Below are 113977 nucleotides of genomic sequence, written 5' to 3' on the forward strand. Positions count from 1 at the left end.
CCGTCTACGTGTTCCGCCGCGATCAGCAGACCGGCTTGCTCGAGCCGAACCCGAAGCGCATCGATATCGGCTCGCCGGTCGATTTCAAGTTTGTCGCGCAGTGACGTCTTGAGTTGAGTAAAGAAGGCGCAAGGCGCGCCTTCTTTATTCGCCCTGGCCGCCGCCGGGCACGAGCACTTCGCGGCTGCCGTTGATGCCCATCGGCGAGACGAGACCCGCCGCTTCCATCTGTTCGACGAGGCGCGCGGCACGGTTGTAGCCGATGCGCAACTGCCGCTGCACCGACGAGATCGACGCGCGCCGCGTGCGCACGACGAACGCGACCGCTTCGTCGTAGAGCGGGTCGGCTTCGGCCTCGGGCGACTCGCCGAACAGGTCTTGCGGCGCGCCTTCGCCGGCCGGGCCGTCGAGAATCCCTTCGACATACTCGGGCTCGCCGAACTGCTTCAGGTACTCCACGACGGCGTGAACTTCCTCGTCGGCGACGAACGCGCCGTGCACGCGCTGCGGGTAGCCCGTGCCCGGCGGCAGGAACAGCATGTCGCCCTGGCCGAGCAGCGACTCCGCGCCCATCTGGTCGAGAATCGTGCGCGAGTCGATCTTCGACGACACCTGGAACGCCACGCGCGTCGGAATGTTCGCCTTGATGAGGCCCGTGATGACGTCCACCGAAGGACGCTGCGTCGCAAGGATCAGGTGGATGCCGGCGGCGCGCGCCTTCTGCGCGAGACGCGCGATCAATTCTTCGATCTTCTTGCCCGCGACCATCATGAGGTCCGCGAGCTCGTCGATCACGACCACGATCATCGGCAGCGGCGAGAGCGGCTCGGGCGCTTCGGGCGTGAGCGAGAACGGGTTGCCGATCTTCTTCTCGTGCGCTTCGGCGTCGCGGATCTTCTGGTTGAAGCCCGCGAGATTGCGCACGCCCACGGCCGACATCAGCCGGTAGCGCTTTTCCATCTCGCCCACGCACCAGTTGAGCGCGTTGGCGGCGAGCTTCATGTCGGTCACGACCGGCGCGAGCAGATGCGGAATGCCTTCGTACACCGAAAGCTCCAGCATCTTCGGGTCGATCATGATGAGCCGCACGTCCTCGGGCGTCGCCTTGTAGAGGAGCGAGAGGATCATCGCGTTGATCGCCACCGACTTGCCCGAACCGGTCGTGCCGGCCACGAGCATGTGCGGCGCTTTAGCGAGGTCGGTCACGATCGGATGGCCGACGATGTCCTTGCCCATCGCGATCGTGAGCTTGGACTGCGAGCGGTGATACGGCGCCGATTCGAGGATCTCGGAGAGGCGGATCATCTGGCGGCGCGCGTTGGGCAATTCGAGGCCCATGCAGGTCTTGCCGGGAATCGTCTCGACCACGCGGATCGACGTGAGGCCAAGGCCGCGCGACAGATCCTTCATGAGGCCGACGATCTGGCTGCCGCGCACGCCGAGCGCGGGCTCCACTTCGAAGCGGGTGATGACCGGCCCTGCCGAGGCGCCGACCACCGTTACGGGCACCTTGAATTCCTGGAGACGCTGCTCGATGAGCTGGCTCGTTTCGGCGAGCCTTTGTTCGGAAACGGGCTCGATTTCGCTGGAGGCGCGATCGAGCAGGTCGAGGCCCGGCAGTTCCACCGCCGATGCGCTGAGCGGCTGGAACACGAACGTCGTGGGCGCGTGGCCGCGCACGGGCGCGCGTTGGGCGGGCGGCTCGGGGGCTTCGGCAGGTTCGGGCGCGATGTTCGTTGCGTCGCCGGTCGCGGCAGTGACGGCGGAGGGGTAGGGTGCCACGGGTGCCACGTGCGCCAAGGGTGCTACCGGGACTACGGGTGCTACGGGTGCTACGGGTGCTACGGGCGCGATGTTCGTCGCGTCGCCGGTCACGGCAGTGACGGCGGGGTAGGGTGCCACGGGTGCCACGGGCGTCAAGGGCGCTACCGGGACTACGGGTGCCACCGGTGCTACAGGCGCCGTGAACGCGGCAACGGCTGGCGTGGGCTCGGGCGTGAACGTGGGTTCTGACGGCGCGTCGCTTTCCGGTTGCGGCTCGGCTATCCACGGCGGCGTGGCGGCAGGCGCAGGAGCGTCGTCCGGAGCAACGGGCGCGGTGAGTGGCGCGTGGTGCGGCGGCTCGATGCGCGCTTCGGGCGCGTGGGTTAGCGGTGGCGCAATGGCCGGTGCGATTTCCGCCGGGGCGTGCGTGACAGCGGGCGCTTGATCGAACGAAGCGGTCGGCGTGCCGATGCTGCTCGCTTCGCTGTGCGCCACGTACGCGAACGGTTCGTGGGCGGGTTGCTCAGGCTCATCCTCAGGCGTTGGCTCGAACGGCGCTGCCGGAACCGGATGCGTGTGCGTGGTCGCGACGTACGCCGGTGTCGCGCGCGAGGACGATTCGAACGCGTTGCCGTAGGTGCCATACGCCGACTCCATGGGCGCAGCCTCGTCGAGATCCGCCTTCGATCGCGTATCGGTATCGGCGGTGTCGATGCGGGCAGTCGCCTCGAGCATCGGTTCGCTGACGGGCGCTGCCTGGCTCGCGGGCGCTTCGGCCGTCTCCGCGTCGAGGTGCGCTTCGCGCACGAAACGCGGGAAGCGCACGATATTCGACAGCTCGGGCGTGTCAGGTGCCGCGTGCGGCGCGGGCGTCGCAGGCTGCGTGACCGGTTCGCTCGCGGCAACCGGCGTGGTCGGCACTACGGGCTCGCGCGGGGCAATGGGCGTCGCGCCAGGTGCGGCACTGAGACTCGTGGCAGGAGTCGTAGCGGACACGAACGGTGCGACCGGCAGCGGCTCCGGCTCAGGCTCCGGCATGAACGTGAAGAAGGGTTCTTCGGCTTGCGTCTGTGTCAGGGGCTCGTCCGACGGTTCGTCGTCGAGCAGGATCCACGGCATGCCGTGATCCAGCGTCGGCCAAGGCGCGGGTTCCGCGGTTTGCTCGGGCGCGCTCGCCAGCGATGGCGGCAACGACACCGGCTGCGAAACGTGCGTTGCCTCGATCGGCGCGTTGTTCGCATCGTCAGCGGGCAAGGCGGGTGCGTCCATGCGCGGGCGTGCCGGTTGCCACGGCGTTGGTGCGCTTGCAAGCGCCTCGGGTGGCGCGAACGGTTGAGGCGCGACAGCAGGGGCCGCGATCGCTTCGCTGTGTGGCGTCGTCTCGTCCGGCTGCGGCACGAATTGTGTGTGCTCGATCGGCGCGACTGCCGCCGGCTGGGCGGTTGGTGTTGCGATGGCCGTCGAGATTTGCGGCGCTACGGTCGGGAACTGCGCGAGCGGCTCCACGGGCGATGCTTCCGCAGGTGCGAACGCGGTGGCTTCGTCGAGATTGCGGCGCGCGAGGCTTGCGCCCGCGAGCGTCGTCCAGCGCGCGGCGTTTTCCTCGATGGAGCGCAGCGTTTCGAGCACGCTCATCGAGAGCGGGGCATCCGGCCGCGCCGTGCTGGCGGGCGCGGGGCGCGAGTAGGCGGGCGTTGCGGGCGGCGCGTCCATGAGCGGTGCGGTCGTCGGCGCGCGGGCGTCCACGCGCGCGGGCTGACCCTGCCACACGAAGGGGCGCGGCGGCTTCGCCACGCGGGGCGGCGCGGCGGCTGCGGCGCGCGCGGCCGTGCTGCCCGCCGCCGGCGGCGGCACATTGCGGCGCGGCGTGGCGGGTTGAGCAAACGGCGAGGTGAACTGCGAAGTGGGTAGTGACGCAGGTTGCGCAGTGGATTGTGCAGCGGGTTGCAAAGCGGGTTGCAAGCCGCCCAGGTCCGGCGGTGCGAGCGTGCCTGCACCCGACAATCCGCGCGCGGCCGCAGCCGTCGCAGCCACGGCACCAGCAAGCGGCGCACCATGCACTGCGACAGACGCTGCGCGTGCGCCCGCCATCGCGGCGGACATGGCCGGCCGCGCGGGGCCCGGCTCCGCGCGCCATGGCGCATTGGGCTGCGCGGCGACGCCGGATGCGCCTTGTGCCGCCGTAGCGACGGGTGCCGCACGACGAACGTCGCCCAGCGGCGCGCCTTGTTGCAGCGGAGCGCGCGGCGGCTCCACGGGCGCGCGCGTCATGCCGGCCGGCGGCGTTTGCAGTGGCGCGCGCGTGGCGCGCAGCCAGTCGGTGGGTGCGCTCGGCTCGGTGCGCGCCAACGCGGCCGAGGGGTCGGCGGGAGCACGGAAGCCCGGCTCGACACGCCACGGCGTCGCACCCGGGGCCGCGCTCTGGCTCGCTGCGGCGGTCGTAGCCGTGCCGAACCCGGCCGCCATCGCGCCTGCCGCGCGCGTGCCATCACGACCGTCGCGGCTGTCGCGACCTTCGCGATTTTCGCGACTGTCTCTGCCTTCGCGACTTTCGCGCGCAGGCGGCTTCCAGATGGTCGGCCGTTTGCGCCGCGCGCCGTCTGCCGGCATCGACGGGTTCACGGTGGGCGCGCTGTGCGCCGGCAGTCCGTCGTCGGTCGCGGCGCGTCGGCTGCGGCGCTCGCGGCGCGGGCTGTCGTCGTTCGCGCGCGAGGCGCGGATGTTCAGGCCGAGCCCGAGCGAGATGTCGGCCCAGGCGAGGAATTCGCGCCAATGGAAGTCGAGCAGCCACGGCAAGCTCACGATGAGAAGCGCCGTCATCGCGAGCGGCGCGGCCACGTGGCCGATGAGCTTGCCGAATCCGCCCGAAAGCGCATGGCCGAGCGCGTTGAAGCCGGCGATGTCGATGAGCGTCGCTTCGAGCGCGCAACTCGCCACGAGCACGCCAAGGAAGCCGAGCCAGAGCCGGATGGTGCCTGGGCCGCGCAGGCCCGCGCCGCCCGGCAGCACGGATTTAACGAGACGCCAGATCAGAGGGATGAACCAGACGGCCGATATGCCGAACCAGCCAGGAACTACCGTGTGCATGCCAAAGATGAACGTATAGAAGGTGTGCGACGTGTGGAGTGTAACCGCTCGACCGGCGCTCGCCGCGATCCGTCTTGATGCGGTGTTGCGCAAGCGCCGTGGTGCGCGGCGTGCCCGACACGTGAAAGACCCTGCGCGCGCCGGTTTCGTTCGCGCGCAACAAAAAAAGAGCCGCGCCGGGCGAGGGCGCGGCTGTTCGTGTGTGCGGCGCTCACTGCGCCGGTTTGGCGTCGGAGGCGGCGCCCGGCGTCGAGCCCGGTGCGGCTGCCGCTTCGGCGAAGCTCAGGCGGTCGCCGTTTTCCAGCACGAGGAATAGTGCCTGCGGTTGACGCATCTGCACGCCGGAGCGCGCGATGTGCGAGAGCGCCTGGAGATAGTCGCCCTCGATCTCGCCGCCCGCGCCCATGCAGGCCATGCGCGTGCCGCCGAGCTGGCTGAACGCAAGCAGGCCGTTCTTGAGCGTGTAGGCGCCGAAGTAGCGGTTGCAGCCCGAGAAGCCGCTGACGCGGCGCTGGCCGCTTTCGGTCGAGAGGTCGAGCGTGATGGGGCGGGCGTCAGGGCCCTCGGCATTGCCGGCATTGAGATCCGGGCTCGGCACGGCGCGCAGCGTGCCGTCGGTGCGCTTCCATTCCACGAGCTGCCAGTGCGTGTTGTCGAGGAGTTGCACGGTGGCGGGATTGAACGGGTCGGGCAGCGGCGCCGACGCGTCCGTGTGGACCGGCAGCTTGCATGCGCAAACCAGCAGGGCGGCGGCGAGCGGCGCGGCGCGCGAGGCGAGCAGTCGCGCGGAGATGCGCCGCGCGGGGCGCAATCTCTCGCGCAAGTTCATGCGCAAGTTCATGCAGATAGGCATCGCATCGTTCCTCGTAATCAGCGAAGGCGTAAGCGTAACGCACCACGCTGCGGCACGCGAGAGCAAACGTGTGCCCGGCCAATCCCTCGCGCCCGCACTCGCGCCGCGCAGCGCCTCGCGGCGGCGGGGCCGCGTGTTAACATCGGCGCTCTCGCGCATTTCCGCCGCACCGTCATTCTGGAGACATCATGCAAACCCGCCCCCGCATCGGCACGCCGCTTTCCGCCTCCGCCACCCGTGTCATGCTGCTCGGCGCGGGGGAGCTCGGCAAGGAAGTGATCATCGCGTTGCAGCGTCTCGGCGTCGAGGTGATCGCCGTCGACCGCTATGAGAACGCGCCCGGCCACCAGGTCGCGCATCGCGCGCATGTGATCGACATGACCGATCCCCAGGCGCTGCGCGCGCTGATCGATGCCGAGCGCCCGCATCTCGTCGTGCCCGAGATCGAGGCGATCGCCACCGACGCGCTCGCCGCCGTCGAAGCCGAAGGTGTCGCCGAGGTGATCCCCACCGCGCGCGCCGCGCAGCTCACGATGAATCGCGAGGGCATCCGCCGCCTCGCCGCCGAGGAACTCGGCCTCGCCACTTCGCCTTATGCGTTCGCCGATTCGCTCGACGAGCTCAAGGCCGGCGTCGCCAAGGTGGGCTACCCGTGCGTGGTGAAGCCGGTGATGTCGTCGTCGGGCAAGGGGCAGTCGGTCGTGCGCAGCGAGGCCGACGTCGAGCGCGCGTGGGAGTACGCGCTCGCGGGCGGCCGCGTGAATCGCGGGCGCGTGATTGTCGAGGGCTTCATCAACTTCGACTATGAGATCACGCAGCTCACCGTGCGCGCGATCGATCCGGCAAGCGGCCAGGTGCAAACGTACTTCTGCGATCCGATCGGCCATCTCCAGGTGGACGGCGACTACGTCGAATCGTGGCAGCCGCAGCCGATGAGCGCCAAGGCGCTCGAGCGCTCGCGCGAGATTTCGCACAAGGTGACCGAGGCGCTGGGCGGCCGCGGTCTTTTCGGCGTCGAGCTGTTCGTGCGCGGCGACGAAGTGTGGTTCTCGGAAGTGAGCCCGCGTCCGCACGACACGGGCCTCGTCACGCTCGCCTCGCAGCGCTTCTCCGAGTTCGAGCTGCATGCGCGCGCGATCCTCGGCCTGCCCGTCGATACGACGGCGCGCGCTCCGGGCGCATCGGCCGTGATCTATGGCGGCATGGACGCGCGCGGCATCGCCTTCGAGGGCGTGGCGCAGGCGCTTGCCGTACCGGGCGCGGACCTGCGTCTGTTCGGCAAGCCCGAGAGTTTCGTGAAGCGCCGCATGGGCGTCGCGCTCGCGACGGGCGCCGACACCGACGAGGCCCGCACGCGCGCCCGCGCGGCGGCCGCGGCCGTGCGTCCGGTGGCGGGCGACGCTTCGCAGTGAGAATCTGGCCGGCGCGTTGTAGAGAGAGGCGGGGGCCAAGCCGGCCGGGTAAGACGTGTATGAGGGCGCCGTCGCGCGTCCCGGGTTATCGTGTCAGCCAACAGTGAAAAGATGGGAATGAAAAAGCTGAAAGTGTTGCAACGGGTGCGTTCGGTCACTGTCGTATTGGGGGTGTTGGGCGTGTCGGGGCTCGGGGGCTGCGGGCTTGCGGCCGCGCCGTGCCGCGTGGTGTCGGCGGGGCTCAAGATCGTGCCGCTGGTCGGCCATGCGGCCGCCACGCCCACCGACGCCTGCGCGGCCGCCATCGATCCCTGAGCGTTGCGCGCGAGTGGAATGCGGCAAGCGGTGCCCTGGCAACTCACGGAGGACGTAGATGATCGTTGGTCGAAGCGGTGCTGACGGGCGTTGTTCAACCGGCGGGCGTATTTCAAAGGGCGCGCTGCGCGCATGCGCCGCGCTCGCGCTCACATGCGGACTTGCCGCCGCGCTTCCTGCGAGCGCGGCCGGCGCCGGCGGCCTGGAAGTGCGCGACATCCAGGTGCAGGCGCGTCACACGTTCGGCTACACCTGCGCGAGCGGCAAGACCTTCAAGGTCACCTATCTCAATGCGGCCAACGGCCAGAGCTTCGCACTCGTGCCGGTCGAGGGCCGCAAGCTCCTTTTCGTCGGCGTGATCGCCGCCTCGGGCGTCAAGTACGTCGCCGATCGCTACACGTGGTGGACCAAGGGACCGGGCGCCGACCTCTACGACACCATGTCCGACGAAAGCCCGAAGCCGGTGCTTTCCGGCTGCGCGACGATCATGCGCTGACGCGCCGCGCCCGCTTCCCGACGCAATCCGCCTTGCGGGAGTAACCTGTCGGCCTACGCGAAGGCCGGCTGCCGCCCGCGCCGCCGGTCACGCTCATGCCAACGAGGTGGTCGATGAAAGCATCGGATCTGTTCGTGAAGGCGCTCGAAGCCGAAGGCGTCGAGTATGTGTTCGGTATTCCCGGGGAAGAGAACCTCGATCTGCTCGAATCGCTGCGTCGCTCGAAGATTCGTCTGATCGTCACGCGCCACGAGCAGGCCGCGGGCTTCATGGCCGCTACTTACGGACGGCTGACGGGGCGCACCGGCGTGTGCCTTTCCACGCTCGGCCCCGGCGCCACCAATTTCGTGACCGCCGCCGCCTACGCGCAGTTGGGCGGCATGCCCATGCTGATGGTCACGGGCCAGAAGCCCATCAAGTCGAGCAAGCAGGGCCACTTCCAGATCGTCGACGTGGTGCGCATGATGGAGCCGCTCACCAAGTACGCGCGCCAGATCGTCTCCATCGGCAATATTCCGGCGCTCGTGCGCGAGGCGTTTCGCCAGGCCGAGCAGGAGCGCCCAGGCGCCGTGCATCTCGAACTGCCCGAGGACGTGGCCGACGAAGAGGGCGACGGCAAGCCTATTCCGAAGAGTTTCAGCCGCCGCCCCGTGGCCGAGGAAAAGGCGGTCGCGCATGCGGTCGCTGCGATCTGCAAGGCGAAGCATCCGCTGCTCATGATCGGCGCGGGGGGCAATCGCAAGACCACGCGCAACGTGCTGCGCGAATTCGTCGACGAAACCGGCATCCCGTTCTTCACCACGCAGATGGGCAAGGGCGTGATCGACGAATCGCACCCGCTGTGGCTCGGCAACGCCACGCTCTCGGACGGCGACTTCGTGCACCGCGCGATCGAGCACGCCGACTGCATCATCAACGTCGGCCACGACGTGATCGAAAAGCCGCCTTTCTTCATGCGCAGCGCCGAGGAAAAGACCGTCATCCACGTGAATTTTCTCGGCGCGGAAGTCGACCCGGTGTATTTCCCACAGATCGAGGTGGTGGGCGATATCGCCAACGCCGTGTGGCAACTCAAGCAGAGTCTCAAGTCGCGCGAGCACGTGTGGGACTTCGCGCGCTTCGAGGAGATCAAGCGCCATTTCGAGGCGCATCTCGCCAAAGGCCAGCACGACGCGCGCTTTCCGATGTACCCGGTGCGGCTCGTGCACGACGTGTACGCCGCCATGCCCGAGGACGGCATGCTCTGTCTCGACAACGGCATGTACAAGATCTGGTTCGCGCGCTACTACCGCGCCCGCGAGCCCAATTCGATCCTGCTCGACAACGCGCTCGCCTCGATGGGCGCGGGGCTGCCCTCGGCCATCGCCACGAAGATCGTGCATCCGGAGCGCCAGGTCGTGGCCGTGTGCGGCGACGGCGGCTTCATGATGAATTCGCAGGAGATCGAGACGGCCGTGCGCCTGAAGCTCGATCTCGTCGTGTTGCTCTTGCGCGACGACGCGTTCGGCATGATCCGCTGGAAGCAGGAGAACATGAATTTCCCCGACTACGGCATGACGCTGCAAAACCCCGATTTCGTCGATTATGCGCAGAGCTACGGCGCGCATGGACATCGCGTGGGCGCGGCGGACGAACTCAAGCCGCTCATCGAGCAGTGCTTCGCGCAGCCGGGCGTGCATCTGATCGACGTGCCTATCGACTACTCGGACAACGAGCGCGTGCTCAATCGCGAGATCAAGCGCCTGAGCGCGCAGCTTTGATGCCGCACCCACGGAGAACCCGTCATGCTCAAACCGACTTATCCGTACTACCTGGCCAATGAGGCCGTCGCCGCCAACACCGACCTCGAAGTCACCGATAAATACAGCGGCGAAGTCGCCACGCGCGTCGCGCTTGCCGATGCGAAAGCGATCGATCAGGCCATCGCCGCCGCGGAAGCCGCCATGCCCGCCATGCGTGCATTCCCGCCGTTCAAGCGCCAGGCCGTGATCGACCATTGTGTCGCGCGCTTTCGCGAGCGCTTCGACGAGCTGGCGATGGCGCTGTGCATCGAAGCGGGCAAGCCGATCAACGATTCGCGCGGCGAGGTCACGCGCCTGATCGACACGTTCCGCGTGGCCGCCGAAGAGAGCGTGCGGATCAACGGCGATATCGTGAATCTGGAAATTTCGGCGCGCGCGAAGGGCTATCACGGCTATGTGAAGCGCGTGCCGATCGGGCCGTGCTCGTTCATTTCGCCGTTCAATTTCCCGCTCAACCTGGCCGCGCACAAGGTCGCGCCGGCGCTGGCGGCGGGCGTGCCGTTCGTGCTCAAGCCCGCGAGCCGCACGCCGGTGGGCGCGCTCATCATCGGCGAGGTGCTGGCGGAAACCGACTTGCCCAAGGGCGCGTTCTCGATCCTGCCCGCGCACCGCGACGGCGCCGATCTCTTCACCACCGACGAGCGCTTCAAGCTGCTCTCGTTCACGGGCTCGCCCGCGGTGGGCTGGGACCTCAAGAAGAAGGCGGGCAAGAAGAAAGTGGTGCTGGAGCTGGGCGGCAACGCGGCGGCCGTGGTGGACGGCGACCAGGGCGGCAAGCTCGATTACGTCGTGGACCGGCTCGCGTTTGGCGCGTATTACCAGTCGGGGCAGAGCTGTATCGGCGTGCAGCGCATACTGGTGCACGCGTCGCTCTACGACACGCTGCGCGAGAAGCTCATCGCCAAGGTCAAGACGCTCAAGATGGGCGACCCGAAGGACGAGACAACCTTTGTCGGGCCGATGATTTCCGGATCCGAGTCGAAGCGCCTGGCGGGCTGGATGGAGAGCGCGGTGCTGGCGGGCGCGAAGATCATCGCGGGCGGCAAGGTGGACGGCGCGATGTTCGAAGCGACGCTGCTCGAAAACGTGGGCCGCGACACCGACCTCTACCGCAAGGAGGCGTTCGGACCGGTGGCGATCCTGGAGCGTTTCGACGACTTCGGCCAGGCGCTGGAAATCGTCAACGACAGCGACTTCGGCTTGCAGGCGGGCGTGTTCACGGATTCGCTCGCCAATGCGCACCGCGCCTGGGACGGGCTCGACGTGGGCGGCGTGGTGATCAACGATATTCCGTCATTTCGCGTGGATAACATGCCGTATGGCGGCGTGAAGGATTCGGGACTCGGGCGCGAGGGCGTGCGCTACGCGCTCGAGGACATGACCGAACTGCGCCTGATGGTGATGCGCGAGACGTGGTGAGCTGTGCGTCTGAAAAAAGGGTGCTATCGCCCGGCGCGGCGCGCGGGAATCGTCCGTGCGCCGTGTTGCAGAACGCATGACCCGCTGCCATAGGGATTTATGCCAAGGTGCTACAATACCGGCCTTTCAGCCGATTGTGCCTGCTTGTGGTTGCTTCGCGTTTGCCCGGCGTTCGTGTGTTTGCCGTGAGCGGCGGGTGAAACTTTGGCAGCCGCTGGCGTGATCCGCCGGCGCGAAGCCGATCGAGCCATTTTGACCAACGGGCCAGCGGGCCCGCCGGAACCATCCGGGATCGAGCGAGACTGGCCGGGTTGAGCCCGAGCGTGCGCGGCAATGGAGCCAGCGCCCCGTCACCGGCAGACCGTCTCCTCGGGCCAGGCGCATGGCGGGCGGCCCGCGCGAGCGAGCGTTTCGCCCGTCGCCGCGGGGTGCAGCGCCCCATGCGTGGCGCGGCCCGGCATCGATGTGCAATGCGCGGCATGCCCGGGCATTGTCCGGCAGTAACCCTGCATCGACTTGCAGTGAACATTTGAGGCGCTCCCGCGCCTTGCGCGAAAAGCGCCTTTATAGCGAAGACACCATGTCCGACACAGCCGTCAAGCCCAGCACTGCGACCTTCGACCAGTTTGGCCTTGCACCCGAAATTCTCCGGGCCATCCAGGACCAGGGTTACACGACGCCCACGCCGATCCAGGCGGAGGCGATCCCCGTCGTGCTCACGGGCCGCGACGTGATGGGCGCGGCGCAGACCGGCACCGGCAAGACGGCGAGCTTTTCGCTGCCGATCCTCCAGCGCCTGCTGCCGATGGCGAATACGAGCGCGTCGCCCGCGCGCCATCCGGTGCGCGCGCTGATCCTCACGCCCACGCGCGAGTTGGCCGACCAGGTCGCCAACAACGTGCGCTCCTACGCGGTGCACACGCCGCTGCGCAGCGCGGTGGTGTTCGGCGGCGTGGACATGAATCCGCAGTCGGACGAGCTGCGCCGCGGCGTGGAAATCCTGATCGCGACGCCGGGCCGCCTGCTTGACCACGTTCAGCAGAAGAATGCGAACCTCGGTCAGGTGCAGATGCTCGTGCTCGACGAAGCCGACCGCATGCTCGACATGGGCTTCCTGCCCGACCTGCAACGCATCCTGAACCTGCTGCCGAAGGAGCGTCAGACGCTGCTGTTCTCGGCCACGTTCTCGGGCGAAATCAAGAAGCTTGCCGCGACCTATCTGCGCACGCCGCAGACCATCGAGGTCGCGCGCAGCAACTCCACGGCCACCAACGTCACCCAGGTGGTGTACGAAGTTGCCGAGGGCGACAAGACCGGCGCGGTCGTGCAACTGATCCGCGACCGCGGTCTGAAGCAGGTGATCGTGTTCTGCAACAGCAAGATCGGCGCGAGCCGCCTGGCGCGCCAGATCGAGAAGCAGGGCATCGTGGCGGCCGCGATCCATGGCGACCGCACGCAAAGCGAGCGCATGCAAGCGCTCGACGCCTTCAAGCGCGGCGAAATCGAAGCGCTGGTGGCCACCGACGTGGCCGCGCGCGGCCTCGACATCGCCGAACTGCCTGCCGTCATCAACTTCGACCTGCCGTTCAACGCCGAAGATTACGTGCACCGCATCGGCCGCACGGGCCGCGCGGGCGCTTCGGGCGACGCGCTGTCGCTGTGCAGCCCCAACGAGAAGAAGCAGCTCGCCGATATCGAGAAGCTGATCAAGCGCCCCCTGACGGTGGAGCGCCTCGTGGTCGACGTGCCGGTGGCGCATCACGAGGGCGGCGGCCGCCGCCGCGAGCGTGACGGGTACGAAAGCCGCGAGGGACGTGATGGCCGCAGCGAGCGCGGCGCACACCGCCGTGCGCCGTCGTTCGAGCGAGCGCATCATCATCGCGCGCAGCCCGTCGACGATTTCTTCCTGAAGCCCTACGAGCCTTCGCCGGCCGCGCGCAGCAAGGCCGAAGACAAGCCCGCGCCGGCCGCGCCTCAAAAGCAGCAGTCGAAGCAGCCGCTCGCCGCGTTGCTGGGCGGTCTCGGGGCGGGGTGGCGCAACAAGCCGACTTCGTCTTCGTCGAATTGAGGTTAGGCCAAAGCGCAGCGTGATGCTGCGCTTTTCGGCGCGACACGGCATGGCATTGAGCCAACGCCGAGATGTTCAATCCCTATTTTTCGAGATGGGATTGTTCTCCGTTAGTATTTCCAGATGATTGCGAGTCCCACGTCGCCGCGGGCGATATGGGGCATGAATTCTTCGGCTTGAGCAACCACACGGAAATACATGAAAGAGAACGCCGTTGGTCTGAAATTCCTGCCCAGACACCGTGCTGTGGTCACATGCGATTACACCGGCTTTGTCCAGCCCGAGATGGTGAAGATCCGGTCGGTGGTCGTGCTCGCAAAGAGCAGGACGAGTGACAGACTGCTGACCGTGGTGCCCCTTTCGACCACACGGCCGGAGCGGTCGCTGGCGTGCCATCACAAGTTGAACCGCAATCCGCATCCGGACGAAAGCCCAATGCTGGAAGTCTGGGCGAAGTGCGATATGGTGTACACGGTATCCCTCGCCAGAGTGAACTTTTACAGAACTCGCTCTCGACGAGGCGGGCGCGCGGTCTATCATTCGACCTTGTCCGTTTCACGGGACGACTACCTCGCGATTCAACGAGGAGTGAGATACGCGCTGGGTCTTGAAGACTTGCCCGCCCCTCACAGAGAGGAATTGCTGCTTTAGCGCAAACGTGAAGCATTAGAAGTCGTGATATAGTCGGCTCGTGCCTCGCAAGAGGTACCTCCGAGACTTCTTCCGCTCCGGCGTCGAAGAAGCCAGTGCGGCAACACGGCGATGACAAGCCAGCCGCGCTGCGAAAGGGCGCTTCGGCGCCCTTTGTCATTTCTGCGGCGACTTCTCGCCGTTATTCCCGGATTTCGTATCCTGCGCAACGTCCGCGTCAGACAGGCGTCGCGCTCAAGCCAGTGCGTGCAACTGCGCGAGCCGCCGCTTCCACGCGTCGATCGCGTCGGCCTGGAATGCTTCGAGCGTCGCGGGCGCCGGATCGTGCAGGTCGAGGCCCAGATGGCGCGCGCCGGCCGTCAGCGCTTCGAGCGGGCGTGAGGCATCGAGCGCCTGCGCGCCCGTCTGCTTCGACAGCTTTTCCCCGTCCTCGTTGGTCACGACCGGCACGTGCATGTACGCAGACGTCGGCGCGCCGAGGCACTGCTGGAGCCAGATCTGCCGCGCCGTCGAGTCGAGCAGGTCCGCGCCGCGCACCACGTGCGTGATGCCTTGCGCGGCGTCGTCCACGACCACCGCGAGCTGGTACGCCCACTGGCCATCCGCGCGCAGCAGCACGAAGTCGCCGACTTCGGTCGCGAGATCCTGCTGCTGCGGACCTTGCCAGCGGTCGTCGAAGCGGATCAGCGCGGGATTTTCCGCGCTCGCGGGAGCATCGTCGGGCACGCGCAGGCGCCAGGCGCGCGCGGGCTTGCCGTGCAAACCGTCGCGGCAGGTGCCCGGATAGATCAGCGTGGTGTTGCGCCGGTGCGCATGGAGTTGCGAGTCGGCAATTTCCTTGCGCGTGCAGCCGCAAGGGTAGACGTGGCCCGAGGCGATCAGGCGGTCGAGCGCCGCACGATACACGTCGATGCAACGGCTCTGCCATGCGGGCGGCTCGTCGGCGTGAAAGCCGAAGGCCGCAAGCGTCGCGAAAATATCCTCGGCTGCGCCCGGCACGGTGCGCGGCCCGTCGATGTCTTCCATGCGTACGAGCCACGCGCCGTCGTGCGCGCGCGCGTCGAGCCAACTCGCGAGCGCCGAGACGAGCGAGCCGAAATGCAGCGGTCCGGTAGGCGAGGGCGCAAAGCGCCCGCGATACGCGGCAGACGTTGCGCTCAAGCGTGCCTCACGCGTGTTTTACGCCGCCTGCGCCGGGGCAGCCGCTGCCGTGCCCGCGCGCTCGGGATGACACGCCGGGCAGCTCTTGCCCACGACGTAGAGCGGCGAAGCCTGCTCGGCGGGCGTGACCACGGCGCGGCATGCGAAGCACTGCACGGTGTCGGTCGGTTCGAGCTGCGGGTTCAGCGCGGTGCGCTGGTCGAACACGAAGCAGTCGCCGTTGTAGTGCGCGCCGCCCACTTCCTCGAAATACTTGAGAATGCCGCCTTCGAGCTGGTAGACGTGCTCGATGCCCACTTCCTTCATGTGGATCGCGGCCTTTTCGCAGCGAATGCCGCCCGTGCAGAACGACACGACCGTCTTGCCTTCGAGATCGGCGCGGTTCGCTTCGATCACGCCGGGGAATTCGCTGAACTTGGTGATGCGGTAATCGAGCGCCTTGTCGAACGTGCCGACGTCCACTTCGAACGTGTTGCGCGTGTCGAGCATCACAACGGGGCGGCCCGCGTCGTCGAAGCCGCGGTCGAGCCATTCCTTGAGCACGACCGGCGCGACCGACGGCGCGCGGCCTTCCTCGGGGCGGATCGCGGGCTTCTTCATCGTGATGATCTCGCGCTTCAGGCGCACGAGCATACGGTTGAAGGGCCGCGTTTCGGAAAAGCTTTCCTTGAACGGCAGCGTCGCGAACTTGCCCTCGAAGAGCGGATCGGTGCGCATGTATTCCATGAACTCGCGCACGTTCGGTTCGTCGCCGGCGACGAACAGATTGATGCCTTCCGGCGCGAGCAGGATCGTGCCCCGCAAGTCGAGCGCCTGGCAGCGCTCGAGCACGTGCGGGCGCCACTCGGCGGTCTTGTCGAGCGTGGCGAACTGGTAGGTGGAGAGATTGAGGATACGCATGGTGCAACTGATAAAACGCGCTGGACGCGCGTGAAAACCGGAGCCGGGCGTGCCGGCTGCCGGTTCCCCGAAAGCGGGAATGGGGGCAGGGCGCGCGACGGGCGCAATCCGCTATTATCCCTCAATCGCGCCAGCGCCCCCTGCGGCGAAGTTGCCGCACCCCGCGGCGCCCCTGCGCTTGCACAATCGTTGCCCAGATCGGTCAGGCCGCCCCGGCCAACGTCGCGCCTCGCTGCCGGCGTGCGCCGAAAATCGCGTGGTCCTGGAGGTACAATGACGCCCATGTCAGATCCCCGCTTCGTCCATCTCCGCGTCCACTCCGAATTCTCGATTGCCGACGGCATCGTGCGCCTCGACGACCTCGTCAAGGCGGCCGCCAAAGACGGCCAGGGCGCGCTCGCACTCACCGACCTCGGCAACGCGTTCGGCCTCGTTCGTTTCTACACGGAAGCCCGTGGCAAAGGGGTCAAACCCATTGCCGGTTGCGACGTCTGGATCATGAATCCCGACGACCGCGACAAGCCTTCGCGTCTTTTGCTGCTCGTGAAAGACAAGCGTGGCTACCTGAATCTGTGCGAGCTGCTGTCCAAGGCGTGGCTCACGAACCAGTATCGCGGTCGCGCGGAAGTGGACGTCGCATGGCTCGAAGCCGGGCTCGCCGAGGGCCTGCTCGCGATCTCGGGCGCGCAGCAAGGCGACGTGGGCCTCGCGCTCGCGGCGGGCAATGCCGAAAGCGCGAAGCGTCATGCGCAGCGCTGGACGAAGCTGTTCCCGAACGCTTACTACATCGAGCTGCAACGCTGCGGCCAGCCCGGTGGCGAACCGTATGTCGAGCAGGCGGTGGCGCTTGCGTCGGAGCTGAAGCTGCCCGTGGTCGCCACGCACCCCATGCAGTTCATGACCGACGAGGAATACACCGCGCACGAAGCGCGCGTGTGTATCTCGGAGGGCGATATCCTCGCGAATCCGCGTCGCCAGAAGCGCTTCACGACCGATCAGCGTTTTCGCACCCAGGCGGAAATGGCCGCGCTTTTCGCGGACATTCCCTCGGCGATCACGAACACCATCGAAATCGCCAAGCGTTGCAACCTCACGCTCGAACTCGGCAAGCCCAAGCTGCCGCTCTTTCCGACGCCCGACGGCATGTCGCTCGACGACTACCTCGTGCAGCTTTCGAAGGAAGGCCTCGAAAAGCGCCTCGTGCAGTTGTATCCGGAAGAAGCCGAACGCGAGCAGGAGCGCGCGCGCTACAACGAGCGTCTGGATTTCGAGTGCGGGACCATCATCAAGATGGGCTTCCCCGGGTACTTCCTGATCGTTGCGGACTTCATCAACTGGGCGAAAAACAACGGCGTGCCGGTTGGACCGGGCCGGGGTTCGGGCGCGGGCTCGCTGGTCGCGTACGCGCTCGGCATTACCGACCTCGATCCGCTGCGCTACAACCTGCTGTTCGAGCGCTTCCTGAATCCGGAACGCGTCTCGATGCCCGACTTCGACATCGACTTCTGCCAGCACGGGCGCGACCGCGTCATTCAGTACGTGAAGGAGAAGTACGGCGCCGACGCGGTTTCGCAGATCGCCACCTTCGGCACGATGGCCGCGAAGGCGGCCGTGCGCGACATCGGCCGCGTGCTCGATCTCGGCTACAACTTTACCGACGGCGTGGCGAAGCTCATTCCGTTCAAGCCGGGCAAGCACGTCACCATCGCCGACGCGATGAAGGAAGAGCCGCTCCTGCAAGAGCGCTACGACAACGAAGACGAAGTGCACCAGCTGCTCGACCTCGCGCAGCTCGTGGAAGGTCTCACGCGAAATGTGGGCATGCACGCGGGCGGGGTGCTGATCGCGCCGGGCAAGCTCACCGACTTCTGTCCTCTCTACACGCAGGGCGACGAAAGCGGCGTCGTGAGCCAGTACGACAAGGACGACGTGGAAGCCGTCGGCCTCGTGAAGTTCGACTTTCTGGGTCTGACCACGCTCACGATTCTCGACTGGGCCGAGCGCTATATCCGCATGCTCGATCCGTCGAAGAAAGACTGGTCGCTTGCCGAGGTGCCGCTCGACGACGCGCCGTCGTTCCAGATCCTCAAGAAAGCGAATACGGTCGCCGTGTTCCAGCTGGAAAGCCGCGGCATGCAAGGCATGCTCAAGGACGCGCAGCCCGACCGCTTCGAGGACATCATCGCGCTCGTGGCGTTGTATCGTCCGGGCCCGATGGACCTGATTCCGAGCTTCTGCGCGCGTAAGCACGGCCGCGAAGTGGTGGAGTATCCCGATCCGCGCGTCGAACCTGTTCTGAAAGAGACCTACGGCATCATGGTCTACCAGGAGCAGGTGATGCAGATGGCGCAGATCATCGGCGGCTACTCGCTCGGCGGCGCCGACTTGCTGCGCCGCGCGATGGGCAAGAAGAAGCCCGAGGAAATGGCCAAGCACCGCGAGATTTTCGCGGAAGGTGCGGCGAAGAACGGCCTCACGCGCGAGAAGGCCGACGAAACCTTCGACTTGATGGAAAAGTTCGCGGGCTACGGCTTCAACAAGTCGCACGCGGCCGCGTATGCCTTGCTCGCGTATCACACGGCGTGGCTCAAGGCGCACCATCCGGCCGAATTCATGGCGGCGAATATGTCGCTGGCCATGGACGACACCGACAAGGTGAAGATCCTCTTCGAGGACTGCCTGACCAACAAGATGGTCGTGCTGCCGCCGGACGTGAACGCTTCGGCGTACCGCTTCGAGCCGGTCGCCGACGCCCATGTGGCCGAAGGCAAGCGCTCGCGCACGATCCGTTATGGTCTGGGCGCGATCAAGGGCAGCGGCCAGAACGCCATCGAAGAGATCTTGCGCGCGCGTGAAGAAGGCGGCCTGTTCAAGGACCTGTTCGACTTCTGCGAGCGCATCGACCGTCGTCTCGTGAACCGCCGCACGATCGAAGCGATGATCCGCGCCGGTGCGTTCGACACGATTCACGCAAACCGCGCGCAGTTGCTCGCTTCGGTGCCCATGGCGATGGAAGCCGCCGACCAGGCGAGCGCCAACGCCATGCAGGCGGGCCTCTTCGACATGGGCGACGCGCCGCTCGCCGCGCACGAACTGGTGGACGAGCCCGCGTGGGGCGAGAAGCGCAAGCTCCAGGAGGAGAAAGGCGCGCTCGGCTTCTATCTCTCGGGCCATCTGTTCGACGCGTACAAGGACGAAGTGCGCCGCTTCGTGCGCCAGAAGATCGGCGAGCTGAAGGAAGGGCGCGACAAGCTGGTCGCGGGTGTGATCGCTTCGTTGCGCACGCAAATGACCCAGCGCGGCAAGATGCTGATCGCGCTGCTCGACGACGGCACCGGCCAGTGCGAAGTCACGGTGTTCAACGAGCAGTACGAGGCGCACAAGGCGCTCTTCAAGGAAGACGAGCTGCTCGTCGTGCAGGGCGGGGCGCGCAATGACGCGTTCACGGGCGGCATCCGCTTCACAGTCGATACCGTGATGGATCTCGAACGTGCGCGCAGCCGCTACGCGCAGGCCGTGAAGGTGCAGATGAACGGCAACGCCAACGCGAGCGCGCTGCGTACGGTGCTCGAAGCGTACCGCGCGAAGCCCGACGACTCGCTGCCGGCACCGGCCACGGAAACGCGCGGTCGCGGCGGTTTCGGGCGCGAGCGTGGCGAGCGCACGCAAGCCGTGATTCCCAACGGTCTCGCGGTTCAGATCGCCTATCGCAACGATCGCGCGGAAGGCGAAGTGCGTCTGGGCGACGCCTGGCGCGTCAAGCCCACCGACGATCTGCTCGCCGCGCTGCGCGGCGAGTTCGCCGGCAGCGAGATCGAAATCGTCTACTGATCGCCCACCGGGCGTCTCGCGCTGCCTTCGTCTTTTCCGTTGAGCAGCGCGAGTTTCAGGAAGCGGTAGTACACCGTCTCCGCGTTGAACACCGCAATCTGGAAGCCCGCGCGGCCGTCGAGAAAGCCGGCGCGCAGCACATAGGTGCGCACGAACGCCCACGCGCCGCGCACCACCGCCTTGCCGAAGCTGCCGCTCTTGCCGCTCGCCGCGCGTTGCCGGGCGCCCGCGCCCGAATAGGCATCGAGCTTGCGCAGCACCGCGTCGAAATCCTCGTAGGAGTAGTGCAGCAGCTTGCCGGTGAGGCGTTGCGCGCTGGCGTCGAACACCAGGCGCTCGTGGACGAGGTCGTCGGAAAAGCGCGCGCGGCCGCGCTTGAAGAGGCGCGGAATCCAGTCGGGGTACCAGCCGCTGTGACGAATCCAGGTGCCGCAGAAGCTCGACAGACGGTCCACGGCGTAGACGTCGGCTTGCGGCGCGGCGATCGCGGCGCGGATCGATGCGGCCAGTTCGGGCGAGACGACTTCGTCGGCGTCGATCGAGAGCACCCAGTCGGTGGCGAGCGCGTCGAGCGCGAGGTTCTTCTGCGGCCCGAAGCCGGGCCACGCGGTTTCTTCGATGACGCGCGCGCCGTGTGCGCGGGCGATGTCGGCGGTGCCGTCCGTGCTGCCGCCGTCGATCACGACGATGTCGTCGGCGAAGGCCACGGCGTCGAGGCATTGGGCGAGCCGCAACGCGGCGTTTTTCGTGATGATGGCGACGCCGAGCGTGGTGTTTTTCATGCGCCTTTGATAGGGAAAGAGGGGCGCGTTGCGCCGCGCCCGGCAAGAAGTATACACAGCGCACAGCGCCGCATGCCCCGGAACCCGGCGAGCGGCGGCGCCGACCATATACAATGCGGTACCCCACCGGCAGGCGGCGCGCCGCCTGATCGAGTCCGCATTTCCCGATTGTTGCAGCAACAACGCGTTATTCCAGAGGATGCCTTGAGCGAGAAGCCCCTCCAGTCCACTCTTAGCAAGCCGATCGGCTCCGAGACGACGTCGAGTGCGACGTCGGTCCTGCGGCGTCTCTGGCCGTATCTGAAGCCGCTCCTGGGGGTGTCGATCGGAGCCATCCTCACGCTGGCGCTCGTGGCCGCGACCGAGGCCGGCATTCCGGCGCTCCTCAAGCCGCTGCTCGATCACGGCTTCGGCACCCAGGGCAGTCCGTCCGCCAAATGGATCGTGCCGGCCGCCGTGATCGGCCTCTCGCTCGTGCGCGGCCTTGCGCAGTACGCGTCCGGCTACCTGTTGCAGTACGTGTCGAACCGCATCCTGCTGGAACTGCGTCTCAAGATGTTCGAGCGCATGATCCACGCGAGCGTCGGCTTCTTCCAGCGCGAGACGGCGAGCACGGTCATCAACGCGATCGTGTTCGAGGTCAACCAGATCCTGAACGTGCTGCTCGGCGTGCTCGTCACCGCCGTGCGCGATTCGCTCACGGTGGTCTTCCTGCTCGGCTACCTGTTCATCCTGAACTGGCGCCTCACGCTGATCGTCGCCGTGCTGCTGCCGGGCATCGGCTGGCTCGTCAGCAAGATCAACCGGCGGCTGCGGCGCCTGAACCGCGAGCACCAGATCCTCACCAACGACCTGTCGTACATCGTCGAGGAGGCCGTGGGCGGCTACAAGGTCGTCAAGGTGCACAACGGCGAGCAGTACGAGATGGACCGCTTCACGGCGCTCAGCAAGCGCCTGCGCGGCTACCAGATGCGCATGACGATCTCGGGCGGTCTCGCCCAGCCGCTCACGCAGTTTCTCGCGTCGATCGCGCTCGCCATCGTCGTGACGATCGCCGTCGTGCAGGCTTCGCACGACCAGACGACGGTGGGCGGCTTCGTCGCCTTCGTCACCTCCATGCTGCTCATCATCTCGCCGCTCAAGCACCTGATCGACGTGAACCAGCCGCTGCAACGCGGCGTGACGGCGGCCGAGCTGATCTTCGGCCTGATTGACGAGCCCTCCGAACCCGCCGGCGGCGGTGTGCCGCTGGAGCGCGCGCGCGGCGAGATCGAGTTCCGTGGCGTGTCGTTCGGTTATGGCGAAAGCGCGCGCAAGATTCTGGACAGCGTGACGTTGCGCGTGGCGCCGGGCGAGATGGTCGCGCTCGCGGGCCCCTCGGGCAGCGGCAAGACGACGCTCGTGAACCTGTTGCCGCGCTTTTTCGATCCCACGAACGGCCAGGTGCTGGTGGACGGCGTGCCGCTCGCGGACTACGGCATTCACGCGCTGCGCAGCCAGATCGCGATGGTGAGCCAGGACGTCGTGCTCTTTAACGACACCGTCGCGAACAACGTTGCATACGGCGAGACGGCCGACCACACCCGCGTGGAGAACGCGCTGCGCGCGGCGAACCTGTGGGACACGATCTCGGCGCTGCCGGAGGGCATGGATACGCTGGTGGGCGACAACGGCATGAAGCTCTCGGGCGGCCAGCGTCAGCGTCTGGCCATCGCGCGCGCGATCTACAAGGACGCGCCGATCCTGATTCTCGACGAAGCCACTTCCGCGCTCGACTCCGAGTCGGAGCGCCACGTGCAGGCCGCGCTGGAGACGTTGATGAAGGGCCGCACGACGCTCGTGATCGCGCACCGGCTCTCGACCATCGAGCGGGCCGACCGCATTCTCGTGATGGAAGCGGGGCGCATTGTCGAGCGCGGCACCCACCGCGAACTGCTCGCGCAGCAGGGGCTTTATGCGCACCTGCATCGCATCCAGTATCAGCAAGGCGAGGCTTGAACGTGAGCTGAAGCCGCATGGCGTAAAAAAAGGCGGGCCGCGTGCCCGCCTTTTTCATGTCCGCTGCACCGTCGCTTCAGCGCGCGAGCGGGTTGTCATCCACGCGCCGGCTGTACAGCAGGATGCCGCTCAGCAGGATGAACAGATTGCCTTCGGTGAAGTTGAGCAGCAGCGAGTTCGCGGCGCAGCCGACCACGAAGGCGAGCAGGTAGCCGTAGATCACGCTGCGCGCAAGCGGGTCCACCCGGCGGCATTCGCGGTACAGCGCGACGAGCAGCCAGACGAAGAGCGCGATGCCGATCACGCCGAGTTGCACGGCCATCAGCAGGAACTCGTTGTGCGGGTTGCCGATCATCACGGCGCGCCCGCCGGTCTGGTTTTTCGCGAGACGCTCGAACTCGGGCAGCACACTCCCCACGCCATAGCCCGCAATCGGACGATGGGCGAACAGCTCGACGCTGCGCCGATAGAACTCGAGGCGCACGCCCGCCGAGGTGACCTGGTTCTTGTTCTCGTAGCTCGTGATTTCCTGGCCCGTGTCGGCAAGACGCGAGTCCTTGGCCGTGAAGGCGTAATACACGAGCCCCATGCACGCGACGATGCAGGCAAGCGTCGCAACGAGACGAATGCGCCCGGCGCGCGCGGAACGCAGGTGCACGAGCTGCCACACGACGAACACGGCGATATAGATCAGCGCGACGACCTGGCCTGTGCGGCCTTGCAGCACGAACAGCACGTTCACGAGCGCGAGGAGCGCGTTGAGGTAGAGCAGCCAGCGCCACACGGGCTTCGTCACGGGCTTGGCGAGCGCCATGGAGAGCCAGACGAGGAACGCCATCATCAGGCCGCCGGAAATGTGATCCTTGAACACCCACGGCTTGCTCACCGGCCCTTGCGTGCCGTGCATCGGGCCCACGGCGGTCCAGCCGAACGCGTTGGTGTAGGTGAGGACCATGGCGAACGTGAGCGCGGCGAACAGCGCCCAGATCGCGGCGCCTCCCCACTTCGCGCCGCCTTCGCCGCGCAGCACGACGAACAGAACCGGGAGCAGCAGCAGCTTGCGGTACTTGAGCAGGAAGTTGACCGCTTCGTTCATCGTCGCGGTCGTATAGAGCAGGCTCAGCGAGAGCGCGACGAAGAGCACGATGGCGGCCACGCTCGTGGGCGTCGCGCGGATCTTGCGCAGGCCGCGCCAGGCTTCGGGCGAGCAGGCGGCGAAGAGCAGCACGAGCCCGCTCGCGAGATTCACGCCCGCGGTGGAAAGAGGCACGGCCGCGAGCGCGAGCACCGCCGAAAACCGTGCAAGCAGCAGGGGCCAGGATTGCGCCCGCATGGGCTGGCTGCTTTGTCCGGAGAGCGTCGATTGCATGGGTGTCGGTTCCTTTATGCCGTCGCTAGCGCCAACTCGTGGCCAGGGTGGAACGGCGCGTGGCCGCCATGCGGCTTCGGAAAACCGTTGAGAAGAAGAATGACCCGATTCGCCATGTTCAAAATAATAGTAGTTGGGCCCTCGAAACGCAGCGCGCGCGGGGCCGGGTGCGTGCGTTTATGACGCCGCGGGTGGCGACTTCGGCAGTTGTTGCAGATACACCTGTTCCGTCTGATCGATGAAGTCCCTCAGCGAGAATTCGCGTTCGGCCTTCGCGCGGGCGCGCCGGCCCATCGCGCCGAGCGCGTCGCGCTGAGCGAGGATCTGCGCGAGCGCTGTTGCGAGCGCGGACGGATCGTGCGGCGGCACGATCCAGCCGTCCGTGCCCTCGTCGATGTTCTCGGGCAGGCCCGCGTAGCGCGTGACGATCACGGGCTTGCCCATGGCCATCATCTCGCGGCAGGCGAACGAGACCGTCTCGATCGCGTACGACACCACGAAGCCGATATCGAAGGCCCGGATATACGACTTCACGTCCTCGACGAAGCCCGCCACGCGCACCTGCTCGCGCATGCCGAGCGCGTCGATCTCGCGCCACTGGTCCTCGTTCGGCTCGACGCCGACCACGAGGACCACGAACTGCTCGCGCTGGGCGGCGGGCAGGGCGGCGACGGCGGCGACCATGTCCATGGTGCCCTTGTACCAGTCGAAGCCCGTGACCGTGCCGACCACCAGCTTGCCGGCCTGCGACTCGCCGAGCAGCGCGGCGCGCGCCTGGGCGACGTCGGCGGCGCTGGCGGGCTGGAAGGCGTCGATGTCCACGCCGTTCTTGACCACGGCGACGGGTTTGGCCCCGTAGACGGAGTCATTGACGAAATCCGCCGTCGAATCCGACACGGCGATGACGACGTCGGTCGCGCGCGTGGCCCGCACCCGCGTGAGGAAGTCGTGCTTGATCGCGATCGAATTGTGCTTGGTCCACACCACGCGCGGGCGCGGGCCCTTCATCCCCATCATGCTGAACATCAGGAGCCGGTGATCGGGCGAGCCGTTCACGTGCACGATGTCGAAGCGCTCGCGTTCGAGCAGATCGCGCAGCGCCCGCCAGGCCGGCACCATGCGGCGCACGTCCTTGAGCTTGGCGGGAAATTCGAGCGCGAGGGCGCTCACGTTCGGGATCGCCATCGCGTGGGCGTAAAGGCGGCTCGTCGCGGGCGCGGCGACGAAAACCTGATGGCGGCTCGCGAGGCCCCGCGCAATGACGCCGATATAGGTGTCATGGCCGCCGCCGCGGCCGTAGTGAAAATTGGTCAGCAGGATTTTCAAACAGGGGGCTCCTGCCCGGAATTTTGCCTTGGAAGGCTATAGTGGGGCCAGATTGGCGCGATGTCGATCCGGGCGATCTACGGCCACTGATTTTAACGCATGGGCCCTCGCGCAAGCCGATTGGCGAGGGCACGCGCGAGAAGGCCGCCTGGCCCCGCCAATCGCTCTTGCGCGCGGGGCGCTGACGTATAATCGCGGGTCCGGCGAGCCCGTTGCTCGCTCCCGGCCATGCGCAGGCTGCCTCCAGTTGCGCGTGGTCCTGTCAGTCTTCCGTGTCATGGACCGCATTCTCATAGTCAAAGTCACCTCGATGGGCGACATCGTCCATGGTCAACCTGTCGTCGCGGACCTGCACCGAGCCTTTCCGGGCGTGAAGGTGGACTGGGCGGCCGACGGCGCGTTTGCCGACATCCTCAGCTGGAATCCCGGTATCGACCGCGTGCTCTGCGCGCCGCTGCGCCGCTTCAAGCGCGCGCGCAGCCTGGCCGACCTGAAGGCCATCGCCGCTTCGATCGGCGAGCTGCGCGCCGTGAAGTACGACGTGATTCTCGACCTGCATGGCGTGTACAAGAGCGCGATCATCGCGTTCCTCGCGCGAGGCCGCCTGCGCTACGGTTACCGTCGCGAAAGTCTCGGCGAGACCGGTGCGGCGTTCGCCTACAACCGGCGTTATCCCCCGCGCGAGGATTTGCTCGCCTGGGAGGGCCTGCGCAAGACGGTGGGCGACACCTTCGGCTACTCGATCGACAGCGCGCCCGACTTCGGCCTCGTGGTGCCCAAGCCCGCCACGCCGCTGGCCGGCGCCGCGCATGCACCCTATGCGATGCTGTTTCACGCGACTTCCAGCGACGAGAAGAAGTGGCCCGTCACGCATTGGCATCGCGTCGGCGCGCACCTGCGCGAACGGGGCCTGACCGCGCTGCTGCCGTGGGGCTCCGAGGCCGAGCGCCGTGAAGGCGAGGCGATCGCGGCGGGCATTCCGGGCGCAGTCGTGCTGCCGAAGCTTAGCGTGACCGAGGTGGCGCAATACATCGACGCCGCCGCGCTCGTGGTCGGCACCGACACGGGCTTCGTGCACCTCGCGAGCGCCGTGGGGCGCCCGACGGTGATGATCTTCACGGCGACTTCGGTGCGTCACTTCGGCATTGGCGTGCCGGGCCGCTCGATCTCGCTCGGCGACGCCGGCCGGCCCGCCGAAATCGCCGAGGTTTGCGAGGCGATCTCCACCGTGTTGCCCGCGGCAGGCGCCGCCGCGTCCAAGGTTCCGGCCGCGCGCTGACCGCTTCAGCCCCGCGCGCACCGTGCGCCCCGCGCGTCGCTCGGCGGCGGGGCGCCATCTCCTCCCGATCTATTTCGCTCCGGATCATTTGCCCACCGGCGAGCAGGCTCATGCCCTCGCCGACGCCTGCGCACGCCCGTGCACCAAGGCTTGCGGCGATTCTGCGACGCGCTGGAACAATCCTTTAGATCGTTAGGGGTTAACCCTGGACCTCCCGAAGCCTAGACTGCGTTCATCGGTCACATGCGCATACCGCCGCACACAGACCGCAAAAAGTCCAATGGAGGTCGTACCATGAAGTCCCTGATTCAAGCCGTTGCCGCTGCCGCCGCTCTTGCCGCTCTCGTTGCTCCCGCCGCTTCGTTCGCGCAGTCGCAGTCGACCATCACCCGCGCCCAGGTGCGCGCCGAGCTCGTGCAGCTCCAGCAGGTGGGTTACCGCGTCGGCGATGGCGACAACGCACACTATCCCGAAGCGATCCAGGCCGCGCAGGCCAAGGTCGCCACGCTGAACGGCGCGAACAGCGCCTACGGCGGCGTCGCGAACGCATCGCAATCGGGTGGCCGCCCCGCAGTGTCGGCGCAAGACTGGAACGCGATGTACTCGCGCTAAGCCTTCGCCAGTGATGCAAAAGACCGGGCCGCAGAGATTCTGCGGCCCGGTTGGTTTTTGTGGGTTGCGCGCAAGTGATTGCGCGCAGGCGCGGGAAGGGTCAGAGGGGGCGGGGCGCTTCGGCTTCGCTGTCCTGCGCCTCGCCGGTGTCGGGCATGTCCCGCAACTGGCCGAGCAGCGTTTGGGCCTGAGCGATCGTGTCGCCTGTCATCGGCTGGAATGCGAAGTGCAGCGATTTCGCGAGCTTCGGATAGTGGCGTCGCGTGCTGCGCGTATAGGCGGGGTCGTAGTGCTCGGCGATGAGCGCTTCGGACAACTCGGCGCGGCCACCCTCGTCGAGCAGCCGGCACCAGTTCTGGATGCGCTCGCGCCCGTGCAGCGGCGTGAGCTTCACCAGCTGCTCGCGGAAGTATTCGTGATCGGCGAGCAGATGTCCGTATTCCTCCAGCAAGAGCGCCACGCGCTCCTCGCGCGCCACTTCGACCACGATGCAAGGCGCGTCGTGAATCTGCTCGACGAGCGCGACCGGCAGCGTGATCGCGCCGATGCGCCGGCTTTCCGCTTCGACGAATACGGGCTGCGCGGGGTCGAAGGCGCGCAGCGTTTGCACGAGCGCCGTGTCGAACGACTTCTGCGCGGGCTGTGCGCGCGTGGGCAACGCGCCGAGCAGCGAGCCGCGATGGGCGGCGAGCCCTTCGAGATCGAGAATCTGCGCGCCGGCCGCACCCAGCGCCTTCAAAAGCCGCGTTTTGCCGCTGCCCGTGGGGCCGGCGAGCACGACATAGCGGAACGCGGCGGGGAGGCTGCCGAGCGCCTCGACCACCGTATGGCGATAAGCCTTGTAGCCGCCTTCGAGCTGGCGCGCGCGCCAGCCGATCATGTTGAACATCGCCGTCATCGAGCCCGAGCGCTTGCCGCCGCGCCAACAGTAGATGAGCGGGCGCCAGTTGCGCGGGCGGTCGGCGAAGATCGTGTCCAGATGCTTCGCGATGTTGCGCGCGGCGAGCGCCGCGCCGACGCGTGTGGCGTCGAAGGGCGAATCCTTGTACATCGTCCCCACGATCACGCGCTCCTCGTTGCTGAGGACGGGCGCATTGATCGCGCCGGGGACGTGATCCTCGGCGAATTCGAGCGGCGTTCTCACGTCGATGATCTCGTCGAATTCGCCGATCTGTTCAATGGTGACGCGCTGGTGATTCAACTGCGATGCTCCGGTGATGCGCTACATGACGTCGTGCTACATCAGCACGATGTCATATTGTTCTAATGCACTTGATTTTTTGATATCAAATCAAGTGGGTAGAGTGCTGCGTGTCCCAATTTAGTCTTCTGGCTACCCATTTGAGGCGCGATGGGGCGATACCGGATGATACACACTGCGACACGAACATTCTGTGCGGGTCCTTTGCTGTGTGCCCGTTGCACGGGTAATTGCACGCCGCGATGCGTGCCTGGCTGCAAAGTCCGAGAGGTCTACGCATCTACGCGGACCGGTTGCCGCGAGAGGGGGAGGCGGGCGCGCGGTTTCTTCCGCCCGTTCGCCCTTATATATAGTCGGAAGAAACTCTGGTTCCGCTCAACGTTCCGGCCTCTCGTTCAGCGCTATGTTGGCGTCGCGGACCTGAGCGGTCGCGTTTCTTTCCTCTGTCGCGCCTTTTTATAGACGGTAAAAAGCCCAGATTCCGTGCGTACCTCGGTGGTGTGAACCAGTGTCTAAACCTTGTCCGGTAAGGGATTCGCGGTGATGAGTACGCAGATCGCGCCCGCCGTGAGCCGCCTTGCGCCGAAGGTATTCTCCGTAGTCGAAACGCGTACCCCTGCCGTTGAAACGCCGCTTTTTTCTTCGTAGCCGCGTTTCGGTGGCACTTGGCGACACCTTCCACCGCGGTCTGACGGGCTGCATTCGTTCTGCATCAAGTCGCCAGACATTCATCTATCGCAAAGGCTCTCGTCCCGTTGTCTGCTACGTATACCGGTCACGCCCGCTGTGGCGCACGGCGAGGAATCCGATCCATGCTCTTTCTTGGCTCGTATATCGATATTTGCGACGAGAACCAGCGACACACCTACCTTTTCTGGCCCAGCCTTCGCCAGTCGCTCTACCTGAGCCTGGTCAGTCCGCGCACGTTCGAACCGCCGCGCCACTACAGCTTCGGCGCGAACCGGCATTTCACCGAAATCACCCGCGACGAGATCGACGACATCACGACAGCCATGCAGTTCGCCCGCCGCGCCTTTCTTGAAGACGGTGGCACGATGCGTGCCCTGTCGGTGGCCAGTGATGGCGACCTGCGCGCAGTACTCGGCAAGATTGATGTGTTTGGTGGTGAGTGGACGAGAGGCCAACAGCTTCACGATCTCCGGGATCTCTGGGATGCCGTGTTCAGAGCCGTCAGGGAGGGCGGGCTGATCTTCGTGCCCGAGCGGGAGGATTTACGCGCCTGCGTCAAGGCCATTCAGGAGGATCGCGAGAAACGGCCTGCGCACGGCGCGCAGCGACCGCAAGACCGCAGCCCCTATTCGACCGTCGAGCAGATGATGGGCAAGCCGCCGCGTATGCCACAGAATCCGGCCAAGCCATCATGGATGACCGGCTCGACACCACTCGGCGATGCGGAGCCATTCGGGTTCACGCCGGATGCTGCCGGCGGCGATACGTTGGAACTTGCTGCAAGCACCAACGACCCGAACTACGCAGCGAAGATGCTTGGGTATGACCGTAAGACGTTCGGTGATATGGTCCACGTCATGAAGGACGATCTCAACCTTCGGGGTGATGACAACGTTATCTGGCATGACACTGGCGCAGTCGAATTCAAGAAGAACATCATCGGCAATATGCACGACTATGCTTTCTGAGCGCGAAATGGCAAACGGACATCAACTTGCGTATGTATCCTTTCTGGTCTCAGGAGATAGCGTTGATCCTGCATTCTGGAGCGAGTATTTTGGCATCCTTCCCGATACTTCGGTGGTCAAGGACCAGCATTTCAAGACTCCGTCTGGACGCGTGAGCAGCGTTCCTGGGCGTACTGGCGTGTGGGGTGTAAGAAGCAAGACGGCTATCAGTAGTGATTCGCTTGAGCCGCATCTCCGGTATCTCATCAAATACCTCAATCTGCCACGGACGGACCTTCGCCAAGTACTCACAGACAAGGGCGCGAGTATGCGTTTCTTCTGCTATTGGGACAACGAGAGCGGCGACCGCGTACCCGATGTGCCCGACGATATCAGCGCCATGATGGAAGCGATGGGCGGCACGGTAGAGATTGACGAGTACCGATAATGCGGTGCGAACTCGCCGCCAAATGCAAGAGCCGACCCGCGCGAGTCGGCTTTTTTGTGTCCATCAATCGACGTTTTCTACTTTCGCGGTTCGGCGAATTGTGTGCAATACCCGCACGTGCAGAAGACACCTAGAGACACCTTACGGTGTTGGCTGGATCCGGATCGTCGGATTCCCCCGAGACTTCTGAGGAGCGTAGGCGGATCCAGCCATTGAAAAAGTACGCCGTGAATAAAAAAGCCCTAAAGGAGAGCTCGCGTTCTGCCGATGACTATATGCGCATACTTTGCGTATTTCAGGCAGCATGGCTTGCCGACTCGATTATGGTTGGTAGGCTGAAGTCTTTTAACCACCAGAAAAATATTAAGAATGATAAGCGCACTAGATTGGATTATCAAAAACAAGGAATGGCTATTCAGTGGAATTTTGGTTCCGATTTCGCTTGGAGCTTGGGGGTGGTTGAAATCGAAACAACAAAACCGACCGCAAGCCGTTGGTTACGATAGTCTTGGACCCTTCAACTTTCCGCTACCTCATGAGATTCTGAAAGAAGAAATTGCTGCGCAGACTCAGGATTTGCCGGAGCTCGCTATTTCTGTACTAATGTTAGATAACCATGAAAATGCATCACATCGAGATTTGCGCATACTATATTCAGGAGAATTTGAGTACTCTGCGCAACTAGAGTTCAGGCGGCGAGATGTGAAAGTTAGATATAAAATTGACTGTCAAAATAAGGAAATTTTAATTGATGAAATTCCGCCAAGAGAGACGATATCGGTAGTATTTTTCAATCCAGACGCCGGATTCTCAATTGATTATGTTCTGATCGGTGATACCGAAATAACGACGCCAATGCGGAAATTGGCCGCAGCAAAGCGCGACCCTAAGCTATATTGGTACGGGAAGATTGCAAACTACGTAATGGTTATCAGTGTGGTTGCAATGTTGTACACGGGATATGCTGTGTGGAAACAAAACCAAGACCAGAGAGTTATTTCATCGATAAGCGGAAATCTCGAAGGGTGTACGCCAACCGTAATTTACGAATCGGATGAGCATCAAAGTGATTTAAATCGCCGATTCTTGAAATTGAACTATCCGTTTGACCGCTTGGTGCTTTCATTGAACAAGGTGTCTTCGCTGCAAGAGCTTGACGCAAAGAAAACAGTGATATTTTGCGAGCCGAGCAAGTAGTAGCATTAATGCATCATCAGACACGAATTAGTCGAGATGATCTGTGCCAAGGTCCAAGGCCGAACTTCAACTGGTTCTCGATGCAATTCGATCCCGCTCAGCAACGGCGAAGCCCACCTGCTCGATCTCATCGATCGAGCGCCGTGGCAACACCCTCTGGTTGTCGGCGCGTTGCCGGCCCGCAAGGGCTGGCCGTTCAGTTGTCTGTCTCAGGCCCGACGGCCTTGGTGGGGCATTTTTCGGGGGCGCCCCCACCAAGGTCCTGGCCCATACTCAAAGGCTGGCCGTAGGCGGCGAGAGTGGCCATGCGCGTCCTCTTCGAATGAACGGTCGCACGTTCCTCGTTGCATGGACGAATTGGATCGCGAAAAAGGTAACGCTTTTAGCGAATCTACCTTAGTCTATTTTTTTGATGAGAATCCACTCGGTTTTGTTGCCTTTGGGGATCATCTCTATGATCTTTTCATCTCGCAAACTATAGAATACATTTTTCATGGCATTCTCAGATTTTATGCCAGTCAATTCTCTCCCTTGCTTGTTGGTTATCTTTTCATTTTTCTTAATAAATTCAATAACCAACTCCTCTGGCTTGGCAAGAGGTGTGTGCGGGATAGTGACGACGACCGTGTTTTGTGCCTCTTCGATCGTCGGATCCTTGAGCTTCCATTCCTTCATTTTTTTAAAGGCTGTATTCAGACCTTCTCCCATATCCTTGTTGGGTGGTGTTTTATATCGCGACAAAGTTCGAACAATTTGCTTGTTTCTGGAGTATCGAACATCAAGTATATTTTCGATGGTTACAAATCCGGGCAGGCGGCCGGGACTTTGAACCTCAATGCGATTGTCAAAGATTCGAATGTGAACATCATCCGCTACAGAATAATCTCTGTGAATAATTGCATTAACAACAATCTCCCAAATCGCCTCTGGAGGGTATGAAACTTTCTTCAGTCCATCCACGGTCCAAATGCTTATGTCAGACATTATTGCAGTTATTCTATTTACCGAATTTTGTATAATCTGATATGCTGGACCTTCTACGGATTCAGAAAATGCTAGATTATCTCTTTCGGGATCATCTTCTTTCGTCTCGTAGCGCGTAATTCTTACGCCCGATCGCGTGGGTATCACTGCGGACGGGTTTGGAGAGAACAAAACAAGGCCGCAGACCTTCGGGTCCCATGTTTTGAGGTCGATCAAGTTTTCATTAACTGTGAAGTTAAGTGCGTCCGTCTTTGGTGAAAAATCGGATAAGAAGGAGTGAAGCTCTTCTGACTCGACGATGATCTCCGCAGGCACATTGGCCACGGCAGCGTCTTCGAAAGATGCGAGCCCCTTCGCAAATTTCAGTGCGATCAAATGATCGGGATTCTTGAGTGGAAGCGACTGCGCGCCCTTTCTAAGAAACACTTCCTTTGAGGGAGTCTGGTGAACCTGCGGGCTCTTATCGATCTCGATTGACAGGACAAAGCCCGGAAGGTCCTTGGCCACCAAAAATTCCATGGACACGGGGACCTGCGGAAGAATTTCATGCAGTGCCTGAAGATGGCCATTGAACTCCTCAATTGAGCTGAGGCCGCGCCAACGCTTCTCCGGCAACTCGTCTACCTTGTCATCCTCGATGCCTATCAGCACGTCCCCTCCGTCCGCATTCGCGAGAGCTACAACGAGCTTCTGAAGGGACGCACCCGATACCTTGGCGGATTTTTTATCGAAGAAATGACTTTCTGGGCGACAGATCAACACAATTGCTTCGTCCTTGTTCAAAGCACGAGTAAGCATGAATGGGCTCCAGGCGTTATCAGACTGAAATCGTATCAGGAGTTTGACAGCGCCGGACACGGAAGGGCCCCGAGCAAATGAAGAGCGGAGCTGTCATCGTCACACGAGGCCGTAGATTTTTCCGCAGCGCCTTATGCAGCAAGCCTCTCCGAAATTTCCGAGTGCCCCAACGAGTCAGGATTCGTCTTTTGGGGGATTCCGCGTCCCACTATCTCGGTCGCTAAAAGGGCGAATGTCATCGCAGCTTGTCGGATGTATGGAGACCGCGCAGGCGAGACAGGCGCCGTTGTTCGCCCTTTTGACGACTGCGTGACCGACGCCTACTTGGCACATGCCGACCGCTCAAGGCGAATGCGGTCTCACGAACGGCGACGGCGGCAGCGAAAGAGGCCAGAAGGCGGTCATTGTGTAGGTCGAGCTGCCCACGCTTCATCGAGAGCGTCGTCCTTCGACTCGTGAGCTTCGAGAAGGAACGTATAGCGATCGGCAAGGCTTTCGATTAAGTCATCGAATTGAGTGGAGGGCTCAGGGCCTCCCTCGGCTTCGAAGCGGTCCCATTCCGAGTGGTTTTGCTATAGTAGCGCGTGGATCTCCCGCCACACTGACGGCCGGCCGTTGTCGATTGCGGGAAGAAATGTACGGACGCGATATGTACCGTCGTCGTAGCCTCCAACAAAGATTCCTTCTTCGATGGCGAGACCGAACTGGCGCCAGCGACCCTTTTCAACGATAGGCCGCACTAATGGGAAGGTTAGAAAAGCGCGTAGCAGGTTGACGTGTAGCAAGGTCTGATCCATCGTGCCGAGTCGCTGGAAGGCGCGCTGGAGTGCGTGTGCCGTGACCTCGACGGGCAGCACGAGGGCCATGTGTGGCGGAAGTAGCGAGGAACATTCGAGATAGATCAGGCTGACGCCACCGTCCGGGCGACGTTGCTCGTAGAAGCCCCGAACTATCGTGTGACCCGGTTCCCGCGCAAGCCCGAAGCTGAACACGTTGTGCCGGGTAAGGAGCTGCTCGACCTGTTGCATGTACTTGTGCGCATCGCGGCCAGTCATACTGGCGCGCCAACGCGGCTTGAGGCGCCTCAACAGTGCTTCAAAGAGTTCTACGCTGGCGCGTTTTGGCGAGTTTTCAGACATGAGCCTCGCGCGACCGCGTGCCACGCGCGGGTCAACATACGTTTTTTCTTTCATCCAGATTTGTGACGCCAAAGCTCGGTCAGAGGCCGGACATTCCGCCGCGAAGCTTTGCCTTCGATGCGCGCGGGCACTAACACCTCGGTGATCTTCCAGAGTTTTCAAACTCAATAGCTGCCGGTCATAGTTATCAATGTGCGACGTGGTTGCGAGGATTGTACGTGCGCCTGGGGCGTCGCGCGTGACGCCAGTGCCGCAGTGAACGGACCCGCAGTATTCACTCAGGGAGGGCCGTGCGAATGCTGAATGGGTGTGTTGTTCGCCTTTTTGGCGACCGCGCGCGTGGCGCCAGTCGATCGCTCAGCTGCTCATAGTCGGCCACATGCGCTGTCGGCCAGCGCCGCTTCACGATGGCGGCTGCCTCTTCGCGGCCGGAGCAAAACTCTAGATCAAGAAGTTCCGCATTGCCGTCGCGGTGGACGAGGCATCGCGCAGGATGCAGGCGCTTCGCGACGATGACCGGGCGGGCTCCCTTGGCATTGCGGCCGCGTCTCAGTTCCAACTGCCGGTTGTAGCAACTGACGCACAGCTCCTGCCGAATTAGCCGCAAGGCAGCGACTCCGCATCGTACGCAAGGGCGCGCGGGCTGCACTGGCCGGAAGACCTTTCCCGTTTCATCGATCGCTGCCGCTTGTGGGCCGCACTGCTGTGAGTGGGCACGCCCGATTGGGCTCGCGCGACACGTCAAGAACTTCTCGGTTTGCTGATTCCGCGCACAGGAGGCTGGAGAGAGGTCGGCTCGCAGCGGTTCGCAACGGAAAGTTCGAAGGCTAGGATACTCGGGGTGCTCGCGGTACTCGATCTGCATCGTTCGCCGGGGGACGAGTTTCGATGCGGCATCGTCGGCTCACGACTTGTCCGCTGCTTGTCCTGCGCGACAAGTGCGCGACAAGTTGGGGCAGCGGCTTCAAACCTTTGTGGGGCGGCTGTTGCTCGGTGAGCAGGTAGAGATCGAAGCGGCTCAGCTTGTCGCGTGCCCGTTAAAAAAAGGGCGAATGGGGGCGCCCGCAAAGGCGCTCGTGCTACCGCGCCTCAATTTAGTAGCCAGATTAGTAGCTGGCAAAATTTCTGGCGGAGTTATATTGATGGAAGGCCCGTGGGGTGGCCTTCCCTTTGACTACATCAAAACGATGTCGTACTGCTCCTGACTCAGATTCGACTCCACCTGCAACGACACCGGCTTGCCGATGAAGTCGATCAGCATGGCGAGATGCTGCGACTCTTCTTCGAGAAAGAGATCGATGACCTGCTGCGAAGCCACCACGCGAAACTCGCGCGGATTGAACTGGCGCGACTCGCGCAGGATCTCGCGCAGCACGTCATAGCAAACCGTGCGCGCGGTCTTCACCTGCCCCTTGCCGAGGCAAATCGGGCACGGCTCGCACAGCACATGCGCGAGCGACTCACGCGTGCGCTTGCGCGTCATCTCCACGAGCCCCAGCTGCGAGAAGCCGTTCACGGTCACGCGCGTGCGATCGCGCGAAAGCGCCTTCTTCAGCTCACCCAGCACCTGGTCGCGATGCTCGACGTTCTCCATGTCGATGAAGTCGATGATGATCACGCCGCCCAGATTGCGCAGACGCAATTGCCGCGCGATCGTGTGCGCCGCTTCGAGATTCGTCTTGAAGATCGTGTCGTCGAAGTTGCGTGCGCCCACATAGCCGCCCGTGTTCACGTCGATGGTCGTCATCGCCTCGGTCTGGTCGATCACGAGGTAGCCGCCCGACTTGAGGTCCACGCGCCGCGAGAGCGCGCGCTGGATCTCGGCCTCGATGTTGTAGAGGTCGAAGAGGGGCCGCTCGCCCGTGTAGTGATGCAGCTTCGGCAACACCGCGGGCGTGAATTCGCCGGCGAACTCGGTGAGCTTCTGGAACGTTTCGCGCGAATCGACCTGAATGCGCGAGGTCTCGTCGTTCACGAAGTCGCGCAGCACGCGCTGCGCGAGATTCAGATCCTGATAAAGCAGGCTCGTGGCGGGCAGCCGCTGCGCCTGCGCGATGATGGTCGCCCACGTCTTGCGCAGATACGCGACGTCGGCGGCGAGTTCTTCGCTCGTGGCGTCCTCGGCGATCGTGCGCACGATATAGCCGCCTTTTTCATCGGCGGGCAGCACGGCCGTGAGGCGCGCGCGCACCGCTTCGCGCTCGGCCTCGCTCTCGATCTTCTGCGAAATGCCGATGTGCGGTTCCTGCGGCAAATAGACCAGCGTGCGCCCCGCGATGCTCACCTGCGTGGAAAGCCGCGCGCCCTTCGTGCCGATCGGGTCTTTCACGACCTGCACCATGAGCGTTTGCCCTTCGAACACGGTCTTTTCGATCGGTTGATGATGCGCGCTCGTGTGCGCTTCGCCGGCAATGCGCGGGTGCCAGATGTCGGCCACATGGAGGAACGCGGCGCGCTCCAGTCCGATGTCGATGAACGCGGACTGCATGCCCGGCAACACGCGCACGACCTTGCCGAGATAGACATTGCCGACGCGCCCGCGTGACAGCGTGCGCTCGACGTGAAGCTCCTGTACTGCGCCTTGCTGGACCAATGCGACGCGCGTCTCCTGGGGCGTGACGTTGATCAGGATTTCTTCGTTCATGATTTGTTCTAGAAGTCGATGCCCGCGGCGCGCAGGAGGGCGGCCGTTTCGAATAGTGGCAAACCCATGATACCCGAATAGGACCCGTCGATTCGCTCGACGAATTCCGCAGCGCGGCCCTGGATGCCGTACGCGCCGGCCTTGCCGAACGGCTCGCCGCTCGCCACGTACCGCGCGATCGCGGCGGGCAGCGCGGGGGCGAAGCGCACATGCGAGCGCGAGACCGCAACGGGCAGGCACACGCCTTCGGCGTTCACCACGGCGACGGCGGTCAGCACTTCGTGTTCGCGGCCCATGAGCCGTTCGAGCATCGCATAGGCATCGGCCGCGTCGTGCGGCTTGCCGAGGATGTGGCCGTCGATGGAAACCGTGGTGTCGGCCGTGAGAATCGGCGCATGCGGGTGCGCGCCGGCGACGAGGCGCGCGCGGGCGGCGTCGGCCTTGGCGGCGCACACGCGCTCGACGTAGACGGCGGCTTGCTCGCCGGGCAGCACGGCTTCGAGCGCTTCGGCGTCTTCGTCGGGACGCGGCAGCAGCAGTTCGAAGCGCACGCCGAGCTGCTGGAGCAGCTCCTGGCGCCGCGGGCTTTGCGAGGCGAGATAGACGAACGGATAGGGCGCGTTGGTGGGCATCGGAGCGTCTTGGACGTTACGGACTTCGGGTTGACGTGCGCGCCTCGCGCGAGGCGAGAGCGCGCCGAAACCGGCTCAAGCGGGCTGCGGCTGGCTTAAGCGGGCTCGGGCGGGCTCGGGCGAAGCTCTGGCGCGCTTTATGCACGCCTCACACGCGATGATAGGGGTGATTCTGCGTGATGGTCCACGCGCGGTAAAGCTGCTCGGCGAGCAGCACGCGCACCATCGCATGCGGCAGCGTGAGGGAGGACAGGCGCAGGAGCGTATCGGCGCGCGCCTTGAGCTCGGGGTCGAGCCCGTCGGCGCCGCCGATCAGGAACGCCACGTCGCGCCCGTCCTGCTGCCAGAGCGGCAGTGCCTTGGCGAGCTGCATCGTGGTCCAGTCCTTGCCGCGTTCGTCGAGCGCGACGATGCGCGCGTTCTTCGGCAGCGCGGCCTCGATGCGCGTGCGCTCGGCGGCCATCACGCTCTCGGCGGAGCGGCCCGACGAGCGCTGCTCGGGCTTCACCTCGCGCAGCTCGATGCGCAGCTCCGGCGGCATGCGCTTCGTATATTCCTCGAAGCCCTCGGCGATCCAGTCCGGCATCTTGTGGCCGACGGCGACGATATGCAGTTTCATCGTGCTAAACGAATGCGGTTGGCGAGCGTGCCGCGCTTACTTCGCGGTTTTACGCGCAGCGGTCTTGCGTGCGGGCTTTTTCACGGCCGGCGCGACTTCCCCGTCTTCGTCCTCGTCGTCCATCGGCTCGCTCGGGCGCGCGCCCGCGAAGCCCGTGTTGTTGGCAAGCTTCAGGCGCACCGGCTTGTCGCCCCAGATTTCTTCGAGGTTGTAGTACTGGCGCAGCGCGGGCTGAAGGATGTGGACGACTGCGTCGCCGCAATCCACGAGCACCCATTCGCCGATGTCCTCGCCTTCCGTGCTGACGATGTCGCCGCCGGCTTCCTTGACCTTCTCGCGCACGCTGTTGGCGAGCGCCTTGGTCTGGCGGTTCGAGGTGCCGCTCGCGACGACCACGCGGTCGAACAGCTCGGTCAGATGGCTCGTGTTGAAGACGCGAATGTCCTGTGCCTTGACGTCTTCCAGACCGTCGACGATGGCGCGTTGAAGTTTGCGGATGTCCATAGTTACCCGTGTTGCGAATAGAGATGATGTTGAAGGATATAGTCCCACACGGCTGCGGGAAGCTTGTCGGCGGCGGTGCCGCGACGTTGCCCGCTCGCCACGCAGGCCGGCAGGTCGCGCCGGATTTCGGTCGCCGAAACGTCGAGTGCGAGCGTTTCGTCGACGATCAGGCGGCCGTGCGGCGTTGCCGCAAGGGCGGCGGGGTTCGCGCGGCGCGCAGCGACTTCCTGGGCGACCGCTGGCGGCAGCGTCCCGAAGTCGAAGCCCGGCCGGCTCGCCACGCCCAGATGCGCGAGCGCGAAAAGCTCGCGCCATGCGTGCCACGAATCGAGGTGCAGCAGTTGATCGGCGCCCATTAGCAACGTCAGCGCCGCTTGCGCGTTGCTTTCGCTCTTTGCGCGCCAGCGGCGCAGGGTGTCGACCGTGTAAGTCGGGCCGTCGTGCTCGATTTCGTCGGCGTCGACGTTCACCGTCACGCCCGGCAGCGCAAGCGAGGCGGCGGCGGCGCGCGTCATGGCGAGCCGATGTTGCGCCGCCGTGACGCCGGGCTTTTGCCACGGCTGGCCGGCGGGCAGCAGGATCAGCTCGTTCAGGTCCAGCGCGCGCGCGAAATGGCGCGCGAGCGCGAGGTGGCCCTCGTGGATCGGATCGAAGGTGCCGCCGAGCAGCCCGACGCGCCGTGCGAGTGCGTCAGGGGGAGCGGTGAAGGCTTGTGTCACGGTCAAACCCAGTCGCGTACCGGCAGGAAGTCGGTATAAAGGCGCGCTTCCGGCGTGCCCGGCTGCGGCTGCCAGTCGTAGCGCCAGGTCGCGCCCGGCGGCATCGACATGAGGATCGATTCCGTGCGCCCGCCGCTTTGCAGCCCGAAATGCGTGCCGCGGTCCCAGACCAGGTTGAATTCGACGTAGCGGCCGCGCCGGTACGCCTGGAATTCGCGCTCGGCTTCGCCGTAGGGCGTCGCGCGGCGCTGTTCGATGATCGGCAGATACGCCTTCAGGAAGCCGTCACCCACGCTCTTGAGCATGGCGAACGCCTGGTCGAAGCCGCCTTCGGCGTAATCGTCGAAGAAGATGCCGCCCACGCCGCGCGCCTCGTTGCGGTGCTTCAGGAAGAAGTACTCGTCGCACCAGCGCTTGAAGCGCGGGTACAGGTCCGCGCCATAGGGCGCGAGCGCGTCGCGGCACACCCGGTGGAAATGCTGCGCGTCTTCCTCGAAGCCGTAGTACGGCGTGAGGTCCATGCCGCCGCCGAACCAGAACACGGGCGCTTCGCCCGGCCTCGTGGCGAGCAGCATGCGCACGTTCATGTGCACGGTCGGGCAGTACGGATTGCGCGGATGCAGCACGAGCGAAACGCCCATCGCCTCGAAACCGCGGCCGTTCAGTTCGGGGCGCGCGGCCGTGGCCGAGGGCGGCAGGGCGTCGCCGGCAACGTCGGAAAAGCCGATGCCCCCGCGCTCGAAGAACTGTCCCCCTTCGATGATGCGCGTGCAGCCGCCGCCGCGCAGCTTTTCGCCCGGCGCGCGTTGCCAGTTGTCGGTGGCGAGCGGCGTGCCGTCGAAGGCGCCGAGCGCGTCGGCGATCTGCGTCTGCAAGTTGGCCAGCCAGGCGCGCACGGTGGCGCTGTCCGGGGAGGCGCTGCTAGGGGTATCGGTCATCGATGAAATGGGGACGGCGGCGCGCCGGCGCCGGAATCGGGTTATTCGAAAAGGCTGCCGGGGGCGGCCCGACAGCGGCAGTGTAGCGCCGATTGGCGCGGCGCCCGGCGTAGACGGCGGCTGTGCCGCAGGCGCAAAGGCGGCACGCGGAACACGCGTCCGATGTGCTCGTGGCGGTGTGGCCCGCTTTGACGGCGAGGCGCTTAAGCGCCATAGCACGCCGCGCCCGGTGTGCGCCGTTGCGCGGCGGCCACAGTGCACGGCGGGACAGCGCTGGCGCGCCCCGCCGGTTACGTGGCGATTACTGCTTGCGGCCCGCGGCGCGATAGCCGATGTCGTTGCGATACTGCATGCCGTCGAACGAGATGCGGTTCACGGTTTCGTACGCCACGTTTTGCGCGCTGCGCACCGAATCGGCGAGACCGACCACGCACAGCACGCGGCCGCCCGAGGTCACGAGCTTGCCGTCGACGATCTGCGTGCCCGCATGGAACGTGACCGAATCGGCGGTTTCGGCGGGGATGTCGCTGATGCGGTCGCCCTTGCGCGGCGTCTCCGGATAGTTGTGCGCGGCGAGCACGACGCCGAGCGCCGTGCGGCGGTCCCATTCCAGCTCGACCTGATTGAGCGTGCCGGCAATGGCGTGCTCCACGACCTTCGAGAAGTCGCCCTTCAGGCGCGCCATGATCGGCTGCGTTTCCGGGTCGCCCATGCGGCAGTTGAATTCGAGCGTCTTCGGGGTGCCTTGCGCGTCGATCATCAGACCGGCGTAGAGGAAGCCCGTGTAGCGGATGCCTTCCTTTTCCATGCCCGCCACGGTCGGCAGGATGATTTCGCGCATCACGCGTGCGTGCAACTGCGGCGTGACGATGGGCGCGGGCGAGTAGGCGCCCATGCCGCCCGTGTTCGGGCCCTGATCGCCGTCTTGCAGACGCTTGTGGTCCTGGCTCGACGCGAGCGCGAGCACGTGCTTGCCGTCCACCATGACGATGAAGCTCGCTTCCTCGCCCGCGAGGAATTCCTCGATCACCACGCGCGCGCCGGCGTCGCCGAGCTTGTTGTCGGCGAGCATCATGTCGATGGCCTGGTGCGCTTCTTCCAGCGTCATCGCCACGACCACGCCCTTGCCGGCAGCGAGGCCGTCGGCCTTGATCACGATCGGCGCGCCGTTCTTGTCGACGTAGGCGTGCGCGGCCGCGGCGTCCGAGAAGGTCTCGTAGGCCGCGGTCGGGATGTTGTGGCGCTTCATGAACGCTTTGGCGAAGTCCTTCGAGCTTTCGAGCTGCGCGGCTTCCTTCGACGGGCCGAACACCTTCAGGCCGCGCTGGCGGAACACGTTGACGATGCCTGCCGCGAGCGGCGCTTCCGGGCCGACCACGGTGAGGGCGACGCCTTCGCGCTCGGCGAAATCGGCGAGCTCGTGGATGTCCGTGATGTCGACGTTGGCGAGCCGCTCGTCCTGCGCGGTGCCGCCGTTACCGGGTGCGACGTAGACGAGCTGCACGCGCGGCGCCTGCGCGAGCTTCCACGCCAGCGCATGTTCGCGGCCGCCAGAACCGACGACGAGTAACTTCATGAGAATCCCCGAAAGACCAAGACCAGAAACAGTTGCGGCCGGCGCACAGTGCGCCGGCCGTGAAAATCGCATGCGGGAGGCGGGGCCAAAGCGGGGCCTCCCGGGCCGAACGCCTTATTCCTCGGCGATCGACGCGTTGGTGTACACGTCCTGGACGTCGTCCAGGTTCTCGAGCGCGTCGAGCAGCTTTTGCATCTTCACGGCGTCGTCGCCCGTGAATTCGACCTCGTTCTGCGGCTTCATGGTGACTTCGGCCATTTCCGCCTTGAAGCCCGCGGCTTCGAGCGCGGTCTTCACCTTCGTGAAGTCGAACGGCGGGCAGACCACTTCGATCGAGCCGTCTTCGTTCGTCACGACGTCGTCGGCGCCGGCTTCGAGCGCGGCGTTCATGAGCTCGTCTTCGGGCGTGCCCGGTGCGAACACGAACTGGCCGACGTGATCGAACATGAACGCCACCGAGCCGTCCGTGCCCATGTTGCCGCCGAACTTCGAGAACGCGTGGCGCACTTCCGCGACCGTGCGGGTGCGGTTGTCGGTCATCGTGTCGACGATGACGGCCGCGCCGCCGATGCCATAGCCCTCGTAGCGGATTTCCTCGTAGTTCGCGCCATCGACGCCGCCCACGCCGCGCTGGATGGCGCGGTTGATGTTGTCCTTGGGCATGTTGGCGTCGTACGCCTTGTCCACTGCCAGACGCAGGCGCGGGTTCGTATCGGCGTCGCCCCCGCCCATGCGCGCCGCGACCTGGATTTCCTTGATGAGCCGCGTCCAGACCTTGCCGCGCTTCGCGTCAGCAGCAGCCTTCTTGTGCTTGATGTTGGCCCATTTCGAATGACCCGCCATACCTTTCTCCGTCGCACGCGCCATGCGCGCGCAGTGTGCAATGTGCTGTTGTCGTTGCGTTTTCCCGGGGGCGCATGCGTGTGCGCGCCGTCATGTCGCGCCGTGTTGCGTGACGACCGGCGCTCCTTGAGCGTGCCGCTCGCCCGCGCGTTGCCGCTTGCCGCCGCTTGCCGCCATTCGCTGCCGTTCGCGCTTGCCCGCGTGGCGGGCCGGCGGCGCATCAGTGCGAAAGCGCCGGTGCGCGCGGCCCGGACTGCCGGCGCGGCGGCTTCGGCCGCTCGCGCGACGCCCGTGCCCGGCTTGCGCCCGGCCTGTGCCGGGACGCGCCCCTTCAGGTGGATCTGAATTTTATCACGCCGGGACCGCCTGGCTTCGCCCGCCTACGTGACGACGCGCAGGGCGTTGGCCGATCGCAGCCGCCGGGGGGCGAGGCCGTCCGGGAAGGCGAGGGTGACGCGGGCGGTCGTCAGTTCTTCGTGCCGAACAGCCGGTCGCCGGCGTCGCCGAGTCCCGGAATGATGTAGGCGTGATCGTCGAGGTGCGAGTCGAGCGAAGCCACGTAGAGCTTGACGTCCGGATGCGCCTTCTGGAACACCTCCACGCCTTCGGGCGCGGCCACCAGCGCGAGGAACAGGATGCGCTCGCCGGGCACGCCACGGCGCTTGAGCACGTCGATGGCGTGCGCGGCCGAGTAGCCCGTCGCGACCATCGGATCGCAAAGAATGAAGGTGCGGTCCTCGAGGTCGGGCAGACGCACGAGATATTCGACCGGGCGATGGTCGTCGGCGCGGTACACGCCGATATGACCCACGCGCGCCGACGGGATCAGCTCCAGCAGCCCGTCGGACATGCCCACGCCCGCGCGCAGCACGGGCACGATGGCGAGCTTCTTGCCCGCGATCACGGGCGCGTCGATCTCGACGAGCGGCGTTTGCACGCGGCGCGTCGTGACGGGAAGCTGACGCGTGATTTCATAGCCCATCAGCAGCGTGATCTCGCGCAGCAACTCGCGGAACGTGCGCGTGGACGTGTCCTTGTCGCGCATATGCGTGAGCTTGTGCTGGATCAGCGGGTGATCGAGGATGAAGAGATTCGGGAAACGGCTGTCCTGTTTCATGGCGGGGCGCACAAGGCTGCAAGGGAATCGGGGAAAACGGTCGTGCCGCGGCCGCGCGAGCCCGAAGCAGACGCCCGGGTTGCGCGGTGGCGGCGAGCACGGCCCGCCGCGCGCGGCAAGCCGGCAGGGCTTGCGAAGGCGCCGGGCCGCGCTACAGGCGCAAGTATACGGGAACTGCGCGCGAACCAAGAGGGAAGTGAGCGTGGGAAGCAGAGGAGGGAAGCGGGCGTGCGCGTGGCGGCGCCTGGCCGCCGTCGGCCTTCCACGCGCCGCGGCCGATTCTTCTAGAATCCCAAAAAGGTGGCAGGGCGGCGCGGCGCAAGGCCTGGCCGCGCCCGCGCTGTCACAGGACGGTCATCCACGCAAAAGGGACACAAACACGATGGACATGGGCATCGCAGGACGCACCGCGCTGGTGTGCGCGGCCAGCAAGGGACTCGGGCGCGGCTGCGCCGAGGCGCTCGCCGCCGAAGGCGTCAACGTGACGATCGTCGCGCGCACCGCGCAGACGCTGGAGGAAACCGCCGCGCGGATTCGCGCGAGCACGGGTGTGGACGTGCAGGCGGTCGCCTGCGACATCACCACCGAGGCGGGCCGCGCCGCCGCGCTCGCCGCGTGTCCGTCGCCGGACATCCTCGTGAACAACGCGGGCGGCCCGCCGCCGGGCGACTTCCGCAAGTACACGCACGAAGCGTGGATCGCCGCGCTCGAAGCGAACATGCTCACGCCGATCGCGCTGATCCAGTCCACCATCGACGCCATGATCGCGCGCGGCTTCGGGCGCATCGTCAACATCACGAGCTCCTCGGTGAAGGCGCCGATCGACGTGCTCGGCCTCTCGAACGGCGCGCGCTCGGGTCTCACGGGCTTCGTCGCGGGCGTGGCGCGCCAGGTCGCGGCCACGGGCGTCACGATCAACAGCCTGCTGCCGGGCGCGTTCGACACCGACCGCATCCAGGCGACCATCGTCGCGCAGGCGAAGGCGGGCAGCATTTCGGAAGAGGAAGCGCGTGCGCGCCGCGTCAAGGCGATTCCGGCCGGGCGCTTCGGCACCCCCGAGGAGTTCGGTCGCGCCTGCGCGTTCCTGTGCAGCGTCCACGCGGGCTATATCACCGGGCAGAACTGGCTGATCGACGGCGGGGCTTATCCGGGCACTTACTAAAACTGAAGCCCGGCGAACATTTGCCGGGCCGGTATTTCCAGGCCGGGCATGAACCGGTCGTCGTTCGCCCGAACCGACGCCCGGCTCACGCAGGCCATCGCGACGCACCGCAACACGCAAGCCACTCTCACCTCAAGGAGCCTCACGCCATGCCAACCCGCGTCGCACTGATCGCGCACGACCACAAGAAGGAAGACATCGTCAAGCTGGCAAGCGAATACGTCGACACGCTGCGTCACTGCGAGATCATCGCCACCGGCACGACCGGCACGCGCATCGAGGCCGCGACCGGCCTGAACGTCGAGCGCATGCTTTCCGGCCCGCATGGTGGCGACCTGCAAATCGGCGCGCGTCTGGCCGAAGGCAACGTCGACATCGTGATTTTCCTGCGCGACCCGATGACCCCGCAGCCGCACGAACCCGACATCAACGCGCTGGTGCGCGCGTGCGATGTGCACGACGTGCCGTGCGCCACCAACATCTCGACGGCGCGCATGCTGCTCGACGTGCTGACGCTGCGCCAGAAGGAAGCCATCTGAAGCGAGCGCACACGGCGTGCGCCATGTAGCCAACAGCAAGGAGACGTGATGAGCAAGGCAATCCGTTACGACAAGACCGGCGGCCCCGAAGTGATGAAGTGGGTGGACGTCGAGGTGGGCGAGCCGGGCGAGGGCGAGGTGCGGCTGCGCCAGAGCGCGTGCGGCCTCAATTACATCGACGTGTATTTCCGCACCGGCCTCTACCCGCAGCCGCTGCCCGCCGGGCTCGGCATGGAGGCGGCCGGCGAGGTCACCGCCGTGGGCAGCGGCGTGAGCACGCTGAAGGTGGGCGACCGCGTGGCCTATGTCGGGCGTCCGCCGGGCGCGTACGCGCAGGAGCGCGTGCTGCGCGCCGAACAGTTGATCAAGCTGCCCGACGCGATCAGCGACGAAGCGGCGGCCTCGATCATGCTGCAAGGCCTCACCGCCCAGTACCTGCTGCGCCGCACGTACCGCGTGAAGGCCGGCGACACGATCCTGATCCAGGCGGCCGCCGGCGGCGTGGGCCTGCTCGTATGCCAGTGGGCGAAGGCACTGGGCGCGACGGTGATCGGCACCGTGGGTTCGGACGAGAAAGCGGCGATTGCGAAGGCGCACGGCTGCGACCATCCGATCGTCTACACGCGCGAGGACTTCACCGCCCGCGTGCGCGAGATCACGAATGGCGCGGGCGTGCCCGTGGTGTACGACTCGATCGGCAAGGATACCTACACGAAATCGCTGGACTGCCTTGCGCCGCTCGGCATGTTCGTGAGCTTCGGCAATGCGTCGGGGCCGCTGCCGCCGATCGATTCCTCGGAGTTCGCGGGACGCGGCTCGCTCTTTTTCACGCGCCCGACGCTGTTCAGCTACATCGCGAAGCGCGCCGACTATGAGGCGATGGCCGCCGAGTTGTTCGAGGTGGTGGCCTCGGGCAAGGTGAAGACGTCGATCAATCAGCGCTATGCGCTCAAGGACGTCGGTCAGGCGCACGCCGATCTCGAAGGGCGCAAGACCACGGGGTCGACGGTGCTGCTGCCCTGAACTAAACATTCAGGAATCGCGGCTATGGGCGACCGGCACGCATGCCGGTCGTCCGCCTCAAACGCCCGCGCCTGGCAGGTCATCCTCGGGAAGGCCGCCGAAATCCGCGCGCGTGGCGCGGGCTTTCGCACGCTCCACTGCGGTTGTCGCGATCTTTTGCAGCCGCACGCGCATGAAATGGGCGTGCTCGCGGGTGGTCCCGGCGAGTTTGCCGTCGAGATATTCGAAGTGAACGACGGCGAAGCGCGACTCGAACCAGCCCAGATACCAGAACCAGTCCGTGTAGTAGATCCACGAGTTCTCGTTGAACGCGCGGACGTGCGTGGGATCTTGCCATGCGCCCGGTGCTTTCTCGTAAGGCACTTCGATCAGCATGTGGCCGGATTCCTTGAGCAGGTTCAGGCAGTTCGTCATTAACTGGGGCAGGTCGCCCACGTGTTCCAGGACGTTGTTCGCATAGATCAGTTCGACCGAGGCGGGCATCAACTCGACCGGGCCGACTGTCGTGCAGGCAAGGCGTGCGGGCAACTCCAGCGGTTTGCAAAGATCGAGCAGCGTGTCGGGCTCGGCGCGCGGGAGGATGTCGATATTGAGGTACCCCGGCAAATAGTGCCTGCCAGAGCCGACGTGCAATTTCTCCGGGCGCCATGGCGTGGCTAAAATGTTCTGGTGTCCAAAGTATTTACGGGCGCTATCGAGCGCGGTTTCATACTGGTCGAGCACATCATGCATCGCGAAGGCGCCAAGCCGATTGCGCGCCTCGTCGGCGAAGCCCGGCGCCCTGAATTCGGTCTCGAAGAACGTCCTGATCTGGTCTCCGCCAACCCAGAACACGCTGTCGTCGAACTGCGCCGGTGAGGATGTGGTGGCCGTGCGCTCGCTGATGACCGGTGTGCCCAGCGACAGACACTGGAAAACACGCGCCTGTTCGAAGCGGGCACTTTCGTAGTAGTGGCAGTTGAAGACCGCCTTCGCGCGCTGGATTTCGCTGTCGCGTTCCGGCCCGTACACGCCAAACGGGAGCGTGCGCACGTTGCAGCCGGCCGCCTGGATTTCCAGCAGCATGCGGCGGCGCCGCTCGTTGATGCTGCCGAAGAAAAGGATGTCGACCGGGCGGCTCTCCAACGCAGGCGCGAGATTCGCTTCCAGGTAGGGTGCGTGCGCAAACGAGACGATCGGCACCGCACCTTCGCTGCGGTATGCCAATACGTTGGATGCGTCGTAGTCGACGACCTCTGAACTCGCGAGTAGTTGCAGATACTCGGGGCTCACCTGCGCGCCGCCTGCTCCCAATTGTTCAAGGTTGACGAACACGCAGCGGAATCGCTCCTTGAGCGTTGGATCGAAACCCCCATGCGCGCCGAATACAAAATTGATCGCGTCGTGACGCAGGCGGTTTTTGCCGATGCTGACTTCGGCGCCGAGGCGCCGGAACTGGTAGCGGAAGTAGCGCGCATGGTCGAGGAAGCACAGCGCATGGATCATTCCTTCGGGTTGCAGGATGCAGAGATGGATACGGGATGGCGACATGGCGGGAAGCACGATTGGCCCTCAGGGACGCGAGAGGGCATTGGGAGCGACAAAAGAGAGGAAGTCCAGATACAGGATCGCCATGCTACCGGCGTTATTTTTGGGATGGTGGGCGGCAATTTGACCGCGGTGAATGGGCACCGAACACACTGCCGAGTCGCGTCGCCGTTTTGATGCGCTGCCGCGTCGCATTCACCATGCCATCGATGCGGACACATTGATTCGACCTTTATGTCCTGGATGGCTGCGAACGCGGCCACACGCCCACAACCGCCGTCATGGCGGTCCCGACGGCGTGCTGCGTCGCCCCCACGCGCCTGTCGTGCCCCCGGCTCTGGCCCCAGACTCGCGCGCTGCCGCCGCCGCGTTTACGCGTTTTTTATACGCGCGCCAAAACCTTTGATCCGGATTTAATGCGATAGGAGGTACCTTCCAGCCATCCGTCATCCGTGAATGGAGAACACGAAAATGGATGTGCTGTATATCGGGGGGCTGGCGGTTTTCGCCGCGCTCACATACGCGTTGATCGCCGGCTGCGAGAAGCTCATGCAGTATCGCCGCGCCGATCAAGGCGGCAAGGGAGCGCGCTCATGACCTGGATTTTCTGGCTATCGGGCGCGGCTACGCTGTTGCTGTTCGTTTATCTGGTCCATGCGCTCCTGCGCGCGGAGGATATCGAATGAACGCCAACACTCTGCTCCAGGCGGGGCTTTTCATCGTCATCCTGCTTGCGCTCGCGGTGCCCGTTGCGGGCTATATCACGCGTGTGCTCGACGGGCGTTCGCGCGTCGTGCGGCTGTTTGCGCCGCTCGAAAACCTGCTCTATCGCGTGGCCGGCGTCGATCCGCAGTCCGAGATGAGCTGGAAGCGCTATGCGCTCGCCACCATCTCGTTCAACGTGCTCGGCGTGGGCTTTCTGTACGTGCTGCTGCGCATTCAAGGCTGGCTGCCCGGCAATCCGCAGCAGTTCGGCCCGATGACCGTGGACGGCGCGTTCAACACGGCCGTGAGCTTCGTCACCAACACCAACTGGCAGGACTACACGCCCGAGCAGACCGTGAGCTATCTCACGCAGATGCTCGGCCTCACCGTGCAGAACTTCCTTTCGGCGGCGACGGGCATCGTCGTGGTCATGGCGTTGATTCGCGGCTTCGCGCGTCATACGGCGCAGACCATCGGCAACTTCTGGGTCGACCTCACGCGCACGACGCTCTACATCCTCGTGCCGATGTCGGCGATCGTCGCCGCGCTCCTCATGAGCCAGGGCATGATCCAGAACTTCAAGGCGTATCAGGACGTGCCGGTGCTGCAAACCACGACCTACGCCGCGCCGAAGCTCGACGCCCAGGGCAACCCCGTGAAGGACGCGAAGGGCAATCCCGAAACGGTGGATACGAAGGTCACGTCGCAAACGCTCGCCATGGGCCCGGTCGCCTCGCAGGTCGCGATCAAGATGCTCGGCACCAACGGCGGCGGGTTCTTCAACGCGAATTCGGCGCATCCGTTCGAAAATCCCACGCCGGTCTCGAACGTCGTGGAAATGTTGGCGATCCTGATCATTCCCGCGGCATTGTGTCTCGTGTTCGGCAACGTGGTGGGCGACCGCAGGCAAGGCGTCGCCGTGCTCGCGGTGATGACGATCGCGTTCGCCGTGGCCGTGGGCTGCGCGCTGTCGGCCGAACAGGCGGGCAACCCGGTATTCACGTCGCTCAACGTCGACCAGCACGCCAGCGCGTTACAGGCGGGCGGCAACATGGAAGGCAAGGAAACGCGCTTCGGCATCGCGCAAACGGGCATCTTCGTCGTCGCCACCACGGCGGCGTCGTGCGGCGCCGTGAACGCGGCGCACGATTCGCTCACGCCGCTCGGCGGCCTCGTCCCGATGCTCTTCATCCAGCTCGGCGAGGTGATCTTCGGCGGTGTCGGCTCGGGTCTCTACGGCATGCTCGTGTTCGCGTTGCTCGCGGTGTTCGTGGCTGGGCTCATGATCGGCCGCACGCCCGAATACGTCGGCAAGAAGATCGAGTCGTTCGAGATGAAGATGGTCTCGATCGTCGTGCTGCTCACGCCGCTGCTCGTGCTGCTGGGCACTTCCATCGCGGTGCTATCCGACGCGGGCAAGGCCGGCATATCCAATCCGGGCGCGCACGGCTTCTCGGAGATCCTGTACGCGTTCAGTTCCGCCGCCAACAACAACGGCAGCGCGTTCGCCGGTCTGTCCGTGAATACGCCGTTCTATAACTGGCTGCTCGCCATTGCCATGTGGTTCGGCCGCTTCGGCACGATCATTCCGGTGCTGGCCATCGCGGGTTCGCTCGCGAGCAAGAAGCGCATTGCGGTGACGGGCGGCACGTTGCCCACGCATGGCCCGCTCTTCGTCGTGCTGCTGCTCGGCACGGTGCTGCTGGTCGGTGCGCTCACGTATGTGCCCGCGCTCGCGCTCGGTCCCGGCGTGGAGCATCTGATCATGATGGGCGTGCATTGAACGGGGGCCTTCGCAACATGAGCGAAACGAAAATGAATCAGCATAGTGCAACGCGGTCCATGTTCGATCCGGCGCTGGTGCGTCCGGCTATCGTGGACTCGTTTAGAAAACTCAAGCCGCGCACGCAGTTGCGCAACCCCGTGATGTTCTGCGTCTACGTGGGCAGCGTGCTCACGACGATCCTCTGGATCGCGGCGCTCATGGGCCAGGCCGAAGCGCCCGCGGGTTTCATCCTCGCGGTCGCGCTCTGGCTGTGGTTCACGGTGCTGTTCGCGAACTTTGCGGAAGCGCTCGCGGAAGGGCGCTCGAAGGCGCAGGCAGCGTCGCTGCGCCAGGCCAAGAAAGACGTCATGGCCAAGAAGCTCAACGAGCCGCATCCGAAAGCGCCGATCCGCATCATGACGGCGTCCGACCTGCGTCGGGGCGACGTGGTGCTGGTCGAGACCGGCGACACGATTCCGGCGGACGGCGAAGTGATCGAAGGCGTGGCGTCGGTGGACGAATCGGCCATCACGGGTGAATCGGCGCCGGTGATCCGCGAGTCGGGCGGCGACTTTTCTTCGGTGACGGGCGGCACGCGCGTGCTCTCCGACTGGATCGTCGTGCGCGTCACGGCCAATCCTGGTGAAGCGTTCCTCGACCGCATGATCGCGATGGTCGAAGGCGCGAAGCGCCAGAAGACGCCGAACGAAATTGCGCTCACGATCCTGCTTGTCGCACTGAGCATCGTGTTGCTGATGGCCACTGCGACGCTGCTGCCGTTCTCGATGTTCTCGGTCGAAGCCGCTCATTTGACACATTCGGTGGGCCACGTGGTCACGATCACGGCGCTCGTGGCGCTGCTCGTCTGCCTGATTCCCACGACCATCGGCGGTCTGCTTTCGGCGATTGGCGTGGCCGGCATGAGCCGCATGATGCAGGCCAACGTGATCGCGACTTCGGGCCGCGCCGTGGAAGCCGCCGGCGACGTGGACGTGCTGCTGCTCGACAAGACCGGCACGATCACGCTCGGCAATCGTCAGGCGTCGATGTTCGTGCCGGCGCCAGGCGTGACCGAAGAAGTGCTGGCAGACGCCGCGCAACTCTCGTCGCTCGCCGACGAAACGCCGGAAGGCCGCAGCATTGTCGTGCTCGCGAAGCAGCGCTTCAATATTCGCCAGCGCGACATGCACTCGCTGCACGCCGTGTTCCTCGCCTTCAGTGCCCAAACGCGCATGAGCGGCGTGGACATGCCCGGCCGCGAAATCCGCAAGGGCGCCGCCGACGCCGTGAAGCATTACGTCGAAGCGCATGGCGGCCGTTTCCCCGGCGAAGTCGACAACGCCGTGGACGACGTGGCCCGCCGTGGCAGCACGCCGCTCGTGGTGGCCGAAATGCATGATGGCGCGGCACGCGTGCTCGGTGTGATCGAACTGAAGGACGTGGTGAAGGGCGGCATCAAGGAGCGCTTTGCCGAGCTGCGCAAGATGGGCATCAAGACCGTGATGGTGACGGGCGACAACCGCCTGACCGCTGCCGCGATCGCCGCTGAAGCCGGTGTGGACGACTTCCTCGCGCAAGCCACGCCCGAAACGAAGCTCGCGACCATCCGCGAACATCAGGCGCAAGGCAAGCTCGTGGCGATGACGGGCGACGGCACCAACGACGCCCCGGCGCTCGCGCAGGCCGACGTGGCCGTGGCGATGAACACGGGCACCCAGGCCGCGAAGGAAGCGGGCAACATGGTCGACCTCGACTCGAACCCGACCAAGCTCATCGAGATCGTCGAGATCGGCAAGCAGATGCTCATGACGCGCGGCTCGCTCACGACGTTCTCGATCGCCAACGACGTCGCGAAGTACTTCGCGATCATTCCGGCCGCGTTCGCTTCGACGTATCCGCAACTGCGCGTGCTCGACGTCATGCATCTGACCTCGCCGGCGTCGGCCATCCTCTCGGCGGTGATCTTCAACGCGCTCATCATCGTGATGCTGATTCCGCTCGCGCTCAAGGGCGTGAAGTACCGGCCGCTCGGCGCCGCGACGCTGCTGCGCCGCAATCTGCTGGTCTATGGCCTCGGCGGCATCCTCCTGCCGTTCCCGTGCATCAAGCTGATCGACATGGTGCTCGCCGCGTTCGGCTGGGTCTGAGCCGCCTGGACAGAGACACACACGGATAGATACATAGGAAGCCAAAATGAAATCGCAGTTTCGCCCTCTGATCGTGATCTTTGCCGTGCTGGCGGTCGTGACCGGCCTCGTGTATCCGGCCGTGATGACCGCGTTCGGCCAGGCCGCGTTCCACCGCCAGACCAACGGCAGCCTCATCGAAGTGAATGGCAAGGTGGTGGGCAGCGCGCTCATCGGCCAGCAGTTCGATGCGCCCCAGTACTTCTGGGGCCGTCTCTCGGCCACGTCGCCCATGCCGTATAACGCGCAGGGCTCCGGCGCCTCGAACCTCGGTCCGACCAACCCGGCGCTCGCCGACGAGGTCAAAGGCCGTATCGATGCGCTGAAGGCCGCGGGCACCGACGTGTCGCAGCCCATTCCGGCCGACCTCGTGACGTCCTCGGGCAGCGGGCTCGATCCCGAGATCTCGCCCGCCGCCGCCGCGTACCAGGTGGCCCGCGTCGCCCAGGCGCGACACCTGAGCGCGAACGACGTGCAGGCGCTCGTGGACCGCTACACGAAGGGCCGCCAGTTCGGCGTGTTCGGCGAGCCGCGCGTGAATGTGCTCGAACTCAATCTCGCGCTCGACGGTAAAGAGGCGAGCTGAGCCCAAAGACCTGGGCGCTGTTGAACCGCACCGCACGCACGGCGCTTCGAGCGGCGTGCGTGCGGTTCATTGCGTTTGCCGTTTATGCCGCATTTGCCATATCGGCGCCACGGTGAGACGATCTTTCGTGGTGCGTGACACCTGCGCGCAACCCCATCCATTTTCCGCATGAACCGCCCCGATCCCGACGAACTGCTCGACCGCCTGCAACGCGACGAAGAGAAACGCCGCCGCGGCAAGCTCAAGATCTTTTTCGGCGCCTCCGCGGGCGTCGGCAAGACCTATGCGATGCTGCAAGCCGCGCGCCGCCGCGCCGAGGAGGGTGTGGATGTCGTCGTCGGCATTGTCGAGACGCACGGGCGCAGCGAAACCGCCGCGCTGACCGATGGTCTCGACGTGATGCCGCGCCAGCGCATTGCCTACCGTGGGCGTTTGCTGGAGGAGTTCGATCTCGACGCGGCACTCGCGCGCAAGCCGCAACTCGTGCTCGTCGACGAACTCGCGCATTCGAACGTGGCTGGCGCACGGCACATGAAACGCTGGCAGGACGTCTATGAACTGCTCGACGCGGGTATCGACGTCTACACGACCGTCAACGTCCAGCACCTCGAAAGCCTCAACGACGTGGTGGGGCAGATCACGGGCATCCGCGTGTGGGAGACCGTGCCCGACCGCGTGTTCGACCGCGCCGACGAAGTCACGCTCGTCGACCTGCCCGCCGAGGAACTGCTCGACCGCATGCGCGACGGCAAGGTCTACATGCCCGCGCAGGCCGAGCGCGCGGTGCGCAACTTCTTTCGCAAGGGCAACCTGATCGCGCTGCGTGAACTGGCGCTGCGCCGCACGGCCGATCGCGTGGACGCGCAGATGCGCGAGTATCGCGCCGACCGCTCGATCCAGCATGTGTGGCAGGCGCGCGAGCGATTGCTCGTGTGCGTGGGGCCGGGGCCCGAGGCGAATGCGCTGGTGCGCGCCGCCGCGCGCCTCGCGGCGAGCCTCAAGGCGGACTGGATTGCCGTGTATGTGGAGACGCCGAAGCTTCAGCGCCTGCCCGACGCGGTTCGCGAGCGCACCCTAGGCGCGCTCAAGCTCGCCTCCGAACTGGGCGCCGAAACGGCGACGCTGGCAGGCGAGGACGCCGCCACCACGCTCGTCGGCTATGCGCGGCTGCGCAACGTCTCGAAGCTCGTGGCGGGCGGCTCGCTGCGCACGGGCTTTTCGCGCTGGCTCAAGCGCCCGTTCGGCGAGCGTCTGGCCGAAAAGGCCGGCGACGTGGATCTCACGCTCGTGCGCGCGAGCGCGGGCGAGGCGGTGCACGCGGGCGGCGAGCCCGGCGCTGCGAGCGCCGCTACGCGCGCCGCCAATGCATGGCGCGAGGCGCTCGCGGCGGGCGGCGCCGAGCGCTCGCCACCGCGCGCCTATGCGGCCGCGCTCGTGATCTGCGCGTGCGTGACGCTCATCGCGAGCCAGTTGATCGACCGTATCGACCTCGCGAATCTCGTGATGCTGTATCTGCTCGGCGTGATCTTCGCGGCGACGAAGCTCGGCCGGGGCCCCGGCGTCATGCTCTCGTTCGCGAGCGTCGCGGCGTACGACTTTTTCTTCGTGCCGCCGAGGATGTCGTTCTCGGTCACCGATACGCAATACCTGCTGACCTTCGTCGGCATGCTGCTCACCTCGCTCGTCATCAGCCATCTCACGTCGAGCCTGCGCCGCGAGGCAAGCGTCGCGCAGCGGCGCGAGCAGCGCACGGGTGCGATGTACGCGATGGCGCGCGAACTGGCCGCCGCGCTCACCACCGAGCAGATCGTGGCGATCGGCAGCCGTCACGTGAGCGAGGTGTTTGGCGCGCGCGTGGCGCTCCTGTTGCCGGACAGCGCGGACAAGGTGCAGCAGAAGATCGAGGACCCCGATCCGCAAATCATGCTCGACGCCGAAAGCCTCGATATCGACGTCGGCCAGTGGGTGTACGACCAGCAAAAGCCCGCGGGCAACGGCACCGACACGCTGCCCGCCGCTGTGGCGCGCTATCTGCCGCTCAAGGCGCCGATGCGCACGCGGGGCGTGCTCGCCGTCGTGACGCGCGACGCCCGCGAGCTACAGGTGCCCGAGCAGCAACGCATGCTCGACGCATTCGCGGCGCAGATCGCGCTTGCTCTCGAGCGCGTGCACTACGTGGACATCGCACGCGACGCGCTCGTCAACATGGAGTCGGAGCGCTTGCGCAATTCGTTGCTCTCGGCCATTTCGCACGACCTGCGCACGCCGCTCACGGCGATCGTCGGCTTTTCGTCGATGCTCGCGCAAACGCATGAGCCGCACGAGGCGCCCGACGCGCGCTCGGGCGAGCTGATCGAGGCGATCCACGACGAGGCACTGCGCATGACCGGCATCGTCACGAACCTGCTCGACATGGCGCGGTTGCAGGCGGGCAGCCTGAAACTCAACCGCCAGTGGACGCTGCTGGAGGAAACCGTGGGCGCGGCGCTCGCCGCGTGCCGCCGGGTGCTCGCGCGTCACCCGGTGCAGGTGAAGCTCGAAGCAGGTTTGCCGCTGCTCCAGCTCGACGCGGTGCTCATGGAGCGGCTCTTTTCGAACCTGCTGGAAAACGCCGCCAAGTACACCCCGGCGCATACGCCGCTCACCATCGCCGCGCGGCGCGTGGAGGAGGGCGGTCAGCCGTTCGTGCGCGTGTCGATCGAGGACAACGGGCCGGGCCTGCCGCCCGCCATGGGCGAGCGCGTATTCGAGAAGTTCACGCGCGGCGAGAAAGAGTCGGCCAAGCCCGGCATCGGGCTCGGCCTCGCGATCTGCCGGGCGATCGTCGAGGCGCATGGCGGTACAATCGGCGCGGCCAATCGCGTTGCCGCGGACGGCCATGTGGAAGGCGCGACGTTCTGGTTCGCGCTGCCCGTGGAGTCGCCGCCGCCGCTGCCCGCCGACGTGACGGACAGCGCGGACGACACCGACGACACGGATGCCGCCGACGCGCCCGAAGTCCCCGCATTACCCGCATTACCCGCAGCGCCTGAAACGCCTGAAACGCCCGCAGCGCTCACGCCGTCCGGCGAGGCGCAGCGCGCACCCGCCCCCGAGCAACCCTTCGATCCCAAACCCACCCATGAGTGACCCGAGCATCGCCGTTGTCCTGATCGAAGACGAGAAGCAGATTCGACGTTTCGTGCGCGCCACGCTGGAGGGCGAGGGCTTCGTCGTGCACGACGCCGAAACCGGCAAGCAGGGTCTCGTCGAGGCGGCCACGCGCAAGCCCGACCTCGTGATCGTCGACCTGGGCTTGCCCGACACCGACGGCCTCGACGTGATTCGCGAGTTGCGCGGCTGGAGCGACCTGCCCGTGATCGTGCTTTCGGCGCGCACCCAGGAAAGCGAGAAAGTGGCCGCGCTCGACGCGGGCGCCGACGACTACCTCACGAAGCCGTTCGGCGTTTCCGAGCTGCTCGCGCGCATTCGGGCGCAGTTGCGCCGTCGCAACCGCGGCGGGGCCAACGAAGCGCCGCAGGTGAGCTTCGGCGCCGTGAACGTCGATCTGGCGCTGCGCCAGGTCACGCGCGAGGGCGCGCCGGTCCATCTCACGCCCATCGAATACCGGCTGCTCGCCACGCTGGTGCGCGACGCGGGGCGCGTGCTCACGCACCGGCAACTGCTGCGCGAGGTCTGGGGGCCGTCGCACGTGGAGAGCAGCCACTACCTGCGCATCTACATGGCGCATCTGCGCCAGAAGCTGGAGCGCGATCCCGCGCAGCCCGAGCACATCATCACCGAAACGGGCGTGGGCTATCGGCTCGTGGGCGTGCAGTGACGCCGGGCGGCGCGATGCACCGTGATGGTGCTATAATTACAGAATCGTAAGGACGGCCTTACGGCTCTTCGTTTTCATCGGGGACGGCCCCATTTTTCAATGGAGCGTTCCCCATGTCCTGGTTTCTTCTTCTGATCGCCGGCCTGCTCGAAGTCGCCTGGGCCGCCGGTCTCAAGTCTTCCGACGGTTTCACGCGGCTTTGGCCCTCGGTGTTCACCGTGGTCACGGCGCTCGGCAGCTTCGTCTTGCTCGCCATGGCCATGCGCCAGTTGCCGCTCGGCACCGCCTACGCGGTCTGGACCGGCATTGGCGCGGTCGGTGCGTTCGTGTTCGGCATCGTGATGATGGGCGAGGCCGTGAGCGCGGCGCGCGTGGCGAGCGCCGCGCTGATCGTGCTCGGGCTCATCGGCCTGAAGCTCTCTTCGGCCGCCTGATCCAGCCCATGTGTCTGCCGCGCCTGCGCAACACCACTGCGGCGGCGCAGCGAGCATGGCTATAATGGAACGGTCATAACCCGATAACACTCCGCGCCGCTTGTGCGGCGAGCGTGTGCGCGCAGCGCCAGCGCTCCCGTCTTCAAGCGCGGAGCACCGGCGCCCGGCCGCGCCGCGTGAGGAGGCAGCCATGCTGGAACCACTTTCGCTAGCAGCGGGCCTGTCCTGGGGCAGTGGCCTGCGCCTCTATCTCACGGTGCTGATGGCCGGCGTGTTGCAGCGCCTCGGCCTCATTCATCTGCCCGACACGCTATCCGTGCTCGCTTCGCCCTGGGTGATCGGCATCGCCGCCGCGCTCACGGTGCTTGAATTCCTCGCCGACAAGGTGCCCGCGTTCGATTCGCTCTGGGACGCCGTGCACACCTTCATCCGCATACCGGCCGGCGCCGTGCTGGCAGCCGGCGCGCTCGGCCATGCCGATCCGGCCGTGCTGACGGTCGCCGCGCTCGCGGGCGGCACGCTCGCGGGCACCGCGCATCTGGCCAAGGCGGGCACGCGCGCGCTCATCAATCTGTCGCCCGAGCCGGTCTCGAACGTCGTCACGTCGAGCGCCGAGGACGGCATGACCTTCGTGGGCGTGCTGCTCGCGCTCTTCGTACCGCTGCTCTTTCTTGTCATGCTCGTGGCGTTCCTCGTGCTGGCCGCATGGGCGCTGCCGCGCCTGTGGCGCGGTGTACAGGGCGGCTTTCGCGGCATGGCGACGCATATGGTCTCGCGTCTTTCGCTGCGAGGTCGCCACGATTGAGCGGCGGCGCGCCTTCCTCTTCTTCCAACCCGAAGCCCCCGCGCAGCGAGGGCGGACCGGGGTTCGCGCAAGCTGAGCCGCCGGGGGCCACGGGCGGCGCAGGTGGACCGGGTGGACCGTCGCGGCCCGCAGCCGCGCGCGCGACGCCTGGCTGGTCCGATCTCGTGCAGCTTGCCGCGCGCATGACCGCGCGCGACTGGCGCGCCGGTGAACTCACGATGCTGCTGTTCGCGCTCGTGCTCGCCGTGGCTGCGCTCGCTAGCGTGGGCTTTCTTGCAGATCGCCTCCAGCGCGGGCTCGAACGCGATGCGCGGCGCATGATAGCCGCGGACTTCATCGTGCGCGCCGACCATCCCGTCAATCCGATGTTTGCGCGCGAGGCGAAATCGCTCGCGCTGCGCACGGCGACGACGGCGATTTTTCCGAGCATGGTGAGTTCGGGCATGGCCCCGTCCGCAGCGGTTGCGGCCGCATCGGGCGCTGTCGTTTCCACGGCCACGCGCCTTGCCGCCATCAAGGCCGTGTCGGCGGACTACCCGTTGCGCGGGGCGCTGCGCCTTGCCGCCGCGCCGGGCGCGCCCGATCACGCGGCGCAGGGCATTCCGCCACCCGGCACCGTCTGGGTGGACGACGAGCTGCTCGACGCGCTCAAGCTGCATGTGGGCGACACGGTGAAGGTCGGCACGCGCACCTTCACCGTGAACGCGCTCATCACAAAGGAGCTCGATCGCGGCTTTTCGTTCGTGAACTTCTCGCCGCGTCTCATGCTGCGCGCCGATGAGCTCGCGTCCACCGGCTTGATCGGCTATGGCAGCCGCGTGACCTACCGCCTGCTCGTGGCGGGCGCCGACCCGGCAGTCGCGCAGTTCGCCGCCTGGGCGCGCGAGCGCGTGGATGGCGGCAAGATGCGCGGCGTCGCGCTCGAATCGCTTCAGGACGGCCAGCCGCAGGTGCGCCAGACGCTCGATCGCGCACGCCACTTCCTCACGCTCGTTTCGCTCCTTACGGCGCTGCTCGCGGCCGTGGCGATCGCGATGGCCGCGCATCGCTACACGCGCCGCCATCTCGACGCCTGCGCGACGATGCGCTGCCTTGGCGCAAGCCAGCGCACGTTGCGCACACTCTTCGTGCTGGAGTTCGCGGGTCTCGGGCTGCTGGGCGGTGCGATCGGCGTTGCGCTCGGCTACGCGGGGCATCTCGCGCTGCTGGCGTGGCTCGGCAATCTCATCGACGTCGTGCTGCCGCAACCGGGGCCGATGCCGGTGATCGAAGGCATCGCCGCCGGCCTCGTGCTGCTGCTCGGCTTCGCGCTGCCGCCGCTGTTGCCGCTCACGCGCGTGCCGCCCGTGCGCGTGCTGCGCCGCGAGTGGGGCGACGAAGGGCGCGCCGCATGGGCCGCGTACGGCGTCGGCATCGCGTTGTTCGCGGGACTGCTCGTGATCGCGGCGGGCGAGCTCAAACTGGGCGGCATCGTTGCCGGCGGCTTTGCGATCGGGCTGCTCGTATTCGCGGGCGTGGCGCGCGTGGCGCTCTGGTGCGCGGCGCGTATCGCGCGCAGCGGGCGCTTCGGCGGCCAGGTGCGCGCGGGCGTGGGCTGGCGCTATGCGCTCGCGTCGCTCGAACGGCGGCCGGGCGCGAGTGCGTTGCAGATCACGGCGCTCGCGATCGGCCTCATGTGCCTGCTGCTCATTGCGATGACGCGCAACGATCTCGTCGAAGGCTGGCGCAAATCCACGCCGCCCGACGCGCCCAACGAATTCCTCATCGACATCCAGCCCGACCAGCGCGACGCCGTGGCCGCCTGGCTGCGCACGCATGGCATTGCGGGGGACGCCGACAGCGATCTCCAGCCGATGGTGCGCGGACGCCTCATCTCGATCAACGGCAAGCCCGTGAATCCCGATTCGTACAAGAGCGAGGACGCGCGGCGGCTCGTCGATCGCGAATTCAATCTCTCGTACACGACGAAGCTGCCCGACGACAACCGCATCGAAGCGGGCGAGTGGTATGGCGATTCGAGCGCGCCGCAGCTTTCCATCGAGCAGGGGCTCGCGAAGCTCATCAACGTGAAGCCCGGCGACGTGCTCAAGTTCGACGTGACCGGCCTCGAAGTGAGCGCGCCCGTCACGAGCGTGCGCAAGCTCGACTGGGGCTCGTTCAAGGTGAACTTCTTCGTGCTGATGCCGCCCCCGCTGCTGCGCGATTTCCCGGCAACCTACATCACGAGTTTTCATCTGCCGCCTGCGCAGCGCGGGGTCGTGGACGGCCTCGTGGCGCGCTATCCGAACGTCACCGCCATCGACATCGCGCCGATCCTCGCGCAGATCGAGCGCGTGCTGGAGCAGGTGATCGGCGCCGTGCAGTTCCTCTTCATCTTCACGCTCGCCGCGGGCGTGCTCGTGCTCTATGCGGCGCTCGCGGGCACGCGCGACGAGCGCATGCGCGAGTCGGCGCTGCTGCGCGCGCTGGGGGCGTCGCACCAGCAGGTGCGCGCGGTGCAGGTGGCCGAGTTCGTCTCGGTCGGGGCGCTCGCGGGCCTCATGGCGGCGATCGGCGCGCAAGTCGTGGGCTCGGTGCTCGCCACGCGCGTGTTTCAGTTCTATCTCGCTTTCGATCCGTGGCTCGTGCCGGCCGGCATTGCCGCGGGCGTGCTGTGCGCGGGCGTGGGGGGCTGGATCAGCTTGCGTCACGTGCTCGCGCGGCCGGCGTTGCAGTCGCTGCGCGACGCGTAGGGCGCTCAGGGCGCCAGCGCCGGTTCCACGCCGCTATGCGAAAATCGTTGGTTTACGGCTGCGCCTTCATTCGCATGGCCGTCCCTCATTTCGTACTCTTTTGACCGTATGACCGATCCAGCCGACGAAGCGCCGCAGAAACCCACGGCCTTCGAACTCGTCGGCGGCGAGGCGCGCGTGCGCGAACTCGTCGACCGTTTCTATGACCTGATGGACCTCGAAGCCGAGTTCGCGGGCATCCGCGCGATGCACCCGCAAACGCTCGACGGCTCGCGCGACAAGCTGTTCTGGTTCCTGTGCGGCTGGCTCGGCGGCCCGGACCACTACATCGAGCGCTTCGGCCATCCGCGCCTGCGCGCGCGCCATCTGCCGTTCGCGATCGCCTCCTCCGAGCGCGACCAGTGGCTGCGCTGCATGGCCTGGGCGATGGAAGACGTCGGCCTGCCCGAGCCGCTGCGCGAGCGTCTGCTGCACTCGTTCTTCGACACCGCCGACTGGATGCGCAACCGTCCGGGTTGAGTTCGCGCGCCGGATTGCGCCGGATTGTGCCGGTCCGTGCGCCGGTACAGTCCGGTGACCGCGCGTTCCGGTCGTGTGACAGGGTCTTTGGCCGTGCGCCCATAATGGTCCTTTGGCCGAAGCGCAGCCGCGCCGCCCGCCGCACGCAAAACAAGGAGACACCCACGATGACGACCACCCGCGCGCTCTTTCGCGAAGACGCCTATCTCACGCACTGCGAAGCGACCGTGCTCGCCGTGGGCGAAGACGGCGTGCGCCTCGACCAGACCGTGTTCTATCCGCTCGGCGGCGGCCAGGCCGGCGATGCCGGCGCGCTGGTGCTCGCCGACGGCACGCGCATCGAGATCGCCGACACGCGCAAGGCAAAGTTCGAAGGCGCGACGCCCGACGACGCGCTGCACGTTCCCGCGCCCGGCCAGGAAGCGCTCATCGCGCGCCTCGCCGCGGGCGAGCGCGTGCGCGCGGAGATCGACTGGGCGCGCCGCCATCGCCATATGCGCCTGCACACGGCGAGTCATTTGATGTGCGCGGTGCTGCCGTACGCGGTGGACGGTTGCAGTATCACGACCGACTACGCGCGCCTCGACTTCGCAACGGTCGAACCGATCGAGCGCGAGACCGTGGAGGCGCGGCTCGCCGCACTCGTGGCCGGCGCGCATCCCGTCGCGACCGAATGGATCACTGACGAGGAAATGGCGCAGCGTCCCGAACTCGTGCGCACGATGAGCGTGAAGCCGCCCATGGGTCTTGGCCGCGTGCGCCTGTTGCGTATCGAGAACGTCGATCTACAGCCTTGCGGCGGCACGCATGTGCGCAACACGCAGGAAATCGGCGCGCTGCGCGTGGCGAAGCTCGAAAAGAAGAGTGCGCGCACGCGGCGTCTCGTGCTGGAACTGGCCGGATGAGTCTCGATCCTCGCGCGCGCGACGTGCTCGACTTCTGGTTCGGCGCGCCGGATTCGGAGGAGTTCGGGCGTGAGCGCAAGATGTGGTTCCGCAAGCGCGCGGCGTTCGACGCCCAGTTGCGCGAACGCTTCGGTGCGCTGCTCGAAGCCGCCGCCGCGGGCGAGCTCGACGCGTGGCGCGCGACGCCCGAAGGGGCGCTCGCGCTCGTAATCGTGCTCGACCAGTTTTCGCGCAACTGCCATCGCGGCACGCCGCACGCGTTTGCCACCGACGAGCAGGCGCTTGCCGTCGCGCGCGAGATGGTGGCGAGCGGCGCCGACTTGCGTTTGCCGACCTTGCAGCATCGCTCGTTCGCGTATCTGCCGTTCGAGCACGCCGAAAGCGCCGAAGCGCAGCGCGAGTCGCTGCGGCTTTTCGGCGAACTGGCGAAAGAGCCGGAAGGTCAGGGCTACTACGATTACGCGCTGCGCCACGCCAAGGTCATCGAACGCTTCGGGCGCTTTCCGCACCGCAACGCCCAACTCGCGCGCGCCTCCACCGACGACGAAGCCGCGTTCCTGCGCGAACCCGGTTCGTCGTTCTAGCGTCCGCCGCTCACGTCGAGCAGGGCGCCCGTGACGTACGAAGCGGCGTCGCTCAGCAGCCACACGATCGTTTGCGCGACTTCTTCCGCGCTGCCGGGCCGCCCGAGCGGCGTTTGCGCACCGAGCACGGCGGCGCGGTCGGGCCGGCCGCCGCTGGCGTGGATCTCGGTGTCGATGAGGCCCGGGCGCACCGCGTTCACGCGCACGCCCTGCGGGCCAAGCTCCTTGGCGAGGCCGATCGTCATCGTGTCGACCGCGCCCTTGGACGACGCGTAATCCACGTACTCGTTGGGGGAGCCGAGGCGCGCCGCCGCGGACGACACGTTGACGATCGCGCCGCCGTCGCCGCCGCGATCCTTCGACATGCGCCGCGCGGCTTCGCGCGCGCACAGGAACGCGCCGTAGACGTTCACGTCGAACATGCGCTTCAGGCGCTCGGCGCTCATGTCGGCGACCTGGCTGCCGGGCGCGACGATGCCCGCGTTGTTCACGAGCGCGTCGATACGGCCGTAGGCCGATTCGAGCGCGTCGAACATCGCGACCACGTCCGCCTCGTTCGCCACGTCGCCGCGCAGCACGCGCGCGTGGCCGCCCGCGCGGCCCACCTCGGCGGCGGTTTCGTCGGCGGCCGGTTCGTTGTGCAGATAATTCACGCCCACGGTCCAGCCGTGGGCGCCGAGCAGACGCGCCGTCGCGCGCCCAATGCCGCGGCTCGCGCCGGTGATCAGGACAACCTTGCTCATTGCGATGCACTCATCGTAGTGACTCCAGTGTGTCTTGGGGCAACGGGGGGGCCAACAGCGGGCGCAACGGCGCGCGTTCGGATCAGACGTTCTCGCGCAGATCCGCCCACTTGTCCTTCGCGGGCGCGTGATAGCGCTGGAGCTTCGCGATCAGCGCGACCGGATCGCTGTCGGTTTGCAGCATGTCGAGGTAGGTCTCGCGCATGAAGCCTTCGCGCACCGTGTGGTCGAGCAGCGCCATGAGCGGGTCGTAAAAACCGCCGATGTTGAGCACGCCCACGGGCTTGCGGTGATAGCCGAGCTGGGCCCACGTGTAGACCTCGAACAGCTCTTCGAGCGTGCCCGCGCCGCCCGGCAGCGCGACGAAGGCGTCGGAGAGATCGGCCATCATCTTCTTGCGGTGATGCATGTCGGGCACCACGTGCAGCTCGGTGAGGCCCGCGTGGCCCACTTCCTTGTCGACGAGCAGTTCGGGGATCACGCCAATGGCGCGGCCGCCGCCGGCCATCACGGTGTCGGCGATCACGCCCATCAGGCCCACCTTGCCGCCGCCGTAGACGAGCGCAAGGTTCGAGGCGAGCAGCGCGCGGCCGAATGCCTGGGCCGCTTCGGTGTAAATGGGGCTGGCTCCGAGCGAGGAGCCGCAATATACGCAGACTGCTTTCATTCGTTTCTGACCTTGGGTGTTCAGTCCCGGTTGTCTTTCGCCGTACCGTCGCGCGGCGGCAGATAGTCGTAGAACTCGCGCTTGGGCAGCTTGCCCGAAACGAGGTCGTCGAACAGCTCGCGCGCGCGGCCGCGCAGGTACGGCGCCATCAGCGAGACGATCTGCACGCTCACCTGGTGCAGCTCGTCGCGAATCGCTTCCTGGTCGTTGTACTTGCGCGGATTCATCACGAACTGGTACGAGAGCCAATAGGTGGCGATCACGCCGATATTCGTGGAGATCACGTGAATCTCGGCGGGCGTGGCGACCATCTCGCCGTCTTCCACGAGCTGCTCGCAGAACTGCTTCGCGAAGTGCACCTTGTGGCTGATGATCTGCTTGAAGTGCATCTCCAGCGTGCGGTTGCGCGCGAGCAGATCGTTCAGGTCGCGATAGAGAAAGCGGTAGCGCCACGTGAAGTCGACCATGTACTGGAGGTAGGCCCACATCTCGTCGATGGTGGCGCGATGGTCTTCGGGAAAGCGCAGACGCTTTTCGATCTCCTGCTCGAACTGGCTGAAGATGCTGTTGATGATGTCGTCTTTGTTGCGGAAGTGGTAGTACAGGTTGCCTGGACTGATCTCCATTTCCTCGGCAATGGTCGTCGTCGTGACGTTCGGCTCGCCGATCTCGTTGAACAGCTTCAACGACAGTTCAAGAATCCGTTCGCGTGTACGGCGGGGAGGTTTGGCTTCCATGTCGTCCGGCCCTGAAAATGCTGTGCCGGGCCCAGACGCCCGCTTCGATGTTGCGGTGCGCGCGGCCCGGACGCGGTTGGTCGTTATAAGACTGTCGTTCGATTATAAACCGACGGCCCGCGCGTACAGGCACCTTGAAGTCGCTTGCTCAGGCAGGCAATGGGCGGGGCAGGCGCGGCCGCTGCCCGGCGGCCGCGTTGTTGCGCTAGAGCGCGCCGAGCCAGCGCAGCAGCGGCGGCCCGAAACGGGGCACGAGAATGAGCCCCCAGGTCATCACGCAGAGCAGCAACGCGACCGTCACGGCCGCGCTGCCGAGGTCCTTGGCGCGGCCCGAAAGCTCGTTGCGTTCGAGGCCGATGCGGTCCACGGCGTTTTCGATGCTCGAATTGAGCAGCTCGACGATCAGCACGAGCATGATCGAGCCGAGCAGCAGCACGCGCTCGACCGGCTCGACCGGAATGAACACGCCGATCGGCACGAGGATGGCCGCGAGCGTGAGTTCCTGGCGAAACGCGCTTTCCTCGCGGATCGCCGCGCGAAAGCCCTTGATCGAGTATTTGAGCGCTTTCCACGCACGCGTGATGCCGCGGTTGCCCTTGTACGGATTGAAGGGCAGCGGCGCGAGCGGATCGTCGGGGCCGAGCGGTTCATGCAGATGCGGGGGCTCGGGCGGTTCCGGGGCGACGGCCGGTGCGGCCGGAACCGGTTGAGCCGCTTGCCCCGCTTGAACCGGCGCGGAAGCGGCCTGTGGCGCATTGCCGGGCGCGGGCACAGGGGCAGGCGCGCGCGGATCCAGCGCTTCGGCGGCCCGCGCCGCACGCGCGGCGGCGCCGGCGCCGGTGCGGCCCGGCGGGCTCGCACTGTGGGCGCCGTGGGCACTTTGCGGCGGTGACGGTGGACGTGACGTCATGGTGGTGCGTGAGAGCACCCCAGTATCGCACGCATGGGGGGCGGTTGCGCCGGGGGCGTCAGTCTCCCCGGCGCGCTTGCGGACAGTCGTGGTGCGGACCATGGAGGGCGTCGCGCTCAGGCCGCGGCGCTCGAAGGCTCCATGCTCGCGCGCGAGCGCGGCTTGAGGTGCGAAGCGAACTGCTCCGAAGCCGCGCGCCACGAGAAGCGCTCGGCCCACGCGCGCGCTTCGCTGCGGTCGATCTTGAGCGCTTCGAGGCAGGCTTCGCGCAGGTCCTCGTTCATGGCGCCCGCGCCGCCCGTGCCGAGCACGTCGATCGGGCCCGTGACCGGGTAGGCGGCCACCGGCGTGCCGCAGGCGAGCGCTTCGAGCAGCACGAGGCCGAAAGTGTCGGTGCGGCTCGGGAACACGAACACATCGGCGGCGGCATAGACCTTCGCGAGTTCGGGCTGGTTCAGGACACCCAGGTAATTCGCCTGGGGATAGCGCGACTTCAGCTCGGCGAGCGCCGGACCTTCGCCGCAGACCCATTTCGAGCCGGGCAGGTCGAGCTTGAGGAAGGCTTCGACGTTCTTCTCCACGGCTACGCGCCCCACATAGAGGAAGATCGGGCGCGCCGTGTTGAGCACCTTCGACTCCATCGGCCGGAAGATGTCGAGGTCCACGCCGCGCGTCCACAGCACGACGTTCGTAAAGCCGAACTTCTCGAGGTCGGTCTTGACGACCGGCGTGGGCGCCATCACCGCGAGCGAGGGCTTGTGAAACCAGCGCAGGAAGCGGTAGGTCGCCGCGAGCGGAATGCCGAAGCGCGCCTGCACGTACTCGGGAAAGCGCGTGTGATAGGCGGTCGTGAACGGCAGGTCATGGTCGATCGCATAGCGGCGCGCGGCGAGCCCGAGCGGGCCTTCGGTCGCGATATGGATGGCGTCGGGGCCGAACGCGCTGACGCGCTCGCGCAGATGCCGCTTCGGAAAGAGCGACAGCTTGATTTCCGGGTAGGTGGGGCACGGCATCGTGCGGAACTCGAGCGGCGTGAGCATATCGACCTGGTGCCCAAGCGCGATGAGTTCGCGCGTCGTGTTCTTCAGCGTTCGAACCACGCCGTTGACCTGCGGCTCCCATGCATCGGTCACGATCATTACTTTCATCGGTCGTCGGCCCTCTTGTCGTTCGGTGGTGCGGTTATGGCTGCGTGGCGCAGATGGGTGCTGCGGTGCTCAGTCAATCGATCGGTAAATCGGGCAATCGGTCGATCGGTCGGTCAATCGGTTACGCGCGACCGCCACGGATCAGGCGGCGCTCACGCGAGCCTTGCGGGTGGAGGCCTGCGCCTCGGGCGCGCGCATCACGGTCCAGTAGACGATGCGCAATTCGCCCTCGAAGGTCTCGACGAGCGCGGTGAGGCTTTCCACCCAGTCGCCGTCATTGCAGTAGAGGATGCCGTCGATGTCGCGGATCTCGGCCTTGTGAATATGCCCGCACACGACGCCGTCGCAGCCGCGCCGGCGCGCTTCGTCGGTCATCACGCGCTCGAACGACGAGATGAAGTTCACCGCGTTCTTCACCTGGTGCTTGAGGTACTGCGAGAGCGACCAGTACTGGAAGCCGAGCTTCGCGCGAATGCGGTTGAACCAGCGGTTGAGCAGCAGGATCAGCGTGTAGGCCGAGTCGCCGAGATAGGCGAGCCACTTGGCATGCTGGATCACGCCGTCGAAGAGGTCGCCGTGCACGACCCACAGGCGCTTGCCCGAGAGCGTGGTGTGGAAGGCCTCTTCGCGCACATGGATGTCACCGAACGCGAGATTGCAGAACTGGCGCGCGGACTCGTCGTGGTTGCCGGGGATGTAGATGACCTGGGTGCCCTTGCGCGCCTTGCGCAGCACTTTCTGCACGACGTCGTTGTGCGCCTGCGGCCAGTACCAGCCCTTCTTGAGCTGCCAGCCGTCGATGATGTCGCCCACGAGGTACAGGTATTCCGACTCGTTGTGGCGCAGAAAATCGAGCAGATACGACGCCTGGCAGCCGCCGGTCCCGAGATGGATGTCGGAGAGCCAGATCGTGCGATAGCGCGTCGGATCGGGATGATCGTCGTCGTGGCTGCCGGTGTCGGGGTCGTTGTCGAGCGGCAGGGGCGGGGCCGGGAAACTGGCGCCGCCCCCGGGGGCCGGGTGGAACGTGGCGGAGTCGGTGCCTCGTCCGGTGGTTTGCCGGAACAGGGTGGTCGCTGACGTCTTTTGGGCCATGGCGCACGCGGCGGGTTTGTAATACGCGCATTGCGCCATGCGGGCGTGACGGCAACATGACAGTCACGAGAAGGTCTTGTTACGCAGTCCTGCGTTGTGCCTTCCGGCCGGCAGGAGAGGCTTATGCCGTCGCGCGTTGTGGCGTGACGGCGACGATGCGCGTGCCCGCGATGCGGTCGTGCAGGAACTGCCGGTCGCGGGCGAAGCGGGCGCTCGCGGCCCAGAGCGCGAACCACGCAGCGCAGAGCGCAAGCGTGTGCGCAACGGTGAGATGCAGGAGCGGATGCAGCACGAGCGGCGGCAGGAACCAGAGCCACGCGGCCCCGTAGCGCAGCGCCGCGCGCGCGAGGGTGGGCGGCGCGCCGCGCGGACCCACCACGCGCAGGCGCCAGGTTTTCATCGGCAGCGTCTGGCCGCCCTTGTGCCAGAAGCCGACGAAGTACACGCCGGCCACGAGGATGATCCAGGCCGCCATCAGGTTGTGGTACGTGTAGCCGTTGCGCTGCTGCATGACGAGGCTGAACGCGAGCCCTGCGGCGAAGACCACGCCAAAGAGCAGCACGCTCTCGTAGACGAACGCGGCGAGGCGGCGTCGAATCGAGACCGGAGGCGCTTCGGTGGGAGTGGTCGCGGCGGCGGGCGGGAGGGCGGCGGCTTGGGCGCTTTCGGACACGATGGCGTCGGTTGGGAGACGAGTTGTGGACGAGGACGCCCCAAGCATAACCGCGAAAGCGCGCACGGCGATACGGCGGCAAGGCCGCTACGGGGTTAACGATGGCGAGGCGATGCTCCGCGGGAATGACGGCGGGGTGACGCGCCGGGGGGCTTCAGGAGCCCTTGAACGCCGCGGGGGCCTCAGCGGGCGAAACCGGAATCGGCGTGGCGGGCACGAAGCTGCCGGCAGCGGGAATGCCCGCGGCGAACGACGATGCCGCCGGTGGCTCACCGGGTGCGCCCGGCGTGGCGGGTGCGAGCCCCGAGCCTGTGCTGCTTGCGCCTGCGGCACCCGACGCGCCCGTGACGCCGGGCGGCGCATGGGGCAAGCCGCGCCGGTCGCGCTCGTTGACGAGCCGCTCGATATCGCGAATCTCGCTCTTGTTGCCGCTGGGCGGCGCGCTGACGACGGTCGGGCGGCGCTTGTGCTCGCTGGCGGCGAGGCGCGCCTTCTGCTCTTCGGAAAGCTGCTGATACGCCTTCCAGGCGCGCTGACGCGCCTGCGCCGGCAGTTCCTTGGACACCTGGTAGTTCTCGCGCGCGACGCGGCGCTGCTCGGGCGTCATGCGCACCCATTCGGTCATGCGCTCATGCAGTCGCTTTTGCGCTTCGGGTGACATCTTCGGGTAACGTGACGCGATCTTTAGCCATTTCCGCTTGCGCTCGTCGCTGAACTGGTCCCAGTCGGTGGCGAAGGGGGCGAGTGCGGCGTGCTGGGCTTCGCTCAGGCGCGCCCATGCGAGCGGGCTGTCCTGGCCGGGCAGCGGCGCGAACGTGGTCGCGAGCGAACTGTCGGGCGTGGGGGCTTTCGCCTGCGTGGCGACACCGGCCGCGGGCTCGCCAGCCGGCTCGGGATGAAAGCGCGGGTAGGTCGCCACATACGACACTACCGCCGCGACCACAGATCCAATGACAACGGCCAGGCCGCGCTTGTAACTCACCCCGTCAGTCTCCCGCTTAAGCGTTTTTCCTTAGTGCGCGCGCGTCAGATACGCGTTGAACCCGTGATCGAGATAGGCGGTGAGCGGCAGGTCGTCGCTCAACATGGCCGCGTCGATATCGGCGAGTTCGGCAGTGCGTTGCTGATCTTCGAAGTACGCGATGGCAAAGAGTCCCGCCACCAGCGCCGCGAGCGGCCAGGCGAGCGCGAAGCGCGCGAACGCCGAGCGGCGGCGCTTGGGCAGGCTCATATCCGCGCCGCTCATGCTGCCCACGCCCGGCGCGGCAAGCGCCGGCGCGCGCACGAGCACGAACTCGGCCTTTTTGCGGGCGAGCGCGGCCTTGCGGGCGGCGGCGAGTCGGGCAGTGGTGGGAGCGGGCAGGCTGGCGGCACTCTCGTCGAGCGCGCGACGCATCTCCTGCACGAACGCTAATTCTTTGTTTTCGAGGGCGGAGCTCATAGCGTGATTCCTTTGGCCTTGAGCGCATGAGCCAGCGTGTGGGTGGCCCGGGAGCAGTGCGTTTTCACACTGCCTTCGGAGCACCCCATGGCGGCGGCAGTCTCGGCGACATCCATATCCTCCCAGTAACGCATCAGAAACGCCTCCCGTTGACGTGCCGGTAATTTCTGGATTTCGTCGTCGATCATCTGGAGCACCTGGGCGCGCTCGATCTGCTGCTCGCTGCTTTCGGCGCCGACTGTGCCCTGCTGGGCCTCGAAGGTCTCGAGGGGGTCGAAGTCCTCGTCGTCGGCGTTGCCGAGCGACGAAAACAGGCTCACCCACGTATTGCGTACTTTCTGCCGACGAAAATAGTCGTGCATCGTATTTTGCAAAATACGCTGGAAGAGCAGGGGGAGTTCGGCGGCCGGACGGTCTCCGTATTTTTCCGCGAGCTTGATCATCGCGTCCTGCACGATGTCGAGCGAGGCGTCGTCGTCCCTTACGGCGTAGACCGTCTGCTTGAACGCGCGTCTTTCGACGCCTGCCAGAAAGTCGGCGAGTTCCTTGTCTGATGCCATCCGTTGCAGGGCGCCGCCACCAGCGTACGCGTAATCGTTCGAAAAATGTCGTAAAACTCGCGGATCCTAGCAAATTTTCGCGCCTACAGGGTAGCGGGAAGGCCGTGAGAATGCTTCGCATCATGGATGTGCGTGCCTTGGCGGCCGCTTGCTAGCCGCTCGCCAGCCTCTTTGTGGGCCGTTTTACCGGCCTTCGTCGGCGCCGCGAGGTGTGCGCGCTCGCGCAACGTTCATGCCCGGCTTCTCAATAATTGCTTGACCGAAAGGCGGCGAGCCGCTATCTTCGACGGTTCGCAACATAAGTGACTTGTCTCAATTCAGGTGTGGCCCATGAGGCTCATCTGTCAACTGGACGCGCCGCTTGAACCCGAGCCACAAGCCCGGCAGAGAGCACCCGATCAATTTTTTGCCGAAAATTCGAAAGGTCAATGATGAATATGCCCAGCGCGGAATTCTCCACGTCGGTCCCCCCTTCGCAAGAATCTGACCCCCAAGCTCATACCTCCATCGGCGGAACCGTGCTGATGAAAGCGCTCGCCGACGAGCAGGTCGAATTCATCTGGGGTTATCCCGGCGGCTCGGTACTCTACATTTACGACGAGCTGTACAAGCAGGACAAAATCCAGCACGTTCTCGTGCGCCACGAACAGGCAGCCGTGCACGCGGCCGACGCCTACGCGCGTTCGACCGGTAATGTCGGCGTGTGTCTCGTGACCTCGGGACCTGGCGTCACCAATGCGGTGACGGGCATCGCGACGGCCTATATGGACTCGATCCCGATGGTGATCATCAGCGGCCAGGTGCCTACCGCCGCGATTGGTCAAGACGCCTTCCAGGAGTGCGATACGGTCGGCATCACGCGTCCCTGCGTGAAGCACAACTTCCTCGTGAAGGACGTGCGAGACCTCGCCGCTACCGTCAAGAAGGCTTTCTACATTGCGCGCACCGGCCGTCCCGGCCCCGTGCTGATCGACATTCCGAAGGACGTGTCGAAAACGCCGTGCGCGTATGAACCGATCAAGAGCGTCTCGCTGCGCTCGTACAACCCGGTCACCAAGGGCCACTCGGGGCAGATCCGCAAGGCGGTGTCGCTGCTCCTCTCGGCCAAGCGTCCGTATATCTACACCGGCGGCGGCATCATCCTCGCGGATGCGTCGCGCGAACTGAACCAGTTCGCCGATCTGCTCGGCTATCCGGTCACGAACACGCTGATGGGGCTGGGCGGCTATCGCGCAAGCGACCGCAAGTTCCTCGGCATGCTCGGCATGCACGGCACGTACGAAGCCAACATGGCGATGCAGCACTGCGACGTGCTGATCGCGATCGGTGCGCGCTTCGACGACCGCGTGATCGGCGACCCGGCGCACTTCGCCTCGCGTCCGCGCAAGATCATTCACATCGACATCGACCCGTCGTCGATTTCGAAGCGCGTGAAGGTCGACATCCCCATCGTCGGCGACGTCAAGGAAGTGCTCAAGGAGCTCATCGAGCAACTTCAGCACGCCGAACACGGCCCGGATACGGCCGCTCTGGCCGACTGGTGGAAGGACATCGAAGGCTGGCGCGAGAAGAACTGCCTGAAGTTCGACCGTTCGAGCGAAATCATCAAGCCGCAGTACGTGGTGGAAAAGGCGTGGGAACTCACGGGCGGCAACGCGTTCGTGTGTTCGGACGTCGGCCAGCACCAGATGTGGGCTGCGCAGTTCTACCGCTTCAACCAGCCGCGCCGCTGGATCAACTCCGGTGGCCTCGGCACGATGGGCTTCGGCCTGCCGGCGGCGATGGGCGTGAAGATGGCGCACCCGGACGACGACGTGCTGTGCATCACGGGCGAAGGCTCGATCCAGATGTGCATTCAGGAGCTGTCGACCTGCAAGCAGTACGACACGCCCGTGAAGATCATTTCGCTGAATAACCGCTACCTCGGCATGGTCCGCCAGTGGCAGCAGATCGAATACAGCAAGCGCTATTCGCATTCCTATATGGATGCGCTGCCTGACTTCGTGAAGCTCGCCGAAGCGTTTGGCCACGTCGGCATGCGGATCGAAAAGACTGCGGACGTCGAGCCGGCGCTCAAGGAAGCGCTGCGCCTGAAGGACCGCACGGTGTTCCTCGATTTCCAGACCGACCCTTCCGAAAACGTCTGGCCGATGGTACAGGCCGGCAAGGGCATCACCGAGATGCTGCTCGGCTCGGAAGACCTGTAACGGTATTTGCACGGCGCCGTTTCGACCTCGCGCGGCGCGCGTCCACACAACGGGCGCGCGAGTTCGCGGGGGAGGGCGGCACCCAGGCTAACTGGATAAATCGCGGATCACATCATGAGACACATCATTTCCGTTCTGCTGGAAAACGAGCCTGGCGCGCTCTCGCGCGTGGTTGGCCTCTTCTCCGCACGCGGCTACAACATTGAAACCTTGACGGTGGCGCCGACCGAAGACCGTTCGCTCTCGCGCATGACCATCGTTTCCATTGGCTCGGACGACGTGATCGAACAGATCACGAAGCATCTGAACCGCCTGATCGAGGTGGTGAAAGTGGTCGACCTTACCGAGGGCGCCCACATCGAGCGCGAGCTGATGCTGATCAAGGTAAGGGCGGTCGGCAAGGAACGTGAGGAGATGAAGCGGATGGCGGATATTTTCCGCGGACGCATCATCGACGTCACCGAAAAGACCTACACGATCGAACTGACGGGCGCGAGCGACAAGCTCGACGCGTTCATCGAAGCGATCGACGCAACCGCGATTCTCGAAACCGTCCGTACGGGCGGCTCGGGCATCGGGCGCGGAGAGCGCATTCTGAAGGTGTGACCCGACCACAGTCGATCTTGCACCGGAACTTGACCGGATGCGTCTTTAATCGCATCCGGTGCAGCAAAAGCTAATAGCATTACCGAAATTCACCAGACTCTCGCCAAGGAACCAACATGAAAGTTTTCTACGACAAGGACGCCGATCTCTCCCTCATCAAGGGCAAGCAGGTCACGATCATCGGTTACGGCTCGCAAGGCCACGCCCACGCGCTGAACCTGAAAGACAGCGGCGTGAACGTCACGGTCGGTCTGCGCAAGAACGGCGCATCGTGGAGCAAGGCTGAGAACGCCGGCCTGCAAGTCAAGGAAGTGGCTGACGCGGTGAAGAGCGCTGACGTTGTCATGATGCTCCTGCCCGACGAGCAGATCGCCGATGTCTACGCGAAGGAAGTTCACGCGAACATCAAAAACGGCGCAGCCCTCGCATTCGCGCACGGCTTCAACGTTCACTACGGCGCGGTGATCCCGCGTGCGGATCTGGACGTCATCATGATCGCGCCGAAGGCGCCGGGCCACACGGTTCGCGGCACCTACTCGCAAGGCGGCGGCGTGCCCCACCTGATCGCTGTCCACCAGGACAAGTCGGGCGCAGCACGTGACATCGCCCTGTCGTACGCAGCAGCGAACGGCGGCGGCCGTGCCGGCATCATCGAAACGAACTTCCGCGAAGAAACGGAAACCGACCTGTTCGGCGAACAGGCTGTTCTGTGCGGCGGTACGGTCGAGCTGATCAAGGCTGGCTTCGAAACGCTGGTGGAAGCCGGCTACGCGCCGGAAATGGCGTACTTCGAGTGCCTGCACGAACTGAAGCTGATCGTCGACCTGATCTATGAAGGCGGCATCGCCAACATGAACTACTCGATCTCGAACAACGCCGAGTACGGCGAGTACGTGACGGGCCCGCGCGTCGTCACGGCAGAGACGAAGAAGGTCATGAAGGACGTTCTCAAGGACATCCAGACCGGCGAATACGCCAAGAGCTTCATCCTGGAGAACAAGGCCGGCGCACCGACGCTGCAATCGCGTCGCCGCCTGGGCGCCGAGCACCAGATCGAAACGGTCGGTGCGAAGCTGCGCGCGATGATGCCGTGGATCGCTGCAAACAAGCTCGTCGACCAGTCGAAGAACTAATCTGACGGTTTCGGGCTGATTGCGCGTGCGGTTTTATGTAGTCGCGCAGCAGCTTGATCTGAGTCAGACCCGAAAAAGCCGCCCAGGTGGGATGAACCCTGGGCGGCTTTTGCTATCCTACGGTTTTTAAAATAACAGCGAAGCCACCATGAATTACCCTCATCCGATCATCGCGCGCGAAGGCTGGCCGTTCATCGCCATTGCGGCCGTCGTGGCGCTCTTGATCCATGCGGTCGCAGGCTTCGGACTCGCATGGCCCTTCTGGCTGATCCTGATCTTCGTCGTGCAGTTTTTCCGCGATCCGCCGCGCCCGATCCCGAGCCAGCCCAACGCCGTGCTGTGCCCGGCCGACGGCCGCATCGTCGCCGTGGAAACCGCGCATGACCCGTATGCAAACCGTGAAGCGCTGAAGATCAGCGTGTTCATGAACGTCTTCAATGTGCACTCGCAGCGCTCGCCCGTGGACGGCGCCGTCGCCAAGGTCGAGTACTTCCCGGGCGCGTACCTGAACGCCGCCATCGACAAGGCTTCGACCGAAAACGAGCGCAACGCGGTGGTCCTGACGATGGCCGACGGCACGACCGTCACCTCGGTACAGATCGCGGGCCTGATCGCGCGCCGCATTCTCTGCTACGTGCGCGCCGGCGAGCCGCTTTCGCGCGGCCAGCGCTATGGCTTTATCCGCTTCGGCTCGCGTGTGGACGTCTACCTGCCGGTGGGCAGCCGCCCGCGCGTGTCGATTGGCGAGAAGGTGTCCGCCTCGTCGACGATCCTCGCCGAACTGCCGACCCAATCGGCATAAAGGAGGGCAGCGATGGCCGGATTCAAACAGCGTCGACCCCGTAACCCGGCCGGCGCGCCGCTGCCGCGGCCGTTTCGGCGCAACAAGGCCGTGCAGGAGCCCATGGGCGTCGCCGCGAGCCGGCGCGCGGCGCGCCAGGAATTCCTGAAAAAGCGCGGCATTTACCTGTTGCCCAACGCGTTCACCACGGCGGCGCTCTTCTGCGGCTTTTTCGCGGTCGTGCAGGCCATGAACGTGCGCTTCGAGGTGGCGGCGATCGCCATTTTCGTGGCGATGGTGCTTGACGGCATGGACGGACGCGTCGCGCGCATGACGCACTCGCAAAGCGCGTTCGGCGAGCAGTTCGACAGCCTCTCGGACATGGTGTCGTTCGGCGTGGCGCCCGCGCTCGTGATGTACGAGTGGGTGCTCAAGGATCTCGGGCGCTGGGGCTGGCTGGCGGCTTTCGTCTACTGTTCGGGCGCGGCATTGCGTCTCGCGCGCTTCAACACGAACATTGGCTCGGTCGACAAGCGCTTCTTCCAGGGCCTGCCGAGCCCGGCCGCAGCGGCGCTCATTGCCGGCTTCGTCTGGCTCGCCACCGACAACCGCGTGCCCGTGAAGCTGTCCTGGCTGCCGTGGGTGGCCTTCGTGCTGACCATTTACGCGGGCGTGACCATGGTGTCGAACGCGCCGTTCTACAGCGGCAAGGCGCTCGACGTGCGCCACCGCGTGCCGTTCGCGGCCACGCTGCTCGTGGTGGTGGCGTTCGTGCTGGTGTCGTCGGACCCGCCGCTGATGCTGTTTGGCCTGTTCGTGCTCTACGGCCTTTCGGGCTATGTGTTCTGGGCGTATCAGGCCATGCGTGGACGCAACAATCCGGCCCGCTCGTCGCCGCGTGAGCGGTAGGGCGCGCGCGCGGGATCGATGAAAAAGAGGGCTGTGCGTGAGCGCGGCCCTTTTTCTTTTTCCGGTCGGCCGCGCTGGTCGCTTCCAATTGCGCTATCGGCGGATTCCGGCTATAGTCGGCGGCATGGACACCATCCAGTTCCCCCTCTTTTCCCTTCAAGCCGGCGCGCTACTAAGCACGCTAGCGCTAGCGCGCCTGCCGCGCTGATCTCGCTCGCCCTCCGTAAGCCTCGTTCATTGTCAGCGTCGCCATCGGTGGCGCGAACACCCAAAATCCGTTTTAGACACTGAACAAGTCCCCCTGGAGACCCGAAATGGCAGCAGACAAGCTCATCATCTTCGATACGACGTTGCGTGACGGTGAACAGTCGCCCGGCGCGTCGATGACGAAGGAAGAGAAAATCCGCATCGCGAAGCAGCTCGAGCGCATGAAGGTCGACATCATCGAAGCCGGCTTCGCGGCCAGCTCGAACGGCGACTTCGACGCGATCCACACGATCGCCGGCATGGTCAAGGACAGCACGATCTGCTCGCTCGCCCGCGCGAACGACAAGGACATCCAGCGCGCCGCCGACGCGCTCAAGCCCGCCGACCACTTCCGCATTCACACGTTCATCGCCACCTCGGCGCTGCACATGGAGAAGAAGCTGCGCATGTCGCCGGAACAGGTGCTCGAGCAGGCCAAGCTCGCGGTGCGCTTCGCACGCAAGTTCACGAACGACGTGGAGTTCTCGCCCGAAGACGGCAGCCGCTCGGACATGGACTTCCTGTGCCGCGTGCTCGAAGCCGTGATCAACGAAGGCGCGACCACGATCAATATCGCCGATACGGTCGGCTACGGCATTCCGGAGCTCTACGGCAATCTCGTGAAGACGCTGCGCGAGCGCATTCCGAACTCGGACAAGGCCGTGTTCTCGGTGCACTGCCACAACGACCTCGGCATGGCCGTGGCGAACTCGCTGGCCGGTGTGCAGATCGGCGGCGCGCGCCAGGTGGAGTGCACGATCAACGGTCTCGGCGAGCGCGCGGGCAACACGTCGCTCGAAGAAATCGTGATGGCCGTGAAGACCCGCAAGGACTACTTCGGCCTCGACCTCGGCATCGACACCACGCAGATCGTGCCGGCGTCGAAGCTCGTTTCGCAGATCACCGGTTTCGTCGTGCAGCCGAACAAGGCGGTGGTGGGCGCGAACGCGTTCGCACACGCTTCGGGCATCCACCAGGACGGCGTGCTCAAGGCGCGCGACACTTACGAAATCATGCGCGCGGAAGACGTGGGCTGGAGCGCGAACAAGATCGTGCTCGGCAAGCTTTCGGGCCGCAACGCGTTCAAGCAGCGTTTGCAGGAACTGGGCATCCAGCTCGACAGCGAAGGCGAATTGAACAACGCATTCGCGCGCTTCAAGGAACTGGCCGATCGCAAGTCCGAAATCTTCGACGAAGACATCATCGCGATCGTCACGGAAGAGTCGGCGCAGGCGCAGGACCAGGAACACTTCAAGTTCATCTCGCTCGCGCAGCACTCGGAAACGGGTGAGCGTCCGCACGCACGCGTGGTGTTCTCGGCAGACGGCAAGGAAGTGACCGGGGAAGCCGCGGGCAACGGCCCGGTGGACGCCACGCTCAACGCGATCGAAACCGAAGTGGGCAGCGGCTCGGAACTCCTGCTGTACTCGGTGAACGCGATCACGACGGGCACCCAGGCGCAGGGCGAAGTGACGGTGCGTCTCTCGAAGGCCGGCCGCATCGTCAATGGCGTGGGCACCGATCCGGATATCGTCGCCGCTTCGGCGAAGGCGTATATCTCGGCGCTCAACAAGCTGTACTCGGGCGACAAGGTGAATCCGCAGCGCTCCGAAGCGTAACAAGCGCTATCAGCGAAGGCGAGGCAATCCGCCTCGCCTCGTCACGCAAAATGAAAAACCCCCGGGCGCTGCAAGCGCGCGGGGGTTTTTGTTTCTGTGTCGCGAAATCAGAACGTGCTGCGACGGTCCGGGTCGTGCAGCGGGTCGGGCGTCTTCTGCGTGAGCCGCAAAATGCCCTGATCGTCGAAGTAGAAGCTGTAGAGCATGTACCAGACGTTGTCTTCCTGGTAGCGGTAGGTCCAGGCTTCTTTCTTCATCAGCGGGAAGTAGGCGGTTTCCACCGGGCGGCCGAAGTTCACGAGCACGTCGGTGCGCGTCCATTTGCCGATTTCGGCGCGATAGAACTCGTTGGGTTGCAGCACCTGGCGCACGTTCATGACCTTGCCGCTCGCGTCGATGTCGGCGGCGGTGGTGGTTTCGCCCATTGGCTGGGTCGGCCACATGAGGCGCTTGCCGCCGTCGGGCAGGTCGTAGACCTCGGCCGGCGGCCCGAAGCGCGCGATGACGGATTGCGCGTCGTCGCCGGCGTGGAATTGCTGCCACGGCTGCGCGCAGCCGGCTAGCGCGAGGGCGCCCACGCCTGTTACGAGGGCGAGGCGCGCGTGGCGCGAGACGAGGCGCAGACGCGTGGCAAGCGAGGTTGAAAGGCGCGTGTGCATGATGTCCCCCGTTTGGCCTGGTTCCCGTGATCCAGTGGCCGCCGTGAATGTGGATCTCTTATTTTGACACGGCGCGCCGAGAGCGCGGGGCCCGGCTGTCTCGTTCTGTCTCGTTGCGTGGCGCAGGCCGGTCTTGCCGTCGCGCGCGCTCGCGGCCTATGATCCGCGCTTCGAATGGAAATCCGCTTGGCGCCATCCCGGCATCAAGTCGGCATCAGAAACGAGGGAAGAGCGCATGAAGGCACGAATGACGCGCGCCGCGGCGGCGATGCTCGCCATGGCGGCGGCGCTGGCAACGGGGTTGGCAGCCTCGCACAGCGCGCAGGCGGACGAGGCGCCCACGGGCAAGCCCATCCAGTTGGCGCTGATCGAGGGGATGTCCGGGCCGTTCGCCGACGCGGGCGCGGCCGTGGAGCGCAACCTGCGCTTCGGCGTGGAGCGCGTGAACGCGCGCGGCGGCGTGACGCTCGGCGACGGGCGCCATCCGCTCGAACTCGTCGTGCTGGACAGCAAGGGCAGCACCGAAGCGGCGCTCGTGCAGTTGCGCGCGGCCCAGGATCGCCACATCGGCTATGTCATGCAGGGCAACAGCTCGGCGGTGGCGGCGGCGCTCGTCACGGCGATCGACCGCCAGAACGCGCGCGAACCCGACAATCGCGAGCTTTTCCTCAACTATTCCGCCGACGATCCCGCGCTCACCAATGCGAACTGTAGCTTCTGGCACTTCCGCTTCGACGCGCACGCCGGCATGCGCATGGACGCGCTCGCGGACGTGATCGAGGCCGACAAGTCGGTGAAGAAGGTCTATCTGCTGAACCAGGACTACAGCTTTGGCCACGACGTGAGTACGCTCGCTCGCGCGGCGCTGGCGAAGGACCGGCCGGACATCGCCGTCGTTGGCGACGAGTTTCACCCGATCGGGCGCGTGAAGGACTTCGCGCCGTATATCGCCAAGATCCGCGCGGCCGGCGCGGACGCCGTCATTACGGGCAACTGGGGCAACGACCTCACGCTGCTCGTGAAGGCCGCGCGCGAGCAGGGGCTCGACACGAAGTTCTACACCTTCTATGGCAACAGCCTCGGTGCGCCGGCCGCGCTCGGCGACGCGGGCGTGAAGCGCGTGATCGCCGTGGCCGACTGGCATCCGAACGCGGGCGGTGCGGCCTCCGACGCCTGGTACAAGGCATTTCGCGCGCGTTATCCGGCGGCCCAGGACGACTACCCTGTGCTGCGCATGTCGATGATGGTGGAAATGCTCGCCCAGGCCATGACGAAGGCCGGAACGGCCGACCCCGTGGCGGTCGCGAAGGCGTTGGAGGATCTGCACTTCCAGGGGGACGAAAGCGGCTTCCACCCGATGTGGATGCGCGCCGACGACCACCAGGCGATCCAACCCCTTTACGTCATGCAGATGGACAAGCAGGGCACGGCTGGTGTGCGTTACGACAACGAGGGTTCCGGCTACGGCTTTCGCACGATGCTGGCGCTGCCCGCGCAGCGCACCGTGCCGGCCACATCGTGCAAGATGAAGCGCCCTTGACGGCTTCTTGTGTGCGGGTTCGCGGCAAATCGGGGCTGTGCTACAATACGCCCCTTGTCGCAAATCCGCGGCAAGGCAGTAAAGAACCAAGCCACGGCACGGCCTTTCTTCCGTGACCGCTCGTTTGTTTTAAAGGAAAAGCAAAATGTCCGTAGCAGATATCAAGAAGTCCGAAGTCGTCGCGCAATTCGCGCGCGGCACCAATGACACGGGTTCGCCCGAAGTTCAGGTTGCGCTCCTGACGTCGCGTATCAACGAACTGACCGCGCACTTCAAGTCGCACGCCAAGGATCACCACAGCCGCCGCGGTCTGCTGCGCATGGTGAGCCGCCGCCGCAAGCTGCTCGACTACCTGAAGGGCAAGGACGCTGATCGTTACCGCGCGCTGATCGAAAAGCTGGGTCTGCGCAAGTAACCGGAAGGTCTTTCACAAAGATGCCTGTGTCAGTTCCGCTGATGCAGGCATTTTGTTTTTGAACGGCGCGCTTCGTACACGTATTCGTACAAGTTTCACGCGCAGCGCGCCGGGTCAAAACACACGGCATCACCACGCAGCATCAGCAGTACAAGCAGCAGGGCCGGGCCTCGAGGCAGAGCTTTGTGTCATTCCAGCGGATCGTGCGCGCCTGTGTCGCAAGGTCGCGACCCGCTGGAATGGCATAACACTCCTCTACCTGTGCGGTGCCGGAGCCTGTCTTGCCGCAGCGCCCGCGTGTGCGGGCGCCGCATAACAAATGAGTAAGGAGTGAGTGACCATGACCATGTTCAATAAAGTCGTGAAGGAATTCAAATGGGGCCAGCACAATGTGCGCCTCGAAACCGGTGAGATCGCCCGTCAGGCGAGCGGTGCCGTCATCGTCGACGTCGAAGACACCGTCGTGCTCGCGACCGTCGTCGGCGCGAAGACCGCCAAGCCGGGCCAGGACTTCTTCCCGCTCACCGTCGACTACATCGAAAAGACCTATTCGGCCGGCAAGATCCCCGGTGGCTTCTTCCGCCGCGAAGGCCGTCCGTCGGAAGGCGAAACGCTGATCTCGCGCCTGATCGACCGCCCGCTGCGTCCGCTCTTCCCGGAAGGCTATTACAACGAAGTCCAGGTCGTGATCCACGTCCTGTCGATCAACCCGGAAGTCCCGGCTGACATCCCCGCGCTGATCGGCGCGTCGGCTGCGCTGGCGATCTCGGGTCTGCCGTTCAACGGCCCGGTGGGCGCCGCACGTGTGGCCTACATCAACAACGAGTACGTGCTGAACCCCACGCGCGCGCAGATCAAGGAATCGCGCCTCGACCTCGTCGTGGCCGGTACCGAGCGCGCCGTGCTGATGGTGGAATCGGAAGCCGACCAGCTGCCGGAAGACGTGATGCTCGGCGCGGTCGTGTTCGGCCACGAGCAGATGCAAACGGCTATCGACGCCATCCACGAACTGGTTCGTGACGGCGGCAAGCCCGAGTGGGACTGGACGCCGGCGCCGAAGGACGAAGCGCTCATCGCGCGCGTGACGGCCATCGCCAACGACAACCTGCTCGCCGCGTACCAGTTGCGCGACAAGCAACAGCGTTCGACCAAGCTGAAGGAAGTCTACGCAGCCACGTCGGCCAAGCTCGAAGAAGAAGCGGCAGCGGCCGGCACGACGGCGGCCGACAAGGCCACGGTCGGCAACGTCATGTTCGACCTCGAAGCGAAGATCGTCCGCTCGCAGATCCTGAACGGCGAGCCGCGTATCGACGGCCGCGACACGCGCACGGTTCGTCCGATCGAAATCCGCACGGGCGTGCTGCCGCGTACCCACGGTTCGGCGCTCTTCACGCGCGGCGAAACGCAGGCGCTGGTTGTGGCGACGCTCGGCACCAAGGGCGACGAGCAGATCATCGACGCGCTCGAAGGCGAATACCGCGACCGCTTCATGCTCCACTACAACATGCCCCCGTTCGCGACCGGCGAAACGGGCCGTGTTGGCTCGCCCAAGCGCCGTGAAATCGGCCACGGCCGTCTCGCGAAGCGCGCGCTCGTCGCGTGCCTGCCGAGCGCCGAAGAGTTCGGTTACTCGATCCGCGTGGTGTCGGAAATCACCGAATCGAACGGTTCGTCGTCGATGGCTTCGGTGTGCGGCGGCTGCCTCGCGCTGATGGACGCAGGCGTGCCGATGAAGGCGCACGTCGCCGGCATCGCGATGGGCCTGATCCTCGAAGGCAACAAGTTCGCGGTGCTGACCGACATCCTCGGCGACGAAGATCACCTCGGCGACATGGACTTCAAGGTTGCCGGTACGGAAGCCGGCGTGACCGCGCTCCAGATGGACATCAAGATCCAGGGCATCACCAAGGAAATCATGCAGGTCGCCCTCGCGCAAGCGAAGGAAGGCCGTATGCACATCCTCGGCAAGATGACCTCGGCGGTGTCGGGCGTGAACACGGAGCTGTCGGCTTACGCTCCGCGCATGATCACCATCAAGATCAACCCGGAAAAGATCCGCGACGTGATCGGCAAGGGCGGTTCGGTGATCCGCGCGCTGACGGAAGAAACCGGCACGACGATCGACATTTCGGACGACGGCGTTGTGACGATCGCTTCGACGTCGAGCGAAGGCATGGCCGAAGCGAAGAAGCGCATCGAGAACATCACGGCCGAAATCGAAGTGGGCCAGGTGTACGAAGGCGCGGTCCTCAAGCTGCTGGACTTCGGCGCGATCGTGAACCTGCTGCCGGGCAAGGATGGTCTGCTGCACATCTCCGAGATCGCCAACGAGCGCATCAAGGACATCAACGACTATCTGAAGGAAGGCCAGGTCGTGAAGGTCAAGGTCATCCAGACGGACGAGAAGGGCCGCGTGCGCCTGTCCGCCAAGGCGCTGCTCAACGAGCAAGCCAGCGGCGCACCGCAGGGCGAACCGCAGGAGTAAAGCGGTAAGCTCCAACGGCCGGCAGCGTGCAGAACGCGCCGGCCGTTTTTTATGACAATGAGGGTGAATGGCCTTGCGCACGCGTCGATCATGTCGCGTGCGCAACGCCATCCAGACAGGGGCGCGGAGCTCTGAGGAGAGGTGACATGAAGGCAGTCGAGATTACCGAATTCGGTGCGCCGGACGTGCTCAAGCTGGCCGAGCGGCCGACCCCCGAGCCGAAGGCGGGCGAGGTGCTGATCAAGGTGGGCGCCTCGGGTGTGAACCGTCCCGACGTGTTTCAGCGCAAGGGTTCGTATGCGCCGCCGCCGGGTATTTCCGACCTGCCGGGCCTCGAAGTGGCGGGCGAGATCGTCGGCGGCACGATCGACGAAAAGAACAATCCGTTCGGCCTGAAGATCGGTGACCGCGTGTGCGCGCTGATCGCGGGCGGCGGCTACGCCGAATACGCGGTCGCGCCGCTCGGGCAGTGTCTGCCCGTGCCGAAGGGGCTCACGGACGTCGAGGCGGCGTCGCTGCCCGAAACCTTCTTCACGGTCTGGAGCAACGTGTTCCAGCGCGCCTATCTCGGCAAGGGCGAGGGCGGCGAGAACGAAACGCTGCTCGTGCAGGGCGGGTCGAGCGGCATTGGCGTGACGGCCATCCAGATCGCGCATGCGCTCGGCTTTCGCGTGTTCGCGACCGCGGGTTCCGACGACAAGTGCCGCGCCTGCGAGGCGCTCGGCGCCGATCGCGCCATCAACTATCGCACCGGCGATTTCGTGGAGGTCGTCAAGGCGCTCACGAACGATCGCGGCGTGGACGTGATTCTCGACATGGTGGCGGGCGGCTATGTGTCGCGCGAACTGTCGGCGCTGGCTACCGGCGGCCGTATCGTGCTGATCGCGACGCTGGGCGGCTCGAAGGCTGAGTTGAACATGGGCGAGATCCTGCGTCGCCGCCTGACGGTCACCGGCTCGACGCTGCGCGCGCGTTCCGTCGAGTTCAAGGCGCAGATCGCGCAGGAACTGAAGACGACGGTCTGGCCCCTGATCGAAGAGGGCCGCATCAAACCCGTCGTGTTCCGCGTGTTCCCCGCGACGCAGGCTGCCGAGGCCCATGCGCTGATGGAAAGCAGCGAGCATATCGGCAAGATCGTGCTCGATTGGAGCAGCGCGGCCTGAGTCCAGCCTGATCGCGGCCCGGCGCGAGCGGCTTGCGCCGGCTCGCCGCGGTTCATGCTTGATTATTCGGGATTTTTTCGGGTATTTTTTGCGCCTCGCGGACGGTGTGGTTTGACCCGCCTGGATTTCACGCAGTAAAATTATGTGTTTTGCGTCCGCTTTTAACAGCAACCGGAACAATGACGAAACAACGATCGAAGCTCGTAGTCGGTAACTGGAAGATGCACGGCCGCCTCGCGGCCAATGCGGCATTGCTCGAAGGCGTCGCACGCGGCGCGCAGGCGCTGCCCGCGGACGTGCGCGTAGGCGTGTGCGTACCGTCTGTCTACCTCGCGCAGGCGCAGGCGCTGCTCGGCGGCAGCCGGGTCCTGTGGGGCGCGCAGGACGTGTCCGCGCACGAGCAGGGCGCGTACACGGGCGAAATCGCGGCGGGCATGGTCGCCGACTTCGAAGCCGCTTTTGCGATCGTTGGTCACTCGGAGCGCCGCGCTTACCATGGCGAAAGCTCCGAACTCGTCGCGCAGAAGGCGCAGCGCGCGCTCGCGGCTGGCGTCACGCCCATCGTCTGCGTAGGCGAAACGCTCGAGGAGCGCGAGTCGGGTGCGACCGAGCGCGTGGTCGGCGCACAACTCGACGCGGCGCTGGCGGTGTTGTCGGCCGACGAGGCGGCGCGCATCGTCGTCGCCTATGAACCTGTCTGGGCGATCGGCACGGGCAAGAGCGCGACCTCGGAGCAGGCTCAGCAGGTGCACGCGTTCCTGCGTGGGCGCCTCGCGGCCAAGGGCGCCCAGGTGGCGGACGTGCCGCTGCTCTACGGCGGCAGCGTGAAGCCGGAAAATGCGGCGGAGCTCTTCCGTCAGGCCGATATCGACGGTGGCCTGATCGGTGGTGCATCGCTGAAAGAAGGGGATTTCCTCGCGATCTGCGCGGCCGCTGCGGCGGGCGCCAGCGTTGCGGGCTAAAGGCTTGCGCACGGCTCGCTCGGGATAGAGCGAGTCATGCGGGCTGCTTATGCGTTTGCCTCGGCCAGGGGCGGGCGCTCAACCAGGACTCAGGTGAGTGTGATGCTGTATTTGAAAACGTTGATTATCGTCGTCCAGCTTCTGTCGGCGCTCGGGGTGATCGGCCTCGTATTGCTGCAACACGGCAAAGGCGCGGACATGGGCGCGGCTTTCGGCAGCGGCGCCTCGGGCAGCCTGTTCGGCGCGAGCGGTTCCGCGAACTTTCTTTCGCGGACTACTGCCGTTCTCGCAACGGTGTTTTTCGTGTCGACCCTTGCATTAACCTACCTGGGGTCGTATCATGCGAAGCCTTCGGCGGGCGTGCTTGGCGCTGCGGCACCAGCCCCTGTCGTGGCCTCGGCTCCGGTTGCTTCGGCACCCGCGGCGGCTTCTCCGGCGGCGGCTTCTCCGGTTGCAGCAGCCTCGAACCCGGGCAACGACGTGCCGAAATAATTCTGAAAAACTTGTTTTTGTGCGTTGAACAAAGAACGGAAACAAGTTAGAATTTAAGTCTTGAAGCGATTCGCGGGTTGCAAGAATTTGTTGTCCCGGATTGCATGTAGTGCCGACGTGGTGAAATTGGTAGACACGCTATCTTGAGGGGGTAGTGGCGAAAGCTGTGCGAGTTCGAGTCTCGCCGTCGGCACCAATGTTATCTAAAAAATGCCAGCCGCTTGCTTCAGCTTCGGCTGGCATTTTTGCTTCTTACGTCGTGTTCGTTTTCTGTTCGCAGCGCGAAGTACGTGAAGTGATTCCCGCGGAGCGATGCAAGTTCCTGCGGAACCTCAGAACCAACCGATATAGAGGATAGCCTTGAACCTCGCTGCCTATTACCCCGTCCTTCTATTCCTCCTCGTAGGTCTCGGTCTGGGCATAGCGCTAGTGACAATTGGCAAGGTCCTCGGTCCCAACCGGCCAAACAGCGAAAAAAATTCGCCGTACGAGTGCGGCTTCGAAGCGTTCGAAGACGCGCGCATGAAGTTCGACGTACGCTACTACCTGGTCGCCATCCTTTTCATCATCTTCGACCTCGAAACGGCATTCCTGTTTCCGTGGGGTGTGGCCCTGCGCGACATCGGTTGGCCCGGTTTCCTGTCGATGATGCTGTTTCTGCTCGAATTCCTGCTGGGCTTTGCCTACATCTGGAAGAAGGGTGGTCTCGACTGGGAATAATGGGTTAATCGCCGGATAGCATGGGCGGCACTGCGGGGAAACTGTGGGCTGTCCGTCTGGAGTGGAAAGCACATGAGTATCGAAGGGGTCTTGAAGGAAGGGTTTGTCACCACCACGGCTGACAAGCTGATCAACTGGACGCGCACTGGCTCGCTGTGGCCGATGACGTTCGGTCTGGCGTGTTGCGCGGTCGAGATGATGCACGCGGGCGCGGCCCGCTACGACCTCGACCGTTTCGGCGTGGTGTTCCGCCCGAGCCCGCGTCAGTCGGACGTCATGATCGTCGCCGGCACGCTGTGCAACAAGATGGCGCCCGCGCTGCGCAAGGTCTACGACCAGATGGCCGAGCCGCGCTGGGTCATTTCGATGGGGTCGTGCGCCAACGGCGGCGGCTACTACCACTATTCGTATTCGGTCGTGCGCGGGTGTGATCGCATCGTGCCGGTCGATGTCTATGTGCCGGGTTGCCCGCCGACAGCGGAAGCCCTGGTCTACGGGGTGATCCAGTTGCAGGCGAAGATTCGCCGCACCAGCACCATCGCCCGTCAATAAAGGCCGCGGCCTCCCCACAATATGGCAAGCAAACTCGAGACCCTGAAAGCGAACCTCGAAGCGGCCCTTGGCGCGCGCATCGTCAGCCTCACCGAGGCACTTGGCGAGCTGACGCTGGTCGTCAAGGCGGGTGAGTACCTCGGCGTGGCCAAGGAGCTGCGCGACAACCCCTCGCTGCGCTTCGAGCAATTGATCGACCTGTGCGGCGTCGACTATCAGACCTACGGCGACGGCGCATGGGAAGGCCCGCGTTTCGCGGCTGTGTCGCAACTGCTCTCCCTCACGAACAACTGGCGCCTGCGCCTGCGCGTGTTCGGCCCCGACGACGATGTGCCCATCGTGCCTTCGGTCGTCGAGATCTGGAGTTCGGCGAACTGGTACGAGCGCGAGGCGTTCGACCTCTTCGGCATCGTCTTCGAAGGCCACCCCGACCTGCGCCGCATCCTGACCGACTATGGCTTCATCGGACACCCGTTCCGCAAGGACTTCCCGATTTCGGGTTACGTCGAAATGCGTTACGACCCGGAGCAGAAGCGCGTGGTCTACCAGCCGGTCACGATCGAGCCGCGCGAGATCACGCCGCGTGTGATCCGCGAGGATCGCTACGGTGGTCTGAGGAAACACTAAGAGGGTCGCATGTCAGAGATCAAGAACTACACGCTCAACTTCGGCCCGCAGCACCCGGCAGCGCACGGTGTGCTGCGCCTCGTGCTCGAGCTCGACGGCGAAGTGATCCAGCGCGCCGATCCGCATATCGGGCTGCTGCATCGCGCGACGGAAAAGCTTGCCGAGAACAAGACGTTCATCCAGTCGGTGCCGTACATGGACCGTCTCGACTACGTGTCGATGATGGTCAACGAGCACGGCTATGTGATGGCCATCGAAAAGCTGCTCGGCATCGAAGTGCCGGTCCGCGCGAAGTACATCCGCGTGCTGTTCGACGAAGTCACGCGCGTGCTGAACCACCTGATGTGGATCGGCTCGCACGCGCTCGACGTCGGCGCGATGGCGGTGTTCCTCTACGCGTTCCGCGAGCGCGAGGACCTGATGGACGTGTACGAGGCGGTGTCGGGCGCGCGCATGCACGCGGCCTACTACCGTCCGGGCGGCGTGTACCGCGATCTGCCCGACGCGATGCCGCAATACAAGGCTTCGAAGATCCACAACGAGAAGGCGCTCGCGCGCATGAACGAGGCGCGCCAGGGTTCGCTGCTGGACTTCATCGACGACTTCTTCACGCGCTTCCCGGGTTGCGTCGACGAGTACGAAACGCTCCTCACCGACAACCGGATCTGGAAGCAGCGTCTTGTCGGCATCGGCGTGGTGAGCCCCGAGCGCGCCATGCAACTCGGCCTCACGGGTGCGATGTTGCGCGGTTCGGGCATCGAGTGGGATCTGCGCAAGAAGCAGCCGTACGAAGTCTACGACCAGATGGACTTCGACATTCCGGTGGGCGTGAACGGCGATTGCTACGACCGTTACCTCGTGCGCGTCGAGGAAATGCGCCAGTCCACCCGTATTGCGAAACAGTGCATTGAGTGGCTGCGCAAGAATCCGGGTCCGGTGATGGTCGACAATCACAAGGTTGCGCCGCCTTCGCGCGTGAACATGAAGTCGAACATGGAAGAGCTGATTCACCACTTCAAGCTCTTCACGGAAGGCTTCCATGTGCCCGAAGGCGAGGCATATGCTGCCGTCGAACATCCGAAGGGTGAATTCGGCATCTACCTGGTGTCAGATGGCGCGAACAAGCCTTATCGTCTGAAGATCCGTGCGCCGGGTTATGCCCATTTGTCCGCGCTCGATGAAATGGCGCGCGGCCACATGATTGCCGACGCGGTGACGATCATCGGTACGCAGGACATCGTGTTCGGTGAAATCGACCGCTAGGTAGCAAGCTGCCGGCGCGCTTCGCAGGAGCGGAGCGCACGGCGAAATACCGGGAACGCCAGGACTGTCGCAGCGAGCAGGAATGCGCAACGCGCGGCAGGGGTTTGTCTGGCGGGAATTGAAACGGTAGGAATTGAAAGAGTCGTGTCTGAAAATGATCTCAGCTGAAGGCCTGAAAGAAATCGATCGCGCGTTGACGAAGTACCCCGCCGATCAGCGACAGTCCGCCGTGATGGCGGCTTTGGCCGTGGCTCAAGAAGAGCAGGGCTGGCTGTCCCCCGAAATCATGCAGTTCGTGGCCGACTACATCGGCATGCCGCCTGTCGCGGTCCAGGAAGTCGCCACGTTCTACACGATGTTCGAGACGAAGCCGGTCGGCAAGCACAAGATCACGCTCTGCACGAATCTGCCGTGCCAGCTCGGCCCGGATGGCGGCTCGGAGAGCGCCGCCGACTACCTGAAGCAGAAGCTCGGTATCGACTTCGGCGAAACCACGCCCGATGGCAAGTTCACCTTGAAGGAAGGTGAGTGCATGGGCGCGTGCGGCGACGCACCGGTGATGCTCGTGAACAATCACCGCATGTGCAGCTTCATGAGCCGCGAGAAGATCGACCAGCTGCTCGAGGAGCTTTCGAAATGACTTCGTTGCACGACCGTCACATCAAACCCCTGATTCTCGCGGGCCTGAACGGCGAGAACTGGCATCTCGAAGACTACGTCGCGCGCGGCGGCTACAAGCAGCTGCGCCGTATCCTCGAAGAAAAGATTCCGCCCGAGCAGGTGATCGCCGACGTGAAGGCCGGCGGCCTGCGCGGCCGAGGCGGCGCAGGCTTTCCGACCGGCCTGAAGTGGAGCTTCATGCCGCGTCAGTTCCCGGGGCAGAAGTATCTCGTCTGCAACTCGGACGAGGGCGAGCCGGGCACGTTCAAGGACCGCGACATCCTGCGCTGGAATCCGCATAGCGTGATCGAAGGCATGGCCATCGGCGCGTACGCCATGGGCATCACCGTGGGCTACAACTACATCCACGGCGAAATCTTCGAGGTGTATCGCCGCTTCGAGGCGGCGCTGGAAGAAGCGCGCCAGGCGGGTTACCTCGGCGACAACATTCTCGGCACGGACTTCTCGTTCCAGTTGCACGCTCACCATGGCTATGGCGCGTACATCTGCGGCGAGGAAACCGCGCTGCTCGAGTCGCTCGAAGGCAAGAAGGGCCAGCCGCGCTTCAAGCCGCCGTTCCCGGCGAGCTTCGGCGTGTACGGCAAGCCCACCACGATCAACAACACCGAAACGTTCGCCGCGGTGCCGTTCCTGCTGACCGTGGGTCCGCAGACGTATATGGAACTCGGCAAGCCGAACAACGGCGGCACGAAGATTTTCTCGGTGTCGGGCGACGTGGAGCGTCCGGGCAACTACGAGATTCCGCTCGGCACCCCGTTCGCGAAGCTCATGGAGCTCGCAGGCGGCGTGCGCGGCGGCAAGAAACTGAAGGCCGTGATTCCGGGCGGCTCGTCGGCGCCGGTCATTCCGGGCGACCTGATGATGCAGACGGACATGGACTATGACTCCATCGCCAAGCAGGGCTCGATGCTCGGCTCGGGCGCGGTCATCGTTATGGACGAAACGCGCTGCATGGTGCGTTCGCTGCTGCGTCTCTCGTACTTCTACTACGAAGAGTCGTGCGGCCAGTGCACGCCGTGCCGCGAAGGCACGGGCTGGCTGTATCGCGTGGTGAACCGCATCGAGCACGGCGAGGGCCGCCAGGAAGACCTGGACCTGCTGAATTCGGTGGCGGGCAACATCATGGGCCGTACGATCTGCGCGCTGGGCGACGCGGCGGCCATGCCGGTGCGCGGCATGCTCAAGCACTATTGGGACGAATTCGAATATCACGTGCACAACAAGCGTTGTCTCGTCGGCGGTCATGCCGGCTCGCACGCGGCCTCGGAAACGGTGGCTGCCTAAAGGGCGAAGGACAGCGCGTTGTGTGCGAACCGCGTAGCACGACGCAACGGCGATGTGACGGGGAATGCCGCTGTGAAATTGAGCGGTAACAGGTTAGGGACGATTAACCATCATGGTTGAACTTGAAATAGACGGCAAGAAGGTGCATGTGCCCGAGGGCAGCATGGTGATCCAGGCTGCGCAGCGGGTGGACACGTACATTCCGCACTTCTGCTATCACAAGAAGCTGTCGATCGCGGCCAACTGCCGGATGTGTCTCGTCGATGTCGAGAAGATGCCGAAGGCCGTGCCCGCGTGCGCGACGCCGGTGTCGCAAGGCATGGTCGTGCGCACCATGTCGGACAAGGCCGTGCAGGGTCAGCAAGCCGTGATGGAGTTCCTGCTGATCAACCACCCGCTCGACTGCCCGATCTGCGATCAGGGCGGCGAATGCCAGCTTCAGGATCTGGCCGTCGGTTACGGCAAGTCCGCTTCGCGCTACAGCGAAGAAAAGCGCGTGGTGTTCCACAAGAACGTCGGTCCGCTCATCTCGATGGAAGAGATGTCGCGCTGCATCCACTGCACGCGCTGTGTGCGCTTCGGCGACGAAATCGCCGGCGTGATGGAGCTCGGCATGCTCGGTCGCGGCGAGCACTCGGAAATCACCTCGTTCGTCGGCAAGACGGTCGACTCGGAGCTCTCGGGCAACATGATCGACCTGTGCCCGGTCGGCGCGCTCACGAGCAAGCCGTTCCGCTTCTCGGCGCGTACGTGGGAACTGTCGCGCCGCAAGTCGGTGAGCCCGCACGACGCAACGGGTGCGAACCTCGTCGTTCAGGTGAAGAACAACCGCGTGATGCGCGTGCTGCCGTTCGAGAACGAATCCATCAACGAATGCTGGATCTCGGACAAGGACCGTTTCTCGTACGAAGGCCTGAACGCCGAAGACCGTCTCACGCGCCCGATGATCAAGCAGGGCGGCCAGTGGGTGGAAACCGACTGGCAGACCGCGCTCGACTACGTCGTGAAGGGCATCAAGGGCATTAGCGACGAACACGGCGAGAGCCAGCTCGCGCTGCTCGCGAGCCCGCACAGCACGACCGAAGAACTCTATCTCGCGAAGCAGTTCGCAGACGCGATCGGCACGCCGAATGTCGACTTCCGCCTGCGTCAGAGCGACTTCTCCGCGCCGCTGGAAGGCGCGCCGTGGCTCGGCACGAAGATCGCCGACCTTTCGTACGCCGACTCGGCGTTCGTGATCGGCTCGTTCCTGCGCCGCGATCACGCGCTGTTTGCCGCACGCCTGCGCCAGGCCGCGAAGGGCGGGGCACAGGTCACGTTCCTGAACGCGACCGCCGACGGTTCGCTGATCCCGAACGCGCAACGCATCGTCGCCGCGCCTTCGGCATGGCTCGACGAACTGGCCTCGATCGCGGCGGCGGTTGCCGAAGCGAAGGGCGTTGCGGTGCCGGAAGGCTTCGCGGGCGCCCAGGCCAGCGAAGCCGCGAAACAGGTTGCCGCATCGCTTGCGAGCGGCGAGCGCCGCTTCGTGCTGCTCGGCAACGCCGTGGTTCAGCATCCGGAATTCTCGCGTCTGCACGCAGCCGCGCAGTTCATCGCCGAAACGACGGGCGCAAGCCTCGGCTTCCTCACGGAAGCGGCCAACACGGTTGGCGCGCACCTCGCGGGCGCACTGCCGGGCCGCGACGGCCTGAATGCGCGCGAAGCGTTCGAGCAGCCGCGCAAGGGCTATCTGCTGTTCAACGTCGAGCCGGAATTCGACACCGCGAACCCGGCCGCCGCACGCGCCGCGCTCGCGCAGGCCGAAATGGTCGCCGTGTTCTCGCCGTACAAGACGGGCCTCGACTACGCGGACGTGCTGCTGCCGATCGCGCCGTTCACGGAAACGTCGGGCACCTTCGTCAACGCCGAAGGCACGGCTCAGACCTTCAACGGCGTCGTGCGCCCGCTCGGCGAAGCGCGTCCGGCCTGGAAGGTCCTGCGCGTGCTGGGCACGCTGCTCGGCGCCCCCGGCTTCGAATACGACACCGCCGAAGAAGTGCGCCGCAAGGCGCTTGGCGACGGCAGCTTCGAAGGCCGCCTGTCGAACAAGGCGAGCGCCACGATCGCCCGCGGCAGCCTCGCCAAGGCAGCCGCAGGCCGCTTCGAGCGTATTGCCGACGTGCCCATCTATCACGCCGACCCGATCGTGCGCCGCGGCGAAGCGCTGCAACTCACGATGGCCGCCCGCGTGGCGAACGCCGTCGGCCTGCCCGCCGCGTATTTCGACGAACTCGGGCTGAAGGAAGGCGACGCCGTGCGCGTGCGCCAGGGCGAACTCTCGGTGAGCGCGCCGGCAACGCGCGATGCGAATCTTGCGCCGACGGTGGTGCGCGTGTCGGCGGCGACGCCGGCCGGTGCGCAACTCGGCAGCCTGTTCGGTGAACTGCTGGTGGAGAAGGCGTAAATGAGCTTGTTCGATACGATCAATGCGGGCGGCAGCCAGCTGCTCGGCGTGGCCTGGCCCACCGTGTGGGCGCTGGTGCGCATTCTCGTCGTCGCGGTGGTGATCCTGCTGTGCGTCGCGTACCTGATCCTGTGGGAGCGCAAGCTGATCGGCTGGATGCACGTGCGTCTCGGTCCGAACCGCGTCGGTCCCGCCGGTCTCTTGCAGCCGATCGCCGACGTGCTGAAGCTGCTCCTCAAGGAAGTCATCCAGCCCGCGCAGGCGAGCCGCTGGATCTACATGGTCGCGCCGATCATGGTGGTGGTGCCGGCCTTCGCGGTCTGGGCGGTGATTCCGTTCCAGGCGGGCGCGGTGCTCGGCGACATCAACGCGGGCCTGCTCTACGCGATGGCGATCTCGTCGATCGGCGTGTACGGCGTGATTCTGGCGGGTTGGGCCTCGAACTCGAAGTACGCGTTCCTCGGCGCGATGCGCGCCGCGGCGCAGATGGTGTCGTACGAAATTTCGATGGGCTTCGCGCTTGTCGTCGTGCTGATGGTGTCGGGCAGCCTGAATCTTTCCGTGATCGTTGAAGGCCAGATGCGCGGCATGTTCGCGAACTGGGGCATCACGTTCCTCTCGTGGAACTGGCTGCCGCTGCTGCCGATGTTCGTCGTCTACTTCATCTCGGGCATTGCCGAAACGAACCGTCACCCGTTCGATGTGGTGGAAGGGGAGTCGGAAATCGTCGCGGGTCACATGGTCGATTACTCGGGTATGGCGTTCGCGCTGTTCTTCCTCGCCGAGTACATCAACATGATCGTGATCTCGGCGCTTGCTTCGGTGCTGTTCCTTGGCGGCTGGAGCGCCCCGTTCGGGTTCCTCGACTTCATCCCGGGCGTGTTCTGGCTGGTGCTGAAGGTCTTCTGCCTGCTGTCGGTCTTCATCTGGGCCCGCGCGACGTTCCCGCGCTATCGCTATGACCAGATCATGCGTCTGGGCTGGAAGGTGTTCATTCCGGTGTGCATCGTGTGGCTGATCGTGGTCGGCTTCTGGTACATGTCGCCGTTGAGCATCTGGAAATAAGGGGCGAACACAACCATGAACGCTATCCAAAGCTTCTTCAAGACGTTTTTTCTGACCGAGCTGCTCAAGGGGCTCGCGCTGACGGGTCGTTACGCCTTCAAGCGCAAGTTCACCGTGCAGTTCCCGGAAGAAAAGACGCCCATTTCCCCGCGTTTTCGCGGTTTGCACGCGCTGCGCCGCTATGAAAATGGCGAAGAGCGCTGCATCGCGTGCAAGCTGTGCGAGGCCGTGTGCCCCGCGCTCGCGATCACGATCGAATCGGAAGTGCGCGAGGACAACACGCGCCGCACGACGCGTTACGACATCGACCTGACCAAGTGCATCTTCTGCGGTTTCTGCGAAGAGAGCTGCCCGGTCGACTCGATCGTCGAAACGCACATTCTCGAGTATCACGGCGAGAAGCGCGGCGACCTGTATTTCACGAAGGATATGCTGCTGGCCGTTGGCGATCGCTATGAAACGCAGATCGCGGCGAACAAGGCAGCGGATGCACCGTACCGTTGATCTTTCAGTTTGACGCTGCATCGGCCCGCGGTTCGGGCCGGCTGTTGGGAACGCGTGTGCCAGATGGGCCGCGCATGACCTCAGCCTGACCGCCGCGGCGCGACGCTCACTGGTCTGGCCGCCAGTTTGCGCCGCGCAATCCGCCTCACGAAGGCCTCAACGATGAACCAGTAATCATGGAATTCACGACCGTCCTGTTTTACATCTTCGCGCTGCTGCTCACGCTGTCAGGGCTGAAGGTGATCACCTCGCGCAATCCTGTCTCGTCTGCGCTCTTCCTCGTGCTCGCGTTCTTCAACGCGGCCGCGATCTGGATGCTGCTCGAGGCCGAATTCCTTGCGATCCTGCTGGTGCTCGTCTACGTGGGCGCGGTGATGGTGCTGTTCCTGTTCGTGGTGATGATGCTGGATATCAACATCGACGTGCTGAGCCGCGACTTCAAGCGCTTCATCCCGGTGGCGACCATCGTGGGCGCGATCATCGTGATCGAAACCGCGCTGATCCTGTGGCACGGCTACGGTGCGACGAGCACGCCGGTGCCCGACACCACGCCGGCTGCCGCCGCCGCGATCTCGAACGCGCACCTGATCGGCAAGATCATCTATACCGACTACATCTTTGCCTTCGAAGTCGCCGGCCTCGTGCTGCTGGTGGCGATCGTCGCGGCCATCGCGCTGACCGTGCGCGAGCCGAAGGACTCGAAGCGCCAGGACGTGTCGAAGCAGGTCAGCGTGCGTCGCCAGGACCGCGTGCGCCTCGTGAAGATGCAGGCCGTCGTGGAAGTGCCGGAGCCGGCGGAACCGGCGCAAGCCGAAGCCGGCGCTGCACCCGCGGCGGCCGCCGCACCGGCTGCACCGGCAACGAAGAGCTAAGCGCGAAGGAGCGAACCATGCTGACACTGGCCCATTACCTCGTCCTCGGCGCGATCCTCTTTGCGATCTCGATCGTTGGCATTTTTCTCAATCGGCGCAACGTCATCATCATCCTGATGGCGATTGAGCTGATGCTGTTGGCGGTGAACACGAATTTCGTCGCGTTCTCGCATTATCTCGGTGACGTTCACGGACAGATTTTCGTGTTCTTCGTGCTAACTGTTGCGGCAGCGGAAGCCGCGATTGGTCTGGCTATTCTTGTGACTCTGTTCCGCAGCCTCGACACGATCAACGTCGAGGACCTCGATCAGCTCAAAGGCTAAGGCAGGCTGCTATGGCAACAACACTCAACGAATCCTTATTGCTGGCGATCCCGCTGGCGCCACTCGCCGGATCTCTCATTGCCGGTTTGTTCGGCAAGACGGTCGGGCGCGCGGGCGCGCATACGGTGACCATTCTGGGCGTAGCGATTGCGTTCGTGCTTTCGTGCATCACGTTGCTCGACGTGATGGGCGGCGCGAGCTTCAACGCAACGGTCTACGAATGGATGTCGGTTGGCGGCCTGAAGTTCGAAGTCGGCTTCCTCATCGACTCGTTGACGGCGCTCATGATGGTCATCGTGACCTTCGTGTCGCTGATGGTGCACATCTACACGATCGGCTACATGGCGGAAGAAGAGGGCTACCAGCGCTTCTTCTCGTACATCGCGCTGTTCACGTTCTCGATGCTGATGCTCGTGATGAGCAACAACTTCTTGCAGCTGTTCTTCGGCTGGGAAGCGGTGGGTCTCGTCTCGTACCTGCTGATCGGCTTCTACTTCAAGCGTGAAAGCGCCATCTACGCGAACATGAAGGCGTTCCTCGTGAACCGCGTGGGCGACTTCGGCTTCCTGCTCGGCATCGGTCTGCTGCTCGCGTACGGCGGCTCGCTGAACTACAACGACGTGTTCGCGAAGGGCCACGAAATCGCCGCGCTGACGTTCCCGGGCACCTCGTGGAACCTGCTCACCGTTGCGTGTATCTGCCTCTTCATCGGCGCGATGGGCAAGTCGGCGCAGTTCCCGCTGCACGTGTGGCTGCCCGATTCGATGGAAGGCCCGACGCCGATCTCCGCACTGATCCACGCGGCAACCATGGTGACGGCCGGTATCTTCATGGTCGCGCGCATGTCGCCGCTGTTCGAGCTTTCGGAAGCGGCGCTCTCGTTCATCGTCGTGATCGGCGCCATTACCGCGCTCTTCATGGGCTTCCTCGGCATCGTCCAGAACGACATCAAGCGCGTGGTCGCGTATTCCACGCTGTCGCAGCTCGGCTACATGACGGTGGCGCTCGGCGTCTCGGCCTACCCGGTCGCGATCTTCCACCTGATGACGCACGCGTTCTTCAAGGCGCTGCTGTTCCTCGGCGCGGGTTCGGTCATCATCGGCATGCACCACGACCAGGACATGCGCAACATGGGCGGCCTGCGCAAGTACATGCCCATTACGTGGATCACGTCGCTGGTCGGTTCGCTCGCGCTGATCGGCACGCCGTTCTTCTCGGGCTTCTACTCGAAGGACTCGATCATCGACGCCGTGAAGCTCTCGCACCTGCCGGGTTCGGGCTTCGCCTACTTCGCCGTCGTGGCCAGCGTGTTCGTCACGGCGCTGTACTCGTTCCGCATGTACTTCCTCGTGTTCCACGGTGAAGAGCGCTTCCGCGGTCCGAAGCATCCCGAGTCGCCGATGGGCATCGAAGCCGCACACTCGGCTCACAACGGTCATGGTCACGGCCACGACGATCACCACGCGCACGTGCCGCACGAGTCGCCGTGGGTGATCTGGGTGCCGCTCGTCCTGCTCGCGATTCCTTCGGTGATCGCCGGTGCGTTCGCGATCCAGCCGCTGCTCTTCGGCAACTTCTTCTCCAATGGCGTGGCGTTCCAGAACGTCATCTTCATTGGCGAGAACCACGAAGCGCTCGCGGAAATGGGCAAGGAGTTCCAGGGCTGGGCCGCGATGGGCGCGCATGCGTTCTCGGGTCTGCCGGTATGGCTCGCACTCGCGGGTGTGGTGGTGGCGTGGTTCTTCTACATGAAGCGCCCGGAACTGCCGGCCGTGGTGTCGCGCACGTTCTCGCCGGTCTACAAGCTGCTGTCTAACGCGTATTACCTCGACAAGATCAACGAAATCGTCTTCGCTCGCGGAGCGGTCGCTATCGGTCGCGGTCTGTGGAAGGAGGGCGATGTCGTCGTGATCGACGGCGTCGTGAACGGGAGCGCCAAGTTTATCGGCTGGTTTGCAACTGTCATTCGTTTCCTGCAATCCGGCTATATCTATCACTACGCATTTGCCATGATCATTGGCATGCTTGGCCTCCTTACCCTGTTTGTAACGCTCAGCGGCAAATAAGGCGAGGAAACGCATGCACGCAACTCCGATTCTCAGTATTGCGATCTGGATGCCGATCGTATTCGGCATCATCGTTCTTGTAGTGGGTTCCCGTCGGAACCCGAGTGCGGACCGCTGGCTCGCACTCATCGGTTCGGTGCTTAGTTTCCTCGTCACCCTTCCGCTCGTTGCGGGCTTCGATACGACCACGGCTTCTCTTCAGTTCGAAGAGAAGTCGGTCTGGATCGAGCGGTTCAATATTTCGTATCACCTGGGCGTCGACGGCATTGCGATGTGGTTCGTGGTGCTCACGGCGCTCATCACCGTGATCGTCGTGATCGCGGGCTGGCAGGTCATCACGAAGAACGTCGCGCAGTACTACTCGGCGTTCCTCATCCTGTCCGGTTTGATGATCGGCGTGTTCTGCGCCGCCGACGGTCTGCTGTTCTACGTGTTCTTCGAAGCCACGCTCATTCCGATGTACATCATCATCGGCGTGTGGGGCGGCCCGAACCGCGTGTACGCCGCGTTCAAGTTCTTTCTTTACACGCTGGCCGGCTCGCTGCTCATGCTGGTTGCGTTGCTGTACCTGTACCGCATCACGGGGACCTTCGATCTCGCCACCTGGCAGGATGCGAAGATTGCAATGACGCCGCAGATCCTGCTGTTCATCGCGTTCTTCTTCGCCTTCGCCGTCAAGGTGCCGATGTGGCCGGTCCACACGTGGTTGCCGGACGCGCACGTGGAAGCGCCTACGGGCGGCTCGGTCGTGCTGGCCGCCATCATGCTGAAGCTCGGCGCATACGGTTTCCTGCGTTTCTCGCTGCCGGTCGCCCCGGACGCGAGTCATTACCTGGCGCCGGTCATCATTACGTTGTCGCTGATCGCCGTGATCTACATCGGCCTCGTGGCGATGGTGCAGGCGGACATGAAGAAGCTGGTCGCGTACTCGTCGATTGCCCACATGGGCTTCGTCACGCTCGGCTTCTTTATGTTCGGCCCGTCGAGCCAGCTGGCCGTGGAAGGCGCGCTGATCCAGATGATCTCGCACGGCTTCGTCTCGGGCGCCATGTTCCTGTGCATCGGGGTGCTGTATGACCGCATGCACACGCGCGATATCGCCGACTACGGCGGTGTGGTCAACACCATGCCGAAGTTCGCCGCGCTGGCCATGTTGTTTGCGATGGCCAACTGCGGCCTGCCGGGCACCTCGGGATTCGTCGGCGAATTCATGGTGATCCTGGCGGCTGTGAAGTTCAACTTCTGGATCGCATTCGGGGCGGCGTTCACGCTGATCCTGGGCGCGGCCTATACGTTGTGGATGTACAAGCGGGTGTACTTCGGCGCCATCGCGAACGATCATGTTCGCGAGCTGAAGGACATCAACTGTCGCGAATACTTCATTCTTGCGGTGCTCGCGCTGTTTACGCTTTTCATGGGCATCTACCCGAAGCCCTTTACCGATGTGATGCACGTTTCCGTGGAAAACCTCCTCTCCCACGTCGCAGTGTCGAAACTGCCGCTGTCACAGTAATACCGAGCGGAGGAACAAAAGATCATGCCAAACGCCCCTTTGAACGCTCTGCTACCCGACGCCCTGGTGATGACCGGCCTCGTCGTCGCGTGGATCAACGACACGTTCTCCGGCCCTTCGGGCCGTCGCACGACCTATTTCATCGCGCTGCTGACTACGGTCGTGGCCGGCATCTGGTTTGCGGTGAACGCGTTCGATCCGCAAGTGCACTACTACTTCACGCGCATGTACGTGGTCGACCCGTTCGCCAGCGCGATGAAGTCCGTGGTCACGCTCGGCTACGCCGTGTCGATCGTGTACTCGCGCAAGTACCTCGAAGACCGCGACATGTTCCGGGGCGAATTCTTCCTGCTTGGCATGTTCTCGCTGCTTGGCCAGATCTGCATGATCTCGGGCAACAACTTCCTCACGCTGTACCTCGGCCTCGAGCTGATGTCGCTTTCGCTCTACGCGGTCATCGCACTGCGTCGTGATGCGGCGCAGTCGAACGAAGCGGCGATGAAGTACTACGTGCTCGGTGCGCTGGCTTCCGGCTTCCTGCTCTATGGCATCTCGATGCTGTACGGTGCGACCGGTGCGCTCGAACTGAACGAAGTGTTCAAGGCCGTCGCCTCCGGTCACATCAACGATATCGTCCTGCTGTTCGGCGTGGTGTTCATCGTCGCGGGCGTGGCGTTCAAGATGGGCGCAGTGCCGTTCCACATGTGGGTGCCCGACGTCTATCAAGGCGCGCCCACGGCCATGACGCTGCTCACCGGCGGCGGCCCGAAGGTCGCGGCATTCGCCTGGGCCGTGCGCTTCCTCGTGATGGGTCTGCTTCCGCTGGCCGTGGACTGGCAGGAAATGTTGATCATCCTCGCGGCGCTGTCGATGATCGTCGGCAACATCACGGGTATCGTGCAGCGTAACGTCAAGCGGATGCTCGCGTACTCGGCCATTTCGAACATGGGCTTCGTGCTGCTCGGCCTGCTCGCCGGCATCGTCGACAACAAGGCGACGGGCGCGGCCAGCGCGTACAGCTCGGCCATGTTCTACAGCATCGTCTACCTGATCACGACGCTCGGCGCGTTCGGCGTCGTCATGCTGCTGACCCGCCGCGACTTCGAGGCGGAAACGATCGACGACTTCAAGGGCCTGAACCAGCGCAGCCCGGTGTTCGCGTTCGTCATGATGCTCATGATGTTCTCGCTCGCCGGCATTCCGCCGACGGTCGGCTTCTACGCGAAGCTCGCCGTGCTCGAAGCGACCATGAACGCGGGCCTCACGTGGCTTGCCGTGCTCGCCGTGATCACGTCGCTGTTCGGCGCGTTCTACTACCTGCGTATCGTCAAGCTGATGTACTTCGACGCGCCGCAGGACACCGCGCCGATCGAGAGCCACGCATGCAACCGCGCGCTGCTCACGCTCAACGGCGTGGCGGTGCTCGTGCTCGGCATCATTCCGGGCCCGCTGATGTCGCTCTGCTTGCAGGCCGTTTCGCATACGTTGCCGCTCTGATGTCGGCAGCGGGCTGGTTTATCGTGCTGTTGGCGCTCGCGGGCGCCAACCTGCCGTTCCTCAACCAGCGATTGTTCGGCGTCGTGCCGCTTCGCGCACCGAAGAAGAGTGCGTGGATTCGCATCGCTGAAATGATCGTGCTGTATTGTGTGGTCGGTGCGTTCGGCTTCCTGCTGGAAGCGCGCGCCGGCAACCGCTTTGACCAGGGCTGGCAGTTCTACGCGATCACCTTCAGTCTTTTTGTCGTGTTCGCGTTTCCCGGCTTCACCTGGCAATATCTCGTCAAACGCCGCACGGCGTGACGCGCGCGGCCCGGCCTGACGGCCGGCGCGCGGCGTTCGATCGAATCCCGTTCAAGCGGCGCGCCCGCAATTTCCCGACTTCTTGAGCACCCACGAGGCTGAACATGGCTGAACATCATCAACACGATCCGGCGCTCGCCGAGACGTGCGTGGAAAGCACGACACTTTACGCGGGCAACTTTCTGACCCTCAAGCGCGACACCGTGGCCCTGCCTGACGGCAAGCACGCCACGCGCGAGTTCGTTCAGCATCCCGGCGCGGTGATGGTGATTCCGCTGTTCGACGATGGGCGCGTGCTGATGGAGCGCCAGTACCGCTATCCGCTCGCGCGCGTGATGACGGAGTTCCCGGCCGGCAAGCTCGATCCGCAGGAGGGTGCGCTCGCTTGCGCGATCCGCGAACTGAAGGAGGAGACGGGCTACACGGCGCGCGAGTATATCTATCTCGCGCAGATCCACCCCGTGATCTCGTACTCGACCGAGTTCATCGACATCTATCTGGCGCGCGGCCTGACGGCGGGCGCGGCGCAACTCGACGACGGCGAGTTTCTCGAAACCTTCACGGCGACGGTTCCCGAATTGCTCGAATGGGTCCGCACGGGCAAGATCACCGACGTGAAAACGATCATCGGCACGTTCTGGCTCGAAAAGGCGCTCTCGGGCGCATGGCCACTCGCGCAGCCGGAGCAGGGCTGACACGCGCGGCGTGCATCGATTTTCCGGTAGACGGCGGCCCGCGTGGCCGCCGTTTTTCATTGAGGCAACCGTATGGAGCAAAGCGGAAGCCGAAGCACCTTCAGCGCGCCCGTGCCAGCGGAGCTACAATCGATCGCCCGCGATAATCCGTGGTGGTTGGCCGCAAGATTTGTTTCGAACGGTCGTTCACAAATTTACGTTTTGCGCTACACTCAACGCAAGCCTCGATTCCCATGAAGGTCCTCGATTTACAGTGTCCAGACGGCCACCGGTTTGAAGGCTGGTTCGCATCGGTTGACGACTTCGAGTCGCAACTGTCCCGCAAGCTGGTCGAATGTCCGATGTGCGGCGCCACCCATGTGACCCGCGTGCCGTCCGCGCCCCGGCTGAACCTCTCCGGCGCGAGCGAAACGCCCAAGGCGCCGCCTCGCGATCAGGCGGAGCAGTGGCAGGCGCATGCGATGCGAGTGATACGCGAGGTCCTCGAGAAGACGGAGAACGTAGGCGACCGTTTCGCCGAGGAGGCGCGGCGCATTCACTATAACGAAGCGCCGTCGCGCAACATTCGTGGAGTCGCTTCCGCGGAAGATGCGCAAGCTCTCGTCGAAGAAGGCATCGATGTGATGCCGCTGCCGGTTCCGGCCGCGCTGAAGGGTCCGCTGCAATAACGTCACGCGGGTCTTCGCCGCGGCGCGGGTTCGATCCGCACCGGCCGCGGCCAGGAGACACTGCGCATGGATCTGGACTACACCCCCGCCGACGACGCGTTTCGCGCCGAAATCCGCGCCTGGCTCGAGGCTAACCTGCCTCAAGCGATGCGCGACAAGGTTCTCAACCACAAACGCCTCACGCGCGACGACATTGCCAGCTGGCACAAGCTGCTCGGCAAGAAGGGCTGGTCCGCGCCCGCGTGGCCCGTGGAATGGGGCGGCCCCGGCTGGAGCGAAACGCAACGCCATATCTGGGACGCCGAGTGCGGCCGCATTGGCGCGCCGATGGTGCTGCCGTTCGGCGTTTCGATGGTCGCGCCCGTGCTCATGAAGTACGGCAACGAGGCCCAAAAGCGTCGCTATCTGCCGCGCATCCTGTCCGGTGAGGACTGGTGGTGCCAGGGCTACTCAGAGCCGGGCTCCGGTTCCGATCTCGCCTCGCTGCGCACCCGCGCCGTGCTTGTCAAAAGCGGCGAGGGCGACCACTACGTCGTCAACGGCCAGAAAACCTGGACCACGCTCGGCCAGCACGCCGACATGATGTTCTGCCTCGTGCGCACCGATCCGGCAGCGAAGAAGCAGGAAGGCATCTCGTTCATCCTCGTCGACATGAAGACGCCCGGCATCACCGTGCGCCCGATCATCACGCTCGACGAAGACCATGAGGTCAACGAAGTATTCTTCGAGGACGTCAAGGTGCCCGTCGAGAATCTCGTCGGCGAGGAGAACCGCGGCTGGACCTACGCGAAGTATCTGCTCGGCCATGAGCGCACGGGCATCGCCCGGGTGGGCGCCTCGAACCGCGAACTCGCCTTCCTCAAGGGCGTCGCGCTCAAGCAGAAGAAGAACGGCAAGCCGCTGCTCGACGATCCCGTGTTCGCCGCGCGCGTGGCGGCCGTCGAAATCGAGTTGATGGCGCTGGAAGTCACGGCCGAGCGCGTGATCGCGAGCGCGTCCAACGGGCGCGGCCCCGGCCCCGAGGCGTCGATGCTCAAGATCAAGGGCACCGAGATCCAGCAGGCGCTGACCGAGTTGATGGTCGATGCGGTCGGCCCGCTTGCGGCGCCGTTCGATCCGGCCTTCCTGGAAGGTGAGCGCGCCCACGCGGCAGGCGGCGACGACGACGCGGCACCGCTCGCGGCGTACTACTTCAACTATCGCAAGACGTCGATCTACGGCGGGTCGAACGAAATCCAGAAGAACATCATCTCGCAGATGATCCTGGGGATTTGAGGAGCGGCGCAATGAACTTCAATTTCACCGAAGAACAACAGCAACTCGCCGACGCGCTGCGTCGCTATCTCGACAAGAACTACGGCTTCGAAGCACGCCAGGCGATCGTGAAGTCGCCCGCGGGCGTGTCGAGCGAGCACTGGAAGGCGTTCGTCGAACTCGGCCTCACGGCCTTGCCGGTGCCTTCGGAGCAGGGCGGTTTCGACGGCACGCCGTTCGACATGCTCGTGGTCATGCAGGAGTTGGGCCGCGCGCTGGTCGTGGAGCCGTACTGGGCGAGCGCCGTGGGCGTCGAAGCGCTCAAGCTCGCCGGTGCCTCCAACGCGGAAAACGCGGCGCTGCTCGAACGGGTCGCCTCGGGCGAGGTCAAGCTCGCCGCCGCGTTCCACGAACCGCAGGCGCGCTACGACCTGTTCTCGCTCGATACGCAGGCGCAGGAAACCGGCGACGGCTTTGCGCTCTCCGGCACGAAGTCGGTCGTGCAGCACGGCGCCCAGGCCGACTACTGGATCGTGCCGGCGCGGCTGGCTGGCGAGGTGGCGCTCTTCATCGTCGCTCGCGACACGAAGGGCGTCGAGGTGAGCGACTACCGCACGATCGACGGTCAGCGCGCCGCGACGCTCACGTTCAGGGACGCGCACGCGCGCCGTCTGGGCGACGCGCACACCGGCGCCGCCACGTGGGAGAAGATCGCGGACTACGCCACCTTCCTGCTGTGCGCGGAGGCGGTGGGCGCGATGGACGCGCTCAACCATGCGAGCGTCGAATACACGAAGACGCGCCAGCAGTTCGGCGTGCCGATCGCGCGCTTCCAGGCATTGCAGCACCGCATGGCGGAGATGCTGATCCACGCGGAGCAGGCTCGTTCGCTCACGTACCTCGCCGCCGCACGTTACAGTAGCGAGTCGCCCGACGAGCGGCGTCGCGCCATCTCGGCGGCGAAGGTGCGCGTGGGGCAGGCGGCGCGCTTCGTCGGCCAGCAGGCCGTGCAGTTGCACGGCGGCATGGGCGTCACCAACGAAGTCGCGGCGGCGCACCTGTTCAAGCGTCTCGCGATCATCGAAACGACGCTTGGCGACGTCGATCATCATCTTGCGCGCTTCGCGTCGCTGCCCGGCTTTGCGCGGGCGGCGTGAGGCGCGGTGGCAGCACGGCATACAAGCGGAGAGTCTGGGATGGGCCTGAGTTACGAAGATCTTGAAGTCGGCAAGCGCTATGTGATCGGTTCGCACACGTTCGGGCGCGACGAGGTGGTGCAGTTCGCGGAGCAGTTCGATCCGCAGCCGTTCCACCTGAGCGAAGCGGCGGGCGAAGCGTCGATGTTCGGCGGGCTCGTCGCGAGCGGCTGGCACACCTGCTCGATCATGATGGGCATGCTCGTGCGCAACTTCCTGAGGGACTCCACGTCGATGGGTTCACCCGGTGTCGACGAGATCCGCTGGCTCAAGCCCACGCGCGTGGGCGACACGCTCACGATGACGAATACGGTCGTGAGCAAGCGCGTGTCGCAGAGCAAGCCCGATCGCGGCATCGTCGAAACGCTGTGGGAAGGGCACAACCAGCATGGCGAACTGATCGTGACGGTGCGCTCGAAGGCGCTGTTCGGCCTTCGCCATCCGGGGGCCGCATCATGAGCGAAAGTGACGTGATGCAGATCGCCGACGCAGCCGCGTTGCGCGCGCTGATCGGCGCGCCCGCGCTCGTGAGCGGCTGGCGCGTGGTGACTGAAGCGGACGTGCAGGGTTTTGCCGATGCCACGGGCGATCACCAGTGGATTCATATCGACGCGGAACGCGCGCGCCGCGAGTCGCCGTTCGGCGGCCCGATCGCGCACGGCTTCCTCACGCTCTCGCTCATTCCCGCGCTGCTCGGCGAGACGCTGCATATGCGCCAGCGCATGGGCGTGAACTACGGCCTGAATCGCGTGCGCTTCACGCAGCCGGTGCCGGTGGGCGCGAAGGTGCGCGCGCGGATCGCGGTGAAGGAAGCGAGCGACGTGGAAGGCGGAGGCGTACAGGTCGTGTGGGATGTGAGCATCGAGCGCGAGGGCGGCGAGCGGCCCGCTTGCGTGGCCGAATTCATTACGCGCCACTACTTCTAGGAAGGTTGCGCGCGCAATAAAAAGGGGCGCTCCGCTGCAAGGCGGGCGCCCCTTGTTTTTACCGCGCGGCGATCAACCTGCCGCGTGCTTCGCGTACTGGGTCGCGCCGAACAGCATTTCCTTCGCCTTGTCGTCCATCAGCGGCTTGCGCGCGTTCGCGAGCACCTCGACGCCGCGCTTGACCGCCGGACGCGCTGCGATCGCTTCGTGCCAGCGCTTCACGTTGGGCAGCGCGTCGAGATCGACGCCCTGGTTCTGCCAGGAGCGCGTCCACGGGAACGCGGCGATGTCGGCGATGGTGTACTCGTCGCCCGCCAGATACTCGGTCTTTTCGAGCTGCGTTTCCATCACGTTGTAGAGGCGCTTCGCCTCGTTCGTATAGCGATTGACCGCGTAGTCGATCTTCTCGGGCGCGTAGATGCGGAAGTGGTGCGCCTGGCCGAGCATCGGCCCGAGGCCGCCCATCTGGAACATCACCCATTGCAGCACGTCGTAGCGCGCGGCGAGATCTTCGGGCATGAAGCGGCCCGTTTTCGCGGCGAGATAGATCAGGATCGCGCCCGACTCGAACAGCGAGAACGGCTCGCCGTCTGCCCGGCGCGGGCCTTCGGAGTCGGTGATGGCGGGAATCTTGTTGTTCGGGCTGATGGCGAGGAATTCGGGCTTGAACTGGTCGCCGGCGCCAATATCGACCGGATGCACGCGGTACTCGAGGCCGGTTTCCTCGAGCATGATATGGACTTTGTGACCGTTCGGCGTGGCCCAGCTGTAGACATCGATCATCGTGGCTCCTTGGCACCAGTGAGGGAGGGCGCCGCGACACCTGGCGCGACGCCGGATCTGGCGCAAATTAGCATAGATCGGGGGGCGGCGCTGAGCGTGCTCCAGTGACCTCAATCGCCTCATGGGTTCCTTCTGCGCCGCTGACTGGCATCATGGCGTTTATCGTTCAAACACAGTGGTTCGCACAAGGTCTGTGATGGTCGAGCAAGCGACGCCTTTGACACGTTTTCTGCCCAGTCATACGTTTTATGAGCGCCATGAAGCGCCGGTAGCCGGGGCCTCGTCAGCGCACATTATCGATGCCGTCGCGAGTCTCGATATGCGCTCCGATCCGGTCATCAATGGGCTCCTTCATCTGCGCGAGTGGCCAGATCGCCTTGTCCGGCGCAGGCACGCGAAGCCGTATGAGCCCTTCGGCTTCGGCACGTTCACGCTGCTTCAGCGCGATGACCACGAACTCTCGCTCGGGCTCGCGGGTCGCTTCTGGCGGCCCGATTTCGGGCTGCTAGAAGTGGCCGATGCCGACGCATTCGCGGCGCTCGTGCGCCCCGATGTCGCGAAACTGGTTTTGCGTTTTCGCGTGGCGACGTTGGGGCAGGGGAATGCACGCCTTGTGACCGAAACATTCGTTCATTGTCCATCGTGGCGCACGAGAGCGATGATGACGCCCTACTGGTTCGCCATTCGCTTATCGAGCGGGTGGATCCGGCGCCGCACGCTGGCCATGGTGGTGAAGGCACTCGCCGTGCAACCGTGACGAGCGCCTCGCATTGCATCGGGCCGCTTCGCGTGACGCGAAGGCCGTGCCCGATGCAATCGCACGTTGACCTGCTTACGACCGCGTAACCGGCATCTCCACGCGCGAGGCCGCACCCGCGTCCATGTAGCGCGCGAGTTCGAGCTTGGCGATGGCGTTGCGGTGCACTTCGTCGGGGCCGTCGGCGAAACGCAGTGTGCGCGCCGAGGCGTACGCGTAAGCCAGCGGGAAGTCGCCGCTCACGCCCGCCGCGCCGTGCACCTGGATTGCCCAGTCGATCACCTGGCAGGCCATGTTCGGCGCCACCACCTTGATCATGGCGATTTCGCCGCGCGCGCCCTTGTTGCCCACGGTGTCCATCATGTACGCGGTCTTGAGCGTAAGCAGGCGCGCCTGCTCGATCATGCAGCGCGCCTCGGCAATGCGCTCCTGCGTGACGGTTTGCTGGGCGACCGCCTTGCCGAACGCCACGCGCGAGAGGGCGCGCTTCGCCATGCATTCGAGCGCGCGTTCGGCCAGGCCGATCAGGCGCATGCAGTGATGGATGCGGCCGGGCCCGAGCCGCCCCTGCGCGATCTCGAAGCCGCGGCCCTCGCCGAGCAGAATGTTCGAGGCGGGCACGCGCACGTTGTCGAGCTTGATCTCCATGTGGCCGTGCGGCGCGTCGTCGTAGCCGAATACGGTGAGCGGGCGGCGCACGGTGATGCCGGCGGTGTCTGAGGGCACGAGGATCATCGACTGCTGCGCATGGCGCGGTGCGTCGGGATCGGTCTTGCCCATCACGATGTAGATCGCGCAGCGCGGGTCGCCCGCTCCCGAGGACCACCACTTCGTGCCGTTGATCACGTACTCGTCGCCATCGCGCTCGATGCGCGTCTGGATGTTGGTCGCATCCGATGAGGCCACGTCGGGCTCGGTCATCAGGAACGCCGAGCGGATCTGGCCTTGCAGCAGCGGCGCGAGCCATTGCTGCTTGTGCGCTTCGCTGCCGTAGCGCTCGATCGTCTCCATGTTGCCGGTGTCGGGCGCGCTGCAATTGAACACTTCGGGCGCCCAGTGCACGCGGCCCATGATTTCGCACAGCGGCGCGTATTCGAGGTTCGTGAGGCCCGCGCCGCGCTCCGAGGCGGGCAGGAACAGGTTCCACAGGCCCGCTTCGCGCGCCTTCTCCTTCAGTTGCTCGACGATTTGCGTGGGCACCCACGGGTTGCCGTCCGCACGATTGCGCTCGATTTCCTCGTGGAATACGGCTTCGTTCGGATAGATATGTTCGTCGAAAAACGCGAGCAGCTTCTCGCGCAGCGCCTGCACTTTCGGGGAGTAATCGAAATTCATCGGTGGCCTCGCAATGCGATGCAATGACTATGAAGAGGAAGAGGAAGAGGGCGTCGTGCTCGAATGAGTTTCAGCGAACCTTCTGCGCGTAGCGCCACGCGAGTTCGGCCATCGGTCGGGCGCGCCGGCCGGCGTCGATGGCCTGGGCGCTCGCGGCCGTGCCGTCCACCACGCGTTTCATGATGCCCTGAAGGATCGCCGCGATCCGGAACATGTTGTATGCGAGGTAGAAGTTCCAGTCGCCGCGAATCTCGAGACCGGTGCGCGCCTGATAGCGCTGCACGTAATGCGCTTCGTCGGGAATGCCGAGCGCCTGCCAGTCGAGCCCCGCGATGCCGCGGAACTGCGCGGGATCGACGTGCCACGCCATGCAGTGATAGGAAAAGTCGGCGAGCGGGTCGCCGAGCGTGGAGAGTTCCCAGTCGAGCACGGCCAGCACGCGCGGCTCGCTCGGGTGGAAGATCAGGTTGTCGAGCCGGTAGTCGCCGTGCACGACCGAAACGCGCGCGCCGCCGTCGCCGGTTTCGTCGGGCATGTGCTGCGGCAGCCACGCGATCAGGTGATGCATTGCGTCGATGCGCTCCGTTTCGGAGGCCTGATACTGGCGGCTCCAGCGATCGATCTGGCGTGCGAAATAATTGCCGGGCTTGCCATAGTCGGCAAGACCCACCGCCTCGGGCTTCACGTTGTGGAGCGCGGCGATCACGCGGTTCATTTCGTCGTAGATCGCGCCGCGTGCTTCGCGCGTCATGCCGGGCAGCGACTGGTCCCAGAGCACGCGGCCCTCGACGAACTCCATCACATAGAACGCGCGGCCGATCACGGCTTCGTCGTCGCAGAGCGCGAGCATCTTCGCAACGGGCACATCGGTCGCGGCCAGCGCGTCCATCACCCGGTATTCGCGCTCGATCGCGTGCGCCGAAGGCAGCAGCTTCGCCTTCGGGCCAGGCTTGGCGCGCATGACGTAGGTGCGGCCGGGCGTGACGAGCTTGAACGTGGGGTTCGACTGGCCGCCCGCGAACTGCTCGACCGTGAGCGGGCCCTCGAAGCCTTCCACGTGGGCCGTGAGCCAGGCGGCGAGCGCGCCGGCGTCGAAGCGCTGCCGCTCGGCAACCGGGCGCGTGCCTTCGAACGCCGAGTAGTCGGTGCGCGTTTGCGCGTTGTCCTTCGTGTCTCCATCCGGGGTGGCTTGCGCCATGGTTGTCTCCCTTCTCGTGTGTCTCCTGTGGGCCGCCGCGCGCTACGCGCCCGGTCGATAACGCAGGTACTGCGCGTAAAGCATCTCCATCGTCGTGTTGCGGACCTCGCTGTGCAGCGGCGAGGGCGGCGCGTAGTTGAGCGTGCGCACGACCCAGTCGCGCGGCGCGCTGCCGACATCGAGCGCGTTGATGCAGCCCGTGGCCTGCGCGAGATGGCCGAAGAACGTGCGGCCGCCCGCCGTGATCGCGTGCGAGAGAATCGCGCGGTTCACGCCGCCGTGCAGCACGAGCAGCGCCGTGTCCCATGCGGGATCGTCACGCAGCGCGCCCAGCGCCGGCAGCACGCGGTCGAGCAGCTCGCCGATGGTCTCGCCGCCCAGAAAGCGCGTGTCTTCGGGCACGATGCCGTCGAACACGCGCAGGAACGCATCGCCGACTTCGGCGGGCGTAATCGAGGCGAGGCGCCCGCCGCGAATCTCCTCCCACGCGGGCTGCACTTCGAGTTCGACCGACTGGCCCGTTGCCGCGAGCACGTGCTGCGCGGTTTCGACCGTGCGGCGCAAGCCGCTCACGATCACACGATCGAAGCGCACGCCCTGCGAGGCGAACGCCTCGCCCGCCGCGCTTGCCTGGGTGCGGCCGTTCTCGTTGAGCGGCACGGTGTCGGGGTCGATCGCGCGACCCGAGTCGTCGAAGTAGGTGACGTCGCCGTGCCGCATCAGATAAATGCGGCGGCGCTTGGGCAACTGGTATTCGCTCATGGGCGTGTCGGTCTCGCGTTTTACTTGTAGACGGGGGCGCGTTTCTCGAGGAACGCCGAAATGCCTTCGAGGCCGTCGCGGTGGTGCAGCGACGCGACGAAGCTGTCACGTTCGGAGGCGAGCTGCGTTTCGAGCGGCTGCGTGTCCGCCCCGTTCGTGAGGCCCTTGATGCGCGCCACCGAGTTGGGCGAAATCTTCGCGAGCTCGTCGGCCCAGGCGAGCGCCGTGTCGAGCGCCGTCTGCGGCTTCGCGAGCCGGTTCACGACACCGAGCTCGGCGAGACGCGCCGCGCCAATCGGCTTGCCTTCGACCATCAGTTCGAACGCGAGCGAGCGTGGCAGCGAGCGGGCGAGAAACCACGAGCCGCCGCCGTCGGGCGTGAGGCCCACGCGCGAATAGGCCATCACGAACTTCGCGTCGTCGGCGGCGACGAGCAGGTCGGCGGCGAGCGCGAGCGAAAAGCCCGCGCCGGCGGCCGCGCCTTCCACGGCTGCGATGATCGGCTTGCTCGACTGGCGCATGGCCGTGACCCACGCGGCCAGCATGTCGATGCTGGCGGCCTGCACAGACGGATCCTTCGCGCGGTTTTCCAGCAGGCGGTTCAGATTGCCGCCCGCGCAGAAGAAGTTGTCCGCGCCGGTGAGGACGATCGCGCGCAGCGACGAATCGCGCTCGGCGGCGTCGAAGGCCTCGATAGCGGCGGCGTACATGTCGGGGTGCAGCGCGTTGCGCGCGCCCGGGTTCGACAGCGTAAGAACGAGTGTCGATTCGTGACCTTGCGGGCGGGTGCTGCGGAGTTCGGCGCTCATTGCGGTGCCTCGTTCGATGCGTTGATGTCGGTTGCTTCGGATGCTTCTGCGCGCGTCAGCGAAAGGCCGAGCTGCGCGCGGCGTGCGAGCCATGGCGAAGGGCGATAGCGCGGATCGCCGAGCACGGTGTGGATATTGCGCAGGATCGTGAGGATCGTGCTCGCACCCAGCGCGTCGCCGAGCGCGAGCGGGCCGCGCGGGTAGCCCAGGCCGAGCGTGACCGCGAGGTCGATATCGCACGGCGTGGCGATCTGCTTTTGCGCGATATCGCAGCCGATGTTGACGATGGTCGCGACGATGCGCTGCGCGACGAAGCCTGTCGAATCGCGGATCACCGTGACGGGCACGCCGTCGGCGGCGAAGAGCGCGTGGCCGGCGTCGCGCGAGGCGCGCGTGGTGGCGGGCGTCGTCATCAGCGTGCGGCGCTTCGCGGTGTCGAGCGGGAACAGCGCGTCGATGGCGACGACGCGGCGCGCGTCGAGTTGCTCGTCGAGCGCGGCGGTCGTGGCGTCGAGGCCGAGCGGCGCGATCACGATCAGCGCGTCGGCGGCGGGCGTCTCGGCATCGTCCACGGGCACACCCGCTTGCGCGGCGAGCGCGATCACGGCGTCACGCGCGGCGGCGTGGCGGCGGCTCACCCACACGCGCGCGGGCAGGACGGTGGGCGCGGCCGGTTCGTCGGGCGCCTGCTGCTTGCCGTCGACATAGCGATAGAAGCCTTCGCCTGTCTTGCGGCCGACGAGTCCGCCCGCAAGCCGCACGCCGGTAATAGGCGAGGGTGTGAAGCGCGGCTCCTCATAGAACTGGTGATAGATCGACTCCATCACCGGATGCGAGACGTCGAGCGCGGTCAGGTCGAGCAGTTCGAACGGCCCGAGCCGGAAGCCCGCCTGCTCGCGCATGATGCGGTCGATCTCGACGAAGCTCGCCACGCCTTCACCGGCCACGCGCAGGCCTTCGGTGTTCATGCCGCGGCCCGCGTGATTGACGATGAAGCCCGGCATGTCCTTTGCGCGCACCGGCGTGTGGCCCATACGGCGCGCGAGCGCCATCAGCGCGTCGCCGGCGGCGGGGTCGCTGCGCAGGCCGTCGATCACTTCGACCACCTTCATGAGCGGCACGGGGTTGAAGAAGTGATAACCCACGACGCGGGCCGGGTCGCTGCAAGCGGCGGCGATGGCGGTGATCGACAATGAGGAGGTGTTCGAGGCGAGCACGCAACGCTCACTCACCACGGTTTCGAGTTCGCGAAAGAGTGTGCGCTTCGCTTCGAGG

General features: G+C 65.1%; 103 protein-coding genes, 1 tRNA gene and 1 pseudogene (2 of these 105 running past the window's edge). 68 read left to right on the forward strand and 37 right to left on the reverse strand.

Annotated features, from left to right (window positions below):
• On the forward strand, positions 1-104 hold the final stretch of the coding sequence (locus C7402_RS32900; protein WP_208949051.1) for a lactonase family protein. 1219 nt of this gene lie to the left of the window's left edge; the window shows 104 of its 1323 coding nt (coding positions 1220-1323); its start codon lies beyond the left edge, outside the window; it ends in the stop codon at positions 102-104.
• Positions 105-144: 40 nt separating this feature from the next.
• On the opposite strand, the gene C7402_RS32905 is transcribed toward C7402_RS32900, so the two are convergent.
• A complete protein-coding gene (locus C7402_RS32905) occupies positions 145-4851 on the reverse strand; it encodes an FtsK/SpoIIIE family DNA translocase (protein WP_116613635.1) in 4707 nt (1568 codons plus the stop codon).
• A gap of 211 nt (positions 4852-5062) precedes the next feature.
• Complete coding sequence (locus C7402_RS32910; RefSeq protein ID WP_112174376.1) at positions 5063-5680, reverse strand: META domain-containing protein; 618 nt, start codon at positions 5678-5680, stop codon at positions 5063-5065.
• Positions 5681-5892: 212 nt separating this feature from the next.
• Here C7402_RS32910 and purT point away from each other — a divergent pair, with 212 nt between their 5' ends.
• From purT to C7402_RS32945, 7 genes are all read left to right on the forward strand, one after another.
• Positions 5893-7116, forward strand: a complete 1224-nt coding sequence (gene purT / locus C7402_RS32915) for a formate-dependent phosphoribosylglycinamide formyltransferase (protein WP_116613636.1) — start codon at positions 5893-5895, stop codon at positions 7114-7116.
• Positions 7117-7233: 117 nt separating this feature from the next.
• Positions 7234-7431 carry a DUF6726 family protein gene (locus tag C7402_RS32920; protein WP_224038491.1) on the forward strand — a complete coding sequence of 66 codons (198 nt, stop codon included), beginning with the start codon at positions 7234-7236 and terminating at the stop codon, positions 7429-7431.
• 58 nt (positions 7432-7489) lie between these two features.
• Positions 7490-7927 (forward strand): MliC family protein, encoded by a 438-nt coding sequence (locus tag C7402_RS32925; protein ID WP_116613637.1) that lies wholly within the window; start codon positions 7490-7492, stop codon positions 7925-7927.
• Between the two features lie 113 nt (positions 7928-8040).
• Entirely contained in the window at positions 8041-9687 is a 1647-nt protein-coding gene (locus C7402_RS32930) for an acetolactate synthase large subunit (RefSeq protein WP_112174318.1), read from the forward strand.
• Between the two features lie 24 nt (positions 9688-9711).
• On the forward strand, positions 9712-11148 hold the full coding sequence (locus C7402_RS32935) for an aldehyde dehydrogenase family protein (protein WP_112174317.1): 1437 nt from the start codon (positions 9712-9714) through the stop codon (positions 11146-11148).
• 580 nt (positions 11149-11728) lie between these two features.
• The gene (locus C7402_RS32940) at positions 11729-13216 is read left to right on the forward strand and encodes a DEAD/DEAH box helicase (protein WP_116613682.1); all 1488 of its coding nucleotides are present in this window, start codon (positions 11729-11731) and stop codon (positions 13214-13216) included.
• A 198-nt stretch (positions 13217-13414) separates the two neighbouring features.
• Complete coding sequence (locus tag C7402_RS32945) at positions 13415-13867, forward strand: type II toxin-antitoxin system PemK/MazF family toxin (RefSeq protein ID WP_116613638.1); 453 nt, start codon at positions 13415-13417, stop codon at positions 13865-13867.
• A 234-nt stretch (positions 13868-14101) separates the two neighbouring features.
• On the opposite strand, the gene gluQRS is transcribed toward C7402_RS32945, so the two are convergent.
• Positions 14102-15028: a tRNA glutamyl-Q(34) synthetase GluQRS gene (gene gluQRS / locus C7402_RS32950; RefSeq protein ID WP_116613639.1), complete on the reverse strand. Its 927-nt coding sequence runs from the start codon at positions 15026-15028 to the stop codon at positions 14102-14104.
• 18 nt (positions 15029-15046) lie between these two features.
• On the reverse strand, positions 15047-15928 hold the full coding sequence (locus C7402_RS32955) for a sulfurtransferase (protein WP_116613640.1): 882 nt from the start codon (positions 15926-15928) through the stop codon (positions 15047-15049).
• A gap of 273 nt (positions 15929-16201) precedes the next feature.
• Between C7402_RS32955 and dnaE the strand changes: the two genes are divergently transcribed.
• Positions 16202-19759: a DNA polymerase III subunit alpha gene (gene dnaE / locus C7402_RS32960; protein ID WP_116613641.1), complete on the forward strand. Its 3558-nt coding sequence runs from the start codon at positions 16202-16204 to the stop codon at positions 19757-19759.
• Here dnaE and C7402_RS32965 read toward each other — a convergent pair.
• Positions 19753-20541 (reverse strand): glycosyltransferase family 2 protein, encoded by a 789-nt coding sequence (locus tag C7402_RS32965; RefSeq protein ID WP_116613642.1) that lies wholly within the window; start codon positions 20539-20541, stop codon positions 19753-19755. The genes dnaE and C7402_RS32965 overlap by 7 nt on opposite strands.
• A gap of 204 nt (positions 20542-20745) precedes the next feature.
• Here C7402_RS32965 and msbA point away from each other — a divergent pair, with 204 nt between their 5' ends.
• Positions 20746-22539 (forward strand): lipid A export permease/ATP-binding protein MsbA, encoded by a 1794-nt coding sequence (gene msbA / locus C7402_RS32970; RefSeq protein WP_112174312.1) that lies wholly within the window; start codon positions 20746-20748, stop codon positions 22537-22539.
• Between the two features lie 76 nt (positions 22540-22615).
• Here msbA and C7402_RS32975 read toward each other — a convergent pair whose 3' ends face one another.
• Together C7402_RS32975 and C7402_RS32980 are read right to left on the reverse strand one after the other, a co-directional pair.
• Positions 22616-23908 (reverse strand): O-antigen ligase family protein, encoded by a 1293-nt coding sequence (locus C7402_RS32975; RefSeq protein ID WP_208949052.1) that lies wholly within the window; start codon positions 23906-23908, stop codon positions 22616-22618.
• A gap of 177 nt (positions 23909-24085) precedes the next feature.
• Positions 24086-25234, reverse strand: a complete 1149-nt coding sequence (locus C7402_RS32980) for a glycosyltransferase family 4 protein (RefSeq protein WP_112174310.1) — start codon at positions 25232-25234, stop codon at positions 24086-24088.
• A 277-nt stretch (positions 25235-25511) separates the two neighbouring features.
• Between C7402_RS32980 and waaC the strand changes: the two genes are divergently transcribed.
• Both waaC and C7402_RS32990 read left to right on the forward strand, forming a co-directional pair.
• On the forward strand, positions 25512-26513 hold the full coding sequence (gene waaC / locus C7402_RS32985) for a lipopolysaccharide heptosyltransferase I (RefSeq protein ID WP_116613643.1): 1002 nt from the start codon (positions 25512-25514) through the stop codon (positions 26511-26513).
• A gap of 294 nt (positions 26514-26807) precedes the next feature.
• Positions 26808-27125, forward strand: a complete 318-nt coding sequence (locus tag C7402_RS32990) for a DUF4148 domain-containing protein (protein ID WP_116613644.1) — start codon at positions 26808-26810, stop codon at positions 27123-27125.
• 100 nt (positions 27126-27225) lie between these two features.
• Here the strand turns inward: C7402_RS32990 and mnmH are convergent, their stop codons facing one another.
• Entirely contained in the window at positions 27226-28326 is a 1101-nt protein-coding gene (mnmH, locus tag C7402_RS32995) for a tRNA 2-selenouridine(34) synthase MnmH (protein WP_116613645.1), read from the reverse strand.
• Between the two features lie 812 nt (positions 28327-29138).
• Here mnmH and C7402_RS33000 point away from each other — a divergent pair.
• From C7402_RS33000 to C7402_RS46510, 4 genes are all read left to right on the forward strand, one after another.
• Complete coding sequence (locus C7402_RS33000) at positions 29139-29984, forward strand: hypothetical protein (protein ID WP_116613646.1); 846 nt, start codon at positions 29139-29141, stop codon at positions 29982-29984.
• A 7-nt stretch (positions 29985-29991) separates the two neighbouring features.
• Positions 29992-30411, forward strand: a complete 420-nt coding sequence (locus C7402_RS33005) for a DUF4279 domain-containing protein (protein ID WP_116613647.1) — start codon at positions 29992-29994, stop codon at positions 30409-30411.
• Positions 30412-30623: 212 nt separating this feature from the next.
• Positions 30624-30917 (forward strand): hypothetical protein, encoded by a 294-nt coding sequence (locus tag C7402_RS46505; protein WP_133254603.1) that lies wholly within the window; start codon positions 30624-30626, stop codon positions 30915-30917.
• Positions 30871-31608, forward strand: coding sequence for a hypothetical protein (locus tag C7402_RS46510; RefSeq protein WP_133254604.1), 738 nt, complete (start codon positions 30871-30873; stop codon positions 31606-31608). The genes C7402_RS46505 and C7402_RS46510 overlap by 47 nt, the downstream gene beginning before the upstream one ends.
• A 396-nt stretch (positions 31609-32004) precedes the next feature.
• Here C7402_RS46510 and C7402_RS33010 read toward each other — a convergent pair whose 3' ends face one another.
• From C7402_RS33010 to C7402_RS33055, 10 genes are all read right to left on the reverse strand, one after another.
• Positions 32005-33390, reverse strand: coding sequence for an ATP-binding protein (locus tag C7402_RS33010; RefSeq protein WP_116613648.1), 1386 nt, complete (start codon positions 33388-33390; stop codon positions 32005-32007).
• A gap of 572 nt (positions 33391-33962) precedes the next feature.
• Complete coding sequence (locus C7402_RS33015) at positions 33963-34529, reverse strand: hypothetical protein (RefSeq protein ID WP_133254605.1); 567 nt, start codon at positions 34527-34529, stop codon at positions 33963-33965.
• 1174 nt (positions 34530-35703) lie between these two features.
• Positions 35704-37173, reverse strand: coding sequence for a ribonuclease G (rng, locus tag C7402_RS33020; protein ID WP_112174305.1), 1470 nt, complete (start codon positions 37171-37173; stop codon positions 35704-35706).
• Positions 37174-37181: 8 nt separating this feature from the next.
• Positions 37182-37805, reverse strand: a complete 624-nt coding sequence (locus tag C7402_RS33025; RefSeq protein ID WP_112174304.1) for a Maf family protein — start codon at positions 37803-37805, stop codon at positions 37182-37184.
• 148 nt (positions 37806-37953) lie between these two features.
• A complete protein-coding gene (rlmH, locus tag C7402_RS33030) occupies positions 37954-38424 on the reverse strand; it encodes a 23S rRNA (pseudouridine(1915)-N(3))-methyltransferase RlmH (protein ID WP_112174303.1) in 471 nt (156 codons plus the stop codon).
• Between the two features lie 36 nt (positions 38425-38460).
• On the reverse strand, positions 38461-38928 hold the full coding sequence (rsfS, locus tag C7402_RS33035) for a ribosome silencing factor (protein ID WP_112174302.1): 468 nt from the start codon (positions 38926-38928) through the stop codon (positions 38461-38463).
• Between the two features lie 2 nt (positions 38929-38930).
• On the reverse strand, positions 38931-39653 hold the full coding sequence (locus C7402_RS33040; RefSeq protein ID WP_224038496.1) for a nicotinate-nucleotide adenylyltransferase: 723 nt from the start codon (positions 39651-39653) through the stop codon (positions 38931-38933).
• Entirely contained in the window at positions 39650-40585 is a 936-nt protein-coding gene (gene hemF, locus C7402_RS33045) for an oxygen-dependent coproporphyrinogen oxidase (RefSeq protein WP_112174301.1), read from the reverse strand. Before hemF ends, C7402_RS33040 begins: the two co-directional genes overlap by 4 nt.
• Before the next feature lie 301 nt (positions 40586-40886).
• Positions 40887-42161 (reverse strand): phosphoribosylamine--glycine ligase, encoded by a 1275-nt coding sequence (gene purD / locus C7402_RS33050; RefSeq protein WP_116613651.1) that lies wholly within the window; start codon positions 42159-42161, stop codon positions 40887-40889.
• Positions 42162-42275: 114 nt separating this feature from the next.
• Positions 42276-43004 (reverse strand): YebC/PmpR family DNA-binding transcriptional regulator, encoded by a 729-nt coding sequence (locus tag C7402_RS33055; RefSeq protein ID WP_112174299.1) that lies wholly within the window; start codon positions 43002-43004, stop codon positions 42276-42278.
• Positions 43005-43130: 126 nt separating this feature from the next.
• Here C7402_RS33055 and C7402_RS46515 point away from each other — a divergent pair, with 126 nt between their 5' ends.
• The gene (locus C7402_RS46515) at positions 43131-43349 is read left to right on the forward strand and encodes a hypothetical protein (RefSeq protein ID WP_133254606.1); all 219 of its coding nucleotides are present in this window, start codon (positions 43131-43133) and stop codon (positions 43347-43349) included.
• A gap of 121 nt (positions 43350-43470) precedes the next feature.
• Here C7402_RS46515 and upp read toward each other — a convergent pair whose 3' ends face one another.
• A complete protein-coding gene (upp, locus tag C7402_RS33065) occupies positions 43471-44121 on the reverse strand; it encodes a uracil phosphoribosyltransferase (RefSeq protein WP_112174298.1) in 651 nt (216 codons plus the stop codon).
• A gap of 382 nt (positions 44122-44503) precedes the next feature.
• On the opposite strand from upp, the gene C7402_RS33070 reads away from it, so the two are divergent.
• From C7402_RS33070 to C7402_RS33080, 3 genes are all read left to right on the forward strand, one after another.
• Positions 44504-45283, forward strand: coding sequence for an SDR family oxidoreductase (locus tag C7402_RS33070; RefSeq protein WP_112174297.1), 780 nt, complete (start codon positions 44504-44506; stop codon positions 45281-45283).
• 149 nt (positions 45284-45432) lie between these two features.
• Entirely contained in the window at positions 45433-45822 is a 390-nt protein-coding gene (locus C7402_RS33075; RefSeq protein ID WP_112174296.1) for a methylglyoxal synthase, read from the forward strand.
• A gap of 48 nt (positions 45823-45870) precedes the next feature.
• Positions 45871-46845, forward strand: coding sequence for a quinone oxidoreductase family protein (locus C7402_RS33080; RefSeq protein ID WP_112174295.1), 975 nt, complete (start codon positions 45871-45873; stop codon positions 46843-46845).
• 57 nt (positions 46846-46902) lie between these two features.
• Here the strand turns inward: C7402_RS33080 and C7402_RS33085 are convergent, their stop codons facing one another.
• Positions 46903-48375: a class I SAM-dependent methyltransferase gene (locus C7402_RS33085; protein ID WP_116613653.1), complete on the reverse strand. Its 1473-nt coding sequence runs from the start codon at positions 48373-48375 to the stop codon at positions 46903-46905.
• Positions 48376-48843: 468 nt separating this feature from the next.
• Between C7402_RS33085 and C7402_RS33090 the strand changes: the two genes are divergently transcribed.
• The 13 genes from C7402_RS33090 to C7402_RS33150 all read left to right on the forward strand — a co-directional run bounded on the left by C7402_RS33090 (position 48844) and on the right by C7402_RS33150 (position 63413).
• Entirely contained in the window at positions 48844-48969 is a 126-nt protein-coding gene (locus C7402_RS33090; RefSeq protein ID WP_116613654.1) for a potassium ABC transporter ATPase, read from the forward strand.
• Positions 48966-49058 (forward strand): K(+)-transporting ATPase subunit F, encoded by a 93-nt coding sequence (gene kdpF / locus C7402_RS33095; protein WP_027819619.1) that lies wholly within the window; start codon positions 48966-48968, stop codon positions 49056-49058. Before C7402_RS33090 ends, kdpF begins: the two co-directional genes overlap by 4 nt.
• Entirely contained in the window at positions 49055-50860 is a 1806-nt protein-coding gene (gene kdpA / locus C7402_RS33100) for a potassium-transporting ATPase subunit KdpA (RefSeq protein ID WP_112174294.1), read from the forward strand. The genes kdpF and kdpA overlap by 4 nt, the downstream gene beginning before the upstream one ends.
• A 32-nt stretch (positions 50861-50892) precedes the next feature.
• Entirely contained in the window at positions 50893-52989 is a 2097-nt protein-coding gene (kdpB, locus tag C7402_RS33105) for a potassium-transporting ATPase subunit KdpB (protein ID WP_116613684.1), read from the forward strand.
• 46 nt (positions 52990-53035) lie between these two features.
• Positions 53036-53614, forward strand: a complete 579-nt coding sequence (gene kdpC, locus C7402_RS33110; protein WP_116613655.1) for a potassium-transporting ATPase subunit KdpC — start codon at positions 53036-53038, stop codon at positions 53612-53614.
• Positions 53615-53782: 168 nt separating this feature from the next.
• Positions 53783-56743, forward strand: coding sequence for a sensor histidine kinase (locus tag C7402_RS33115; protein ID WP_112174292.1), 2961 nt, complete (start codon positions 53783-53785; stop codon positions 56741-56743).
• Positions 56736-57434: a two-component system response regulator KdpE gene (gene kdpE, locus C7402_RS33120; protein WP_112174291.1), complete on the forward strand. Its 699-nt coding sequence runs from the start codon at positions 56736-56738 to the stop codon at positions 57432-57434. Before C7402_RS33115 ends, kdpE begins: the two co-directional genes overlap by 8 nt.
• Positions 57435-57547: 113 nt before the next feature.
• A complete protein-coding gene (gene sugE / locus C7402_RS33125) occupies positions 57548-57868 on the forward strand; it encodes a quaternary ammonium compound efflux SMR transporter SugE (RefSeq protein WP_116613656.1) in 321 nt (106 codons plus the stop codon).
• Between the two features lie 190 nt (positions 57869-58058).
• On the forward strand, positions 58059-58673 hold the full coding sequence (locus C7402_RS33130; protein ID WP_112174289.1) for a DUF4126 domain-containing protein: 615 nt from the start codon (positions 58059-58061) through the stop codon (positions 58671-58673).
• A 182-nt stretch (positions 58674-58855) separates the two neighbouring features.
• Complete coding sequence (locus tag C7402_RS33135; RefSeq protein ID WP_116613685.1) at positions 58856-61405, forward strand: ABC transporter permease; 2550 nt, start codon at positions 58856-58858, stop codon at positions 61403-61405.
• 108 nt (positions 61406-61513) lie between these two features.
• Positions 61514-61924: a group II truncated hemoglobin gene (locus C7402_RS33140; RefSeq protein WP_112174288.1), complete on the forward strand. Its 411-nt coding sequence runs from the start codon at positions 61514-61516 to the stop codon at positions 61922-61924.
• 167 nt (positions 61925-62091) lie between these two features.
• Positions 62092-62829: an alanyl-tRNA editing protein gene (locus C7402_RS33145; RefSeq protein WP_112174287.1), complete on the forward strand. Its 738-nt coding sequence runs from the start codon at positions 62092-62094 to the stop codon at positions 62827-62829.
• Positions 62826-63413, forward strand: a complete 588-nt coding sequence (locus C7402_RS33150; protein WP_116613657.1) for a DUF924 family protein — start codon at positions 62826-62828, stop codon at positions 63411-63413. Before C7402_RS33145 ends, C7402_RS33150 begins: the two co-directional genes overlap by 4 nt.
• Here the strand turns inward: C7402_RS33150 and C7402_RS33155 are convergent.
• The 10 genes from C7402_RS33155 to C7402_RS33200 form a co-directional block, all read right to left on the reverse strand.
• Positions 63410-64156: an SDR family oxidoreductase gene (locus C7402_RS33155; RefSeq protein ID WP_112174285.1), complete on the reverse strand. Its 747-nt coding sequence runs from the start codon at positions 64154-64156 to the stop codon at positions 63410-63412. The genes C7402_RS33150 and C7402_RS33155 overlap by 4 nt on opposite strands.
• Before the next feature lie 82 nt (positions 64157-64238).
• Entirely contained in the window at positions 64239-64823 is a 585-nt protein-coding gene (locus tag C7402_RS33160; RefSeq protein ID WP_112174284.1) for an LOG family protein, read from the reverse strand.
• 20 nt (positions 64824-64843) lie between these two features.
• The gene (locus tag C7402_RS33165; protein WP_116613658.1) at positions 64844-65560 is read right to left on the reverse strand and encodes a TetR/AcrR family transcriptional regulator; all 717 of its coding nucleotides are present in this window, start codon (positions 65558-65560) and stop codon (positions 64844-64846) included.
• 205 nt (positions 65561-65765) lie between these two features.
• Entirely contained in the window at positions 65766-66356 is a 591-nt protein-coding gene (locus tag C7402_RS33170) for a diacylglycerol kinase (RefSeq protein ID WP_224038500.1), read from the reverse strand.
• 230 nt (positions 66357-66586) lie between these two features.
• Positions 66587-67618 (reverse strand): glycosyltransferase family 4 protein, encoded by a 1032-nt coding sequence (locus C7402_RS33175; RefSeq protein WP_116613659.1) that lies wholly within the window; start codon positions 67616-67618, stop codon positions 66587-66589.
• A gap of 141 nt (positions 67619-67759) precedes the next feature.
• Positions 67760-68713 carry a UDP-2,3-diacylglucosamine diphosphatase gene (locus C7402_RS33180; RefSeq protein ID WP_116613660.1) on the reverse strand — a complete coding sequence of 318 codons (954 nt, stop codon included), beginning with the start codon at positions 68711-68713 and terminating at the stop codon, positions 67760-67762.
• Between the two features lie 121 nt (positions 68714-68834).
• Positions 68835-69386, reverse strand: coding sequence for an RDD family protein (locus C7402_RS33185; protein WP_224044975.1), 552 nt, complete (start codon positions 69384-69386; stop codon positions 68835-68837).
• Positions 69387-69540: 154 nt separating this feature from the next.
• Entirely contained in the window at positions 69541-70368 is an 828-nt protein-coding gene (locus tag C7402_RS33190; protein WP_116613661.1) for a DUF3106 domain-containing protein, read from the reverse strand.
• Between the two features lie 30 nt (positions 70369-70398).
• Positions 70399-70827 carry a DUF3619 family protein gene (locus C7402_RS33195; RefSeq protein WP_112174277.1) on the reverse strand — a complete coding sequence of 143 codons (429 nt, stop codon included), beginning with the start codon at positions 70825-70827 and terminating at the stop codon, positions 70399-70401.
• The gene (locus C7402_RS33200; RefSeq protein ID WP_112174276.1) at positions 70824-71387 is read right to left on the reverse strand and encodes an RNA polymerase sigma factor; all 564 of its coding nucleotides are present in this window, start codon (positions 71385-71387) and stop codon (positions 70824-70826) included. The genes C7402_RS33195 and C7402_RS33200 overlap by 4 nt, the downstream gene beginning before the upstream one ends.
• Before the next feature lie 431 nt (positions 71388-71818).
• On the opposite strand from C7402_RS33200, the gene C7402_RS33205 reads away from it, so the two are divergent.
• The 6 genes and pseudogenes from C7402_RS33205 (at position 71819) to C7402_RS33230 (ending at position 78888) form a co-directional block, all read left to right on the forward strand.
• Complete coding sequence (locus C7402_RS33205) at positions 71819-73594, forward strand: acetolactate synthase 3 catalytic subunit (protein ID WP_112174369.1); 1776 nt, start codon at positions 71819-71821, stop codon at positions 73592-73594.
• Between the two features lie 114 nt (positions 73595-73708).
• On the forward strand, positions 73709-74200 hold the full coding sequence (gene ilvN / locus C7402_RS33210; RefSeq protein WP_027795483.1) for an acetolactate synthase small subunit: 492 nt from the start codon (positions 73709-73711) through the stop codon (positions 74198-74200).
• 110 nt (positions 74201-74310) lie between these two features.
• Positions 74311-75333, forward strand: a pseudogene (gene ilvC, locus C7402_RS33215) (ketol-acid reductoisomerase); the annotation flags it as partial.
• 148 nt (positions 75334-75481) lie between these two features.
• Complete coding sequence (locus tag C7402_RS33220) at positions 75482-76135, forward strand: phosphatidylserine decarboxylase (RefSeq protein WP_112174275.1); 654 nt, start codon at positions 75482-75484, stop codon at positions 76133-76135.
• A gap of 12 nt (positions 76136-76147) precedes the next feature.
• Positions 76148-77023, forward strand: coding sequence for a CDP-diacylglycerol--serine O-phosphatidyltransferase (pssA, locus tag C7402_RS33225; protein WP_112174274.1), 876 nt, complete (start codon positions 76148-76150; stop codon positions 77021-77023).
• Positions 77024-77337: 314 nt separating this feature from the next.
• Entirely contained in the window at positions 77338-78888 is a 1551-nt protein-coding gene (locus tag C7402_RS33230; RefSeq protein ID WP_116613662.1) for a 2-isopropylmalate synthase, read from the forward strand.
• Between the two features lie 107 nt (positions 78889-78995).
• On the opposite strand, the gene C7402_RS33235 is transcribed toward C7402_RS33230, so the two are convergent.
• Positions 78996-79547, reverse strand: a complete 552-nt coding sequence (locus C7402_RS33235) for a hypothetical protein (protein WP_224044973.1) — start codon at positions 79545-79547, stop codon at positions 78996-78998.
• Between the two features lie 235 nt (positions 79548-79782).
• Here C7402_RS33235 and C7402_RS33240 point away from each other — a divergent pair, with 235 nt between their 5' ends.
• The 28 genes from C7402_RS33240 (at position 79783) to C7402_RS33375 (ending at position 107058) form a co-directional block, all read left to right on the forward strand.
• Positions 79783-81087: a branched-chain amino acid ABC transporter substrate-binding protein gene (locus C7402_RS33240; RefSeq protein WP_112174367.1), complete on the forward strand. Its 1305-nt coding sequence runs from the start codon at positions 79783-79785 to the stop codon at positions 81085-81087.
• Positions 81088-81232: 145 nt separating this feature from the next.
• Complete coding sequence (gene rpsO, locus C7402_RS33245) at positions 81233-81502, forward strand: 30S ribosomal protein S15 (protein WP_028226251.1); 270 nt, start codon at positions 81233-81235, stop codon at positions 81500-81502.
• 340 nt (positions 81503-81842) lie between these two features.
• Complete coding sequence (gene pnp, locus C7402_RS33250) at positions 81843-83987, forward strand: polyribonucleotide nucleotidyltransferase (protein ID WP_112174272.1); 2145 nt, start codon at positions 81843-81845, stop codon at positions 83985-83987.
• A gap of 146 nt (positions 83988-84133) precedes the next feature.
• Positions 84134-85150, forward strand: a complete 1017-nt coding sequence (locus C7402_RS33255; RefSeq protein ID WP_116613663.1) for an NAD(P)H-quinone oxidoreductase — start codon at positions 84134-84136, stop codon at positions 85148-85150.
• Positions 85151-85329: 179 nt separating this feature from the next.
• Complete coding sequence (gene tpiA, locus C7402_RS33260; protein ID WP_116613664.1) at positions 85330-86112, forward strand: triose-phosphate isomerase; 783 nt, start codon at positions 85330-85332, stop codon at positions 86110-86112.
• A 102-nt stretch (positions 86113-86214) separates the two neighbouring features.
• A complete protein-coding gene (gene secG, locus C7402_RS33265; RefSeq protein WP_116613665.1) occupies positions 86215-86604 on the forward strand; it encodes a preprotein translocase subunit SecG in 390 nt (129 codons plus the stop codon).
• A gap of 111 nt (positions 86605-86715) precedes the next feature.
• Positions 86716-86800 (forward strand) — tRNA-Leu (locus tag C7402_RS33270).
• A 164-nt stretch (positions 86801-86964) separates the two neighbouring features.
• The gene (locus tag C7402_RS33275) at positions 86965-87324 is read left to right on the forward strand and encodes an NADH-quinone oxidoreductase subunit A (RefSeq protein WP_112174268.1); all 360 of its coding nucleotides are present in this window, start codon (positions 86965-86967) and stop codon (positions 87322-87324) included.
• A gap of 72 nt (positions 87325-87396) precedes the next feature.
• A complete protein-coding gene (locus tag C7402_RS33280) occupies positions 87397-87876 on the forward strand; it encodes a NuoB/complex I 20 kDa subunit family protein (RefSeq protein WP_027819582.1) in 480 nt (159 codons plus the stop codon).
• Between the two features lie 21 nt (positions 87877-87897).
• On the forward strand, positions 87898-88503 hold the full coding sequence (locus tag C7402_RS33285) for an NADH-quinone oxidoreductase subunit C (protein WP_112174267.1): 606 nt from the start codon (positions 87898-87900) through the stop codon (positions 88501-88503).
• 9 nt (positions 88504-88512) lie between these two features.
• Positions 88513-89766, forward strand: a complete 1254-nt coding sequence (locus C7402_RS33290; protein ID WP_112174266.1) for an NADH-quinone oxidoreductase subunit D — start codon at positions 88513-88515, stop codon at positions 89764-89766.
• Between the two features lie 154 nt (positions 89767-89920).
• On the forward strand, positions 89921-90406 hold the full coding sequence (nuoE, locus tag C7402_RS33295) for an NADH-quinone oxidoreductase subunit NuoE (RefSeq protein WP_112174265.1): 486 nt from the start codon (positions 89921-89923) through the stop codon (positions 90404-90406).
• On the forward strand, positions 90403-91731 hold the full coding sequence (nuoF, locus tag C7402_RS33300) for an NADH-quinone oxidoreductase subunit NuoF (RefSeq protein ID WP_112174264.1): 1329 nt from the start codon (positions 90403-90405) through the stop codon (positions 91729-91731). Before nuoE ends, nuoF begins: the two co-directional genes overlap by 4 nt.
• Positions 91732-91843: 112 nt before the next feature.
• Positions 91844-94177: an NADH-quinone oxidoreductase subunit NuoG gene (gene nuoG, locus C7402_RS33305; RefSeq protein ID WP_112174263.1), complete on the forward strand. Its 2334-nt coding sequence runs from the start codon at positions 91844-91846 to the stop codon at positions 94175-94177.
• Positions 94178-95242 carry an NADH-quinone oxidoreductase subunit NuoH gene (nuoH, locus tag C7402_RS33310; protein WP_112174262.1) on the forward strand — a complete coding sequence of 355 codons (1065 nt, stop codon included), beginning with the start codon at positions 94178-94180 and terminating at the stop codon, positions 95240-95242.
• Between the two features lie 15 nt (positions 95243-95257).
• On the forward strand, positions 95258-95746 hold the full coding sequence (nuoI, locus tag C7402_RS33315) for an NADH-quinone oxidoreductase subunit NuoI (RefSeq protein ID WP_112174261.1): 489 nt from the start codon (positions 95258-95260) through the stop codon (positions 95744-95746).
• A gap of 176 nt (positions 95747-95922) precedes the next feature.
• The gene (locus C7402_RS33320) at positions 95923-96618 is read left to right on the forward strand and encodes an NADH-quinone oxidoreductase subunit J (RefSeq protein WP_116613666.1); all 696 of its coding nucleotides are present in this window, start codon (positions 95923-95925) and stop codon (positions 96616-96618) included.
• 17 nt (positions 96619-96635) lie between these two features.
• Entirely contained in the window at positions 96636-96941 is a 306-nt protein-coding gene (gene nuoK, locus C7402_RS33325) for an NADH-quinone oxidoreductase subunit NuoK (RefSeq protein WP_006052894.1), read from the forward strand.
• Positions 96942-96952: 11 nt separating this feature from the next.
• A complete protein-coding gene (nuoL, locus tag C7402_RS33330) occupies positions 96953-99007 on the forward strand; it encodes an NADH-quinone oxidoreductase subunit L (protein WP_112174259.1) in 2055 nt (684 codons plus the stop codon).
• A gap of 13 nt (positions 99008-99020) precedes the next feature.
• A complete protein-coding gene (locus C7402_RS33335) occupies positions 99021-100520 on the forward strand; it encodes an NADH-quinone oxidoreductase subunit M (RefSeq protein ID WP_112174258.1) in 1500 nt (499 codons plus the stop codon).
• Between the two features lie 24 nt (positions 100521-100544).
• Positions 100545-102017: an NADH-quinone oxidoreductase subunit NuoN gene (gene nuoN, locus C7402_RS33340; protein ID WP_112174257.1), complete on the forward strand. Its 1473-nt coding sequence runs from the start codon at positions 100545-100547 to the stop codon at positions 102015-102017.
• Entirely contained in the window at positions 102017-102319 is a 303-nt protein-coding gene (locus C7402_RS33345) for a DUF2818 family protein (protein ID WP_112174256.1), read from the forward strand. The genes nuoN and C7402_RS33345 overlap by 1 nt, the downstream gene beginning before the upstream one ends.
• 104 nt (positions 102320-102423) lie before the next feature.
• Positions 102424-103014 carry an NUDIX domain-containing protein gene (locus C7402_RS33350; protein ID WP_116613667.1) on the forward strand — a complete coding sequence of 197 codons (591 nt, stop codon included), beginning with the start codon at positions 102424-102426 and terminating at the stop codon, positions 103012-103014.
• 233 nt (positions 103015-103247) lie between these two features.
• Positions 103248-103682 carry a DUF1178 family protein gene (locus tag C7402_RS33355; protein ID WP_116613668.1) on the forward strand — a complete coding sequence of 145 codons (435 nt, stop codon included), beginning with the start codon at positions 103248-103250 and terminating at the stop codon, positions 103680-103682.
• Positions 103683-103748: 66 nt separating this feature from the next.
• On the forward strand, positions 103749-104957 hold the full coding sequence (locus C7402_RS33360; protein WP_112174253.1) for an acyl-CoA dehydrogenase family protein: 1209 nt from the start codon (positions 103749-103751) through the stop codon (positions 104955-104957).
• An 11-nt stretch (positions 104958-104968) separates the two neighbouring features.
• Positions 104969-106093, forward strand: a complete 1125-nt coding sequence (locus tag C7402_RS33365; protein WP_112174252.1) for an acyl-CoA dehydrogenase family protein — start codon at positions 104969-104971, stop codon at positions 106091-106093.
• Positions 106094-106132: 39 nt separating this feature from the next.
• Positions 106133-106591, forward strand: coding sequence for a MaoC family dehydratase (locus C7402_RS33370; protein WP_112174251.1), 459 nt, complete (start codon positions 106133-106135; stop codon positions 106589-106591).
• Positions 106588-107058, forward strand: a complete 471-nt coding sequence (locus C7402_RS33375; protein ID WP_112174250.1) for a MaoC family dehydratase — start codon at positions 106588-106590, stop codon at positions 107056-107058. The genes C7402_RS33370 and C7402_RS33375 overlap by 4 nt, the downstream gene beginning before the upstream one ends.
• Before the next feature lie 72 nt (positions 107059-107130).
• Here the strand turns inward: C7402_RS33375 and C7402_RS33380 are convergent, their stop codons facing one another.
• Positions 107131-107841: a glutathione binding-like protein gene (locus tag C7402_RS33380; protein WP_112174249.1), complete on the reverse strand. Its 711-nt coding sequence runs from the start codon at positions 107839-107841 to the stop codon at positions 107131-107133.
• A gap of 196 nt (positions 107842-108037) precedes the next feature.
• On the opposite strand from C7402_RS33380, the gene C7402_RS33385 reads away from it, so the two are divergent.
• Positions 108038-108598 (forward strand): hypothetical protein, encoded by a 561-nt coding sequence (locus C7402_RS33385; protein ID WP_116613669.1) that lies wholly within the window; start codon positions 108038-108040, stop codon positions 108596-108598.
• A gap of 75 nt (positions 108599-108673) precedes the next feature.
• Here the strand turns inward: C7402_RS33385 and C7402_RS33390 are convergent, their stop codons facing one another.
• The 5 genes from C7402_RS33390 to C7402_RS33410 all read right to left on the reverse strand — a co-directional run.
• A complete protein-coding gene (locus C7402_RS33390; RefSeq protein ID WP_112174247.1) occupies positions 108674-109933 on the reverse strand; it encodes an acyl-CoA dehydrogenase in 1260 nt (419 codons plus the stop codon).
• 70 nt (positions 109934-110003) lie between these two features.
• Positions 110004-111131 (reverse strand): phosphotransferase, encoded by a 1128-nt coding sequence (locus C7402_RS33395; RefSeq protein WP_116613670.1) that lies wholly within the window; start codon positions 111129-111131, stop codon positions 110004-110006.
• Between the two features lie 42 nt (positions 111132-111173).
• Positions 111174-111893, reverse strand: coding sequence for a histidine phosphatase family protein (locus C7402_RS33400; RefSeq protein WP_116613671.1), 720 nt, complete (start codon positions 111891-111893; stop codon positions 111174-111176).
• 20 nt (positions 111894-111913) lie between these two features.
• Positions 111914-112702, reverse strand: a complete 789-nt coding sequence (locus tag C7402_RS33405; RefSeq protein ID WP_116613672.1) for an oxepin-CoA hydrolase, alternative type — start codon at positions 112700-112702, stop codon at positions 111914-111916.
• Positions 112699-113977, reverse strand: the 3' portion of a protein-coding gene (locus C7402_RS33410; protein WP_116613673.1) for a 3-hydroxyacyl-CoA dehydrogenase. It continues 293 nt past the right edge of the window; only the last 1279 of its 1572 coding nucleotides appear in the window; its start codon lies beyond the right edge, outside the window; the stop codon is at positions 112699-112701. Before C7402_RS33410 ends, C7402_RS33405 begins: the two co-directional genes overlap by 4 nt.

The organism is Paraburkholderia unamae (assembly GCF_003096875.1).
Classification (GTDB): Bacteria; Pseudomonadota; Gammaproteobacteria; order Burkholderiales; family Burkholderiaceae; genus Paraburkholderia; species Paraburkholderia unamae.

Bases quoted from the DNA above. Each gene is read 5' to 3' on its own strand.
- C7402_RS32905 (WP_116613635.1), bottom strand. From the start codon at position 4,851: ATGCACACGGTAGTTCCTGGCTGGTTCGGCATATCGGCCGTCTGGTTC.
- C7402_RS32910 (WP_112174376.1), bottom strand. From the start codon at position 5,680: ATGAACTTGCGCGAGAGATTGCGCCCCGCGCGGCGCATCTCCGCGCGA.
- purT (WP_116613636.1), top strand. From the start codon at position 5,893: ATGCAAACCCGCCCCCGCATCGGCACGCCGCTTTCCGCCTCCGCCACC.
- C7402_RS32920 (WP_224038491.1), top strand. From the start codon at position 7,234: ATGAAAAAGCTGAAAGTGTTGCAACGGGTGCGTTCGGTCACTGTCGTA.
- C7402_RS32925 (WP_116613637.1), top strand. From the start codon at position 7,490: ATGATCGTTGGTCGAAGCGGTGCTGACGGGCGTTGTTCAACCGGCGGG.
- C7402_RS32930 (WP_112174318.1), top strand. From the start codon at position 8,041: ATGAAAGCATCGGATCTGTTCGTGAAGGCGCTCGAAGCCGAAGGCGTC.
- C7402_RS32935 (WP_112174317.1), top strand. From the start codon at position 9,712: ATGCTCAAACCGACTTATCCGTACTACCTGGCCAATGAGGCCGTCGCC.
- C7402_RS32940 (WP_116613682.1), top strand. From the start codon at position 11,729: ATGTCCGACACAGCCGTCAAGCCCAGCACTGCGACCTTCGACCAGTTT.
- C7402_RS32945 (WP_116613638.1), top strand. From the start codon at position 13,415: ATGAAAGAGAACGCCGTTGGTCTGAAATTCCTGCCCAGACACCGTGCT.
- C7402_RS32955 (WP_116613640.1), bottom strand. From the start codon at position 15,928: ATGCGTATCCTCAATCTCTCCACCTACCAGTTCGCCACGCTCGACAAG.
- dnaE (WP_116613641.1), top strand. From the start codon at position 16,202: ATGACGCCCATGTCAGATCCCCGCTTCGTCCATCTCCGCGTCCACTCC.
- C7402_RS32965 (WP_116613642.1), bottom strand. From the start codon at position 20,541: ATGAAAAACACCACGCTCGGCGTCGCCATCATCACGAAAAACGCCGCG.
- C7402_RS32975 (WP_208949052.1), bottom strand. From the start codon at position 23,908: ATGCAATCGACGCTCTCCGGACAAAGCAGCCAGCCCATGCGGGCGCAA.
- waaC (WP_116613643.1), top strand. From the start codon at position 25,512: ATGGACCGCATTCTCATAGTCAAAGTCACCTCGATGGGCGACATCGTC.
- C7402_RS32990 (WP_116613644.1), top strand. From the start codon at position 26,808: ATGAAGTCCCTGATTCAAGCCGTTGCCGCTGCCGCCGCTCTTGCCGCT.
- C7402_RS33000 (WP_116613646.1), top strand. From the start codon at position 29,139: ATGCTCTTTCTTGGCTCGTATATCGATATTTGCGACGAGAACCAGCGA.
- C7402_RS33005 (WP_116613647.1), top strand. From the start codon at position 29,992: ATGGCAAACGGACATCAACTTGCGTATGTATCCTTTCTGGTCTCAGGA.
- C7402_RS33010 (WP_116613648.1), bottom strand. From the start codon at position 33,390: ATGCTTACTCGTGCTTTGAACAAGGACGAAGCAATTGTGTTGATCTGT.
- C7402_RS33015 (WP_133254605.1), bottom strand. From the start codon at position 34,529: ATGTCTGAAAACTCGCCAAAACGCGCCAGCGTAGAACTCTTTGAAGCA.
- rng (WP_112174305.1), bottom strand. From the start codon at position 37,173: ATGAACGAAGAAATCCTGATCAACGTCACGCCCCAGGAGACGCGCGTC.
- C7402_RS33025 (WP_112174304.1), bottom strand. From the start codon at position 37,805: ATGCCCACCAACGCGCCCTATCCGTTCGTCTATCTCGCCTCGCAAAGC.
- rlmH (WP_112174303.1), bottom strand. From the start codon at position 38,424: ATGAAACTGCATATCGTCGCCGTCGGCCACAAGATGCCGGACTGGATC.
- rsfS (WP_112174302.1), bottom strand. From the start codon at position 38,928: ATGGACATCCGCAAACTTCAACGCGCCATCGTCGACGGTCTGGAAGAC.
- hemF (WP_112174301.1), bottom strand. From the start codon at position 40,585: ATGACCGATACCCCTAGCAGCGCCTCCCCGGACAGCGCCACCGTGCGC.
- purD (WP_116613651.1), bottom strand. From the start codon at position 42,161: ATGAAGTTACTCGTCGTCGGTTCTGGCGGCCGCGAACATGCGCTGGCG.
- C7402_RS33055 (WP_112174299.1), bottom strand. From the start codon at position 43,004: ATGGCGGGTCATTCGAAATGGGCCAACATCAAGCACAAGAAGGCTGCT.
- upp (WP_112174298.1), bottom strand. From the start codon at position 44,121: ATGAAACAGGACAGCCGTTTCCCGAATCTCTTCATCCTCGATCACCCG.
- C7402_RS33070 (WP_112174297.1), top strand. From the start codon at position 44,504: ATGGACATGGGCATCGCAGGACGCACCGCGCTGGTGTGCGCGGCCAGC.
- C7402_RS33075 (WP_112174296.1), top strand. From the start codon at position 45,433: ATGCCAACCCGCGTCGCACTGATCGCGCACGACCACAAGAAGGAAGAC.
- C7402_RS33080 (WP_112174295.1), top strand. From the start codon at position 45,871: ATGAGCAAGGCAATCCGTTACGACAAGACCGGCGGCCCCGAAGTGATG.
- C7402_RS33085 (WP_116613653.1), bottom strand. From the start codon at position 48,375: ATGTCGCCATCCCGTATCCATCTCTGCATCCTGCAACCCGAAGGAATG.
- C7402_RS33090 (WP_116613654.1), top strand. From the start codon at position 48,844: ATGGATGTGCTGTATATCGGGGGGCTGGCGGTTTTCGCCGCGCTCACA.
- kdpF (WP_027819619.1), top strand. From the start codon at position 48,966: ATGACCTGGATTTTCTGGCTATCGGGCGCGGCTACGCTGTTGCTGTTC.
- kdpA (WP_112174294.1), top strand. From the start codon at position 49,055: ATGAACGCCAACACTCTGCTCCAGGCGGGGCTTTTCATCGTCATCCTG.
- kdpB (WP_116613684.1), top strand. From the start codon at position 50,893: ATGAATCAGCATAGTGCAACGCGGTCCATGTTCGATCCGGCGCTGGTG.
- kdpC (WP_116613655.1), top strand. From the start codon at position 53,036: ATGAAATCGCAGTTTCGCCCTCTGATCGTGATCTTTGCCGTGCTGGCG.
- C7402_RS33115 (WP_112174292.1), top strand. From the start codon at position 53,783: ATGAACCGCCCCGATCCCGACGAACTGCTCGACCGCCTGCAACGCGAC.
- kdpE (WP_112174291.1), top strand. From the start codon at position 56,736: ATGAGTGACCCGAGCATCGCCGTTGTCCTGATCGAAGACGAGAAGCAG.
- sugE (WP_116613656.1), top strand. From the start codon at position 57,548: ATGTCCTGGTTTCTTCTTCTGATCGCCGGCCTGCTCGAAGTCGCCTGG.
- C7402_RS33130 (WP_112174289.1), top strand. From the start codon at position 58,059: ATGCTGGAACCACTTTCGCTAGCAGCGGGCCTGTCCTGGGGCAGTGGC.
- C7402_RS33135 (WP_116613685.1), top strand. From the start codon at position 58,856: ATGACCGCGCGCGACTGGCGCGCCGGTGAACTCACGATGCTGCTGTTC.
- C7402_RS33140 (WP_112174288.1), top strand. From the start codon at position 61,514: ATGACCGATCCAGCCGACGAAGCGCCGCAGAAACCCACGGCCTTCGAA.
- C7402_RS33145 (WP_112174287.1), top strand. From the start codon at position 62,092: ATGACGACCACCCGCGCGCTCTTTCGCGAAGACGCCTATCTCACGCAC.
- C7402_RS33150 (WP_116613657.1), top strand. From the start codon at position 62,826: ATGAGTCTCGATCCTCGCGCGCGCGACGTGCTCGACTTCTGGTTCGGC.
- C7402_RS33155 (WP_112174285.1), bottom strand. From the start codon at position 64,156: ATGAGCAAGGTTGTCCTGATCACCGGCGCGAGCCGCGGCATTGGGCGC.
- C7402_RS33160 (WP_112174284.1), bottom strand. From the start codon at position 64,823: ATGAAAGCAGTCTGCGTATATTGCGGCTCCTCGCTCGGAGCCAGCCCC.
- C7402_RS33165 (WP_116613658.1), bottom strand. From the start codon at position 65,560: ATGGAAGCCAAACCTCCCCGCCGTACACGCGAACGGATTCTTGAACTG.
- C7402_RS33175 (WP_116613659.1), bottom strand. From the start codon at position 67,618: ATGAAAGTAATGATCGTGACCGATGCATGGGAGCCGCAGGTCAACGGC.
- C7402_RS33180 (WP_116613660.1), bottom strand. From the start codon at position 68,713: ATGGCCCAAAAGACGTCAGCGACCACCCTGTTCCGGCAAACCACCGGA.
- C7402_RS33195 (WP_112174277.1), bottom strand. From the start codon at position 70,827: ATGAGCTCCGCCCTCGAAAACAAAGAATTAGCGTTCGTGCAGGAGATG.
- C7402_RS33200 (WP_112174276.1), bottom strand. From the start codon at position 71,387: ATGGCATCAGACAAGGAACTCGCCGACTTTCTGGCAGGCGTCGAAAGA.
- C7402_RS33205 (WP_112174369.1), top strand. From the start codon at position 71,819: ATGAATATGCCCAGCGCGGAATTCTCCACGTCGGTCCCCCCTTCGCAA.
- ilvN (WP_027795483.1), top strand. From the start codon at position 73,709: ATGAGACACATCATTTCCGTTCTGCTGGAAAACGAGCCTGGCGCGCTC.
- C7402_RS33220 (WP_112174275.1), top strand. From the start codon at position 75,482: ATGAATTACCCTCATCCGATCATCGCGCGCGAAGGCTGGCCGTTCATC.
- pssA (WP_112174274.1), top strand. From the start codon at position 76,148: ATGGCCGGATTCAAACAGCGTCGACCCCGTAACCCGGCCGGCGCGCCG.
- C7402_RS33230 (WP_116613662.1), top strand. From the start codon at position 77,338: ATGGCAGCAGACAAGCTCATCATCTTCGATACGACGTTGCGTGACGGT.
- C7402_RS33235 (WP_224044973.1), bottom strand. From the start codon at position 79,547: ATGCACACGCGCCTTTCAACCTCGCTTGCCACGCGTCTGCGCCTCGTC.
- C7402_RS33240 (WP_112174367.1), top strand. From the start codon at position 79,783: ATGAAGGCACGAATGACGCGCGCCGCGGCGGCGATGCTCGCCATGGCG.
- rpsO (WP_028226251.1), top strand. From the start codon at position 81,233: ATGTCCGTAGCAGATATCAAGAAGTCCGAAGTCGTCGCGCAATTCGCG.
- pnp (WP_112174272.1), top strand. From the start codon at position 81,843: ATGACCATGTTCAATAAAGTCGTGAAGGAATTCAAATGGGGCCAGCAC.
- C7402_RS33255 (WP_116613663.1), top strand. From the start codon at position 84,134: ATGAAGGCAGTCGAGATTACCGAATTCGGTGCGCCGGACGTGCTCAAG.
- tpiA (WP_116613664.1), top strand. From the start codon at position 85,330: ATGACGAAACAACGATCGAAGCTCGTAGTCGGTAACTGGAAGATGCAC.
- secG (WP_116613665.1), top strand. From the start codon at position 86,215: ATGCTGTATTTGAAAACGTTGATTATCGTCGTCCAGCTTCTGTCGGCG.
- C7402_RS33280 (WP_027819582.1), top strand. From the start codon at position 87,397: ATGAGTATCGAAGGGGTCTTGAAGGAAGGGTTTGTCACCACCACGGCT.
- C7402_RS33285 (WP_112174267.1), top strand. From the start codon at position 87,898: ATGGCAAGCAAACTCGAGACCCTGAAAGCGAACCTCGAAGCGGCCCTT.
- C7402_RS33290 (WP_112174266.1), top strand. From the start codon at position 88,513: ATGTCAGAGATCAAGAACTACACGCTCAACTTCGGCCCGCAGCACCCG.
- nuoE (WP_112174265.1), top strand. From the start codon at position 89,921: ATGATCTCAGCTGAAGGCCTGAAAGAAATCGATCGCGCGTTGACGAAG.
- nuoF (WP_112174264.1), top strand. From the start codon at position 90,403: ATGACTTCGTTGCACGACCGTCACATCAAACCCCTGATTCTCGCGGGC.
- nuoG (WP_112174263.1), top strand. From the start codon at position 91,844: ATGGTTGAACTTGAAATAGACGGCAAGAAGGTGCATGTGCCCGAGGGC.
- nuoH (WP_112174262.1), top strand. From the start codon at position 94,178: ATGAGCTTGTTCGATACGATCAATGCGGGCGGCAGCCAGCTGCTCGGC.
- nuoI (WP_112174261.1), top strand. From the start codon at position 95,258: ATGAACGCTATCCAAAGCTTCTTCAAGACGTTTTTTCTGACCGAGCTG.
- C7402_RS33320 (WP_116613666.1), top strand. From the start codon at position 95,923: ATGGAATTCACGACCGTCCTGTTTTACATCTTCGCGCTGCTGCTCACG.
- nuoK (WP_006052894.1), top strand. From the start codon at position 96,636: ATGCTGACACTGGCCCATTACCTCGTCCTCGGCGCGATCCTCTTTGCG.
- nuoL (WP_112174259.1), top strand. From the start codon at position 96,953: ATGGCAACAACACTCAACGAATCCTTATTGCTGGCGATCCCGCTGGCG.
- C7402_RS33335 (WP_112174258.1), top strand. From the start codon at position 99,021: ATGCACGCAACTCCGATTCTCAGTATTGCGATCTGGATGCCGATCGTA.
- nuoN (WP_112174257.1), top strand. From the start codon at position 100,545: ATGCCAAACGCCCCTTTGAACGCTCTGCTACCCGACGCCCTGGTGATG.
- C7402_RS33345 (WP_112174256.1), top strand. From the start codon at position 102,017: ATGTCGGCAGCGGGCTGGTTTATCGTGCTGTTGGCGCTCGCGGGCGCC.
- C7402_RS33350 (WP_116613667.1), top strand. From the start codon at position 102,424: ATGGCTGAACATCATCAACACGATCCGGCGCTCGCCGAGACGTGCGTG.
- C7402_RS33355 (WP_116613668.1), top strand. From the start codon at position 103,248: ATGAAGGTCCTCGATTTACAGTGTCCAGACGGCCACCGGTTTGAAGGC.
- C7402_RS33360 (WP_112174253.1), top strand. From the start codon at position 103,749: ATGGATCTGGACTACACCCCCGCCGACGACGCGTTTCGCGCCGAAATC.
- C7402_RS33365 (WP_112174252.1), top strand. From the start codon at position 104,969: ATGAACTTCAATTTCACCGAAGAACAACAGCAACTCGCCGACGCGCTG.
- C7402_RS33370 (WP_112174251.1), top strand. From the start codon at position 106,133: ATGGGCCTGAGTTACGAAGATCTTGAAGTCGGCAAGCGCTATGTGATC.
- C7402_RS33375 (WP_112174250.1), top strand. From the start codon at position 106,588: ATGAGCGAAAGTGACGTGATGCAGATCGCCGACGCAGCCGCGTTGCGC.
- C7402_RS33380 (WP_112174249.1), bottom strand. From the start codon at position 107,841: ATGATCGATGTCTACAGCTGGGCCACGCCGAACGGTCACAAAGTCCAT.
- C7402_RS33385 (WP_116613669.1), top strand. From the start codon at position 108,038: ATGGTCGAGCAAGCGACGCCTTTGACACGTTTTCTGCCCAGTCATACG.
- C7402_RS33390 (WP_112174247.1), bottom strand. From the start codon at position 109,933: ATGAATTTCGATTACTCCCCGAAAGTGCAGGCGCTGCGCGAGAAGCTG.
- C7402_RS33395 (WP_116613670.1), bottom strand. From the start codon at position 111,131: ATGGCGCAAGCCACCCCGGATGGAGACACGAAGGACAACGCGCAAACG.
- C7402_RS33400 (WP_116613671.1), bottom strand. From the start codon at position 111,893: ATGAGCGAATACCAGTTGCCCAAGCGCCGCCGCATTTATCTGATGCGG.
- C7402_RS33405 (WP_116613672.1), bottom strand. From the start codon at position 112,702: ATGAGCGCCGAACTCCGCAGCACCCGCCCGCAAGGTCACGAATCGACA.